The organism is Mesorhizobium shangrilense, from assembly GCF_040537815.1.
GTDB classification, from domain to species: domain Bacteria; phylum Pseudomonadota; class Alphaproteobacteria; order Rhizobiales; family Rhizobiaceae; genus Mesorhizobium; species Mesorhizobium shangrilense.
Map to the genome: position 1 here is coordinate 54,360 of NZ_JBEWSZ010000006.1, position 113,695 is coordinate 168,054.

107 protein-coding genes, 1 tRNA gene and 2 pseudogenes (2 of these 110 only partly in view) are annotated in these 113,695 nt (G+C 63.1%); 40 read left to right on the top strand and 70 right to left on the bottom strand.

Annotated features, from left to right (window positions below):
• The 7 genes from ABVQ20_RS33785 to ABVQ20_RS33815 form a co-directional block, all read right to left on the bottom strand.
• A protein-coding gene (locus ABVQ20_RS33785; RefSeq protein WP_354464260.1) for an ABC transporter ATP-binding protein crosses the window boundary here: on the bottom strand, positions 1–364 show its start. The gene continues 365 nt to the left of window position 1, outside the view; 364 of the gene's 729 nt are visible here — the first part of the coding sequence; its start codon is at positions 362–364; its stop codon lies beyond the left edge, outside the window.
• Positions 364–1,842 carry an ATP-binding cassette domain-containing protein gene (locus ABVQ20_RS33790; RefSeq protein WP_354464158.1) on the bottom strand — a complete coding sequence of 493 codons (1,479 nt, stop codon included), beginning with the start codon at positions 1,840–1,842 and terminating at the stop codon, positions 364–366. The genes ABVQ20_RS33785 and ABVQ20_RS33790 overlap by 1 nt, the downstream gene beginning before the upstream one ends.
• Complete coding sequence (gene livM / locus ABVQ20_RS33795; protein ID WP_354464159.1) at positions 1,842–3,437, bottom strand: high-affinity branched-chain amino acid ABC transporter permease LivM; 1,596 nt, start codon at positions 3,435–3,437, stop codon at positions 1,842–1,844. Before livM ends, ABVQ20_RS33790 begins: the two co-directional genes overlap by 1 nt.
• A gap of 4 nt (positions 3,438–3,441) precedes the next feature.
• Positions 3,442–4,344, bottom strand: a complete 903-nt coding sequence (locus ABVQ20_RS33800; RefSeq protein WP_354464160.1) for a branched-chain amino acid ABC transporter permease — start codon at positions 4,342–4,344, stop codon at positions 3,442–3,444.
• A 336-nt stretch (positions 4,345–4,680) separates the two neighbouring features.
• Positions 4,681–5,682 (bottom strand): 4-hydroxyproline epimerase, encoded by a 1,002-nt coding sequence (locus tag ABVQ20_RS33805; protein WP_354464161.1) that lies wholly within the window; start codon positions 5,680–5,682, stop codon positions 4,681–4,683.
• A 14-nt stretch (positions 5,683–5,696) separates the two neighbouring features.
• Positions 5,697–6,947 carry an NAD(P)/FAD-dependent oxidoreductase gene (locus ABVQ20_RS33810; protein ID WP_354464162.1) on the bottom strand — a complete coding sequence of 417 codons (1,251 nt, stop codon included), beginning with the start codon at positions 6,945–6,947 and terminating at the stop codon, positions 5,697–5,699.
• Positions 6,948–7,154: 207 nt separating this feature from the next.
• On the bottom strand, positions 7,155–8,048 hold the full coding sequence (locus tag ABVQ20_RS33815; protein ID WP_354464163.1) for a dihydrodipicolinate synthase family protein: 894 nt from the start codon (positions 8,046–8,048) through the stop codon (positions 7,155–7,157).
• A 69-nt stretch (positions 8,049–8,117) separates the two neighbouring features.
• On the opposite strand from ABVQ20_RS33815, the gene ABVQ20_RS33820 reads away from it, so the two are divergent.
• Complete coding sequence (locus tag ABVQ20_RS33820) at positions 8,118–8,810, top strand: GntR family transcriptional regulator (RefSeq protein ID WP_435528478.1); 693 nt, start codon at positions 8,118–8,120, stop codon at positions 8,808–8,810.
• A 9-nt stretch (positions 8,811–8,819) separates the two neighbouring features.
• Here ABVQ20_RS33820 and ABVQ20_RS33825 read toward each other — a convergent pair whose 3' ends face one another.
• Together ABVQ20_RS33825 and ABVQ20_RS33830 are read right to left on the bottom strand one after the other, a co-directional pair.
• Positions 8,820–9,137 carry a hypothetical protein gene (locus tag ABVQ20_RS33825; protein ID WP_354464165.1) on the bottom strand — a complete coding sequence of 106 codons (318 nt, stop codon included), beginning with the start codon at positions 9,135–9,137 and terminating at the stop codon, positions 8,820–8,822.
• Positions 9,138–9,188: 51 nt separating this feature from the next.
• Positions 9,189–9,566 (bottom strand): hypothetical protein, encoded by a 378-nt coding sequence (locus ABVQ20_RS33830; protein ID WP_354464166.1) that lies wholly within the window; start codon positions 9,564–9,566, stop codon positions 9,189–9,191.
• Positions 9,567–9,572: 6 nt separating this feature from the next.
• Between ABVQ20_RS33830 and ABVQ20_RS33835 the strand changes: the two are divergent.
• Positions 9,573–10,169: pseudogene (locus ABVQ20_RS33835) on the top strand (GntR family transcriptional regulator).
• A 7-nt stretch (positions 10,170–10,176) separates the two neighbouring features.
• Here the strand turns inward: ABVQ20_RS33835 and ABVQ20_RS33840 are convergent.
• Positions 10,177–10,500, bottom strand: a complete 324-nt coding sequence (locus ABVQ20_RS33840) for a winged helix-turn-helix transcriptional regulator (protein ID WP_354464261.1) — start codon at positions 10,498–10,500, stop codon at positions 10,177–10,179.
• 189 nt (positions 10,501–10,689) lie between these two features.
• On the opposite strand from ABVQ20_RS33840, the gene ABVQ20_RS33845 reads away from it, so the two are divergent.
• Both ABVQ20_RS33845 and ABVQ20_RS33850 read left to right on the top strand, forming a co-directional pair.
• Positions 10,690–11,013, top strand: a complete 324-nt coding sequence (locus ABVQ20_RS33845) for a nuclear transport factor 2 family protein (protein ID WP_354464167.1) — start codon at positions 10,690–10,692, stop codon at positions 11,011–11,013.
• On the top strand, positions 11,010–11,810 hold the full coding sequence (locus ABVQ20_RS33850) for an SDR family oxidoreductase (protein WP_354464168.1): 801 nt from the start codon (positions 11,010–11,012) through the stop codon (positions 11,808–11,810). The genes ABVQ20_RS33845 and ABVQ20_RS33850 overlap by 4 nt, the downstream gene beginning before the upstream one ends.
• A gap of 61 nt (positions 11,811–11,871) precedes the next feature.
• On the opposite strand, the gene ABVQ20_RS33855 is transcribed toward ABVQ20_RS33850, so the two are convergent.
• Entirely contained in the window at positions 11,872–13,368 is a 1,497-nt protein-coding gene (locus ABVQ20_RS33855; RefSeq protein WP_354464169.1) for a CoA-acylating methylmalonate-semialdehyde dehydrogenase, read from the bottom strand.
• Between the two features lie 374 nt (positions 13,369–13,742).
• Between ABVQ20_RS33855 and ABVQ20_RS33860 the strand changes: the two genes are divergently transcribed.
• Entirely contained in the window at positions 13,743–14,624 is an 882-nt protein-coding gene (locus ABVQ20_RS33860; RefSeq protein ID WP_354464170.1) for a LysR family transcriptional regulator, read from the top strand.
• A gap of 52 nt (positions 14,625–14,676) precedes the next feature.
• On the opposite strand, the gene ABVQ20_RS33865 is transcribed toward ABVQ20_RS33860, so the two are convergent.
• Together ABVQ20_RS33865 and ABVQ20_RS33870 are read right to left on the bottom strand one after the other, a co-directional pair.
• Positions 14,677–15,099, bottom strand: a complete 423-nt coding sequence (locus tag ABVQ20_RS33865; RefSeq protein ID WP_354464171.1) for a hypothetical protein — start codon at positions 15,097–15,099, stop codon at positions 14,677–14,679.
• A gap of 27 nt (positions 15,100–15,126) precedes the next feature.
• The gene (locus ABVQ20_RS33870) at positions 15,127–15,249 is read right to left on the bottom strand and encodes a hypothetical protein (protein WP_354464172.1); all 123 of its coding nucleotides are present in this window, start codon (positions 15,247–15,249) and stop codon (positions 15,127–15,129) included.
• Between the two features lie 181 nt (positions 15,250–15,430).
• Between ABVQ20_RS33870 and ABVQ20_RS33875 the strand changes: the two genes are divergently transcribed.
• On the top strand, positions 15,431–15,874 hold the full coding sequence (locus tag ABVQ20_RS33875; protein ID WP_354464173.1) for a phospholipase A2 family protein: 444 nt from the start codon (positions 15,431–15,433) through the stop codon (positions 15,872–15,874).
• Entirely contained in the window at positions 15,871–18,036 is a 2,166-nt protein-coding gene (locus ABVQ20_RS33880; protein WP_354464174.1) for a phospholipase D-like domain-containing protein, read from the top strand. The genes ABVQ20_RS33875 and ABVQ20_RS33880 overlap by 4 nt, the downstream gene beginning before the upstream one ends.
• A gap of 84 nt (positions 18,037–18,120) precedes the next feature.
• Here ABVQ20_RS33880 and ABVQ20_RS33885 read toward each other — a convergent pair whose 3' ends face one another.
• From ABVQ20_RS33885 to rsfS, 10 genes are all read right to left on the bottom strand, one after another.
• Positions 18,121–19,401: a D-amino acid dehydrogenase gene (locus ABVQ20_RS33885; protein ID WP_354464262.1), complete on the bottom strand. Its 1,281-nt coding sequence runs from the start codon at positions 19,399–19,401 to the stop codon at positions 18,121–18,123.
• A gap of 98 nt (positions 19,402–19,499) precedes the next feature.
• Complete coding sequence (locus tag ABVQ20_RS33890) at positions 19,500–20,039, bottom strand: GreA/GreB family elongation factor (protein ID WP_354464175.1); 540 nt, start codon at positions 20,037–20,039, stop codon at positions 19,500–19,502.
• 15 nt (positions 20,040–20,054) lie between these two features.
• On the bottom strand, positions 20,055–20,474 hold the full coding sequence (rnk, locus tag ABVQ20_RS33895) for a nucleoside diphosphate kinase regulator (protein ID WP_354464176.1): 420 nt from the start codon (positions 20,472–20,474) through the stop codon (positions 20,055–20,057).
• Positions 20,475–20,778: 304 nt separating this feature from the next.
• Complete coding sequence (gene alr / locus ABVQ20_RS33900; RefSeq protein ID WP_354464177.1) at positions 20,779–21,909, bottom strand: alanine racemase; 1,131 nt, start codon at positions 21,907–21,909, stop codon at positions 20,779–20,781.
• Between the two features lie 167 nt (positions 21,910–22,076).
• Positions 22,077–22,592 carry an RNA pyrophosphohydrolase gene (locus ABVQ20_RS33905; protein ID WP_354464178.1) on the bottom strand — a complete coding sequence of 172 codons (516 nt, stop codon included), beginning with the start codon at positions 22,590–22,592 and terminating at the stop codon, positions 22,077–22,079.
• A gap of 36 nt (positions 22,593–22,628) precedes the next feature.
• Positions 22,629–23,807, bottom strand: a complete 1,179-nt coding sequence (locus ABVQ20_RS33910) for a divergent polysaccharide deacetylase family protein (protein ID WP_354464179.1) — start codon at positions 23,805–23,807, stop codon at positions 22,629–22,631.
• Positions 23,808–24,026: 219 nt separating this feature from the next.
• Positions 24,027–25,358: a S41 family peptidase gene (locus tag ABVQ20_RS33915; protein ID WP_354464180.1), complete on the bottom strand. Its 1,332-nt coding sequence runs from the start codon at positions 25,356–25,358 to the stop codon at positions 24,027–24,029.
• 1 nt (position 25,359) lies between these two features.
• Positions 25,360–26,718: a murein hydrolase activator EnvC family protein gene (locus tag ABVQ20_RS33920; protein ID WP_354464181.1), complete on the bottom strand. Its 1,359-nt coding sequence runs from the start codon at positions 26,716–26,718 to the stop codon at positions 25,360–25,362.
• A 137-nt stretch (positions 26,719–26,855) separates the two neighbouring features.
• Entirely contained in the window at positions 26,856–27,338 is a 483-nt protein-coding gene (gene rlmH, locus ABVQ20_RS33925) for a 23S rRNA (pseudouridine(1915)-N(3))-methyltransferase RlmH (protein WP_354464182.1), read from the bottom strand.
• 19 nt (positions 27,339–27,357) lie between these two features.
• Positions 27,358–27,735, bottom strand: a complete 378-nt coding sequence (gene rsfS / locus ABVQ20_RS33930) for a ribosome silencing factor (RefSeq protein ID WP_354464183.1) — start codon at positions 27,733–27,735, stop codon at positions 27,358–27,360.
• A 242-nt stretch (positions 27,736–27,977) separates the two neighbouring features.
• Here rsfS and ABVQ20_RS33935 point away from each other — a divergent pair, with 242 nt between their 5' ends.
• Positions 27,978–28,829: a mechanosensitive ion channel family protein gene (locus ABVQ20_RS33935; protein WP_354464184.1), complete on the top strand. Its 852-nt coding sequence runs from the start codon at positions 27,978–27,980 to the stop codon at positions 28,827–28,829.
• Here ABVQ20_RS33935 and ABVQ20_RS33940 read toward each other — a convergent pair whose 3' ends face one another.
• The 5 genes from ABVQ20_RS33940 to obgE form a co-directional block, all read right to left on the bottom strand.
• On the bottom strand, positions 28,830–30,128 hold the full coding sequence (locus tag ABVQ20_RS33940; protein ID WP_354464185.1) for an MFS transporter: 1,299 nt from the start codon (positions 30,126–30,128) through the stop codon (positions 28,830–28,832).
• 67 nt (positions 30,129–30,195) lie between these two features.
• On the bottom strand, positions 30,196–30,783 hold the full coding sequence (locus tag ABVQ20_RS33945) for a nicotinate-nucleotide adenylyltransferase (RefSeq protein WP_354464263.1): 588 nt from the start codon (positions 30,781–30,783) through the stop codon (positions 30,196–30,198).
• 47 nt (positions 30,784–30,830) lie between these two features.
• Complete coding sequence (locus ABVQ20_RS33950) at positions 30,831–32,117, bottom strand: glutamate-5-semialdehyde dehydrogenase (protein ID WP_354464186.1); 1,287 nt, start codon at positions 32,115–32,117, stop codon at positions 30,831–30,833.
• A 3-nt stretch (positions 32,118–32,120) separates the two neighbouring features.
• Complete coding sequence (gene proB / locus ABVQ20_RS33955) at positions 32,121–33,275, bottom strand: glutamate 5-kinase (protein ID WP_354464187.1); 1,155 nt, start codon at positions 33,273–33,275, stop codon at positions 32,121–32,123.
• A 4-nt stretch (positions 33,276–33,279) separates the two neighbouring features.
• Complete coding sequence (gene obgE / locus ABVQ20_RS33960; protein ID WP_354464188.1) at positions 33,280–34,311, bottom strand: GTPase ObgE; 1,032 nt, start codon at positions 34,309–34,311, stop codon at positions 33,280–33,282.
• A 118-nt stretch (positions 34,312–34,429) separates the two neighbouring features.
• Between obgE and ABVQ20_RS33965 the strand changes: the two genes are divergently transcribed.
• A complete protein-coding gene (locus ABVQ20_RS33965; RefSeq protein WP_354464189.1) occupies positions 34,430–35,293 on the top strand; it encodes an endonuclease/exonuclease/phosphatase family protein in 864 nt (287 codons plus the stop codon).
• An 85-nt stretch (positions 35,294–35,378) separates the two neighbouring features.
• Here ABVQ20_RS33965 and ABVQ20_RS33970 read toward each other — a convergent pair whose 3' ends face one another.
• The 3 genes from ABVQ20_RS33970 to rplU form a co-directional block, all read right to left on the bottom strand.
• On the bottom strand, positions 35,379–35,966 hold the full coding sequence (locus ABVQ20_RS33970) for a GNAT family N-acetyltransferase (RefSeq protein ID WP_354464190.1): 588 nt from the start codon (positions 35,964–35,966) through the stop codon (positions 35,379–35,381).
• 118 nt (positions 35,967–36,084) lie between these two features.
• A complete protein-coding gene (rpmA, locus tag ABVQ20_RS33975; protein ID WP_010912120.1) occupies positions 36,085–36,354 on the bottom strand; it encodes a 50S ribosomal protein L27 in 270 nt (89 codons plus the stop codon).
• A gap of 98 nt (positions 36,355–36,452) precedes the next feature.
• Positions 36,453–37,064, bottom strand: a complete 612-nt coding sequence (rplU, locus tag ABVQ20_RS33980) for a 50S ribosomal protein L21 (protein ID WP_354464191.1) — start codon at positions 37,062–37,064, stop codon at positions 36,453–36,455.
• Positions 37,065–37,533: 469 nt separating this feature from the next.
• Here rplU and ABVQ20_RS33985 point away from each other — a divergent pair.
• A tRNA-Ser gene (locus ABVQ20_RS33985) sits at positions 37,534–37,623 on the top strand.
• 117 nt (positions 37,624–37,740) lie between these two features.
• Here ABVQ20_RS33985 and ABVQ20_RS33990 read toward each other — a convergent pair.
• Entirely contained in the window at positions 37,741–38,658 is a 918-nt protein-coding gene (locus tag ABVQ20_RS33990; protein ID WP_354464192.1) for an AraC family transcriptional regulator, read from the bottom strand.
• A gap of 134 nt (positions 38,659–38,792) precedes the next feature.
• Here ABVQ20_RS33990 and ABVQ20_RS33995 point away from each other — a divergent pair, with 134 nt between their 5' ends.
• The 3 genes from ABVQ20_RS33995 to ABVQ20_RS34005 are packed head-to-tail and all read left to right on the top strand — an operon-like array spanning position 38,793 to position 40,017.
• Entirely contained in the window at positions 38,793–39,536 is a 744-nt protein-coding gene (locus ABVQ20_RS33995; protein ID WP_354464193.1) for an SDR family NAD(P)-dependent oxidoreductase, read from the top strand.
• Positions 39,537–39,550: 14 nt separating this feature from the next.
• Positions 39,551–39,676, top strand: coding sequence for a hypothetical protein (locus ABVQ20_RS34000; protein WP_354464194.1), 126 nt, complete (start codon positions 39,551–39,553; stop codon positions 39,674–39,676).
• The gene (locus ABVQ20_RS34005) at positions 39,673–40,017 is read left to right on the top strand and encodes a nuclear transport factor 2 family protein (RefSeq protein WP_354464195.1); all 345 of its coding nucleotides are present in this window, start codon (positions 39,673–39,675) and stop codon (positions 40,015–40,017) included. The genes ABVQ20_RS34000 and ABVQ20_RS34005 overlap by 4 nt, the downstream gene beginning before the upstream one ends.
• A 298-nt stretch (positions 40,018–40,315) precedes the next feature.
• Here the strand turns inward: ABVQ20_RS34005 and ABVQ20_RS34010 are convergent, their stop codons facing one another.
• From ABVQ20_RS34010 to ABVQ20_RS34050, 8 genes and pseudogenes are all read right to left on the bottom strand, one after another.
• Positions 40,316–40,708 carry a hypothetical protein gene (locus tag ABVQ20_RS34010; protein WP_354464196.1) on the bottom strand — a complete coding sequence of 131 codons (393 nt, stop codon included), beginning with the start codon at positions 40,706–40,708 and terminating at the stop codon, positions 40,316–40,318.
• Positions 40,709–40,731: 23 nt separating this feature from the next.
• A complete protein-coding gene (locus ABVQ20_RS34015) occupies positions 40,732–41,112 on the bottom strand; it encodes a hypothetical protein (protein WP_354464197.1) in 381 nt (126 codons plus the stop codon).
• 100 nt (positions 41,113–41,212) lie between these two features.
• A complete protein-coding gene (locus ABVQ20_RS34020; RefSeq protein ID WP_354464198.1) occupies positions 41,213–41,473 on the bottom strand; it encodes a DUF982 domain-containing protein in 261 nt (86 codons plus the stop codon).
• A gap of 255 nt (positions 41,474–41,728) precedes the next feature.
• Positions 41,729–42,088: pseudogene (locus tag ABVQ20_RS40575) on the bottom strand (HRDC domain-containing protein); the annotation flags it as partial.
• 204 nt (positions 42,089–42,292) lie between these two features.
• Positions 42,293–42,931 carry an outer membrane protein gene (locus tag ABVQ20_RS34035; protein ID WP_354464201.1) on the bottom strand — a complete coding sequence of 213 codons (639 nt, stop codon included), beginning with the start codon at positions 42,929–42,931 and terminating at the stop codon, positions 42,293–42,295.
• A 989-nt stretch (positions 42,932–43,920) separates the two neighbouring features.
• The gene (locus ABVQ20_RS34040; RefSeq protein WP_354464202.1) at positions 43,921–44,103 is read right to left on the bottom strand and encodes a hypothetical protein; all 183 of its coding nucleotides are present in this window, start codon (positions 44,101–44,103) and stop codon (positions 43,921–43,923) included.
• A 965-nt stretch (positions 44,104–45,068) separates the two neighbouring features.
• Positions 45,069–46,889: a DNA helicase RecQ gene (gene recQ / locus ABVQ20_RS34045; RefSeq protein ID WP_435528479.1), complete on the bottom strand. Its 1,821-nt coding sequence runs from the start codon at positions 46,887–46,889 to the stop codon at positions 45,069–45,071.
• A gap of 270 nt (positions 46,890–47,159) precedes the next feature.
• Positions 47,160–47,678, bottom strand: a complete 519-nt coding sequence (locus ABVQ20_RS34050; RefSeq protein WP_354464204.1) for a hypothetical protein — start codon at positions 47,676–47,678, stop codon at positions 47,160–47,162.
• Between the two features lie 176 nt (positions 47,679–47,854).
• On the opposite strand from ABVQ20_RS34050, the gene ABVQ20_RS34055 reads away from it, so the two are divergent.
• Positions 47,855–49,273, top strand: coding sequence for a coniferyl aldehyde dehydrogenase (locus ABVQ20_RS34055; RefSeq protein ID WP_354464205.1), 1,419 nt, complete (start codon positions 47,855–47,857; stop codon positions 49,271–49,273).
• Here ABVQ20_RS34055 and ABVQ20_RS34060 read toward each other — a convergent pair.
• From ABVQ20_RS34060 to ABVQ20_RS34080, 5 genes are read right to left on the bottom strand one after another with little or no spacing between them, the layout of a single operon-like run.
• Entirely contained in the window at positions 49,266–50,306 is a 1,041-nt protein-coding gene (locus ABVQ20_RS34060; RefSeq protein WP_354464206.1) for a LacI family DNA-binding transcriptional regulator, read from the bottom strand. The two genes, ABVQ20_RS34055 and ABVQ20_RS34060, sit on opposite strands and share 8 nt — an antisense overlap.
• 28 nt (positions 50,307–50,334) lie before the next feature.
• Positions 50,335–51,153: an ABC transporter permease gene (locus ABVQ20_RS34065; protein WP_354464207.1), complete on the bottom strand. Its 819-nt coding sequence runs from the start codon at positions 51,151–51,153 to the stop codon at positions 50,335–50,337.
• The gene (locus tag ABVQ20_RS34070) at positions 51,143–51,946 is read right to left on the bottom strand and encodes an ABC transporter ATP-binding protein (RefSeq protein WP_354464208.1); all 804 of its coding nucleotides are present in this window, start codon (positions 51,944–51,946) and stop codon (positions 51,143–51,145) included. The genes ABVQ20_RS34065 and ABVQ20_RS34070 overlap by 11 nt, the downstream gene beginning before the upstream one ends.
• Before the next feature lie 21 nt (positions 51,947–51,967).
• On the bottom strand, positions 51,968–52,684 hold the full coding sequence (locus tag ABVQ20_RS34075) for a M24 family metallopeptidase (protein ID WP_354464209.1): 717 nt from the start codon (positions 52,682–52,684) through the stop codon (positions 51,968–51,970).
• Between the two features lie 36 nt (positions 52,685–52,720).
• Positions 52,721–53,710 (bottom strand): ABC transporter substrate-binding protein, encoded by a 990-nt coding sequence (locus tag ABVQ20_RS34080; RefSeq protein WP_354464210.1) that lies wholly within the window; start codon positions 53,708–53,710, stop codon positions 52,721–52,723.
• A 209-nt stretch (positions 53,711–53,919) separates the two neighbouring features.
• Here ABVQ20_RS34080 and ABVQ20_RS34085 point away from each other — a divergent pair, with 209 nt between their 5' ends.
• From ABVQ20_RS34085 to ABVQ20_RS34110, 6 genes are all read left to right on the top strand, one after another.
• Positions 53,920–54,699 carry a glutamine amidotransferase gene (locus tag ABVQ20_RS34085; RefSeq protein ID WP_354464211.1) on the top strand — a complete coding sequence of 260 codons (780 nt, stop codon included), beginning with the start codon at positions 53,920–53,922 and terminating at the stop codon, positions 54,697–54,699.
• 126 nt (positions 54,700–54,825) lie between these two features.
• A complete protein-coding gene (locus tag ABVQ20_RS34090; protein WP_354464212.1) occupies positions 54,826–55,704 on the top strand; it encodes a nitrilase family protein in 879 nt (292 codons plus the stop codon).
• Between the two features lie 11 nt (positions 55,705–55,715).
• Positions 55,716–56,858: a M20 family metallopeptidase gene (locus tag ABVQ20_RS34095; RefSeq protein WP_354464213.1), complete on the top strand. Its 1,143-nt coding sequence runs from the start codon at positions 55,716–55,718 to the stop codon at positions 56,856–56,858.
• A 220-nt stretch (positions 56,859–57,078) separates the two neighbouring features.
• Positions 57,079–57,951, top strand: a complete 873-nt coding sequence (locus ABVQ20_RS34100) for a creatininase family protein (RefSeq protein ID WP_354464214.1) — start codon at positions 57,079–57,081, stop codon at positions 57,949–57,951.
• Positions 57,948–59,132, top strand: a complete 1,185-nt coding sequence (locus ABVQ20_RS34105; protein WP_354464215.1) for a YVTN family beta-propeller repeat protein — start codon at positions 57,948–57,950, stop codon at positions 59,130–59,132. Before ABVQ20_RS34100 ends, ABVQ20_RS34105 begins: the two co-directional genes overlap by 4 nt.
• 186 nt (positions 59,133–59,318) lie before the next feature.
• Positions 59,319–59,627 (top strand): DUF1236 domain-containing protein, encoded by a 309-nt coding sequence (locus ABVQ20_RS34110; RefSeq protein ID WP_354464216.1) that lies wholly within the window; start codon positions 59,319–59,321, stop codon positions 59,625–59,627.
• 83 nt (positions 59,628–59,710) lie between these two features.
• Here ABVQ20_RS34110 and ABVQ20_RS34115 read toward each other — a convergent pair whose 3' ends face one another.
• Positions 59,711–60,643 carry a dimethylarginine dimethylaminohydrolase family protein gene (locus ABVQ20_RS34115; RefSeq protein ID WP_354464217.1) on the bottom strand — a complete coding sequence of 311 codons (933 nt, stop codon included), beginning with the start codon at positions 60,641–60,643 and terminating at the stop codon, positions 59,711–59,713.
• A 28-nt stretch (positions 60,644–60,671) separates the two neighbouring features.
• Positions 60,672–62,261, bottom strand: coding sequence for a zinc-binding metallopeptidase family protein (locus ABVQ20_RS34120; RefSeq protein ID WP_354464218.1), 1,590 nt, complete (start codon positions 62,259–62,261; stop codon positions 60,672–60,674).
• Between the two features lie 84 nt (positions 62,262–62,345).
• On the opposite strand from ABVQ20_RS34120, the gene ABVQ20_RS34125 reads away from it, so the two are divergent.
• The 5 genes from ABVQ20_RS34125 (at position 62,346) to ABVQ20_RS34145 (ending at position 67,423) form a co-directional block, all read left to right on the top strand.
• Complete coding sequence (locus ABVQ20_RS34125; protein WP_354464219.1) at positions 62,346–63,242, top strand: LysR substrate-binding domain-containing protein; 897 nt, start codon at positions 62,346–62,348, stop codon at positions 63,240–63,242.
• Positions 63,243–63,487: 245 nt separating this feature from the next.
• Entirely contained in the window at positions 63,488–64,579 is a 1,092-nt protein-coding gene (locus ABVQ20_RS34130; protein ID WP_354464220.1) for an ABC transporter ATP-binding protein, read from the top strand.
• A gap of 72 nt (positions 64,580–64,651) precedes the next feature.
• Positions 64,652–65,767, top strand: a complete 1,116-nt coding sequence (locus tag ABVQ20_RS34135) for an ABC transporter substrate-binding protein (protein WP_354464221.1) — start codon at positions 64,652–64,654, stop codon at positions 65,765–65,767.
• Between the two features lie 11 nt (positions 65,768–65,778).
• Positions 65,779–66,612, top strand: coding sequence for an ABC transporter permease (locus ABVQ20_RS34140; protein WP_354464222.1), 834 nt, complete (start codon positions 65,779–65,781; stop codon positions 66,610–66,612).
• A 4-nt stretch (positions 66,613–66,616) separates the two neighbouring features.
• Positions 66,617–67,423, top strand: coding sequence for an ABC transporter permease (locus tag ABVQ20_RS34145; protein ID WP_354464223.1), 807 nt, complete (start codon positions 66,617–66,619; stop codon positions 67,421–67,423).
• Between the two features lie 66 nt (positions 67,424–67,489).
• Here ABVQ20_RS34145 and ABVQ20_RS34150 read toward each other — a convergent pair whose 3' ends face one another.
• Both ABVQ20_RS34150 and ABVQ20_RS34155 read right to left on the bottom strand, forming a co-directional pair.
• A complete protein-coding gene (locus ABVQ20_RS34150) occupies positions 67,490–67,843 on the bottom strand; it encodes an ArsR/SmtB family transcription factor (protein WP_354464224.1) in 354 nt (117 codons plus the stop codon).
• A gap of 323 nt (positions 67,844–68,166) precedes the next feature.
• Entirely contained in the window at positions 68,167–69,495 is a 1,329-nt protein-coding gene (locus ABVQ20_RS34155) for a dicarboxylate/amino acid:cation symporter (RefSeq protein ID WP_435528480.1), read from the bottom strand.
• Between the two features lie 237 nt (positions 69,496–69,732).
• Here ABVQ20_RS34155 and ABVQ20_RS34160 point away from each other — a divergent pair, with 237 nt between their 5' ends.
• Both ABVQ20_RS34160 and ABVQ20_RS34165 read left to right on the top strand, forming a co-directional pair.
• Positions 69,733–71,592 carry a sensor histidine kinase gene (locus tag ABVQ20_RS34160; RefSeq protein WP_354464225.1) on the top strand — a complete coding sequence of 620 codons (1,860 nt, stop codon included), beginning with the start codon at positions 69,733–69,735 and terminating at the stop codon, positions 71,590–71,592.
• Positions 71,589–72,938: a sigma-54-dependent transcriptional regulator gene (locus ABVQ20_RS34165; RefSeq protein ID WP_435528481.1), complete on the top strand. Its 1,350-nt coding sequence runs from the start codon at positions 71,589–71,591 to the stop codon at positions 72,936–72,938. The genes ABVQ20_RS34160 and ABVQ20_RS34165 overlap by 4 nt, the downstream gene beginning before the upstream one ends.
• A 226-nt stretch (positions 72,939–73,164) precedes the next feature.
• Here the strand turns inward: ABVQ20_RS34165 and ABVQ20_RS34170 are convergent, their stop codons facing one another.
• Positions 73,165–74,841: a hypothetical protein gene (locus tag ABVQ20_RS34170; protein WP_354464226.1), complete on the bottom strand. Its 1,677-nt coding sequence runs from the start codon at positions 74,839–74,841 to the stop codon at positions 73,165–73,167.
• A 141-nt stretch (positions 74,842–74,982) separates the two neighbouring features.
• Positions 74,983–76,392 (bottom strand): glucuronate isomerase, encoded by a 1,410-nt coding sequence (gene uxaC, locus ABVQ20_RS34175; RefSeq protein WP_354464227.1) that lies wholly within the window; start codon positions 76,390–76,392, stop codon positions 74,983–74,985.
• 136 nt (positions 76,393–76,528) lie between these two features.
• Between uxaC and ABVQ20_RS34180 the strand changes: the two genes are divergently transcribed.
• A complete protein-coding gene (locus ABVQ20_RS34180; RefSeq protein WP_354464228.1) occupies positions 76,529–78,013 on the top strand; it encodes a mannitol dehydrogenase family protein in 1,485 nt (494 codons plus the stop codon).
• 48 nt (positions 78,014–78,061) lie between these two features.
• Here the strand turns inward: ABVQ20_RS34180 and lepB are convergent, their stop codons facing one another.
• The 8 genes from lepB to ABVQ20_RS34220 form a co-directional block, all read right to left on the bottom strand.
• A complete protein-coding gene (lepB, locus tag ABVQ20_RS34185) occupies positions 78,062–79,021 on the bottom strand; it encodes a signal peptidase I (RefSeq protein ID WP_354464229.1) in 960 nt (319 codons plus the stop codon).
• A 111-nt stretch (positions 79,022–79,132) separates the two neighbouring features.
• Positions 79,133–79,540 (bottom strand): F0F1 ATP synthase subunit epsilon, encoded by a 408-nt coding sequence (locus tag ABVQ20_RS34190; protein ID WP_354464230.1) that lies wholly within the window; start codon positions 79,538–79,540, stop codon positions 79,133–79,135.
• Between the two features lie 112 nt (positions 79,541–79,652).
• Complete coding sequence (gene atpD, locus ABVQ20_RS34195) at positions 79,653–81,209, bottom strand: F0F1 ATP synthase subunit beta (protein WP_354464231.1); 1,557 nt, start codon at positions 81,207–81,209, stop codon at positions 79,653–79,655.
• A gap of 71 nt (positions 81,210–81,280) precedes the next feature.
• The gene (locus ABVQ20_RS34200; RefSeq protein WP_354464232.1) at positions 81,281–82,165 is read right to left on the bottom strand and encodes a F0F1 ATP synthase subunit gamma; all 885 of its coding nucleotides are present in this window, start codon (positions 82,163–82,165) and stop codon (positions 81,281–81,283) included.
• A gap of 46 nt (positions 82,166–82,211) precedes the next feature.
• Positions 82,212–83,741 (bottom strand): F0F1 ATP synthase subunit alpha, encoded by a 1,530-nt coding sequence (gene atpA, locus ABVQ20_RS34205; protein ID WP_172222567.1) that lies wholly within the window; start codon positions 83,739–83,741, stop codon positions 82,212–82,214.
• Positions 83,741–84,301, bottom strand: a complete 561-nt coding sequence (locus ABVQ20_RS34210) for a F0F1 ATP synthase subunit delta (RefSeq protein ID WP_354464233.1) — start codon at positions 84,299–84,301, stop codon at positions 83,741–83,743. The genes atpA and ABVQ20_RS34210 overlap by 1 nt, the downstream gene beginning before the upstream one ends.
• A 245-nt stretch (positions 84,302–84,546) precedes the next feature.
• Entirely contained in the window at positions 84,547–84,942 is a 396-nt protein-coding gene (locus tag ABVQ20_RS34215) for an AGROH133_08824 family phage infection protein (RefSeq protein WP_354464234.1), read from the bottom strand.
• Between the two features lie 83 nt (positions 84,943–85,025).
• Positions 85,026–87,209, bottom strand: a complete 2,184-nt coding sequence (locus tag ABVQ20_RS34220) for a primosomal protein N' (protein ID WP_354464235.1) — start codon at positions 87,207–87,209, stop codon at positions 85,026–85,028.
• A 90-nt stretch (positions 87,210–87,299) separates the two neighbouring features.
• Here ABVQ20_RS34220 and fsa point away from each other — a divergent pair, with 90 nt between their 5' ends.
• Complete coding sequence (fsa, locus tag ABVQ20_RS34225) at positions 87,300–87,956, top strand: fructose-6-phosphate aldolase (RefSeq protein WP_354464236.1); 657 nt, start codon at positions 87,300–87,302, stop codon at positions 87,954–87,956.
• Between the two features lie 71 nt (positions 87,957–88,027).
• On the opposite strand, the gene ABVQ20_RS34230 is transcribed toward fsa, so the two are convergent.
• Both ABVQ20_RS34230 and leuS read right to left on the bottom strand, forming a co-directional pair.
• Positions 88,028–88,612: a hypothetical protein gene (locus ABVQ20_RS34230; RefSeq protein ID WP_354464237.1), complete on the bottom strand. Its 585-nt coding sequence runs from the start codon at positions 88,610–88,612 to the stop codon at positions 88,028–88,030.
• Positions 88,599–91,223, bottom strand: a complete 2,625-nt coding sequence (gene leuS / locus ABVQ20_RS34235) for a leucine--tRNA ligase (RefSeq protein ID WP_354464238.1) — start codon at positions 91,221–91,223, stop codon at positions 88,599–88,601. Before leuS ends, ABVQ20_RS34230 begins: the two co-directional genes overlap by 14 nt.
• Positions 91,224–91,378: 155 nt before the next feature.
• On the opposite strand from leuS, the gene ABVQ20_RS34240 reads away from it, so the two are divergent.
• Both ABVQ20_RS34240 and ABVQ20_RS34245 read left to right on the top strand, forming a co-directional pair.
• On the top strand, positions 91,379–92,041 hold the full coding sequence (locus ABVQ20_RS34240; protein ID WP_354464239.1) for a YggS family pyridoxal phosphate-dependent enzyme: 663 nt from the start codon (positions 91,379–91,381) through the stop codon (positions 92,039–92,041).
• Positions 92,042–92,149: 108 nt separating this feature from the next.
• Entirely contained in the window at positions 92,150–93,199 is a 1,050-nt protein-coding gene (locus tag ABVQ20_RS34245) for an aldo/keto reductase (RefSeq protein WP_354464240.1), read from the top strand.
• Positions 93,200–93,255: 56 nt separating this feature from the next.
• Here the strand turns inward: ABVQ20_RS34245 and ABVQ20_RS34250 are convergent, their stop codons facing one another.
• On the bottom strand, positions 93,256–94,164 hold the full coding sequence (locus ABVQ20_RS34250) for a LysR family transcriptional regulator (RefSeq protein WP_354464241.1): 909 nt from the start codon (positions 94,162–94,164) through the stop codon (positions 93,256–93,258).
• Positions 94,165–94,283: 119 nt separating this feature from the next.
• Here ABVQ20_RS34250 and ABVQ20_RS34255 point away from each other — a divergent pair, with 119 nt between their 5' ends.
• Together ABVQ20_RS34255 and ABVQ20_RS34260 are read left to right on the top strand one after the other, a co-directional pair.
• Complete coding sequence (locus ABVQ20_RS34255) at positions 94,284–95,465, top strand: MFS transporter (RefSeq protein ID WP_354464242.1); 1,182 nt, start codon at positions 94,284–94,286, stop codon at positions 95,463–95,465.
• Between the two features lie 55 nt (positions 95,466–95,520).
• Positions 95,521–96,555 (top strand): aldo/keto reductase, encoded by a 1,035-nt coding sequence (locus ABVQ20_RS34260; protein ID WP_354464243.1) that lies wholly within the window; start codon positions 95,521–95,523, stop codon positions 96,553–96,555.
• A 48-nt stretch (positions 96,556–96,603) separates the two neighbouring features.
• Here the strand turns inward: ABVQ20_RS34260 and ABVQ20_RS34265 are convergent, their stop codons facing one another.
• Positions 96,604–96,996 (bottom strand): DoxX family protein, encoded by a 393-nt coding sequence (locus ABVQ20_RS34265; RefSeq protein WP_227344623.1) that lies wholly within the window; start codon positions 96,994–96,996, stop codon positions 96,604–96,606.
• A 126-nt stretch (positions 96,997–97,122) separates the two neighbouring features.
• The gene (locus ABVQ20_RS34270; RefSeq protein WP_354464244.1) at positions 97,123–97,395 is read right to left on the bottom strand and encodes an usg protein; all 273 of its coding nucleotides are present in this window, start codon (positions 97,393–97,395) and stop codon (positions 97,123–97,125) included.
• 328 nt (positions 97,396–97,723) lie between these two features.
• On the opposite strand from ABVQ20_RS34270, the gene acs reads away from it, so the two are divergent.
• Positions 97,724–99,679 (top strand): acetate--CoA ligase, encoded by a 1,956-nt coding sequence (gene acs, locus ABVQ20_RS34275; RefSeq protein ID WP_354464245.1) that lies wholly within the window; start codon positions 97,724–97,726, stop codon positions 99,677–99,679.
• Positions 99,680–99,687: 8 nt separating this feature from the next.
• Positions 99,688–100,428 (top strand): MOSC domain-containing protein, encoded by a 741-nt coding sequence (locus ABVQ20_RS34280; protein WP_354464246.1) that lies wholly within the window; start codon positions 99,688–99,690, stop codon positions 100,426–100,428.
• A gap of 87 nt (positions 100,429–100,515) precedes the next feature.
• On the opposite strand, the gene ABVQ20_RS34285 is transcribed toward ABVQ20_RS34280, so the two are convergent.
• The 4 genes from ABVQ20_RS34285 to ABVQ20_RS34300 all read right to left on the bottom strand — a co-directional run bounded on the left by ABVQ20_RS34285 (position 100,516) and on the right by ABVQ20_RS34300 (position 105,853).
• Positions 100,516–101,172 (bottom strand): glycoside hydrolase family 16 protein, encoded by a 657-nt coding sequence (locus ABVQ20_RS34285; RefSeq protein ID WP_354464247.1) that lies wholly within the window; start codon positions 101,170–101,172, stop codon positions 100,516–100,518.
• 429 nt (positions 101,173–101,601) lie between these two features.
• Positions 101,602–102,870, bottom strand: a complete 1,269-nt coding sequence (locus tag ABVQ20_RS34290; protein WP_354464248.1) for a class I SAM-dependent methyltransferase — start codon at positions 102,868–102,870, stop codon at positions 101,602–101,604.
• 375 nt (positions 102,871–103,245) lie between these two features.
• Positions 103,246–104,607 (bottom strand): pilus assembly protein TadG-related protein, encoded by a 1,362-nt coding sequence (locus tag ABVQ20_RS34295; protein WP_354464249.1) that lies wholly within the window; start codon positions 104,605–104,607, stop codon positions 103,246–103,248.
• A gap of 376 nt (positions 104,608–104,983) precedes the next feature.
• Positions 104,984–105,853 carry a transglutaminase-like domain-containing protein gene (locus ABVQ20_RS34300; RefSeq protein ID WP_354464250.1) on the bottom strand — a complete coding sequence of 290 codons (870 nt, stop codon included), beginning with the start codon at positions 105,851–105,853 and terminating at the stop codon, positions 104,984–104,986.
• Between the two features lie 167 nt (positions 105,854–106,020).
• Here ABVQ20_RS34300 and ABVQ20_RS34305 point away from each other — a divergent pair, with 167 nt between their 5' ends.
• Positions 106,021–106,692 carry an HAD-IA family hydrolase gene (locus ABVQ20_RS34305; protein ID WP_354464251.1) on the top strand — a complete coding sequence of 224 codons (672 nt, stop codon included), beginning with the start codon at positions 106,021–106,023 and terminating at the stop codon, positions 106,690–106,692.
• Here the strand turns inward: ABVQ20_RS34305 and ABVQ20_RS34310 are convergent.
• Positions 106,689–106,907 carry a DUF1674 domain-containing protein gene (locus tag ABVQ20_RS34310; RefSeq protein ID WP_354464252.1) on the bottom strand — a complete coding sequence of 73 codons (219 nt, stop codon included), beginning with the start codon at positions 106,905–106,907 and terminating at the stop codon, positions 106,689–106,691. The two genes, ABVQ20_RS34305 and ABVQ20_RS34310, sit on opposite strands and share 4 nt — an antisense overlap.
• A gap of 105 nt (positions 106,908–107,012) precedes the next feature.
• On the opposite strand from ABVQ20_RS34310, the gene htpX reads away from it, so the two are divergent.
• The 4 genes from htpX (at position 107,013) to purH (ending at position 113,104) form a co-directional block, all read left to right on the top strand.
• Entirely contained in the window at positions 107,013–108,047 is a 1,035-nt protein-coding gene (htpX, locus tag ABVQ20_RS34315) for a zinc metalloprotease HtpX (RefSeq protein WP_354464253.1), read from the top strand.
• Positions 108,038–109,420, top strand: a complete 1,383-nt coding sequence (locus ABVQ20_RS34320; RefSeq protein WP_354464254.1) for an RsmB/NOP family class I SAM-dependent RNA methyltransferase — start codon at positions 108,038–108,040, stop codon at positions 109,418–109,420. The genes htpX and ABVQ20_RS34320 overlap by 10 nt, the downstream gene beginning before the upstream one ends.
• Positions 109,421–109,667: 247 nt before the next feature.
• The gene (locus ABVQ20_RS34325) at positions 109,668–111,392 is read left to right on the top strand and encodes a heparinase II/III family protein (protein WP_354464255.1); all 1,725 of its coding nucleotides are present in this window, start codon (positions 109,668–109,670) and stop codon (positions 111,390–111,392) included.
• 95 nt (positions 111,393–111,487) lie between these two features.
• Positions 111,488–113,104, top strand: coding sequence for a bifunctional phosphoribosylaminoimidazolecarboxamide formyltransferase/IMP cyclohydrolase (gene purH, locus ABVQ20_RS34330; RefSeq protein ID WP_354464256.1), 1,617 nt, complete (start codon positions 111,488–111,490; stop codon positions 113,102–113,104).
• 42 nt (positions 113,105–113,146) lie between these two features.
• On the opposite strand, the gene ABVQ20_RS34335 is transcribed toward purH, so the two are convergent.
• On the bottom strand, positions 113,147–113,695 hold the final stretch of the coding sequence (locus ABVQ20_RS34335; protein ID WP_354464257.1) for an MFS transporter. It continues 831 nt past the right edge of the window; only the last 549 of its 1,380 coding nucleotides appear in the window; its start codon lies beyond the right edge, outside the window — the gene reads right to left on this strand; it ends in the stop codon at positions 113,147–113,149.

Consider the following 113,695-nt stretch of genomic DNA (forward strand, 5'->3'; position numbering starts at 1 on the left):
ACACCTTCTCGACATCCTCGTCATAGTGCTTGAGGTTGTCGAGGCTGGCGCCCATCTGCAGGTTTTCCATCACCGTCATGCGCGGGAAGATGCGCCGGCCTTCCGGCGACTGGGCGATGCGCATGCGCGCGATCTCGTGCGTCGGCATCTCCGTGATGTCGGTGCCGGCGAAAGTAATGGTGCCCGCCCGTGCGCGTGGAGCGCCAAAGATGGTCATCATCAAGGTCGACTTGCCGGCGCCGTTGGCGCCGATCAGCGCCACGATCTCGCCCTGGTTGACGTGGACATCGACGCCGTTCAGCGCCCTGATGTTGCCGTAGTAGGTCTGGACGCCCTTGACGTCGAGCAGCGTTGTGCCGGCCATCATTTACGCCCTCCACGTTTGCCCGCCGCCGGCGCGGCAGCGGCCTTTCCGGAAGCATGACTTGTCGCCACCTTCCCCGCATCGACCCGGCGCGAGAACTCCGTGTCCTTGCCCTTTGCCAGAAGCTTGGCTTGCTTGACCCACTCCTCGCGCGCGATGCGCCCGTCGAAGGCGAGATAGGCTTCCGCGGCCTCGACGTCGGACTTCTTCCAGGCGCCGATCTGGTCGAAATGGAAGATGCCGTGTTCGTTGAGCTTCTTCTCGTTGACCGTGCCGATCCCCTTGATGCGGGTCAGATTGTCGGCCTTGCCATCGCGGGGCGCCGCCAGCCGGTTGGAGATACCCACTGCTTTCGCCGGCGCCGCCTTGGCGGCCGGCTTTGCCGCAGCCGGCTTGGCCGGCGAAGCGGGCTTTGCGGCGACAGGCTTGCTTGCCACTGTCGCCGCGCGCGCATCGACCTGCGCTGCCTTCGACGCACCCTTGGACACGGTGACGCGCTCGCCTTCGCTGTGGCCGACGGTGTCGGCCACCGGCCCGGCGAGATAGGATGACGATGTCCCCGGACCATGCGCGGCATCGGGACCGGTGTCGAGTTGTTCGATAACGTCCTCGTCGCCGACCTCGGTCAGCACGGTCTCGACCTCCTCGTCGTCGACGCCGAGATAGGCGGCGATGACGCGTGGATCGGTGCGCACGGACTGCGGATTGCCGTCGGAGATCTTGCGGCCATATTCGAGCACGACGACATGGTCGGAAATCTTCATGACCACCGACATGTCGTGCTCGATAAGCAGGATCGACGTGCCAGTGTTGTTCTTGATGTCCATCAGCAGCGAGTTGAGCGCCAGCGATTCCTTCGGATTGAGACCGGCAGCCGGTTCATCAAGGCACAGAAGCTCCGGCCCGGTGCACATGGCGCGCGCGATTTCGAGCCGCCGCTGGGCCCCATAGGGCAGGTCGCCGGCCGGATCATCGGCACGATCGACAAGGTCGGCCTTCTCCAGCCAGTGACGGGCAAGTTCGACCGATTCGGCCGAAGCCTTGCGGTAGCCGCTGAAGCCGAACAGGCCCAGCATCGTATAGCCCGATGCCTTCATCAGCTTGTTGTGCTGGGCCACCAGCAGGTTCTCCAGCAGCGTCATGCCCGAGAACAGCCGGATATTCTGGAAGGTACGCGCCACCTTGGCGCGCGCCGGGATTTCGTGGTTCGGTAGGCGCTCCAGCAGGTAGCTGGTGCCATCCTGGCGGTTGAGCGTGATCATGCCTTCCGACGGCTTGTAGAAGCCGGTGATGCAGTTGAACACGGTGGTCTTGCCGGCACCATTGGGGCCGATCAGCGCGGTGATCTCGCCGCGCTTCGCGGTGAAGGACAGATCGCCGATGGCGACAAGGCCGCCGAACTTCATCGACAGGTGATCGACCTGCAGGATGGCGTCGTTCATACCCGGATTGGTTCCCTGAATCGAGCTCGCATTCATCAGCCGTGGCCCTCCTTGGTGAAGGAACTGGAGACAGCCCTTCGCTCTTTCAGGAAAGCTGTTGGTTCACGACTGCCGACGAAGCCGCGTGGCTTCCACAGCATGACGATCACCATGGCCATGCCGAACAGAAGCATGCGGTAGAGCTCCGGGGTGAAGTCCGGCCCGAAGATCTGCTTGAGGAAGTCGAGCTCACGCAGCGCCTCGGTGCCACCGATCATCACCATGGCGGCGACGGCGATGCCGACCAGCGAGCCCATACCGCCAAGCACGACGATTGCCAGGATGATCGCCGATTCCAGGAAGACGAAGGATTCCGGGCTGACGAAACCTTGCCGCGCGGCAAAGAACGAGCCGGCAAAGCCGCCGAACATGGCACCTGTGGCAAAGGCGGTGAGCTTGGTGGTGGTGGTGTTGATGCCGAGCGAGCGGCAGGCGATCTCATCCTCACGCAGCGCTTCCCAAGCACGGCCAACCGGCAGACGGCGCAGCCTGATGGTGACGAAGGCGGTGAGCAGGCAGAGCCCGAGTATCAGGTAGTAGAGGAAGATCTTGTAGTATGCGCCGGACTGAGCGATGCCCAGCACCTTGGCGATGTAGTTCGGATCCGAGACGTTGAACGACATCAGGCCGAAGAAGGAAACCTTCGGAATGCCGGAGATGCCGGCAGAACCGTTGGTCACATCGCGCCAGTTGATCAGCACCAATCGGATGATCTCGCCGAAAGCCAGCGTCACGATAGCCAGATAGTCGCCGCGCAGGCGCAACACCGGGAAGCCGAGCAGCACGCCCCAGAGGGCGGCCATGGCGCCGGCAGCCGGCAGCAGGATCCAGAACGACAGGCCGAAATGCGTGGCTAGAAGCGCATACGCATAGGCGCCAAGTGCATAAAAGGCGACGTAGCCGAGGTCGAGCAGGCCGGCGAGACCGACGACGATGTTCAACCCCCATGCCAGCATCACATAGATCAGGATCTGGATGCCGAAATTGTCGACCCACTTCAGCGACCCCTGGAAGCCGCCCGCCATCGAACCTGTGTACAGTGTGAGCACCACCACGACCAGGATCGGATAGAGCGCCAGCGCGCTTATGCCCAACGCCGAGAAATGGGTGTGGATGAAGGACCGGAAATAGAAGATCACCGAGGCGATCACGTAGATGATCGCCAACGCCCGCAGGAAGCGTGCATAGCCGGCAAGGCCAGGCCCCAGCAATCCGTCGAGCGAGCCGGCAAATACGGTCAGCACGACCAGCACAGCGAGCGCCGCGATGAAATACGGCAAGCGGAAGAACCGCGTCGCCACGCTGTCCGGCAACAGGCCGGTGGCGACGTTGGTGATCTTCTGGCTGGCCATGAAAGGCTGGCCGTAGGCGACATAGAGGAAGCGTCCGACGGCGGTGGCGATTACCACGATGGCGAGCAGGCCCCAGCGTTGCATGAGGACCAGCTCGTTGGAGATGTTCTGGTCGGTCTTGAGGCCGATGAACAGCACGAACAGGCCAAGCGCGATGGCGCCGGCATAGAACCCTTCGCGCAGCGCTCGCTGCACGGGCGTGGCGACGATGTCGCGCTCCGGAGATACGGTGACTGCCATGATCTCAGACCTTTTCGACTTCTGGCCGGCCCAGAATGCCGGAAGGCAGGAAGATCAGCACGATCGCCAGGATCGAGAAGGCGGCCACGTCCTTGTAGTCGATCGAGAAATAGGCCGACCACAGGCTCTCGATGAGCCCGATCATCAGTCCGCCGAGCACCGCACCCGGCAACGAGCCGATGCCGCCGAGCACCGCCGCGGTGAATGCCTTCACGCCTGGTGTGAAGCCGTCCGAGAAGGCGATGACACCGTAGTACATCAGGAACAGCGTCCCGGCGACGGCGGCAAGCGAAGCTCCCATGATGAAGGTGATCGAGATGGTGCGGTCAACGTCGATGCCGAGCAATGCCGCCATCTTGCGGTCCTGTTCGCAGGCGCGCTGCGCGCGGCCAAGCGAGGTCCTGTTGACCAGGTACCAGAACAGCGCCAGCAGCAGCGCGGTGACGATGACGATGATGATCTGCTTCAGCGACACGCTGATGCCTTCGATGTTGTAGACCGTGCTGACCATCGGCGGGATCGGCTTGTTGCGCGGCCCCTGCGTCACCTGGACGAAGTTGGACAGCGCGATCGACATGCCGATGGCGGTGATCAGCGGCGCCAGCCGGAACGAACCGCGCAGCGGCCGATACGCCACCTTTTCGATCGTCCAGTTGTAGAGGCTGGTGAGCAGCATCGCCACGATCATCATGACCAGCAGCGCGATGACCACGGGCACCGAATAGAACAGAGCGCCGAGGATGAGGAAAACGATCAGCGCCGTGAAGGCGCCCACCATGAAAATGTCGCCGTGGGCGAAATTGATCATGCCGATGATGCCGTAGACCATCGTATAGCCGATCGCGATCAGGCCATAGATCGACCCCAGCGTCAGCCCGTTGATAAGCTGCTGGACAAAATACTGCATGTGTACGTTGCTCCCCTGGAATGTCGCCCATGCAGACGCATTCCTTTTCGTATTTCCCCTAGTCGTAAAGTTTCGAGCCCGGATTGCAACGTGATTTTTCAATCGTCATGCGTGTTGTGTCGGCACGCCTTCGAATTGCCCGTTTTCTCATATCCGGCCTCTGGACTATCGCGGACCCTACCATTGGCATAACGCAATGTCTTTGATTAATCGACCGCATCATGCGCGCCATTTCGAAGAAATCGCTGTCAAAAGAATTTGATGAGACGGATCGTTGCGTCTCGGTCCATGGTTCGGTTTTTGCGCCGCATTGACCTCAGGCGACTTCGTGCCCTCCTACTTGACCACAAAACCGTGCGCGAACGGATCACGGTCGTCGATGAAGATGGTGTTCAATCCCGTCATGCGCGCCCAGCCGCCGATCGATGGAATGATAGCCGGCTTGCCGGCAACCGCGACCTCCTTTTCGACCCTGCCCTTGAACAGCGAGCCGATGATGGACTCATGGATGAAGTCGTCGCCGGTCTTGAGCTTGCCCTTGGCGTGAAGCTGCGCCATCCGCGCCGAGGTGCCGGTGCCGCATGGCGAGCGGTCGATCGCCTTGTCACCATAGAAGACGGCATTGCGCGCATCGGCTTCGGCGTGCGTCGGCTTGCCGGTCCACAGCATGTGCGACAGCCGGTTGATGCCGGGGTTTTCCGGATGCACGAAAGCGTACTTTTCATTGAGCCGCTGCCGCACCACCGGACTCCAGGCGATCAAGTCGCCGGCCGAATGATCGGCCATGTCGCGATAGTTCTCCTGCGGCTCGACGATGGCGTAGAAATTGCCGCCATAGGCGACATCGACGCTGATCTCGCCGAGCCCTGGGCATTCCACCGTCAGACCCTCGGCGTAGAGGAAGGATGGCACATTGGTGATGCGCACTTCCTCGACATAGTCGCCGATCTGTTTGTATTCCGCGATGACCAGGCCGGCCGGCGTATCGAGCCTCAGCATGCCCGGCGTCTTCGGCTTGATCAGCCCGTGCTCGATAGCCATCGTCACCGTGCCGATGGTGCCATGACCGCACATCGGCAAGCAGCCCGACGTCTCGATGAACAGGATGGCGATGTCGCAATCCTCACGCGTCGGCGGATAGAGGATCGAGCCGGACATGACATCATGGCCGCGCGGCTCGAACATCAGGCCGGTACGGATCCAGTCATATTCGGCGAGGAAATGCGCACGCCGCTCCATCATGGTCGCTCCCTGGAGCAGCGGGCCGCCACCGGCGACCAGCCGCACCGGATTGCCGCAGGTGTGGCCGTCTATGCAGAAGAAGGATTTCTTGGCCATGACGGCTCCCGGATTCAAAAACGTTGCGGACTGAAGGGCATGAGATCGATCGGCGGAGCCTGCTCCAGAACGAGGTCACGGATCAAGCGTCCCGTGGCGGCCGACTGGGTCAGGCCGAGATGGCCATGGCCGAAGGCATGGATCACCGACGGGTTCGCCCGCGCCCGCCCGATGACGGGAAGTGAATCCGGCAGCGAGGGCCGGAAGCCCATCCATTCGCGGCCACCGGCCGGATCGAGCCCCGGCAGAAATTTCTGCGCCTTCTGCAGCAGAGCCTTCGATCGGGCATAGTTCGGCGGTCTGTCGATGCCGCCGAGTTCGACGGCACCGCCGACACGCAAGCCTGTTTCCAGCGGCGTGACGACGAAGCCATGCCCGGAAAAGATCAGCTGCCGCTTCACGTCGAAGGCATCCTTCGGCAGCGTCGTGTTGTAGCCGCGCTCGGTTTCGAGCGGAATGCGATCGCCGAGGTCTTTCGCCAGCAGATGCGACCACGCTCCGGCGGCGATGACGAGATGCCTCGCCTGCCGCGTGGCGCCGTCGGCGAAGTGCAGCGTGACGCCGGCCGGTCCTGTTTCGACACGTTCGATCCGTGCCTTTTCAAAGCGGGCGCCCTTCTGTTGCGCATAGGCCCAGATGGCCTTTCCGAGCAGCTTGGGGTCGGCCACGGTCTTCCACGCCGGCACGAAGGTGCCCTTGACGAAGCGTGGCGACAGACCAGGCTGAAGGGCAGCAAGCTCGTTGCCTTCGACATGGCGGAAGCCGATGTCAAAACGCTGCCTGGCGGCCCAGCCCGGCAATGAGGCACGGAACTCCGCCGCGCTCTCGTAGAGTTCGAGCGAACCGTCCTCGCGCAGCATGGCACGCGTGCCGGAACGCTGCATCAATCCAGCCCATTCGCTTTCGGCAAGCCCCATCATCGCCACTTGCGCGGCGAGGCTGGCCTCGTAACGATCACTGCGCCCGGCGCGCCAGAAACGGATCAGCCATGGCAGGAGTTTTGGCAGGTAGGAGGGAGGAATGCTGAGCGGCCCCAGCGGATCGGCGAGCCACTTCGGCAGATTCTTGATCATGCCTTTTTGCGCCAGTGGCAGCACGTCGGAAAAGGCGAAGGCAGCGGCATTGCCGGAGCTCGTTTCCTCGCAGATGCCGGTACGGTCGAAGACCGTGACGCCGCGTCCCGCCTCGGCAAGATAGGCGGCGGCGCAGATGCCGATGATGCCGCCACCGACAATGGCGATTTCAATTGCAGCATCGTTGTTCATGGCTGCGGGCCGTACTGCATGTGCCAATCCCCGCCTCGCTCCACTCTACGATCGGCCCCCTCAGCCGACCCTTCGGGCCACCTCCTCCCCGCCGGGGAGAAGAGACTGGCACCGGCCTTGGCGACCTCTTCTCCCGTCGGGGAGAAGGTGGCCGCGGAGCGGCCGGATGAGGGGGACCGCGACGTTGCCATTTTTAGAACACTGGCCTCAAAACTGCGGCAGTGTCGGCCGTACCGCCAGCGCATCCTTGATGATCTTTTCGGCCGCCTTGCGGCGTTCGCCCGACAGCGGCTGGCGCGGCATGCGGACGCGGTCGTTGGTGTTGATCGCAAAGACTTCCGCGAGCTTGATGTTCTGCACCAGATAGGTCGACACGTCGAGATCGAGCAGTGGGCGGAACCAGCGGTAGATGGCAAGCGCCTCTTCGCGGCGGCCCTGCTTCATCAGTTGGTAGATGGCGACCGTCTCGCGGGGAAACGCAGTGACCAGGCCGGCCACCCAGCCGATGGCGCCGACCGACAGCGCCTCGAAGGCGAGATTGTCGACGCCGGTGAACAGGTCGTAGCGGCTGCCCAGCCGATTGATGATCTCGGTCGAGCGGCGGATGTCGTCGGAGGATTCCTTGATGGCGACGAAACGCTTGTCCGATGCCAGTTCCTCCATCTGGTCGACGGTGACGTCGACGCGGTAGGCGAGACGGTTGGAGTAGATCATCACCGGCAGGTCGCCGGCCTGCGCGACGGCGCGAAGTGCCGCGACCGTCTCTTCCGCATTGGTGTGGTAGATCGGGCTCGGCACGACCATCAGGCCGTTGGCGCCTTCCTTGGCGGCGCGGCGCGCGATCGCTGCCGCCTCGCGGGTGCCGGCCTCGTTCACCGTCAGCAGGACCGGCTTCTTGCCAGCGATCTTCTGTGCGGTCTTCAGCACCTCGATCTTCTCGTCGGCCGACAGCATCGGCCCTTCGCCGAGCGACCCGCAGACGATGATGCCGTCGCAGCCGGCCTCCATCTGCAGCGCGAAACAGCGCTCCATCTCGGCATGGTCGAGGCGGTCATCCTCGGTGAATTTGGTCGTGACGGCGGGGAAAACTCCGGTCCACATGATCATTGCTCCATCTGATATATCAGCCGTATATCTGTTAAGAAACGCGCTGTCAATGCGGAATCTCTTATGATATACCCTAGATATATCAGGAGAGCGCCTTTGATATCCATGGAACCAGGCATGACATCCGAGCCGGCTGCGGCCAGGGCCTATCGCGTGCTCGAGCATATGATCGTCACATTGGAACTAGCGCCAGCGAGCTTTGTCACCGAAGGCGCGCTCATCGAAAAGCTGGCGCTCGGCCGCACACCGGTACGTGAGGCGATCCAGCGGCTGGCCTGGGAAGGGCTGCTCGACGTGCGCCCGCGCGCCGGCATCGCGATCGCTCCGCTGCATCCCGGAGACTGGCTGCGCGTGCTCGACGCACGCCGCGGCGTCGAGGTGGTGCTGGCCCGCTCGGCCGCGCGCTTCGTCACCCGCGAGGCCGCCGACCTGTTTCATGAGGCCGCACTTGCCATGCAGAAGGCGGTCATTTCCGGCAATGTGCTTGCCTTCATCCATGCCGACAAGGCGCTCGACGACGCCTTGGCGCTGGCCGCCGACAACCCCTTCGCGGCGCGGCTGGCCGCCCCGCTGCAAACCCACAGCCGGCGTTTCTGGTTTCGCTACAAGGCCGATACCGGCCTGGCCGAGTCGGCCGAGCACCATGTCGCGCTGATCCGCTCGATCCTCGACGGCGACGAAGAGGCCGCGGCCAAGGATGCCAAGCGACTGATGGCGCTGCTGCGGGGCCACGCCGAAGTGGCTGCCACGCGTTAATCAGACAGCTTAGGGCCCGTGTGCCGCTGCGGCGACGGCCAGGGTGTTTTCCCATCCGTCACCGGTCGCAAGAATGCAGCTCCGGTCCTTCACGCCGGTTATCAGCATGGTCCACGTGCCGCTCGCCGAGACATAGATTTCTATGACGGCTTTTTGCCCGACCACTCCGTAACCGATCTGCTTTTGCTGGAAGGCCTGCGCCAGCCCCGCGACAAGATCGCTGTGGGCGCCGCAGACGAGTTGTGCCTGCACGGGTGAAGCCGCCAGCGCCATGGCGGCGCCGATCGCGGCTATCCTGATCCATCGAAATGAAAATATGCGTGCCATTTGGCACCTCCTTTGCCTTTGCGTTCCGGCAAGGGAGGCACATCGATGGCCTCAATGTGCCGGAACGCTCCAGGCCGGGTTCGACGTCTTCATCACGTCACTCCTTCTGGTTTCCGGTCTGTCGTCAGGGAGCGCGTTCTCGTACTCCTGGATTCGATATGGTGAGGTCCCGATCTGAAAACAAGCGCCCGTTCGAACGCTGACATTTCGTGAGAGGTTGGCTGGCTCAGGCCCAGGCATCGCCGCTGCCGTCATTGCACTGTCCCAACCCTCACCTGCCGATATCACGCAGCTTTGACCTGCTGTGTCGGTGGCGAGGATAGTCCATGTACCCTTCTTCGAAACGAAGATTTCAAGAATGATATTCGGATTGACCACACCCAGCGCGGCAGCGCTTTCGTGAAACTCGTCGCCGAGCGCCTTGATCATAGCGGCATGCGCAGCGCATCACGCTCTAGACTGGCGCCCGGAAGCCATGTCACCGAAGGATCGCTGATCGACAGGTTGGGCATCGGCCGCACCCCTGTGCGCGAGGCGATCCAGCGGCTGGCTTGGGAGGGACGGCTCGACGTCCGCCCCCGCGCCGGCATTGCCATCGCCCCCGCTCCACCCGGCGACTGGCTTCGCGTGCTCGACGCGCGCCGTGGCGTCGAGGTGGTGCTGGCCCGCTCGGCCGCCCGTTTCGTCACCCGCGAGGCCGCCGACATGTTCCATGAAGCGGCACTCGCCATGCAGAAGGCAGTCATCTCCGGCAACGTGCTTGCCTTCATCCACGCCGACAAGGCACTTGACGAGGCCCTCGCGCTGGCTGCCGACAACCCCTTCGCGGCGCGGCTGGCGGCACCACTGCAGACTCATAGCCGGCGTTTCTGATTCCGCTACAAAGCCGACACCGGCCTCGCCGAGTCGGCGGAGCACCATGTCGCACTTATTCGCTCGATCCTCGACGGCGATGAGGAGGCCGCGGCCGAGGATACCAAGCGTCTGATGTCGCTGCTACGCAGCCATGCCGAAGTGGCTGCCACGCGCTGAGTTGAAGTCAGCTTTCTGCGATCTCTCGCTGGGCCGCCCATGTCAACAGGGCGTCGAGGGCTGGGCACAGCGCCTGCCCCCAGTCGGTCAGGCAGTATTCGACCTTCGGCGGCACCTGATGATGCACGATACGGCACACGATGCCGTCGGCCTCCATCTGTCTTAGCTGCTGGATCAACATCTTTTGCGAGATCGCCGGGATCGCCCGTTCGAGATCGGAGAAGCGCAGCACTTTGCCGCCAAACAGGTGAAAAAGTATCACCAGCTTCCAGCGGCCTTCGAGGATGCGCAGCACGTTCTCCACACCGCTCGCCGCGGACAGCGGAGTCAGTTCCTCGTCGCCGCTTCCAGGACCAACCTCCGTTTCAGATCCAACCTTACTTTCAGGGCCAGCCTTACCTTCAGGTAAGTACCTTACTTTTTCGTCGGTTCTTGTCATTCCGTCAGCTTATCTCATTTTAGGGGTCCGACAAGCGCCGCCCGCGAGTCGGCATCAGGAACCGCAACCGGAGACGAAACCATGACCCTTCCCCAACCCCTGGCGGATTATTTCGCCGCCAAGAACCGGCACGATATCGACGCCATGATCGTCCCGTTCTCCTCGAAGGCCATCGTTCGAGACGAAGGGGAAACGCATCAGGGACTGGCCGCGATCCGCGATTGGATGGAAGCAACGACACGCAAATACCGTGTAATCGTCGAGGTCGCGGACGCCACGGCGGATGGCGATGCATGGCGGATCGCCGGCATCGTGTCAGGCAATTTCCCCGGCAGCCCGGCGACGCTGCACTACAATTTCACGCTGGCCGACGGCCAGATCACGCGACTGGCGATCGGCGCATGAGCACGCAACGGACATTCGTTATCGACGACCAGGAATTCGCCGGCCAGCGCGTTCTGGTCACCGGCGGCACCAAGGGCGCGGGCGCGGCTATCGTGGAGCGTCTTTCCACGGCCGGCGCGCTGGTTCTGACGACGGCGCGTTCAAAACCGGACGGGGCGAATGATGCCCTATTTGTGCAAGCGGACATCGCCACGCCGGAGGGCACCGCCACGGTCGCGAGAGGCGTAGTCGAGCGGCTTGGCGGCATCGATGTCATCGTGCACAGCGTCGGCGGCTCGAAGAGCCCCGGCGGAGGGTTTGCCGAACTGACGGAAGATATCTGGCAAGAGGAGCTCAACCTGAACCTGATGGCGGCGGTGCGGCTCGATCGCATGCTGATCCCGCACATGATCGAACAGGGCTGCGGTGCGATTGTCCACATAACCTCGATCCAAAGCCGGTTGCCGCTCCATGAATCGACCATCGGCTACGCCGCGGCGAAAGCTGCGCTGTCGACTTACAGCAAGGCGCTGTCGAAGGAACTCGGGCCGAAGGGTATCCGGGTGAACAGGGTGGCGCCGGGATGGATCAACACATCAGCTTCGGAGGCCATGGTTGCCCGACTGGCTGACCATTCCGGCTCGGATGAGGAAACCGCTCGCCAAGGCATCATGGATGCACTTGGCGGCATTCCCATCGGCAGACCGGCATGGCCTCGGGAAGTCGCCGAATTGGTGGCGTTCCTCGTCTCCGACCGCGCGGCGTCGATCCATGGCGCCGAATACGTTATCGACGGCGGCACGGTTCCGACGGTTTGATCGCAATTGAAAAAGGGACGCGACCGAAGGCGCGCCCCTTCATGTGAAACTTATCAGCTAATCAGTTCATCGTTGGAATGACGAACTCCGCTCCATCCTTCACGCCGGACGGCCAGCGAGACGTCACCGTCTTGGTCTTGGTGTAGAAGCGGAACGCATCCGGGCCATGCTGGTTGAGATCGCCGAAGGACGACGCCTTCCAGCCGCCAAAAGTATAGTAAGCAATCGGCACCGGGATCGGCACGTTGACGCCGACCATGCCGACCTGGACACGGCTTGCGAAGTCGCGCGCGGCGTCGCCGTCGCGGGTGAAGATGGCAACGCCATTGCCCATCTCGTGGTCGTTGGCGAGCTTGATCGCGCTCTCATAGTTCGGCGCGCGCACCACCGAGAGCACCGGCCCAAAGATCTCTTCCTTGTAGATGCGCATGTCGGCGGTGACGTTGTCGAACAGGCAGCCGCCCATATAGTAGCCATCCTCGTAGCCCTGCATGGAGAAGCCACGGCCGTCGACGACCAGCTTGGCGCCTTCCTTGACGCCGGTGTCGACATAACCCTTGACCCGCTCCAGCGCCTGGGCCGTTACCAGCGGGCCGAAATCGGCCGACGAATCCGTCGACGGTCCGACCTTGAGGCTTTCAACGCGCGGAATGAGCTTTTCCATCAGCCGGTTGGCGGTGTCGTTGCCCACGGGCACGGCGACCGAAATCGCCATGCAGCGTTCGCCGGCCGAGCCGTAACCGGCGCCGATCAGCGCGTCGACGGTCTGGTCCATGTCGGCATCGGGCATGATGATCATGTGGTTCTTGGCGCCGCCGAAGCATTGCACGCGCTTGCCCGAAGCGGTACCGCGCGAATAAATGTAGTGGGCGATCGGCGTCGAGCCGACGAAGCCGATGGCCTTGATGTCCGGGTCGTCGAGGATCGCGTCGACCACATCCTTGTCGCCGTTGACGACATTGAGGATACCAGCCGGCAGGCCGGCCTCGATGAACAGTTCGGCGATGCGCATCGGCACGCCGGGGTCGCGTTCCGACGGCTTCAGGATGAAGGCATTGCCGCAAGCGATGGCCGGCGCGATCTTCCACAGCGGGATCATCGCCGGGAAATTGAACGGCGTGATGCCGGCGACGACGCCAAGCGGCTGGCGCATCGAATAGACGTCGATGCCGGGGCCGGCGCCGTCGGTGAATTCGCCCTTCATCATGTGCGGCGCGCCGATGCAGACTTCGACCACTTCGAGGCCGCGCTGGATGTCGCCCTTGGCGTCGGCGATGGTCTTGCCGTGCTCGCGCGCCAGGATGTCGGCCAGCGCGTCATATTCCTTGGCCACCAGTTCGAGGAACTTCATCAGCACGCGCACGCGCCGCTGCGGGTTGGTCGCCGCCCACTTTGGCTGCGCTTCCCTGGCGTTCTCGACAGCCGCGCGCAGTTCCGCCTGCGAAGCCAGCGCCACCGTGCCGCGTACCGAGCCGTCCATGGGCTGCATGACATCCTGCTTGCGGCCGCTGGTGCCGGCGACATGCTTGCCGCCGATGAAATGACCGTATTCGATCATGATTTCTCTCCCTGGGTTTGTGATGCTGCATTCTCCGCCTTTGACGGGGCGATGGCAACGCGAGCCAGAACGCAACCGTTGTGCGGAGAATAGATAGCGGTTGACGACAGCGCATCAATTCTCGCAAATGACAGATGCAATTGCCAATACCCGGATTGAGAGTTTGCGTTCCTTCACACCCCCCTCTGTCCTGCCGGACATCTCCCCCGCAAGGGGGGAGATTGGCAGCTTTGCCGATGGCGCCTTCCCTAAGGCGTTGGCAATTGGCGAAACCGGCGACGCTATCCGATCTCCCCCCTTGCGGGGGAGATGTCCGGCAGGACAGAGGGGGGTGGGCAGGAGCGCGACCTTTGCCATAAAGGCGGACCATCCCCATGAACTGGGATGACGTACGCATCTTCCTCGCCGTGGCGCGGGCCGGCCAGATCCTTGGCGCGGCCAAGCGGCTGGAGCTCAACCACGCCACCGTCTCGCGCCGCATCGCGGCACTTGAGGAGGCGCTGCGCACAAAACTCTTTCGCCGCCTCACCACCGGCAGCGAACTGACGCCGGCGGGCGAGCGGTTCCTCGACATTGCCGAGCGCATGGAAGCCGACATGATCGCGGCGCGCTCGACCGTTGCCGGCGAAGGCGATGACGTGTCCGGCACGGTGCGCATCGGCGCGCCCGACGGTTTTGGCGTCGCCTTCCTGGCCAAGCGTCTGGGCGAACTCACCGCCCTGCATCGCGAACTGACCATCCAGCTGGTGCCGGTGCCGCGCTCTTTTTCGCTGTCCAGGCGCGAGGCCGACATCGCCATTACCGTCGAGCGGCCGACCGAAGGCCGGCTGGTGGCGGGAAAGCTGGTCGACTACACGCTCGGCCTGTTCGCGTCGCGCGCCTATGTCGAGGCCAACGGCCTGCCTGAAACCGCGGCCGACCTCTCCCGGCACACGCTGATCGGCTACGTTCCAGACCTGATCGTCAGCCCCTCGCTCGACTATGCGGCCGAGTTCAGCGCCGACTGGCGCACCGCCTTCGCCATCTCCTCCGCGCTCGGCCAGGCGGAGGCCGTGCGCGCGGGCGCCGGCATCGGCATCCTCCATACATTCATCGCCCGTTCGATGCCCGAACTGGTGCCCGTCAACATCGTGGCGCCCATCCGTCGCGCCTACTGGCTGGTCTATCACGAATCGGTCAGGCCATTGCGGCGCGTCCAGATCGTCGCCGGTTTCATCACCAAGGCGGTGGAGCGGGAACGGGGGCTGTTTGCCTGATGCATGTCGCCCAAAAATGCGCGGCGGTTTTGGGATGCGATGCGCTTTGTGATCAGGGCTCGTCGAGAACGAACGAACTCACCACACGTTCGGCTTGATCGGCGAGCGGCGCCCACATCCGCGTCGTCTGCTCGAGACTGTCACTCGCGAGCCCGCAGGTGATGAGACCAAAGTGGTCGCCACGCAGCGAAAGCACAACCTTGGCATGGCCGTAGCCGGAATTGCTGTCGCCAAGCCGGAAATCCATGTCGGCCATTCGCGCCGGATAGCCGTCCGGAAACCGGATCAGCTTCTCGTTGCTGAACTTGGCTGCGTCAAAGCCGGCGCCGACGTTCGCGTCCCAGTTCTCCGGGGACCAATCCTTTTCCATGAAGGCCCTGGGATCCGCCGGCGAACCCGATGCCAGCGGGTCGTAGCGGTTGACCGACACCCGGCAGGTCAGACCGTGGTCGCCGGATTTCACCTTGAGCCGCATGGATTCGCCAAAGCCCGCTTCCTTCGTCTACTCCTCGGGAAAGGTCAGCGAAAAACCATTGTCCCTGTCGTGCACGGTCTTGTCGGCGGCATCAGCCGCCGAGACGCAAAACAGAAATCCCACAGCCGGAGCCAGAAAGAAAACACGCATCAGGTTCTCATCTTGCAAAACCGCACGGCACGGCACAGATCGACCGACGCCACCATAGCACGACCATGCCGCCCCTGCCGCCTTGCGCTTGCCACAAAATCGGCCAGTGTGGCGTCAGGCGTTGCCGGTGACGCGGTCAAGGCGCTGGGTGGGACATCTACGGAAAATTGGCACGGAAAATATGCGAGCCGTTCTTGCCATCCTGCCGCTGCTTTTCGTGTCGGCCTGCGCCAACCCCTGGACGAAGGTCCCCGAGGCAAACCTGCCCAAACCGATCCGCTATGCCATGGCGCGCCCCTCGCTCTTCGTTTTCGACAATTATTGCGGTCCCGGCACCCGCACGGGCGATTTGTCGGCGCCGCCGGTCGACCGGCTCGACAGGGCTTGCCAAACCCATGATGCCTGCTACATCGCGCAGCACAATCATTGCGACTGCGATGGCGCGCTGGTCGCCTCGGCAACAGCGATCCGCGACGACAAGACGGCACCGAGAAAAATGCGCAGCGAAGCTGAACTGTTGCTCGTCACCTTCGCACTTCCCGTCTGCAAGGTCTTTCCGCAGGGCTTCATGCCGCCGCGCGACCCAGCGCTGTTGAAGACGCTGAACACCGGGACCACCGGATGACCCGGCGCATGCCGCTTGCCCTGGTCTTGTTCGGGCTGGCGCTGACGTCGCTTGCCGGTTGCGCTGGCCCGCTCCGCCACAGCTGCGATGTCTTCCCCGGCGAGGATACTTGTGTACGCCCTGCGCTCTCGGCAAACGCGGCCGGGCCGGCAGTCGCCGCCGCGCAGTTTTTCGGCGATGCCGGCAAGGGCGACTATGAAACGCGTTTTCTGACCGTTCTCGCCCACAACCAGATCGGCGCGATGGACCGTGCCAATGGCACCGGCCCGTTCGGCCATGACCGCCACGACATCCGCAACGCCGATTTCCAGGCAACCTACCGGGCGCTGGAGCGCCTGGCGAAGCCGGTCGCCTCCCCACACGTGCCGCCAGCCGGCGGCAGCACCGGCGAAGGCCATTTCGACGGGCGCTGGCGGGTGTCGCGGCAGACGCTTTATGTCGACGCTTCGGCGCGGCCCTCCTCGCCCAAGACGTTCAGTTTCTCCGGATTGCAGGCGCGCTCGGTCGAGATCGTGCTGCGTCAGGCGGGCTCAAAGCCGGTCGACATCGACGGCACCTGCGACGGCGCGCTGGCGATCCGTCAGATCGGCAGCGCGCGCGGCTTTCCGGCAGGCACGATGCTGCGCATCCACCTGGCGGGCAGCGAGGGCACGTCGGTAAGCCTCTTTCCGGACCAAACCCTCAACCGCTGTGACCTGCGCATCCGCTCCGGCCCCGTGCCGGCCGGTGCTCCGCTCACCATCCTGCGCGAAGAGATCGCCGACCCCGGGCTCGCGGCACTGGACAGCCGCTACGAGCGCTGTCCGATCCCCAACCCTGCCAGCCTCGACCCACTGCAACGGGCCTTCTACGCGGGCCGCTGGCTGTCGCAGACCTGTGTGCTCGCGCCAGGCGAACCGCGCCTGCTGCGCAAGTCGCGCGACGGCTTCAATGCCAAGGTCGAAGCGCTGATGGGCGCGCCGCTGTCCGACAGCGCCATCGACAAGGCCGACCCCGAACTGCCGCTCGATTTCTCCCGCGCCCCGAAACTCAAGCTGATCTACCTGTCGTCACTGGAGTTCAAGGCGGACTTTTCCGGCCGCGTCATCGAGCGCCTGATCCGTCATCATGCCGCCCTCGGCACCAAGGTGCGCATCATGGTCACCGACGTCCTGGAGCGTGACAAGGACGACGACATGCTGCATCGGCTGGCGGCAGAATTCCCCAACGTCTCGCTGCAGGAATATCGCTGGCGGGCGGATCGCGGCGCGCCGATCGACGAGCAGATCTCACAGCTGCACAAGACCTTGCACGTCAAGATGCTTGCGACGCTGGCCGAAGACCCCGGCCGCTCGCGCGTCATCATCGGCGGCCGCAACATCCATGACGGCTTCCTGTTCCACAGCCCCGTCGACCTGTCGCGGTACCCGAACCTGCAGCAATACGGCAAGACCGACGGCTTCTCGCTGAACTACTATTCGAACTGGAGCGATTTCGACATCGAGATCGCCGACCATGCCACGGTCGAAACCCTGGCCGAGCATCTCTCCACGCTGTGGCTGCGCGATGCCGACACCAACATCGCACGCCCCTTCTCCATTCCGGTCGTCTCTGGCGGCCAGCGGCCATCCGGGACCGCGCGCCATTTCATCTCCGTGCCCTATGAGGATGGCCATGCGCTCGAGGACTATTTCGTCGAGCTGGTTGACGCGGCGCACCACCACATCGAGATCGTCAATCCCTACCTCAACCTGACGCCGAAGATCGCCGGGGCTTTCGACCGGGCGCTGGCGCGCGGCGTCAAGATCGACATCGTCGGCCGCATCGACCTCAAGGGCGACATTGGCGGCAGGTTCCTCACCGCACTGAACAAGCTGTTCGTCGAGAAATATGGTGACCGCATCAACATCCGCGAGTTCAAGGCGCCCGACGTCGTGCTGCACTCCAAGATCATGATGATCGACGAAAGGCTGGTGACCATCTCGTCGGTCAACCTCAACAACCGCAGCTTCTTCCACGACTCGGAGAACGGCATGATGGTGCTCGACCCCGCCTTCTATCGTCGCATGAAGCCGATCTATGACGACTATGTCGCCCATTCGAACCCGGTTCCCAGCAACGTGACGATTGCGCTGCCCTATCGTCTGCTGTTCGACGAGGACTGGGTCAGACAGGCTTTCTAGGGCTGATTCCGAAAATATGCCGGGGAAGATGGGCTGGGATGCAGAGCATTCCAGCCCATCTAACAGCTGTTGCCGCAGCCAACCTTACTTCAGGTAGCGTTCGGGGCCGAGATCGCGGACATTGATGTCCGGCACCCGGCTGGAGATGATGTCGGCCAGGACCTTCGCCGAGCCGCAGGCCATGGTCCAGCCAAGCGTGCCGTGGCCGGTGTTGAGGTAGAGGTTGGAGAATTCGGTGCGGCCGATCAGCGGCGGCCCGTCCGGCGTCATTGGCCGCAGACCGCACCAGAAGGTCGCATCCCGCATCGAACCGCCGCCTGGAAAGAGGTCGCCGACCGAATGTTCGAGCGTGCGGCGCCGCGATTCATGCAGCCTGAGGTCGAAGCCGGAGATCTCCGCCGTGCCGCCGACCCGGATGCGGTCGCCGAGCCGGGTGATTGCCACCTTGTAGGTTTCGTCCATCACCGTCGACACCGGGGCGGCGTCGGCGTCCTTGATGGGCACCGTGATCGAATAGCCCTTGACCGGATAGACGGGGATTGGCCGCTTCAGGAAGCGCATCAACCGCGCCGAGTAGCTGCCCAGCGCCATCACATAGGCGTCCGCCGATTTCCAGCCCTTGTCCGTGGTGACGTTGGTGATGCGGTTGCGGTTCTTGACGACGCGCCTGATCGTGGTTTCGTATTCGAAGGTGACGCCGCGCGCCACGCACATCTCGGCCAGCCTGTCGGTGAACATCTTGCAATCGCCGGTCTCGTCACCTGGCAGCCGCAGACCGCCGACGAATTTTTCGCGAACGGCAGCCAGTGCCGGTTCGGCCGCGATGCAGCCCGCTGGATCGAGCGTCTCATAGGGAACGCCGTAGGTCTTGAGAACCTCGATATCGCCGGCCGTACCGTCGAGCTGTTTTTGCGTGCGGAAAAGCTGCAGCGTTCCCTTGGCGCGTTCGTCATAGGCGATGCCGGTGGTCTCGCGCAGCGCCTTCAGCGTATCGCGGCTGTATTCGGCCAGCGGCACCATGCGCGCCTTGTTCACCGCGTAACGCTCGGCGGTGCAGTTGCGCAGCATCTTGGCCAGCCACACCCACATATGCACGTCGAAGGCCGGCCTCACCACCAGCGGACCATGCTTCATCAGCAGCCATTTTATCGCCTTCACCGGAATGCCTGGCCCGGCCCATGGCGAGGCATAACCAGGCGAAACCTCGCCGGCATTGGCAAAGCTGGTTTCCAGCGCCGGGCCTTTCTGACGGTCGATCACCGTCACTTCGTGGCCGGCCTCGGCGAGAAAATAGGCTGTGGTGACCCCAATGACACCGCCGCCCAGCACCATGACTTTCATCGTTCGCTCCTTACGGCGCCGCACGTCCTTGGGGACGCGCAAAAGACGCTGCAGCACTTGAGTTTGCGCATGATCCCTAGCGAAAATCGATGCCGATTTTCAAGGTCATGCACTGTAGTCGATCACGCCGCCGAGGGACCGGGGTCGTCATCCTCTGTCTGCAGCATTCCAGCCATTTCGCCAAGGGGCCGACTGCCGGCTGCGGCACTGTAGACAAGGGTGAGCCGATGCGGCCGCGGCGCGCCCGCCGACTTTTCCCTGACGGCCCGCCGCGCGGCCTCGGGCTGGTAAAGCACGGCCTTGATCTGGATCGACTCGCGCCTGCCGTCAGCCTGCTCGATCATCGCCGTCTGTCCTTCCGCCATGCCAAGCATGCACAGCCCGCGCCGCGTTGCGACCGACAGGCTGGAGCCGACTGGACCGCGCCCCTCGTTCTGCACCAGGGTTCGCGTCTCCACCGATCCGGCATCGATACGAAACACCACCCTGCTGTTCAGCGTCGCGATATCAGGCTCGACCGCATCGATCGAAACAACCCCGGCATTGGCAAGCTTGTCTTCGAGCATCCGCACGATCGGGTCCGCGAATGCCCGCCGGCGTTCCAGCATGACTTCGAGGACGGCCAGGTCCTTGGTCGTCAGGCAGCAATTCCTGCTCATCATCACGGCCTCCACGGGTCAGGACCGTTGGCAGGATGCTGGCGTATCGACGGCCTCGATGGTCACCGACAGTTCGCGGCCGTCACGACTGCTCCAGCACACGACCTCCCCGATGGCCGCGCCGATCAGCGCCGTTCCCATCGGTGTCAGCACCGAGATCCTGTTTTCGGCGATGTCGGCTTCGCCCGGATAGACCAGCGTGATGCGCTGGCTGTCCCCGCCAACGGCGCGGATCGTGACCACCGAGCCCATCCGCACCACATCGGCGGGCATCGCCGCCGCCGTCGTGATGACGGCCCGGTCCATTTCCGAAAGCAGCTCCTCGGCCGTGTCGGGCGCGCGGTCGAGAAACGCTCTTGCGAGACCCGTCAACCTGTCATGGTCGGCATCGCTGACCAGAAGCCGGTTCGACGGGGGCAATCCTGCTGCATGTTGCATGGCAAACCTCTTGAATGGCGCATCAAACGACGCGCGCTTGCCACCGTGCTGACGGTGGCCTGATGGAAAGCTCACAGTCGAAACGACCGTAGCTCGATGATGATGATGTTGTATGTGCAGACGCCCCGGTTCAGACGGGCGCCCAAAAAGGGCGGCCGCGCCGGGGCTACGCTCCCGCGATGGGGCAAACCCTGAAACAGGTCTTGATCGGGGGGAGGCTGCTCATGCGCGGAACCTCGCCGAGAAGCCCCAGCTTGTCAAGCGTGGCGAAACCGCCTGCCTGACCCACTTCAGCCGCTCATCATCAACCACCAATGTAGCGGCGGTGGAACCGGTGTCCGAAACTGGTCAGGATTTCGTAGCCGATTGTTCCGGCATGGCCAGCCGCATCATCGACGCTCTGCGAGGGGCCGAGCAGTTCGACAAGGTCCCCCTCGCCCAGTCTGCCGGACGGCAGGGCGGAAATGTCGAGAATGATCGAATCCATCGACACGCGTCCAAGGAAGGGCAATCGCACGCCCTCGAACCAGGCAGCGGACGCCGCGCGGCGATGCCAGCCATCGGCATAGCCGAGCGAAATCGTCGCCGCCGCAAGTGGCCCGGTCGCGTGAAACGTGTGGCCATAGCCCACGCCGGCTCCGCTGGCGACATTGCGTGTCTGGATGACCTTTGCTTCGAGCCGCGCGGTGGGCAGCATCGGGTTCGGCCTGGCCGGCGTCGGATTGATGCCGTAGAGCGCGGCACCCGGCCGGGCGAGATCGAAATGAAAGCGCTGCCCGAGAAAGATGCCGGATGAATTGGCAAGCGATGCCGGCGCCGGCGGCAGCAGCTTGCGCAGCCGTTCGAATTCCAGCCGCTGGCGCTCGTTGGCGGGATGCTCCGGCTCGTCGGCGCAGGCGAGATGGCTCATGACAAAGGTGACGTCGACGCCATCGAACGCATGCGGATCGGTGGCGACCTGCTCGACCTCCTGGGGCGACATGCCGAGACGCGACATGCCGCTGTCGACCTGGACCGCGGCCGGAAGTTTTCTCCCGCTGCGGCTGGCCGCCTCGCGCCACGCTGCCAGCTGGTCGACGCTGTTGATGACGGCGGAGAGTTCCGCCGCGACCGCTTCGGGCTCGGAGCCGGGCGGCATTCCATTGAGAACATAGATCGCCGGTTTCGCACCGAGCGCCTCGCGTAACGCAACACCCTCGGCCAGATGCGCCACGAAGAAGACATCGCAGCCCTCGGCCACCAATGCCCCGGCCACCTGGCTGGCGCCGAGCCCATAACCGTCGGCCTTGACCACGCCGGCGCAGGAAACATTGCCAAGCTGCGCCTTCAGCCGCCGGTAATTTTCACGGATGGCTCCGAGATCGATGGTCAGGATCGCGCCCGCGGCGTCGGTGCTGACAGATGTGGTTTCGGGTTTTGCTGGCGTCTTGCTCACACCGTTCTCCGGAAAGCGGCGGTTGTCCGACCTTTAGGCCGGCCGCCGCCATGTCGCAACAGCGGCATGGCCGGGCGCGACATTACGGCACGATGGTCATCGCCTGGCCGGCTCAAAAGCGCGTGACAGATGCGCGGGTTTCGCGACAGCAGCCCGCTGCAGGGGCTTCAGCCCGCGAGGTGCCTGAAGGCCGCCACCACCTCTTCATAGACCTTGCGCTTGAAGGGTACGATCAGGTCGGGCAGGTCCTGCATCGGCCGCCATTCCCATTTGTCGAATTCGGCGGTGTGGCCGCCCGGCGGAGGATTGATCTGGATTTCGCTGGCATCGCCGTGAAAGCGGAAGGCGAACCATTTCTGCGTCTGGCCGCGATACCTGCCCTTGAAGGCGACGCCGACAAGGTGATCCGGCAGATCATAGTTGATCCAGTCGGGCGCCTCGGCCAGCAGCGAAACGCCGCGCATGCCCGTTTCCTCATAGAGCTCGCGCTCGGCCGCCTGCAACGGCTCCTCGCCCTTGTCGATGCCGCCCTGCGGCATCTGCCAGAGCTGCGTCGTGCCGGCGAATTCACTGTCGGGTTCGGCGATGCGATGCCCGACCCAGACCAGGCCCTCGGCATTGAGTATCATGAGCCCGACACAAGGACGGTAAGGCAGTGTTTCGCGATCGACCTTTTTTGCCATGAGTGCGTTTCCAGCCGTTTTGAGAATTCGCTCCGGTTAGCCTTTTTGCGGATCGATGGCCACCGCTGAAATCGGCACGATCTCGATGCCGCGTTTCTTGGCCTCGGCCACCCAGGTCGACACCGTGTCGACCGTCAGGTCGAAGGCCGAGCCAATGCCGACCGCAAAGCCCTTCGCCCGCGCCGTAGCTTCCAGTCCGTCGAGTTTCTTCAGGATGGCGCCGCGATCCTGCACAGCATCGATCGCGGTGTCACCGGAGACAAAGGGCACGCCGTCCTTCAGGGCAAGATCGGGTGCGAGGCTGCGCGACGACGATCCGTCGTCGATATAGGCGAGGCCCCGTTTGCCGAGTTCGGCCATGAACGGCCCCATCGCTGCCGCATCGGCGGAAAAACGCGCGCCCATATAGTTCATGACGGCGGTGTAGTTGGTGGTGCGCGACAGCGCCCAATGCAGGTTCTTCAGGTTCTCGTCCGCTGTCCCTGCCACCGTCAGCGTGTTGCGCCCGGGATTGACGTTGGGATAGTCGAACGGTTCCAGCGGCACCTGCATGACAATCTCGTGGCCGCTCTGCCGTGCGGCCTGCATCCAGCGGCCGATGCTGTTGCCTTGCGGCGCGAAGGCCAGCGTCACCTCCGGCGGCAATTTGGCAATGGCTGCTTGCGTGCCGGTCTGCGACACGGCGAGCCCGCCGATGACGATCGCCACGCGCGCGCCGCGCGCACCGGACCAGGGCCGCGCATAGACGTCGAACGGCCGACGGCCATCGGCGGAACGAATCGGTAGAGGCCCGGTATCGCTGGCCTCGATCAGTGCCTTGTCCGGGATGTGCGCGATCTTGAGGTTCTGGCCGATCGTCGACGGGTCGTGGATGACGATGGCCGCCTTGGGCGGCCCATCCCCCTCTTCCTGCTGCACATGGATGATCTGCGGGCCGCCGGTCTTGGCCGGGGTTTCCGGCTTCCGCGTTGCCGGCGCCAATTGGCTGACCGGCGCGACAGTGGGTTCGGTGGCTGCCACCATCGGTGTCGAAACAACGGCCTCTTGCGGCTTTCGAAACGGCTTTTCCCGCAGCGCAATCGCACCGGAGATACCGACCACGGCGAGCACGACGACGCCTGCCGTAACCGCGCGGGCGCTGATCCCTGACGACGCCGCGCGTGGCCGGACGGTCTGTCCGAGCGGGCGTTCGATGTCCTTGCCGAAATCAGCCAAGCCTTGTCCCCGTACGCATAGCTTCGAAAAGTGCAATCACTTCCCGAAATGGGCCATACGCAAACCGCCTCGTCGGCGCACCCCACATGCGCTCTTCGCGAACACATCAAGCGCGAGCCGCGCTACCGCCCCGAATCAAACTGCCGGAACCTCGCGGCCCCGGCAGCATTGCATCGCTTCGATCAGGCGGCCAGACCTGTTTGTCCGGCCGATCGACCGTTACTGGTTAAGAACAGCCTTCTCCGGATTGGGCGGGAAGGACGGATCCGTCTTCTGGCCGCGCAGCAGCTGCTCGGCATGGATCAGCTGCAGATCGTCCTTCGGATCCGGCGGCACATAGGCGGCCGAGCCCGAGCCGGTCGAGCTCTCGTCGGCGCCCTTGATATGGCCCTTGAGATCCGATTCGCCGCGTGTCAGGTCCCTGCCCTGCAACTCAGGCGGCAGCGGCTGGTCGACCTTGATGTCGGGCGTGATGCCCTTGCCCTGGATCGACTTGCCGGACGGCGTGTAATACAGCGCCGTCGTCAGCCGCAGCGCGCCGTTCTCGCCGAGCGGGATGATGGTCTGCACCGAGCCCTTGCCGAAGGACTGCGTGCCCACCACCGTGACACGGCGCAGATCCTGCAACGCACCGGCGACGATCTCGGACGCACTGGCCGAACCGCCATTGACGAGCACGATCATCGGCTTGCCGTTGATGTCGTCGACCTGCTTCGGCTTGGCGTCGAAGCGGGTGACGTCCTTGGGATCCCGGCCACGCGTCGAGACGATTTCGCCACGCTTGAGGAAGGCGTCGGACACGCTCACCGCCTGGTCGAGCAGGCCGCCTGGGTTGAGGCGCAGATCGAGCACGTAGCCCTTGAGCTTGTCGTCCGGCACCTGCTTCTTGATGGTGTCGATGGCATTCTCGAGATCGTCATAGGTCTTTTCGGTGAAGGAGGTGATCTTCATGTAGCCGATGTCGTTCTCGACCCGGAACTTGACCGCCTTGACCTTGATGATGTCGCGCACAACCGTCAGCTCGATCGGCTTGTCGGCGCCCTGGCGCAGGATGGTGAGCTTGATCGGCGTGTTGACCAGGCCGCGCATCTTCTCGACCGCGTCGTTGAGGGTGAGGCCACGAACCTCTTCGCCATCGATCTTGGCGATATAATCGCCCGCGAGCACGCCAGCCTTGGCTGCCGGTGTGTCGTCGATCGGTGTGATGACCTTGACCAGGTCGTTTTCCATGGTGACCTCGATGCCGAGGCCGCCGAACTCACCCTTGGTCTGCACCCGCATGTCCTGCGCCTGCTCGGCGTTCATGTAGGACGAATGCGGATCGAGCGAGGCAAGCATGCCGTTGATGGCGTTCTCGACCAGCGACTTGTCGTCGGGCGGCGTCACATACTGGGCCCGCACGCGCTCGAAGATGTCGCCGAAGATCGCCAGTTGCTTGTAGGTCTCGGACCCTGCAGCATTCGCCGTCGAGCCGGGCGCGCCATAGACAAGGCTCATGGCGGACGCGCCCATCAGCGCACCGGCAAACAGAAGCGACAGTTTCCGCATCATTTCACGTCCTTCCAGAAAAACGGTCCGCCCACCATGGGGTCGGATCGACGGGTTTTCCATCCTTGCGGAACTCTACATAGAGTTCCGGCGTGGCATCCAAAGTCTTCGTCGCCGAGGTGCTTGCCACCCTGGCCTCTGCCATCGCGCCGACCGGCTCTCCTGCGAGCACTGACTGGCCAGTCGCGACACTGATTCTGCTCATCCCGGCCAGGACGACATGATAGCCGTCACCTGCGTTCAGGATCAAGAGTTGTCCATAAGAGCGAAACGGCCCCGCATAAAGCACATTCCCATCCGCCGGCGCGGTGACGATGGCTCCCGATTGTGTCGCAACCATGTCGCCCTGCATCACCGCGCCGTTACCGTCGTCAGTGCCGAACTTCCGCTTGATCTTGCCGGTAACCGGCAGACCGATCTGCCCCTGCAGCGCCGAAAACGGTGTTGCGGCGGCAAGGCGATTGGCCTCCGGCACGGGCAGCGACGCCAGTTCCGTCGATGTTCCGGCCTTGTCACCGGTTGCCTTGTCATCGCCGGTCGCCTTGGCGTCGGCCGCCGCCTGGCGCGCGGCCTCGGCCGCCTTGCGGTTCTTGTCGGCCTCGGTTTCCAGCGAGGCGATCAGGTCCTTCAGGCTGGTGGCCTTGGCCGCCAGGTCCTGGGAGCGCTGCTTTTCGGCGGCCAGTTCCGTTTCCGTGTCCGATTCGAGCTTCTGCTTGGCCTCGAGCAGCATGCTCAGTCGCTTCTTTTCGGCCACCTGATCCCCGACCGCCGCCGTCAGCCGCGCCCGCTCGGCCTCGATCGAAGCCGTCACCCGCGCCTGCTCCTTGAGGTCGGCCAGCAATGTGTCGGTCTGCTGGCGCAGTTCCGGCACGACAGCGCCCAGCAGGATGGCGCTGCGCACCGAAGACAGCGCGTCCTCCGGCTTCACCAGGATCGCCGGCGGCGGGTTGAGCCCCATGCGTTGCAGGGCGCCGAGCACCTCGGCCAGCACGTCGCGACGCGCCAGCAGCGAGGCTCGGATCTTCTGTTCCTGGTCCTTCAACCCTTCCAGCTTGCCGCCGATGTCCTCGATGTCCTGGCCGAGCTTCTGCTCGGTCATCGCCGACTGGATCAGTGCCGCCGTGATCGAGGCATGATCCTTCTTGACCGCCGCGATGTCGGCGGCAAGCTTGGCCAGCCGCTCGGACGACAGCGTGATCTCCTTCGAGACCCGCTCGTACTCGGCGCGGCTCTGGTTCGGATCAGGGGCTGTGTCGAGCGGGTTTTCGGCCCGCGCCACGCCAAGCGAAAGCAGCACTGCCGCCGCTGCCAGGCAGCTGCGCGTGCGCCAAAAGCCCGCTCTCGATTTTCCCTGCTCAGACATTGAAGCCCGATTCTATGCGTGGCTTCGTTAACGAACCATCAACCATGTTCGAAAGCCCCCTGTGCGCGCGATATCGCTGTATATTGGGGCAAAAATCCGGGCGGCCGACGCTTATCCACTGCGGATATCCGATCGGCTCACGACCGATGATACGGATGGCCGGAGAGGATCGTGGCGGCCCGGTAGAGTTGCTCGCCCAGCATGACCCGGACCAGTTGGTGCGGCCATGTCATCATGCCAAACGACAGCACCAGGTCGGCCTGGTCGCGCAGCGATTGATCGTGGCCGTCGGCGCCGCCAATGGCGATGACCATCGCCTTGCGGCCGCCGTCGCGCAGCAGGCCGATACGTCCGGCGAAATCTTCCGATGAAAATCCCTTGCCGCGCTCATCGAGCAATATCAGCGCGGTGCCCTGCTGCAGCAGGGTCTGCAGTTTCTGGCCTTCCTCGCGCCGGCGCTCGTTTGCGGTCTGGGCGCGACCTTCCGCGATCTCGGCAATGCCGGCAAATTCCAGCCCGACTGCGGGGCCGCTCTTGGCGAAGCGCTCGAAATAACGGTCGGCGAGTTGCTTCTCGGGGCCGGCTTTCATCCGGCCCACGGCATGAACGGTAATCTTCATCCTTACCTCGAAGAGACGCTCAGTGGAGGGTCTCTTCCTCTAGGTCCGGCGACTGCCACATCTTTTCCAGATTGTAGAAGTCGCGAACTTCGGGCCGGAAGACATGGACGATGATGTCGCCAGAATCGATCAGGACCCAGTCGGCGCCTGCCAGTCCTTCAACGCGCGCCGTGCCTAGACCGGCATCCTTGAGCGCCTTGAGGAGATGATCGGCGACAGCCGCGACATGACGGTGCGATCTGCCCGATGCGACGACCATATAGTCGCCGAGGCTCGATTTTCCCTGAATGTCGATTGAGACGATATTTTCGGCCTTGGAGTCTTCCAGACTGGCAAGGACTGTCTTGATGGCGCGGGACACGGCGTCGTTTACGCTGATCCCGGCCGGCGAAGGCACAATGTCGGCCCTCTTCCGCAGTGCTGTTCTCAGTGTATTTCCTTTCGCAGCAAGAACAACCAAATCACCCTTCAAAGCAGGCGACACCGCTTAGATAGGCAGAGTTCCGTTGCAGTTTCAAGACGGGCGCCCGCTGCGGGTGAACGTATCGCTGTCACTGTGGTTCCGCTGCAATCCCGAAAAGATCGGAACCCACGCCGCCGGCATGGGTTATCGGCTCATCGACCAACCGGAATCCTGCCATGCCGATCGACCCGCAAAACGCCCTTCTCACCGTCCAGGCCGGCCTCGCGCAGCTCTCAACGCTGATCGTCTCCTACGCTTTCTCGGCCATTGGTGCCGTCATCCTGCTGGTTGTCGGCTACATCGTCGCCGGCCTCGCCGAACGCTCGATCTTCGCCGGCCTCGGCCACATCCACGGTTTCGACGCGACGTTGCGGCATTTCTTCTCGAAGATCGTCCGCTATGCCATCCTGATCCTTGTCACCATCATGGTACTCGGCCAGTTCGGCGTGCAGACCGCGTCGATCATCGCCGCCATCGGCGCCATTGGCCTGGCCATCGGCCTGGCGCTGCAGGGCACGCTGCAGAACATCGCCGCCGGCATCATGTTACTGGCGCTGCGACCGTTCCGCATAGGCGAATCCGTCGAGGTCGGTTCGATTGCCGGGACGATCGAAGAGATCGGCCTGTTCGCGACAAGCCTGCGCACCGCCGACGGTATCTATATCCTGGCGCCCAATTCGACGCTTTGGAGCCAGCCGGTGCGCAACTTCAGCCGCAACGGCGTGCGCCGTGGCGACGTCACGCTCAGCATCGGTTCCTGGAACGACATCGACCGGGCACAGAAGACGCTGCTCGCCATTGCCGCCGCCGAACGGCGGGTCAAGCGCGAGCCCGCCCCCATCGCCTTCGTGGCGACCTTGGGCGACAGCACAGTCTCCATTGCCCTGCGCTACTGGACATCATCAGCGGATTTCTTCGCCACCCAGACCGATCTCGTCAAGCGCGCCAAGCAGGAATTCGACAACGAAGGCATTTCGATCCCGCTGCCGCCGCCGCAAGCGCCGCAACCGCAAGCGCGCCGGCAATAATCAATTGTCCCTGTGCTTGGCCTGATCGTCGGGCGCGAAGGCGAGTTCCACCGGCAGGGGTGCCTGCGCCGTCATCGGCGCGAACGTGCCGGTCTCGGCGGCGGGAACGGCTTGTGTCGTAATCACCCGCCAAAGCACGAACACGCAGAAGGCAGCGGCGATGACGATGGCCACGTAGATGAAGGCCTGCGTTCCGTAGACGGCGGAAAGCGCGGTCACGATGCCCGGCACGACGAAACCCGCCAGCGACCACGCAAACAAAAGCGAACTGGACAGCGCCACCATGTCGTCCTTGCCGGCGCGATCGGCGGCATGCGCGCTGGACAGCGAATAGATCGATTCCGACGCGCCGTCCCAGATGATATAGATCACCATCAGCGTCGCCAGCGCACCGCCGTCGAAGCCGAGCGCAAAAATACCCGCCGCCATGGCGAGCGCCGAGGCGCCCATAAGCACATAGCGGCGGTCCGTGCGGTCGGAAATCCAGCCGAGCGGGATCTGCAGGATCAGCGTGCCAAGCGGCATCGACGACAGCAGCAATGCCACGTCGGCCTGGCTGTAACCCTTGGCGGTGGCGTGGATCGGCGCAAAACCGGCAATCGCCATGGACAGGCCGCCGACGGCAAGCATGCCGGCGACACCCACCGGGGAAATCCGCCAGGCGCGCCGGAGCGCCACTGACGCCGCCTGCGGTGCCGGCGGTTGGCGAAGCCTGGTCAGGCCGACAGGAAGGATCGAAAGTGCCGTGAAGACGATGCCGACCAACGGTCCTTCAGCGGTCCTGATGTCTATCAGCGCCGAGGCGGCATAACCGACGCCAAGCCCCGCGACATAGGCAACGTAGAAGAAGGCCATGACCCTGCCGCGTATCGCATTGGCGACGACATCGTTCAGCCAGCTCTGCGCGACGATGAACAGGCCGCATATGGCGAAACCGTAGAGTGCGCGCGCGGCGATCCACAAAAGCGGGTGTGGCCCCGCACCGACAGCCGCGTTGGACAGTGCGATCAGCGCCGACAGCACCATGAAGGCGCGGGCGTGTCCCACCCTGCGCACCAGCGGTCCAGTCAGGATGCAGCCGGCGAGGCCACCGGCCGACAGGCCGGTGACGATAAGCCCGGCCCAGGTCGGATCGAAGCCCTCGACGCCAAGCCGCACCGGGATGTAGGCAAACATCAGCCCGTTGCCGACGGCGATCAACGCCATCGACAGGATGACACTGGTGATCGCGATCAGCGGCGTCGGCTCATGGCCCTGTTCCGGATCGATCCTGGCGCGGCTTTTGTCGAGAGTTGTCATGCTCGCTCAGGATTGCCCAGGAAACAGGCAAATGCAGCCGTAAAAGCGACATGAGCGGGACGGCCGCTCACCCCTTCGCCATCCTGCGGATCGCGCTCGATGACAGCGACGATCGCGGGCCGTGGATGAACGTCCAGGCCGGCGCCTTCATCCGGGCAAGGCGTGGCGCATCGCCTTCGTCGACGCGCGCGTAGTCGAAGGTCTTGGCGACGACCGACGACAGGAACGACAGTGTCGCCCCGGGGCGGTCGATGACGGCGATCGGGAAGGTCATGACGATCTCGCGCCAGCGTTGCCAGCGGTGGAAGTCACGCAGCGAGTCGGCACCCATGATCCAGACGAAGTCGACACCGGGATTGCGCGCCTTGACCAGCGCCAGCGTGTCGGCGGTGTAGCGGACATGATGGGCGGCTTCGAAGGCGGTGACCTTGATCTTCGGGTTCTTGGCGATCTGCTCCGACAGCTGCAGCCGATCCGCCAGCGGCGCCAGTTCCCGTGTGCTCTTCAGCGGATTGCCTGGCGTCACCATCCACCACAACTGGTCGAGCGCCAGCCGCCGCAGCGCAATCTCGGCGACCAGCGCGTGGCCGGCATGCGGCGGATTGAACGAGCCGCCGAACAGCCCGACAGCCAGCCCCCTCTCGGCATGCGGCATCTTCAGATATCGATGCCCAATATCCGGCAAGGACAGGGAATTGTCGCTCAAGGCCGTATCTGGCCGGACCCGCGCACGCGGTATTTGAACGAAGTCAGTTGCTCGACGCCGACCGGGCCGCGCGCATGCATCTTGCCGGTGGCGATGCCGATCTCGGCGCCCATGCCGAACTCGCCACCATCGGCGAACTGCGTCGAGGCGTTGTGCAGGAGGATCGCCGAATCGATTTCGTTGAAGAAACGCTCCACGGCCTGCGCGTCCTCGGCGACGATCGCCTCGGTGTGATGCGAGGAGAACGTCTCGATGTGCTCGATCGCACCGGCCACACCGTCGACCAGCTTCACCGCGATGATGGCGTCGAGATATTCGGTCACCCAGTCGGCATCATCAGCCGGCTTGGCGTCGAAGAACACTTTCAGCACTTCGGCATCGGCATGGATCTCGCAACCCGCGGCGCGCAGCGCGTCGAGGATCGGCACCACATGTGTTGAAGCGACGGCATGATCAATCAGCAGCGTCTCGGCGGCGCCGCAGACGCCGGTGCGCCGCATCTTGGCGTTGACGGCGATCTTGACGGCCATGTCGAGATTGGCCGAGCGGTCGACATAGAGATGGCAGATGCCTTCGAGATGGGCGAAGACCGGCACCCGCGCCTCGTTCTGGACGCGCTCGACAAGGCTTTTGCCACCGCGCGGAATGATGACGTCGAGCGTGCCGCCGAGTCCTCTGAGCATCTCGCCGACAGCGGCGCGGTCGGTTGTCGGCACCAGCTGGATGGCGTCTTCCGGCAGGCCGGCGGCCTTCAGCCCTTCGACGAGGCAGGCATGGATGGCAGCCGATGAATTGAGCGAATCCGAGCCGCCGCGCAGGATGACGGGATTGCCGGCCTTGAGGCAGAGCGCGCCGGCATCCGCCGTGACGTTCGGCCGGCTTTCATAGATGACACCGATGACGCCGAGCGGCGTGCGCACGCGCTCGATATGCAGGCCGTTCGGCCGGTCCCATTCGGCGATGACGTCACCGACCGGGTCGCGCAGCCCGGCGATCTCGCGGATACCCTGAGCCATGGCATGGACACGCGCCGGCGTTAGTTTCAGCCGGTCCATGGAGGCGGCCGACAGGCCTGATTCCTCGCCATTCGAGATGTCTATGGCGTTGGCGTCGAGGATACCGCCTTCCCGGGCAACAATCGCCTCAGCCATGGCGACAAGCGCCGCGTTCTTGGCGGCGGTCGCGGCAATGGCCAGCGGTCGGGCGGCAGCACGGGCGCGACGGCCGATGTCAGCCATCAGCGCAGCAGCGTCATCCCCGGATTTTTCATGCAGCTTCAGCATGGCTCATCCTCCGCTTACATCACCCGCAGCCAGCACCTGGTCACCGGCAAAGCTCACCACCAGATCGTCGCGGTGGATCATCGCCGAACGCGCCTCATAGCCAAGCACGGTTTCGATTTCCGCTGTCTTCAGGCCAGCGATCCTTACGGCATCGGCGGCATCATAGGCAACCAGCCCGCGCGCGATCTCGCGGCCCTCGGGCGACAGGATCGCCACGGTATCGCCGCGCGCGAAATTGCCGCTGACCAGCTTGACGCCGGCCGGGAGCAGCGACTTGCCCGACTTGAGCGCGCCGATGGCTCCCGCATCGACGGTGAGCCGCCCCGCCGGTTCGAGCTGCCCGGCGATCCAGGTCTTGTAGCCCTTCACCGGATTGCTGCTCGGCCGGAAGAAGGTCGCGCGTTCGCCGCGCTCGATCGCCATCAGCGGCGACAGACGGGTGCCAGAAGTGATGATCATGGCGGTGCCGGCGGCGGTGGCGATCTTGCCGGCATCGAGTTTGGTCCGCATGCCGCCGCGCGACAGTTCGGACGCGGCGGCTCCAGCCATCGCCTCGATGTCCGGCGTGATGCGATCGACCACCGGGATGAATTTTGCTTCCGGGTCCTTGGCCGGCGGCGCCGTGTAGAGCCCGTCGATATCGGAGAGCAGCACCAGCAAGTCCGCGCCCATCATCGTCGCGACACGCGCCGCCAGCCGGTCGTTGTCGCCATAGCGGATTTCGGAGGTCGCCACCGTGTCGTTCTCGTTGATGACCGGCACCGCCTTCATCTTCAAGAGCGTCGAGATCGTCGCCCGCGCATTGAGATACCGCCGGCGTTCCTCGGTGTCGCCAAGGGTCAAAAGAATCTGGCCCGATTTCAGGTCGCCCTTGCCGAGCGCGTCCGACCAGGCGCCGGCCAGCGCGATCTGGCCAACGGCAGCGGCCGCCTGGCTCTCTTCGAGTTTCAGCGCCCGCTTGCCAAGGCCCAGAATAGTGCGGCCGAGCGCGATGGCACCGGACGACACGACGAGGATCTCGGCACCGCCCTGGGCCAGCACGGCGATGTCGTCGGCCAGCGAAGCCAGCCAGTCGCGCTTCAGGCCTGTTGCACGGTCGACGAGCAGTGCCGAGCCGATCTTGACGGTGATGCGCCGGTATTTCTTCAGCGACTGCATGGCACTACTTGTCCCAGCGCGTCTCGACCGGCGCCGCGATCTTGTCGCGCGCTTCGGCCACCACCGACATCAGCGCCCGCAGCACCGCCTCGACGCCTTCGCCGGTGACGGCGGACAACAGCATCGGCGCGCGGCCGGCGGCGCGCTTCAGCGACGCGACCTTCTTCTTGCGCGCATCGGCATCGAGCGTATCCACCTGGGAAAGCGCCACGATCTCGACCTTGTCGGTCAGCCCGTTGCCATAGGCTTCGAGCTCGGCGCGCACGGTCTTGTAGGCCTTGCCGGGATTCTCCTCTTGCGCCGAGACGAGATGCAGCAGCACGCGCGTGCGCTCGACATGGCCAAGGAAGCGGTCGCCGATGCCGACGCCCTCATGCGCGCCTTCGATCAAGCCGGGAATGTCGGCGATGACGAATTCGCGCGCATCGATGCGGGCAACGCCAAGGCCCGGATGCAGCGTCGTGAACGGATAGTCGGCGATCTTCGGCTTGGCCGCGGTGACGGCCGCCAGGAAAGTCGACTTGCCGGCATTGGGCAACCCGACCAGTCCGGCATCGGCGATCAGCTTCAGCCGCAGCCAGATGTTGAGCTCTTCGCCCGGCAGGCCGGGATTGGCGCGGCGCGGCGCCTGGTTGGTCGAGGTCTTGAAATGCTGGTTGCCGAAGCCGCCATTGCCGCCCTTGGCCAGAAGGAAGCGCTGGCCGACCACCGTCAGGTCGCAGATCAGCGTTTCGTTGTCTTCCTCGAACACCTGCGTTCCCGCCGGCACTTTCAGCGTGACGTCGGCGCCCTTGGCACCGGTCATGTTGCGGCCCATGCCGTGAATGCCGGTCTTGGCCTTGAAATGCTGCTGGTAGCGATAGTCGATCAGCGTGTTCAGCCCGTTGACCGCCTCCAGCCAGACATCGCCGCCCCGCCCGCCGTCGCCGCCGTCGGGTCCGCCGAACTCGATGAATTTTTCGCGCCGGAACGACACCGAACCGGCGCCGCCGTCGCCGGAGCGTATGTAAACCTTGGCTTGATCGAGAAATTTCATTGGATTGCAGTTTCTTTTATTGGCCTTGCGGCATTGCTCTAAACCTTAGCCCTTGCTCTAAACCAAGGCGGGGCGAAGGGCGAGGCCGTTTTGCTAGTGCGGCCGGAGAGATGGCGCAATGAAGGTTGCAACCTACAATATCCAGTATGGCATCGGCCTCGACGGGCAATACGATGTCGGGCGCATTGCGGACGCCGTGCGCGGCGCCGACGTGATCGCGCTGCAGGAGGTTACCCGCAACAACCCCAGGAACGGCGGACGCGACATGGTCGCCGAACTCGGCGAAGCGCTGCCTGATTACTTTGCCGTCTATGGCAGCAATTTCGAAGCCAATATCGGCTCGCGCATCGAGAACGGCCGCGCTGTCACCACGACCTTCCAGCTCGGCAACATGATGCTGTCGAAGACGCCCATTCATCTGTCGCGCAACCTGCTTCTGCCGCGCAGCCGCAGCTTCGAGGTCATGAATTTCCAGCGTGGCGCGCTCGAGGCACTGATCGAGACGCCGCTTGGTTTCATCCGCTTCTATTCCATCCATCTCGATCACCGCAGCCCGGTTGAACGCGCCAGCCAGATCCAGTTCCTGCGCCAGCGCCTGCTGAATTATGCGCTGGAAGGCGGCGCACTGTCCGGCGTCGCCGAGATCGGCCTGCCGGAATTGCCGCATCCCGAAGCCTTTGTCGCCATGGGCGATTTCAACATGCTGGCCGGCTCGCCCGAATATGTCGAACTGGCCGGCCGGCCCGACCATGAATTCGGCATGCCGCTGACCGCTGACTTTGCCGTCGATGCCGCATTGCGCCTCAACGTTGCCGATCTCCTCACGTGGGTCGATCCCAGACGACCCGAAGATGCCAGCCGCCACAAGCGCATCGACTATGTCTTCACCAGCGCTTCGCTTGCCCGCTCGCTGAAGCGCCTCTGGGTCGACCGGCAAGCCGTCGGCTCCGACCATTTGCCGGTCTGGATCGAGTTGGGCTGATCTCATCCTGAGGCCCACGCGCCGAGGTGTGTTGAGATTCAGGTCAGCCATTCGCAGGCCGGTATCACCTGAATATCAGCACACATCAAAAGTGGACCCAGTTCCTGAGACTCGTCCAGGTCTTCCTGTCGAGCCGGTAACGCTCGACCGGCACCTGGCCGGCGACGATCGAGTTCAGCATGCCCTGTCCGGCATACTGGAAGCCGCATTTGTGGATGACCCGGCGCGACGCCGGATTGATGACCCGCGTCGAGGCATGCAGCACCTGGATCGTCGTCTTCTGAAAGGCGAGGTCGACCAGTGCGTGCGCGGCCTCCGTCGCGTAGCCACGCTTCCAGTGGGGCTCGCCGATCCAGTAGCCGAGTTCCAGGCCACGGTCCGTCGTGTTGAGGCCGGCACAGCCGACGAATGTGTCGGTGCCGGACAGCGTCAACGCATAGGCGATGCCGGCGCGGCGCGACTTTGTCATGGCAAGGAAGGCACGCGCCTCGGCCTCGCCATAGGGATGCGGCATGCGGGCCAGCATTTCGGCGACGTGACGGTTATCAGCGAGTTCGACCAGCTGCGCGATGTCCTCTTCGCGGGGTGCGCGCATCACCAGCCGCTCGGTGACCAGCACCGGGCAGTCTATCGCGTAACTTTCGTCATCCGTGTCTTCAGCTTCGGCAACCATTTCAGTTCTCCAGGCGCAAGAAAAAGGGGAGATGGAAACCCATCTCCCCTGATCCTTTTCCTGGCTTTTCCAGACACCGGTTCCCGAGATGGGCGCCGGTGTTCTAGTGCGGAACCGGCTACTCCGCTGCTTTGGTAATCGGGTTCACCGATACGTAGGTTCGGCCATTGGCTTTTTTGTTGAACGTCACGGCGCCGGATTCGAGCGCAAAAAGCGTGTGGTCAGTACCCATGCCGACATTGACGCCGGGATGCCACGTGGTGCCGCGTTGACGAATGATGATGTTGCCCGGGATGACGGCTTCGCCGCCGAATTTTTTCACGCCCAGGCGCTTGGAATGCGAGTCGCGACCGTTGCGCGACGAGCCGCCAGCTTTCTTGTGTGCCATCTAACTACTCCGTTGCGCCGCAAGGCGCCTAAAAGCTCTTATGAACGCGCAAGCGTTCCGTTTCAAGTCCGATCCGGCAACTCGGTGCGCCGGAAATGCTACTTCGCGAGTTCCTTGGCCTGTTCGCGCCAGTCCTTGATCTGGTCGGCGCTGAACGGCATGTGCTCGTCGATCTTCGCCACGTCCTTGTCGGACAGCTTGGCGAGCTGGGCGAAGGTGATGATGCCCTGCTCGTTCAGGTCCTTGGCCGCGACGGGGCCGATGCCCTTGATCACGGTCAGGTCGTCAGGTTCGCCCTTCGGCGCCTTGAACAGCGGCGCTGCGGCGGTCTCTTCGGACTTGGCCTTGGCTTCCTTCTTGGGCGCCTTTGCCTCGGCCTTCTTCGACGGCTTGGCACCATCCAGCAGGATCTCGGAGATCCGCACGGTGGTCAAAAGCTGGCGATGGCCGATCTTGCGGCGCGAATTCTGCCGGCGGCGCTTCTTGAAAGCGATGACGGTGCGGTTCTTGCCCTGCTCGACGACTTCGGCGGTAACCAAAGCGCCTTCCACGAACGGCGCGCCGAACGTGACATTTTCGCCCTCGCCATGCGCGAGCACGTGGCCGATCTCGACGATATCGCCGACACTGGCTTCGACTTTTTCGATCTTCAGGAGATCGTTGGCGGCTACGCGATATTGCTTGCCGCCCGTTTTAATGACTGCGAACATTTTTTGCCTTTCGCTGTTCGGTCGGCCTTGATGAACCGCGTCAGGCGGTTCGGCCGTCTTTTTGTCAGTCTGCGGGTTCAAAAAACAAGCGGCGCGGAAGAACCCTCCACGCCGATTGCGCGCTGTCCCTAACCGAAGGTTGGGTTGAAGTCAAGACAACTGGCCGAGAGATCGCCAACGCGACCAGCCGTTTGCCGGCTTGTGGCATCCGCAACGACATGCAGCGCTACATCTGCTCTGCAGCGCTACATCTGCTCTCCTGCCGTCAGCAGGAAAGAGCAACGTCCGGCGATGCCAGCGCGCCCATCACGCCCCCGCGGCCGGCCCCGACCGGAGCCGATCGCGGCTCCCTTGCCCGGCAAAACCACCCCTTATCCAAGAAGCTGAGAAAGCGGCGGATTTGGCCTTGTAACCTGTCCGCTCAGCCGTTATCTAGTGCGCCGCGCTGGCAACGGCGGACCATGACCGCGGAGAGGTGGCAGAGTGGTCGAATGCACCGCACTCGAAATGCGGCATGGGTGCAAGCCCATCGGGGGTTCGAATCCCTCCCTCTCCGCCATGCAGGCCAAAATGTCCATACTTGGGAACGAGTTGCCGCCAAACTCCGCCGATTGCACGATCCTGACCTGGGAGTTTCATTTGCCCAGGCACCGGAAAGTGGGCTGCGCTGCAACCTTCATCCAGTGGTTACCGACAGAAATCGTTCGGCGTTATGTGGGGCTTTTTGGCGTAGTCGCGCAGCATCCTTGGAGGGTGGCAAGCCGAATTGACGTGCGTATTCGCGGCTGAACTGGTTCGGGCTTTCGTACCCCACTTCGAACGCGATGGACGTGGCGCTGCCTTCTCCGGCGATAAGAAGCGACCGCGCATGCAGCAGCCGTAAATGTTTTTGATACCGCAAGGGGCTGAGCGCGGTGACAGCTTTGAAGTGACGATGGAAGGCCGAAACGCTCAAGGCCGTCATCTCCGCCAACGTTTCGACGCGAAGCGGCTTGGCAAAGTTTTCCCTGGTCCATTGAATGGCGATACCGATCCGCGAAAGAGCGGTCTCGGGGGTCGCGATATCACGAAGCATCCAGCCGAGTGGCCCTTGCAACACCCGGAACAAGATCTCGCGCTCATATGCCGGCGCAAGCGCCGCCACCTCGTTCGAACGCTCCATCAACCGAAGCATGCGAACCCAGGCGTCGAGCAATTCGGGCGTGACCGGTGCCACGGAAAAACCGGGGCTGTAGAGGTGTCCTCCGGCAGGTTTGGGCAGATCGGCCAGCAGGTTTGCGACGATTGCCGGTTCTAGCGTCAGACTGATCGCAAGGTAGGGATCGCCATCATCAGATCTGTGCACGGAGCCGACTGCAGGCAGATCGACGGACATCACAAAATACGTTGCCGGATCATACCGTAACGTCCGGTCGCCAACGGTCATTGTCTTTGATCCCGTCAGGATCAGATTGACCATGGGCTCGTAGACAGCCGCGAGCCGATGCTCGGGAACTTCTCCCTGCACCATGGCGACACGAGGGATACCCGTCTCGGTGCGTCGGTTTTCCGCCTTGGAGGCCAGTTGCCGTAGTTCCCGAAGCTGAATTTCCATGGATATCGTTGTTCCACAGCGGCGTATTGCAATCAACCAAAAAGCAGAAATAGGCAATATTCGGAGAGGATCGTGAGGGCGGTGCTTTTGCTCGGCTGCTATCCCTTTGGTCACAATCAAAGGAGAACGAGATCATGAGCATCGTCATCATCACCGGCGGCAGCCGAGGCATCGGCGCGAGCACTGCGATTCAGTGCGCCAAACGCGGCATGGGCGTCATCTTGACCTACAACGGCAATCCAGAGGCAGCCAGAAACGTCGTGCGAGCCATCGAGGCAGATGGTGGCAAGGCCATCGCACTGAAGCTCGACGTCGGCGACAGCACGACGTTCCTCTCGTTTCGCGAGGCGGTCCACCAGACTCTCTCCACGACCTGGGACCGCACAAGCTTCGACTTTCTCGTGAACAACGCCGGTCACGGTCTCTACAACCCCATCGCAACCGTGACCGAGGATGAGTTTGATGGCCTCTTCAGGGTGCATCTCAAGGGGCCGTTCTTCCTGACCCAGGCGCTGTTGCCGCTGATGGCCGATGGCGGACACATTATAAACGTGGCCAGTTCTACGAGCCGTGTCGCGACTGCCGGTGTCGCACCCTACGCATCTTTCAAGGGTGGGCTCGAAGTGCTGACGCGCTACATGGCCAAGGAATTCGGCGACCGTCGGATCCGAGCCAATTCCATCGCGCCGGGCGCCATCCGTACTGAACTTGGCGGGGGCCTCAACGACGTGTTCGAAGCCCAACTTGCCGGTCAGACCGCTCTAGGGCGGGTCGGGGAACCGGATGACATCGGCTGCATGATCGCCTGCCTGTTAGCCGACGACAACCGTTGGATCAATGCGCAGAACATCGAAGTGACCGGCGGTTACATAATCTAAATCGGGATTACTTCATGTTTGATCGCACCTTTCCGACTTTGAACGACACCGATCATTCGACCGGCTTTTACACGCTGGTGCTCCCGGTTCTTGGGATCAATAGCCGGCTGAATTATGATGCACGGGAGCTGAGGAGATGACTGAAAACGGCACGCTGTTCAAAACTGTGGGCCGGCTGATCAAAGCGACCAATGCCTTTGATGTTGAAGCCGCGCTGGCCCTGTTTGCGACCAATGCGATTATCGAGGATGCTTCCGTTGGCGAAAGTTTCTCTGGACATGCCGGCATTCGAGAGTACCTGGACCGCTTCTTCGTCGGCTATCACACCGTGACACATCTTCTCTCGGTCGGAATTCTGGGCGACGACCATGCCGGCGTGCGGGTCGATTTCACCGGCGACTTCGGCCACGAGATCGGCTTGCTGGAGATGTCCGTCAACGCCGACGGACAGATCGGCCGCATCGACGCTGATCTCGAATGAACCGGCGAAAGCCAGACTTGCGCCCCACGTCTCGGTTTCAGGCGGTTTATCCGATACTGGCCGCAGGCGGCACTGATGGAGCGGTGCGCTCACAGTCGGGCGGAATTAGAGGGCTATAGCGTAGACGTAGTGCTCATCATCGTCGGGCGCGGCCCGCCAGCCCCGCCGATTGCCCTCTATGGCCCGGCATAGCCGCCGATCGCCGCACACACCATGCGGTATAGGGAACCGCCGTTTCCACGCTATAGCCCGATACTGTGCCATCAAATCATATCGGGATTGGGTCGAAACCGTCCCGTCAAACGTCTGGAAAACCGTCGGACGTATCGCTTGGGGCCGTTCTGACAGGCTTCGGCGACTGGTGCTGATCTCGCAAATGAACTGCGGTCTGGTCGATGCTCGGATAGACGGTCGTGGCGTTGATGTTGATCCGGTCGAGCTGATTAAGAATGTGCGCCTTATTCTTGATCGTCACCCGGCTGATCTCGATGTCGTCTTGTCCCGCATCGGGCAGCGCGGCCTCGTGCCCGAACAACAGGAAGGCGCCGGACTGCGACTTGATTCGCGTATTCGTGCGCTTCGCCTTTACGCAGATGATAGATCCGAGATCGTCGGGAACGATCCGCCCCTCGAAAAAGCCCTTCTCCGACTTGATGTGGTGGAGCAACTTACCGGTTTCCGGGCGATCCAATTCGAGCGCGGTCGATCTGGCAATCAATACCGGGGCCTTTTGTCGGAGACCACGACGAGCCTTCCTCCAATATTTTGGCACCGTTTGCATACCAGTTTTGATGCCAGTCGCCTTTCGGTGATGAAATCATAGTGTGTCCCATAGATCTCGATCAGGCCATCGAGATCAAGCGAGCGCAGATGACCACAACGGGGATTGCCGCAATATGCGCTAAGGCCCATTCCCTGGTCGCGAAGCTCGCCAAGCTTCATGGGCTGAACGACCGGCAGAACAATAGCTGCCGGCTCCGCCGGATTTGCCACCGCCACAAGCACAGGCCTTCGAATTTCTGCGCGGTCGATGGAGCCGATCGCGTGGACTGCCTTGTCTTCGGCCACGCCTATGAGGGAATCGATTTCCTTCATGGCTTCGATATGTCCGCAGGCAAAGAGAGCCCTTCGCAGCACGTGCAACGCATCTCTTGTTTCACAAAGTGTCGCCCGGAGGGTTGGAGGCATTTCGCGCTCAATTCTTCATGTAGCTATCAGGCAGACAATCTGCTTCGAGCGCCGCTGCAATGAAGGCTCGGTGGACGTCCCTCGTGCTGCAACGCCCCACCCTTTCTCCCACCAAGGCAGCGAGCGCGGCCAAAAACATCGGGCCATCGGATGGCCAGTCGTTGGCCAGGACGTCGGCCATTTGAGGAAGTGTACAGACAATCGAAACATTGCCGTCACTGGTTTCGATGGGGATCCCTGAAAACACATAGGGTTGGCTGACTGTCACTGAATGGCTCCCGCTCGGGCGGGAGAATGTTAGGCGCTCTCAAGCACCAGCGCCCATACAATGGCTGATGACAAATCTATTTGAGCACTTAAACAAAACGCCGTCTATTAACTATGACGTAGTGTGTACGCAAAACATTATTTTCGGGTTTAATTTCAGTTTTCATAGACGCATTGCACAAATGAGCGTAGACTCAAGTTGATGCCGGGGCACCCCGGCGAGACCACCGTTTTGGCCATTGCCGCGTAGTCGCTTTCACGCCGATGCGGATTGGTGCGCGGCGATTGCGCTCAGAAAAACCTGACCGAACTCCTTGAGCTTCGCGGCGCCGACACCGTTCACTTCTGCGAAGGCGTCGAGGTCGGGCGAGCAGCGTTCGGCCATGTCGATCAGGATGCGGTCGGAGAACACCACATAGGCCGGCGCTCCTTGGCGAGACGCAGCCGCAATGCATTGAGCGTGGCCAGCAGCGAGGCATCCAGGCCTTCCGCGCTGGCGAGAGCTTCCTGACCGCGCATCTTGCGCAAGGCGCGGCTGCGCACCTCGACACGGCAGGAACGGCATCTCGCCTCGGCGCAGCGCATGGCCCTTTTCGGCGATGGCGAGGCCGCCATGGAGGCATTTCCCGGATTTGCATGCAGACCTCTATCCCTTCTACCGGGAGGCAGGCCCACCGCAACACCAGATGCTTCAGGCCGCTTGAGCGTTAGAATCAATATCGGCTCGGCAACAACTGTCTTTTTGCCTTCCCTGACAGCAAATAAAGAAAAGCCCCGGCGGAGGGATGCCGGGGCCAAGCTCTACACAGAAGGCTGCAGGTCAGAATTTGTAGGCGACCCCAAGACGGAGATCGTTGGAGGACAGATTGATCTTGCTCTCGCCGTCCCAATTGGCATCGTAATAATTCTTTGATCCGAAATCCGTGTATCGGTATTCGGCGCGCACGACGAGGTTGTCGGTTGCAGCATATTCAACGCCGACGCCGATATTCCAACCGGTCAGCGTCTGCTTTTGCTGAAAATCCCAATTCTCAGTCCCGTCGTGATCGAGAGCAAAGGCGAACCGCGCGGTCGAAACACCTCCGGCGACATAGGGCAGCCAGCGATCCACGGCATACCCAACACGGGCACGCAGCGCTACCGCATAGTCGATCTGGCCGATAGTCACGTGATCCGGATCGTAAACGCCGTCGCCGCTCCAAGACCACTTGTGTGCCTTGTGCTCGCCACCGAAGGTCAGGTCACCGTCGACGCCAACCACCCAAGGGCCGCCATTGATCTGGTGATTGTAACCCAGATAGAGACCGCCGATCACGGAGTCGGGATCAAATCGGCCTGTTTCGTCATCATTGGGTGTCGAAAAAACTGACCGTCCCCAAGCATAGCCGATTTGCGCGCCAACATAGCCTCCCGACCAATTGTAGGTCGCGGCGACCGGCAGCGCTTCGGCGCCGTTCACTGCATCCGCCGCGAAAGACGCGCCAGAAGCCAAGGTGAGGATGGTGGTCGTCAGAAGAAGAAGTTTCACTTTTAGCCCTCTCGTTGCCTAACAAATAGCTGGAAGGGCCTTGCAGTCTGACATTGCGTCAGACTTAAGAGCAAAAACCCGTCGCAAGCTTCTGTTTGCGTCCAGGCTCAGGCCGGATGAACTGCCCCCCCGCCACGGAAAAGGCCCACGTAAATCTGAGCCAGAAGAGTACTTCACAAAGCCGTGAGAAATGTCAATGCAGACAAACGGCGACATGCATTCATTGGTTGCAGTGATACCGATCTGCAACAGCGCTTGGCCGTCTGAAACACTATAGATAATTCTGTTTCATCCAGCAGCCTCGAAGGATAATGACATGGCATCCAGGACTGCATTAGGCTCAGCCGGATGAAACACTTCCTATAGGAAGTGTTTCATCGTAACCTTTACGATCGGCCTTTCGTCCACCTTTCAGTGGATCTGGTAGCTCCGCATCATCCGGAACGATTCGAGCGGGTCCTGTGTGGACCTTGGGTCAACACGGGGCGGCAAGGCGCGGTTCATCCGCAGCTATGGATTGTGATTTCCTGATCCTGCCCGACCGGCGGTTGGATAATATGACAATTAGCTGAGGCGTATCCGACCTCCCGCAAGAGTGCGCAGCCGTCGCCGCAGCCAATTCTGTCGCGAAGCTCCGAAAAATTTGGCATATTCACTTTCGCCGAATTGGCGACTAAGCATCATCCACCTCGTGGCGGAGTGGGTTACGCAAAGGGAGGTGCATTTCCCTAGACTCTCGGTTCGAATCCGAGACGAGGTATCCATTTTTACGGCGGGCATAGGGGCGTCACCCCCGTTCGACTGCAAACCGGGGTGCGTTGTCGCCTTCGCCGGCTCGGAGAAATTCAATCAAGGCCTCCATCAGGCGCTCGGCGATTGGCCCCGTTTGACTGAACGGTAGTACGCCCGTCTGATGATGGCTATTGGCCCGGAAGACGCTTCGATTTCTCGGGGTCGGAAGGCTTCTGGCTGTTGGGCCACCAGATGAAATACATCGATCCGACTTTTAGTACGGGCACACGCCGCTCTCGCTCCCTGACGCGAAGTTCACGGTAGGTTTTCACCTTAAAGGTTCCACCCGGCAGGTTGATACGCAACGCCATTGAAAGCTCCCTAAAATAGCCCGAGTTTAAACGCCCTCCGTTGCGGAAGAGTCAACATTCTCTTGTGACTATTTTTGGGTAGAAATTTGCGTTCGCCAGAGTGTCTAAGAAGAAAGAGACGGAGGATACTCCGAAGACTTGGATAAGGCGTCTTTCTAAATTATATGACCGTGCAATCGACCTCTCCGCTCGAATTCGAAACGCAGCTTCCATGGATCGAATATCTCTGGCTTCATGCTGTCATATTGCTCCATGACTTTCGAATTTTAGCCCTGATCCGACATGTATCTTCGCCCCCTAGCGCTCGACAAAGCCACGTAAAGCAAAACGCTATAGGCATCCTCCAAATGCGGTATGGCCGCCTGCAGGGAACATCGCCTTCTGGACCGGCGAGCAGTTCGAATTGCTTAGCTGGCACCGATCAGCGATCAGACCCGACAAGGATCTGAAATCCTGGCCGACAGCGGTTTGCCGAAGACAAACAAGGTCGAGTGGCTATTGTCCAGCGCACGCCTCGTCTCGTCGCACCATCCATCATGCAATGCCCGCGCTCATGCTGGTCACGGCCAAGACCAAGACCCGGCTAAGAACCAACCTATCGACCGCTGGTTGATTGAATGGCGGACTGATCCCTGGCCATTTCAGAACCTGCCCGCCACCCGGCGGTGGCGCACCTTTTTTGGGTGCAATTGACAGCCTTGCTTTACACGACGCAACTTTCACCCCATTGATGGAAAGCTTACAACCTAGGGGGTTATTTTGAAGACGTACGAGAAGCCGACGCTTGTGAAGCGCGAAAAGCTCAGCTCGGTCGTGGCGGTTGCCATATCAGGGCCAAACAAGCAGCCTGTCTGATCTACAGACCCGGTACGTAGTAGGCTCGTCGGCTCGCGCCGGCGGGCTTTTTCTATTTGGGAACCTTTTCAGCGCAAGCTGGAATTCAGCGCTGTCTCGGTCGCCCCGCCCTATCGGTGCGCGTTGATCGCCTCGAGGAATATCGGACCGAACTCCTTGAGCTTCGCGGCACCGACACCGTTCACTTCTGCGAAGGCGTCGAGGTCGCGCGGGCAGCGTTCGGCCATGTCGATCAGGGTGCGGTCGGAGAACACCACATAGGCCGGCACCTGGCGCTCCTTGGCGAGACGCAGCCGCAATGCCTTGAGCGCGGCCAGCAGCGAAGCATCCAGGCCTTCCGCGCTGGCGAGAGCCTCCTGGCCACGCATCTTGCGCAAGGCGCGGCTGCGCACCTCGACACGGTAGCGGAACGGCATCTCGCCTCGGCGCAGCGCATGGCCCTTTTCGGCGATGGCGAGGCCGCCATGGCCGTTCGGATCCGGCGCCAGGAAACCGTTCGCCACGAGCTGACGGATCAGCGACAGCCAGAAATCCTTCTTGTGCGCGACACCACTCCCGAAGCTGGCGAGCCTCTGGTGGCCCCGGGCCTGCACCTTCTCGGTTTCATGGCCAAGCAGGACGTCGATGACATGGCCCGCGCCAAAACGTTCACCGGTCTCGGCCATCGCCGCCAGGATGATCCGCGCCTCCGCCCCGCCATCGGCGCGCGGCGCCTGATCGAGGCAGTTGTCGCAATTGCCGCAAGGCTCAGCCTCTTCGCCGAAATAGCCAAGCAGCACCTGGCGGCGGCATTGCGCCGTCTCGCAATAGCCGATCAGCGTGTCGAGCCGGCGATGCGAGCGTCTTTTGTGCTCTTCCGACGCGTTCTCGTCGTCGATGAACAGCCGGCGCATGCGGATATCGCCAAGGCCAAACAGCATGTGCGCCTCGGCCTCCCGCCCGTCGCGGCCGGCACGACCGATTTCCTGATAGTAGGCCTCCAGGCTGCCCGGCATATCGGTATGGAAGACATAGGCGACATCCGGTTTGTCGATGCCCATGCCGAAGGCGATGGTCGCCACCATGACGACGCCGGAGAGCGTCATGAAGCTGTTCTGGTTGGCGTCTCGCGCCTCCTTGCTCATGCCGGCATGATAGGCGAGAGCGCGCACGCCGTTCTTCTCGAGGAAGGCCGCCATCTCCTCCGTCTTCTTGCGCGACAGGCAGTAGATGATGCCGCTACGGCCGGGATGGCGCTCGATAAAGCGAAGCAACTGCCGCTTGCTGTCCTGCTTGGACTCGATGGCAAGCTTGATGTTGGGCCGGTCGAAACCCAGCACCAGCGTTTCGACCCGCTCGGCGAACAGCCGTGCCTCGATGTCGCTGCGCGTACTCTCATCCGCTGTCGCCGTCACCGCGATGATCGGCACCTTCGGGAAAATGCCGCGCAGCCGCGACAAGTCTTCATACTCAGGCCGGAACGCCGGGCCCCATTGCGAGATGCAATGCGCCTCGTCGATGGCGATCAGGCGGACATCGAGCCTGGCGAGCGCGTCGAGCATGCGCTCGGTCATCAATCGCTCCGGCGCGAGATAGAGCAGGCGCGTCTGGCCCGAGGCCACGCGACGCCAGGCAGCTATATTGGCCTCGCGGTCGATCGAGGAATTGATGGTGTCGGCGGCCACGCCGGCAAGGCGCAAGGCGGCGACCTGATCCTGCATCAGCGCCACCAGCGGCGAAACAACGATGGCAAGCCCGCCCAGAACCAGCGCCGGAACCTGGTAACAGAGCGATTTGCCCGCACCCGTCGGCATGACGGCCAGCACATGGCGCCCGCTGAGCAGCGCCTCCATGACATCTGCCTGGCCGGGGCGAAAATCATCGAAGCCGAACACGTCCTTCAGGACACGCCGCTTGGGATCCTCCGGGGTGGTCTTTTTCAATCCCAGCATCACGAAACGTCTGCCGGCGCTACCGTCAGGCAAGCGTGGTCAGGACCAATTCTGCGCGGTCTGTCGAGGACGTGGAAACAGATCAAGCATGCTCTCCGCGTGGCAGGCTGCAGTAACGCAGCCGCCAGCGAACCACAACCTTGGCGAGGCACATAGACCACGCCTGCGACGGGCCGCAAACGTTGGCAATTCCACCCGAGACGCAGATAATGAAATCGGCAGGGGAGACGACGGTTGCCCGCCAAGAATCGCAAATGGTCCCCTAAGAGATCATTCCTGGCTGCTCTTTCGTTCCAGTTCATCGTAATAGTGCTGCGCCGCCTTGTCTTCCGCCAGCCGGGATGCGGCGGAGCGACGAGCAAACTCGGACCTGAGACTTGCTGAAAATTGCAACGCATAAAGACAGTACGCGGAAAGCCCTGCGAACAGTAACATAACCGTGCCGATTGCCAATCCATCTGAAATGGCAACTACTGCTATTGCCCCTTCCAATAGGAAGGCAATAATGGACATTACCGTAAGAAGTATTTTCGCGACGTTTGAACCCTTGATGAAATAATACGCGCCAATGGCATAAGCCACACTTGAAAAGGCTGCCACGGCATTCAGGGATTCTCCCAAAATCAGCATAGTGATCTCGGATAGAACCCCAAGCGCCGCCATCACGAAGAAGATGCCGGCTACCGCCCGTATGTGATTTGTTCCGTTCATTTCTCCCCCCTTTTTTGCCTGCCCAGGATTTTCGTCCGCCAGGCGACTGCGCAAATCAGTGACTTGCTGTTCGCGCACGGGAAATTGCCGATTCGCGTATAGGATGTAAAGATGAAACTTACACCAAATGGTTTCAATAATGCGAGGCCTTCCAGCCGCGCAGCATGAGACATTACCTGCGGCGACGCGAACCTTGCTGGATTCTTCCCGGCTCAGCGATGTAAGCTTCTCCAGAGACTTAGCCGGAGGGCGCAATGCTGCAGACCAGACAAAATGCCTTGCGCGGACGGTTTGCATCGCAGCGCGCCGCCTTCGAGGCGCAGCCCTTTCCGGACCTTGGTGTGCGAAAGGACCGCCTCAAGCGCCTTCTCGCGCTCACTGAAAAGCACGAGGCCGACATCTGTGCCGCGATCGACGCCGACTTTGGCGGCCGCTCGGCGCATGAGACACGTCTTGCCGAACTGTTCGTCGTGCGCGCCGGCATCCGCCACGCGCTGTCCCATCTGAAAGGCTGGATGCGGGAACGTCGTGTCGCCACCACCCTGCCGTTCCTGCCGGGGAAAAATTGCCTCATGCCGCAACCGCTCGGTGTTGTCGGCGTCGTCTCGCCCTGGAATTATCCCTTCCAACTGGCCGTCGCGCCGGCAACGGCAGCGCTTGCCGCCGGCAACCGCGTGCTCATCAAACCCTCTGAACTGACACCTGCTTTCTCCACGCTGCTGGCCCGACTGGCCGGCGAGCATTTCGCTCCGGACGAAGCGAGTGTCGTCACCGGCGATGCCGAGATGGGAAAGGCATTCGTGTCACTGCCTTTCGATCATCTGCTGTTCACCGGCTCGACCGCCGTCGGCCGCCAGGTCGCGATGGCTGCCGCCGCCAACCTGACCCCGGTCACGCTCGAACTCGGCGGCAAGTCGCCGGCGATCTTCGATCCGTCATGCGACCTCGATGCGGCGGTATCCGGCGTCGCCTATGGCAAGCTGCTCAACGCCGGCCAGACCTGCATCGCACCGGACTATCTGCTGGTGCCGAAGGGACAGGCAGGCGAGGTCGCGGCAAAGCTTGCGGCCGCCATGGCACGGCTCTATCCGACCTTGCGGGACAATCCCGACTATACCGCCATCATCAGCGACCGGCACCATCAGCGCCTGAGCGGCATGGTCGCCGAGGCCCGCGATGCCGGCGCCGATATCGTCGAAATCAACCCGGCCGGCGAGAATTTCGACGCAACCCGCAAGATCCCACCAACGCTGGTCAGCAACGCCGATCCTAACCTGAGGCTGATGCGCGAAGAAATCTTCGGCCCGGTGCTGCCGATCCTCGAATACGCCGAAATCGGCGATGCCATCGACCACGTGAACCGGGCCGACCGGCCGCTGGCGCTGTACTGGTTCGGAAACGATCGCGGCAACCGCCAACGCATCCTGCGCGAGACTATCGCCGGTGGCGTCACCATCAACGATTGCATGCTGCATCTGGTGCAGGAGAACCAGCCCTTTGGTGGCGTCGGCGCAAGCGGCATGGGCGCATACCATGGCGAATGGGGGTTTCGGACCTTCAGCAAGGAGAAGCCGGTTTTCCTGCAATCGCGCTTAAGCGCCGGCAGCCTTCTGCGTCCGCCCTACGGCAAGACTTTCGAGCGGCTCTATCGTTTGCTCAATCTGATCACCTGAGCGACCCGACCGAGTTGCGTATCCGGACGGATGTCGGAAACTGTGTCGTCACCGGCGGCGTCGGTCTCACGCCCTTGCGGTGGAGCAGAAGCTCCGCCGCCGCCCGCCCCATCTCCTGCGCCGGTTGCGCGACCGTGGTCAGCGACGGCATCAGGAATTCGGCGTTGGCGATGTCGTCGAAGCCGGTGATGCTGAGTTGTCCGGGGATGCTGATGCCGCTTTCACGGCAAAAGCGCATGACGCCGATGGCCATCAGGTCGTTGGCGCACAGGATGGCCGTGGGGCGGGCAGCCACGTCGCCGGCCAGGAGATGCGCCGCCGCGAGATAGCCGGACCGCTCGGTGTAGTCGCCGGCGACATAGGGTGCGGCATCGGGATCGAGGCCTACCGACGCCAGTGATTCCCGAAACCCGGCAAGGCGTTGCTCGCTGGTCCAGAGGCGCGGTGGACCGCCGATGATGGCGACCTTGCGGTGCCCGTAGTCTAGAACATGGCGGGCGATCGAGCGCGCGCCGGCCAGATTGTTGCTGCCGACGAACGGCACATCCAGGCCCGGCAGCACTTCATCGACGAAGACGACCGATCCGACCTTCGCCAGTTCGAGCAGCGAAGAGCTCGGCAGGCCGGTGCCACTCAGATAGATGACGCCGTCGAGCCGCTGGGTTCGCAGGATGCTGGCGAAATATTCTTCGCGTTCCGTCTTCGACCAGGTGATGCACAGCATCAGCAATATGTCGTTGTCGGCGATGCCGCGCTGGATGCCTTCGGCGATGCTGGCGAAGAACGGGTTGCCCAGATCCGGAACAACGAAGCCGATCGAGGAGATGCGGCTCCGCTTGAGGTTGCGCGCCGCGTTGTTGGGCTCGAAACCGAGCTCGGCGATGAAGCGCAGCACATGCCGCTTGGTGTCCTCGGCAACGAGACCGCGCTGGTTGATAACGGCGCTGACCGTGCCGATGGAAACGCCAGCCTCGCGCGCCACGTCGCGGATCGTCGGGCGCTTGTTTCCGATGGCCTCCGTTCCGTCACTCATCTCGGGGAACTATCCCTCGCTTTTGGTCTTATGACGGGTCCCGCCAGTAGGTGCGAGACCAGGGCCGCGCCTTCGACGACGACCTCCAAGGCGTTAGCAAATATTCCGCCAGCACCACAAGCAGGAAACTGACCACGCCAAGCAACGCCAGGAAACTGATCGCCGAGAATGTGCCTGCCGTGTTCAGGCGGGAATTGGCCTGCATCAGATAGGCGCCCAGCCCGCCGCTGGTCGACGCCGTCCATTCGGCGATGACCGCACCGGTCACGCTGAATGTCGCCGACAGTTTCAGGGCGGAGAACAGCGGCGAATAGGTCGCCGGCAGTTTTACATGCCGGAAGATGTTGAACTTGGACGCGCCCATCGACCGCACCAGGTTGAGGACGTCGCGATCGACCGAAGCGAGACCATCGAGCACGTTGACCACGACGGGGAAGAAGACGACCAGCGCCACGATGACCAGCTTGGGCGCGAGACCGAAGCCGAGCCAGATGGTGAGCGCGGCCGAGATCGCGACGACCGGGATCGCCTGGCTGGCGATCAGCACGGGATAGAGCACGCCACGGGTGGTGCTGGACGCGTCCATCAGCACGGCAAAGACGAAACCCGCGCTGGCGCCAAAGATGAAGCCGAGCAGGAACTCGTAGAAAGTGATGCCGAAACCATTGAGCAGCGCCTGCCAGTCGGACTGGATGTGGTTCCACACCTGCAGCGGCGACGGCATGACATAGCGCGGGATCTGGAACAGTTCGACCGCGGCCGCCCAGACGAGGATGACCAGCACCAGCGCCAGGAGCGGATAGACGACCTGCAGGACCGTGCTGCCAGACACGCGACTAGTGGCCATGGGCCGCCTCCATTTCGAGCGTTTTTGCAACCGCATCTTCGGAATAGATCAGGTCGAGGATGCGTGCCTTCAGTGCGCTGAATTCCGGACTGGTGAGGCTGGACATCGGCCGGGGCCGCTCGATCGGAACCGGCAGAACCTCCCTCACCCGTCCCGGGCGCGGCGTCATCACGACGACGCGGTCGGCAAGCAGGATCGCCTCGTCGATGTCATGGGTGACGAAGACGATGGTGCGCTTTTCCTGTCCCCATACGCTCAGCAGCCATTGCTGCATGGCAAGGCGAGTCTGCGAATCCAGGGCGCCGAAGGGTTCGTCGAGCAGCATCACGTCGTGATGCATGGCAAGCGTGCGCATCAGCGCAACGCGCTGGCGCATGCCGCCGGACAGCGCTGCGGGATAGTGATTGATGAAGTCGCCCAGCCCGTAGCGGCGGGCGAGTGCCACGCCCTCGGCCCGTTGCGCATGGCTTGCGCCACCCTTGAGGATCGCACCGAGCACGATGTTGTCGATGACCGTGCGCCAGGGCAGCAGGAGGTCCTTCTGCAGCATGTAGCCGACATGGCCGCTGCGTCCCGTGACATCCTTGCCGTCGATCAGGACCTGGCCGTTGGTCGGCTTCAGCACACCGGCGATGATGTTGAACATCGTGCTCTTGCCGCAGCCCGACGGGCCGACGACCGAAACGAATTCTCCGGCCTGCACGTTGAGATCGGTGGGAGCGAGCGCCTGTGTCTCGCCGAAGATCTGCGAGATATTCTTGAGCGACAGTTTCGGGTTCGAGTTTTCAGGCATCTGGTCTCTTTTTCCGAACGCTCAGAGCGTGACGCAGTTGTCACGGCCGAACCACACGAGGTCCTCGACCTTGACGGCGATGTCGCCGCGCGCGGCGAAGGGCTCGATGGCCCAGGCGCCCCACATCGGCGTCGTGTTTCCCGCGTCGATGAACTGGTGGAGATAGGCGGCTCCGGCCGTCAGCGAATGGCCGATATTGGCAAGCTGGTCGAGCAGGATGTAACCCTCTGCGACCAGCCGTTCATGCGTCATGCCAAAAAGTTCGTTAGCCGCCATGCCGGGGCGGCACTTCGCCAGGATCTCATAGTGGAGTGTTTCGAGATCGCGCAACGCCTGGGTGGCTTCCGGCCAATCACCGATGACCTTGCAGCGCGTGCAGTCGCCCCACGATCCATCGACCGTAATCGGGTGGACATCGACCATCAGCACGTCGCGATCAAGTGCCGCGAGGCCTGTCGGCGGATTGGTCGGGAAGCAGGTGCGCGTGTTTTCGCCCAGGCCGACATTGGTGATCGTCCAGACGTTTTCGACGCCATGCGAGAGCAGGCAGGCACTTACCGCCAGGTCGACCGCCTGCTCCGTTATTCCCGGCCGCGCCGCCGCCAGACCCGCGGCAGCCGCCTGCTTCGCGATCGCCTGCGCCCTGGCCAGACCGGCAGGGGGCACATTGGCGACATCGGGTCCCGGCCTGTAGGTCCAGGCCGGAACGACACGTCGTGAAGAGGCGGCGACACTCATACGGTCAACTCCTGTCGGGCTTGCTTGGGAGAGCGCTTACTGGGCGAGGTACTGGTTTGTATAGTAAGCCGACGGCTCGAGGACGTCCGACACGACCTTGAACTTCTTCAACGCGTCGAGCAGCGCCACCCAGTCGGCATTGTTATGAGCCATCAGGTCCGGCCCCATCTCGCCGAAAAGCGGAACCGTGTCCTTCCATTGCTGGGTGATGAACTTCTCGTCATAGGCCTTCGAATAAAGCTCGAAGAAGGCTGCGACGGCTTCATCCTGATGGGCCGCCGCATATTCGATGCTCTTCTGGGTCGCGCGCAGGAACGCCTTGGCCACATCCGGATTGGCCTTCAGCCAATCGTCATTGCCGGCGAGCATGAAGATCGGCGAATTGGGCACGCCATGCTTGGTGGCCGCGAGGAACTCGGCGCGCTGTCCGCCAGTGGTGGCCATGCCGGTACCCTCGGCATTGGTGATGCCGGTGATCGCCTCGACCTTCTTCTGCAGCAGCAGCGGCACGGTATCGTCGCTCGCCGCGACCGTGTTCACGTCGTCAAGCGTCAGCTTGGCATCGGCCAGCATCATGGTCAGCTGCGCCTTCGTCCAGGCATCATTGTAGATGCCGATCGTCTTGCCCTTGAGATCGGCCACGGTGAGAGGTGAGCCCTCCGGGCTCAATATGCCCCAGTTGTTGCCACGGCCATAACGCGCGATCGCCGTGACCGGCGCCTGCTGTTCCCTGGCGAAGATCACGTCCATCACGGTGGTGAAGGCGACCTGCGCACGGCCGGTGCCCAGGAACTTCATCGTATCGGCAACGGTCGGCGGGGTGACGATCTCAAGCTCGATGCCCTCTGCCGCGTAGAAGCCCTTCTTGTTTCCCAGGATCCACGGAACCCAGAAGCCATCCGGGGTCGGCCATTCCTGGATGAAGGTCAGCTTGGTGAGGCTTTGTGCCGATGAAGGCGATGGGGCCACCGCGAAAGCTGCCATGGCAGCCAATGCATAGCCGAAACTGCGGCGGGTGAGGTTCATGTCGCGATCCTTTGCGCTTGTCCGGTTGGCAATCTCAATCGATCAATACTGAACCGGTTCAATCTTCCTTGTCAACGGCGACGCTGAAAATTATTTCTCCATTGCATTTACGGCTGAACTCGGCCAAAACATGTTCATTGAACCGGTTCATTATGATCCGCGCTTTGGTATGGCCAGATGGCGCGGCGGCACGTTAAGGAGTATTCGTCTTGGCAAAATCCAACAAGAAAGTCTTGCTTGTCGGCGAGACATGGATGAGCTCTTCGACCCATTTCAAGGGTTTCGACCAATTCGGCAGCGTCACCTTCCACTCAGGCGCCGAGCCCTTGATGAAGGCGCTGGAAGGCAGTGCGTTCGATCTCACCCACATGCCCGCGCATGAGGCGGTGGAAAAGATGCCCTTCGATATGGAAGGGCTCAACGCCTACGACGCGATCCTGCTTTCGGACATCGGCGCGAATTCGCTGCTGCTGCACCCCGATGTCTGGCTGCGCGGAACCACCGTTCCGAACCGCTTGCAGTTGCTCAAGCAATGGACCGAGGCTGGCGGCGGCCTTGCCATGATCGGCGGTTATTTCAGCTTCCAGGGCATTGATGGCAAGGCACGCTGGCACCGCACCGCGGTCGAGGACGTCCTGCCGGTGGAATGCCTGCCCTATGACGACCGGCTGGAGGTCCCCGAAGGCTTCCGCGCGGCTGTCGAGGCCAACAGCAGGCACCCGGTACTTCAGGGGCTGGACGGCGAATGGCCCGTGTTGCTTGGCGCAAACGAGGTGCGCGTGAGACAGCGTCCGGATGTCGAGGTGCTCGCCCGGCTTCCCGAGGCACAGGGCGGTCATCCGCTTCTGGTCACCGGCGAATATGGGAAGGGCAGGACGCTTGTCTGGACCTCCGATGTCAGCCCGCACTGGCTGCCGGCGTCCTTCTCCGACTGGCCCGGCTACGCCACGCTGTGGCGCAACGCCCTTGGCTGGCTGACCAGAAGCTGATTCCGAGAGCATGATCCCGAAAGGTGGAATCCGGCTTTCGGAAAAGATCATGCTCAAACAAACAGATGGAGCCCCATCCCGATCCCATCGGGATGGAAAAGGCTCTACGCAACAGGAGCAGACGCGATGCCGAAGCAGATCGGGGAAGCCTCCGTCACCGTCGCCATCATCCAGATGGAGCCGCGCTTCGGCGAGACCGCTGAAAATGTCGCGCGGTCCATCGCCTTCATGGAAGAGGCAGCCGGCAAGGGCGCGCAGCTCGCCGTCCTGCCTGAGCTGTGCAACACCGGCTATGTGTTTCAGAACCGTGCCGAGGCGCGAGCGCTTGCCGAGGAAATCCCCAGCGGGCCGACGACACAGGCCTGGATGGAGGCTGCCGCACGGCTGAACCTTCACATCGTCGCCGGCATCACCGAGCGTACCGGTGAAATCCTGTTCAATTCGGCTGTCATCATCGGCCCGAATGGGCTGATCGGCCGCTATCGCAAGATGCATCTATGGGGTGACGAAGCGCTCTATTTCTCGCCCGGCGATCTCGGCTTTCCCGTCTTCGACACGCCGCTCGGGCGCATCGGCTGCCACATCTGCTACGATTGCTGGTTTCCCGAAAGCTTCCGCCTTGCGGCTTTGCAGGGGGCCGAAATCGTCTGTGTGCCGACCAACTGGGTGCCGATACCCGGCCAGGACCCCAGCCGCGAGGCGATGGCGAACATCATCGTCATGGGGGCGGCTCACTCCAACTCCGTCTTCGTCGCTGCCGCCGATCGGGTCGGGACCGAGCGCGGCCAGCCTTTCATCGGCCAGAGCCTTCTCGTCAGCCATACCGGCTGGCCGGTCGCCGGGCCGGCCTCGCCCGACAAGGAAGAAGTGCTGATCGCCAGGGTCAATCTGGCCGACGCACGGCGCAAGCGCAACTGGAACGCCTTCAACCAGGTATTGCGCGATCGGCGCACCGACGCCTATGACGAGATGCTCGGCAGCGGCCAGCGACCGGGATGGTACTGAGGGAGGCCAAGGTGAGCGCGATTGACGCGATGACGCTGACGCAGGAGCTTGTCCGCTTCGACACGCGCAATCCACCGGGCAATGAAGCCCAATGCGCCGCCATGATCGCGGACCTGCTCAGCAGCCACGGCCTTTCGGTGACCTCCCACACTTTCGGCCCAGGGCGGACCAACATCATCGCGCGGTTCCCCGTTCGCGCATCGAAGGCGACACAACGCCCGGTCATCTTCACCGGTCACATCGACACGGTGCCGCTGGGTACTGCCGAGTGGTCGCACGACCCCTTCGGCGCGGAGATCGTCGATGGACGTCTCTACGGCCGTGGCGCCACCGACATGAAGGCCGGTGTCGCGGCGATGATCGCCGCGGTTGTTGAAGAGGCCGACCGCCTGCGCGAGCGCTCCGACGTGGTGCTGGTGATCACCGGCGGCGAGGAAACCGGCTGCGAGGGCGCGACCGCGCTGGTGAAGGACAGGATGCTCGACGCGGCGAGCCTGCTCGTGGTGGGCGAGCCCACCGCCAATGCGTTCGTCGCCGGCCACAAAGGCGCGCTATGGCTGAAGGCCTGCTGCAGCGGGCGCACGGCGCATGGCGCGATGCCGCATCTTGGCGACAACGCCATCTACAAGGCGGCACGCGCCGTCATCAAACTCGAAAGCTTCGGTTTCAACGCCGCGCCACATCCGATCCTTGGGTCGGCGACGCTCAATGTCGGGACCATCATGGGCGGCTTGAACATCAACTCCGTTCCCGACCGTGCCGAACTGACCGTCGACGTGCGGATGTTGCCCGGCATGGACAGCACCACCATCACCGAGCAATTGTCGTTCACGCTTGGCGGCGACTGCTCGATATCGACCATTCTCGACCTGCCGGCGATCTGGAGCGACCCGGCGCATCCGGCCGTGAAGCTTTTCTCCGAATGCCGGGAGGCGGCCACCGGTTCGGCCTCAGTCGTGGGTGGCGCGAATTTCTTCACCGACGCCTCCATCCTCACGCCGGCGCTTGGCGGCGTCGACACCATCATTTGCGGACCGGGCAGCCCGGACATGGCCCACAAGACCGATGAGTATTGCGAGGTGGCTGGGATCTATGAGGCGGTGAAGATTTATCGCGCGATCATCGCGCAAGCCGGGCTTATGGACACGCACTGACCGCCCGCGAATAGACGCGATCTTAGCCGGCTTCTTGCCGTTTCGAATCCCCGCTGTGTGTCATGGGTATGGGCCGCTCCGGCCGGCCGTCACGCATCAAATTTTCCTGATCGCGCCGCGCGGGACTTGCCGAGCTGATCGTTTTGCCTTCCGTGATGAGCGAGACATCCCGCGCCGCTGCGGGCCTTTTACGATTATGTAAAGCGACAGGTGTAGAGGAATGGATACGGTCGAAACCGACCTGTGGACCGAGGTTGGAATGATCGCGCCGCGCAGCTTCACTTTCATCCGCACCGCTCTCGCTGTCTGGTCCGTTTCCATTCTCCTGTTCGCGGCCAGCCCCGCCAATGCGTCGGTGTTCCTCGAAGACCTGACCTGGACCGAACTGCGCGATCTCATCGGTGGCGGGACGACGACCATCATCATCCCGATCGGCGGAACCGAGCAGAGCGGTCCCGCCATGGCGCTGGGCAAGCACAATGTGCGGGCGAAGTTTCTCGCCGAAAAGATTGCCGAGCGGCTAGGCAATGCATTGGTCGCCCCGGTGATCGCCTACGTGCCGGAAGGCACCATCGATCCACCGACCGCCCACATGAAATTTCCAGGCACCATCACCATCAGCGACAAGGTGTTCGAGGCGCTGCTCGAATCGGCGGCGCGCAGCTTCAAGCTGCACGGCTTCAAGACCATCGTTTTGATCGGCGACCATGGCGGCTACCAGGCCGATGAAAGCGCCGTTGCCGATCGCCTGAATGCCGAATGGAAGAAAACGCCGGTACGGGTGTTCGCGGATCTCGACTATTACCGGATCACGCAAGGCCCCTATGTCGACAAGCTTCTGGGCGCCGGCGCGAAGCACTCGGAAATCGGCAGCCATGCGGGCCTCGCCGACACGTCGCTGATGCTTGCCGTCGATCCATCCCTGGTGCGCAAGGACCGCCTTGCGGACGCCTCCAAATTCACCGCGGCCGACGGCGTCTATAGCGGCGATCCGACGCGGTCCTCGGCCGAATTCGGCCAGCTCGGCATCGACCTAATCGTCAACGGAACAACCAACGCCATTCGCGGCTTCATCGCAAAGCAGCCCAAATGACCAAGACTTATCAGCGATTCACGAGCCTCCTTGCGCCGCTCCTGCTGCTGACCTGCCTGTCATCAGCGGCATCGGCCGGCTCCTGCCCGGAAGATTGCAGCGAGCCGCCCGCCAAGGCCTCAACCAAGACGCAGGCGCCCGTCAACATCTACAGCGAGACGACGGCCGGTCATCTGAGCCCTGCCACCGCAGGTGCCCTCTCGCGCGTCTATGTGCCCAACCGCTCCTCCAACAGCGTGTCGGTCATCGATACCGAGACGTTGAAGGAAGTGGCCAGGTTCCCTGTCGGGCGCAAGCCCCAGCATGTGGTTCCGTCCTGGGACCTGCAGACCCTCTGGGTCGCCAACAATGCCAGCGGCACCAAGCTGGGCAGCGTGACGCCGATCGATCCGAAGACCAGCAAGCCCGGCCAGCAGATTGCGGTCGACGACCCCTACAACATGTATTTCATGCCGGACGGCAGTTCGGCCATCATCGTCGACGAAGCCTATGAGCGGCTCGACCTGCGCGATCCCCATTCAATGGCGCTGAAGTCGACCCTTCCGACGCCGACCTGCCCCGGCATCAATCATGCCGATTTCGCGGCCGACAATTCATACGCCATCTTCACCTGCGAGTATGGCGATGGCGGCCTGCTGAAGGTGGACCTCAAGAACCAGAAGGTGCTGGGCCACCTCTCCCTGTCGAAGATGGGCATGCCGCAGGACATCCGGCTTTCGCCCGATGGCAAGGTTTTCTACGTCGCCGACATGATGAACGACGGCGTCTTCCTCATCGACGGCGACAGTTTTAAGGAAATCGGCTTCATCCTCACCGGCATCGGCACGCATGGCTTCGTCGTCAGCCGCGACGGCACCAAGCTCTATGTGTCGAACCGCGGCTCCCACAAGATGGAACAGGGCCGCGCCAAGGGACCGGGCAGCGTCACCGTCATCGATTTCGCCACGCGCGCGATAACAGCGCAATGGCCGATCCCCGGCGGCGGCAGTCCCGACATGGGCAATGTCAGTGCCGATGGAAAGCAATTGTGGCTGTCCGGCCGTTTCGACAGCGAAGTCTACATGTTCGACACCACCTCCGGCGCCGTGACCAAGATCCGTGTCGGCGTGGAGCCACACGGCCTGACCGTGTGGCCACAGCCCGGCCGCTATTCGCAAGGCCACACCGGCAACATGCGGTGAGTTTCGCGACCTGCACAACTCAGCCGGGTTGTTGACGCGCTACTCCTCGCCCCGAACTGGCCGGTGCCATTTACCAAGCAGTCAGGAACAAGCCGCCTCGCCGTGAGTTACCAACACGGACGTACCTCTGCTGTGAACGCAAAGGCGCTTCCCGCGCATTCATGCATTCATTCAAAGGAGACGGTAATGAAAACGCATCTTTCAATAGCAGCAGCAGGCATTCTTCTTCTCGCTGGCGTCGGTATCGCCTCGGCGGAAACTGTCATCATCAAGCCCGAGCAGGAAACCGTCATTCGGGAATATGTGAAGAAGAAGCCATTGGTTTCGCTTGATCTTCCAGGCGTTGAATTGAACCTCGGCTCAAAGCTGCCCGATACGGTCGAGCTTCACAGAATCGATGTGCCGGATGTCAGATATCAGTATGTCGTGGTGGGCGGACGCACCTATCTGGTCGATCCGGACACCCATGAGATTGTCCAGGAAATCGAAGAGTAACGTCAGCATCGAAATCACGAAGACCCGCCGTACCGGAAGGCACGACGGGTCTGATGTGATCGACGACGGGTTCTATCGGCTGCTCACGCCGGTTCGCGCTTGAGCGCCTGCGCCATGCAGTGGATGCCGCCGCCGGTCTTGGATATCTCGCTCATATCGACCGCCGCGACCTCGAAACCGCGCGCCTTGAGCTGGCCGATCAGTGACTTCGAGGAGGTCGGCGCGATCACCCTGTCCTTGCCGAGCGACATGAAGTTACAGCCGAGCGCCATCGTGTCCTGGAACGGCACGTCGATGATCTCGTGGCCCTTGCTCTTCAGCCAGTCGACGATGCCCGGCTCCGTGCAGGCGAGGCAGACGGCGGTCAGCTTCTCGGCGATCGGCACCACCATCAGGTCGATATGGACATAGTATTCGTCGATGAAGGCGAGGCGGGTTTCCCAGCCTTCCTTGTCGAACCAAGCCTGCACCTGGCGCGCGCCCTCTTCCTGCGTGCGGGCGCCGCCGCAGCCGATCAGCACCACGCCGTCCTCGATGACGTTGAAGTCGCCGCCTTCGAACGTGCCAGCTGTGACCATGTCGTAAATGGGAATGCCGAGCTTCTCATAGGTGCGGATCGCCGCGTAATTCTCGCCGCGCCGCCACCAGTTGGCCATGGCGGTGATGATGGCGCCATAAGGTGTCATGACGCTGGAATCGCGCGAATAGACCTGCATCGGCAGTTCCGGGGTCGGCTCGTGCCAGTGGATGTTGACGCCGAAATTCTCGTAGGCGGCGACGAGGTCCTTGTGCTGCGCCTGCGCGATCTGGACGTTGCAAGGCGCCTCGCGCAGATGCTTGCGCGACAGCGAGCTGGTCGACAGATGGCGCAGGAAATTCGGCGAGCCGAGCAGCACGTCGGTCAGCACGTCGGTCTCGTTGGCAAAGCCCCAGGCGGTCAGCGGCTTGGTGCCGCCGGCCGGATTGCGACGCTGGAGAGAAAACGGTTCTGCGACAATGCGGTCATGAACGGTCATGGGATTCTCCTTGTGATCAAATCGACGGTCATGCGGTTTGGTTGGGTATCCACCAGTCGCGTCCACGCGCGGTGGTGACATATTCGGGCCAGCGGAAGTGGATCGGCGGATCGTAGTCGCACAGCGGCGCGATCCAGTTCGAGCCGCCGATGCCGCCGCCGGTACGCTTGACGAATTCGTCCATCGCCGCATCGCGCGCGGCCTTGTCTTCGAGCAGGCGCAGTGCCGCGAGTGCGACCGTCTTGGACGCACAGGTGACCATGGGATCGATGGTGGCGGGAATGCCGCCCAGCGCATTCATGACCCAGGACGGATAAGCGTGTCCGCCGGCCGAGCGCAATGCGGGACGGGCGACATAGAAACGTGCCGTCGGCGCATGCCAGCTCATGTCGGTGTAGTCGTCGGAGGTGGAATTCACCTGCGAGGGTGGCAGGTCGCGCCGCAGGATCGCTTCGGCCTGTTGTGGCGTGATCAGCCGCTCCAGCTCATCGATGAACGGATTTTCCATGGCAATGCCACCGGCATTGACCTGGATCTCGCGCACAACCGCCTTCGCGGCTTCGTTCCAGTGCGGCGCGCCGACCGTTGACAGCGCGCCATATGCGATATCAGCCATGGCGTGATTGGCGAGCCCCGGCCGCGACTTCGACACCCAATGCCGCTCATACCGGCAGCCGCTCATCGCTGCGGCTGCCTCCGCATTGCGGTCGAGCACCGCGGTTACCTGCTCGGCCATCGCCAGCGTCGGCACGCGCATCATGTACTGGATCTCCGCCAGCCCCGCCGGCAGATTGTCCGCGGTCGCCTGCCCCGCGGTCAGGATCGCCTCGCTGATCGACCAGCCGCCCTGATGCGGCAGCATCGAATCGCGCAGCGCTTTCGAGGCCATGTACATCATCATCAGCGCGTCATTGGCGCCGGGCGCCCTGATCGCGGAATGCGACTGCGGGATCGGCGCGCCATCGCTTGCGCGAACCCAATTTTCGGGTTCGTCGCAGATGAAGCGATAGATCATCGCATAGGCGGCGCCGCAATGCGTGTCCCATCGCGCCGTATTGCAGAGCGGCAGCATGTAGAAAGGGTGGAAGGAGAGCATTCCATCCAGTCCGTCATAATAGCCCCTCGCGGCATGGATGGGCTTGGAACCCCGCACCTTCTCGGCCGGCTCGCCGGTGAAGCGCAACGTTCCGCCGATGCCATGGCGCTGCATCGCCGCCTTGGTCGCCAGCAACCCGCCGAGGCTGGAGACGCCCAGGCCGGAATGCGGATCGGTATGGCCGCCCGCATGTTCGCCGAGGCCTGGACGCGGGCGCTTGACCGTCGCCGCATCCTGGCAATTGCCGGGCACCGCGTCATACTCGGCATACATGCCGATGGTGGGGCCTGCGCCATTGGTCCAGTGGGCGCAGAAGGCCGTGGGCATGCCGCCGGAGCCTTCCTCGACCGAGAACCCCTCGCGTTTCAGCAGCTCCACATACCACGCCGCCGACTGATATTCGCGCCAGGCCGTCTCGCCGAAATCGAAGATCGTCCGCGTCCACGCCGACAATGACGGCTGGATATCGTCGAGATGGGCAAGCGCGGTTGTCTGGGCCGAGGTCGTCACTGGTTTATCCATGGGACGAGAAGAAAGCAGTGAAGCGCTTTTTCAAAAAGTGATATGTTTTCCCGGTTCGTGCAAATTCGGTTCACCTGAGGCCTCTTGAGAATACCATCGACCCAAGCGCTGCGTGCGCTCGACAGCTTCGCCCGTCATGGCAGCGTATGGCGCGCCGCCGACGAACTGCACCTGACCCGCAGCGCCGTCAGCCATCAGTTGCGCCTGCTCGAACGCGATCTCGGCTTCGATCTGCTGGAGCGCATCGGCAAGGGCGTGGCGCTGACGCCGCGCGGCCAGCGTTACGCCAGCGACGTGCGCAAGGCGCTGACCGTGCTGGGCGACGCGGTGACCCGTCATGCCGGCACCGGCGTCGGCGGCTCGTTTGCCGTTTCCTGCACGCCGGGCTTCGCCTCGCTGTTCCTGTGCACGCACATCGCGGAATTCCGGCAGATGTATCCGGACGTGGCCCTGCACATATTGACACCGCGACGCCTGGACGATGTCAGCAATCCGGAAGCCGATACCTTCATTGCCTTCGGCGTCGGCAACTGGCCGAACCGCGCGGTGGAGTTGCTTTGCGAAATTTCCTTCACGCCGCTCTGCAGCCCGACACTGCTCAATAAGGTCGGCGGTCTTTCGAAGCCGTGGGACGTGCTGCGCGCCAATCTGCTCCATCTCGATGACACCGAGGACTGGGCGCGCTGGCTTGCGCTGTCCAAGGTGGAAAACCCCGACACCGAAGGCGGCATCTTCTTTTCGGACATGAACCTCGTCTTCTCGGCGGCGATCGCTGGCCAGGGCATTGCCATGGGCGATGAGCTGACCAGCCGCCGCGCACTGAACGAAGGCCGGCTCATCAGGCCGTTCGACATCGCGATCAAGTCGCCGCGCTCCTACTTCCTGGTCTCCGAGCACGCCAAGGCGTCGCATCCTGTGCTGGAAGCGTTCGCGGCATGGCTGAGGTCGAAGCTCTCGGAGAACCCGGTCAGGCCATATTGAGCGAGGCGATGGAGAGCTGATCTCCCCCCTCGAGGGGGAGATGGCCGCGAAGCGGCCAGAGGGGGTCGGTCCGACGGGGCTCGGCCAAGTCTGGCTCTTCGAAGGAAGAGGAAGCCGCGCTCGACACAAAGCGCCCCCTTCCGGCGTCATAGATGAATCAAATTTGCCGATCCGGCGAAAACTATTCGGTTGCGGTGAGCCGGAACCGTGCCTACGATTTCGATAAGCGTTAGGGAAAGGGCAGTATGCAGCAACCCGGCCGTGCCGCAGAGATCAAGGCAATCGGGATCGGTAAGAGCTTCGGCTCCTTCCGTGCGCTGGACAATCTGTCCCTCGATATCGGCCGGGGCGAGTTCCTGACCCTTCTCGGACCTTCCGGTTCGGGCAAGACCACCTTCCTGATGATCCTGGCCGGCTTCGTCCAGCCGAGCGAAGGCAAGCTTTTCAGCGACGGCACCGACATTACCGACCGTCCCGCCGAGCAGCGCGCCGCCGGCATGGTGTTCCAGGGCTATGCGCTGTTCCCGCATATGAGCGTCGAGGCCAACATCGCCTTCCCGCTCAAGGTGCGCAAGAAATCGGCTGCGGACATCAAGCGCCGCGTCGGCGAGATGATCGAACGCGTCGGGCTGAAGGGCCATGAGAAGAAATTGCCGGCGCAGCTTTCGGGCGGCCAGCAGCAGCGCGTGGCCCTTGCCCGCGCCCTTGTGTTCGAGCCCGGCGTGCTGTTGCTCGACGAACCGTTCTCCGCTCTGGACAAGAGCCTGCGCGGCCAGATGCAGGCCGAGATGAAACGCTTGCATGAGGAGACCGGCACCACCTTCGTCTTCGTCACCCACGACCAGAGCGAGGCGCTGGCGCTGTCGTCGCGCGTCGCCATCTTCAACCACGGCAAACTGCTGCAGGTCGGCGCCCCCGATGAGGTCTACGACCGGCCGGACAACCGCTTCGTCGCCGAGTTCCTGGGCGAGATCAACATGCTGCCGCTGAAGGGGGTGCGCCCAGCCGACAATGGCTCGACGGGCCTGTGCGAAGATCGCGCGGTCAACATGAGTTGCAAGGCCGAGGCGGTGCGTGGCGACGCGATCCTGGCGATCCGGCCCGAGTATATGTCGATAGCGGGAGAGGCTGTGGCAGGCGAGAATGGCATTGCCGCGACAGCGATCAACTCGACCTATCTGGGGGCTGCGACCCGGCTCGACCTGACGACGCGGCAAGGCGCCAAGGTGACGGTGTCGGTGCCCAACGAGGTCGCCGCTTCCGCGCTCAAGAACGGCAATTCCGTCTGGCTGACCTGGCCGGCGGAGAAAGGTTTCCTCCTCCCGAACGGAGGATAGCGGCCCGTGGGGCGAATTCGAAATTCGCACCATCGGTTTAAGATCAACAACAACGAGAAAAGGGGAACTGACATGACCAACGACACCAAGAAACACTCCATCGAGAGCCTGTCCGCCAGGGCAGGTCGCGGCGAGATTTCACGCCGGCAATTCGCGCAGTTGGCGGCGATCGTGCTGGCCGGCACGCCGATGCTGCTGCGCTCGACCGGCGCCTTTGCCGCGGCCAAGGAACTGGTGCTGGTGAACTGGGGTGGAGACGCCATCACCGCCTATGACGCCGCCTACGGCCAGGCCTTCACCAAGGACACCGGCATCGTCGTCAAGATGGACGGCTCGGGCCCGACGGAAGGCGCCATCGCCGCGCAGTTCAAGAGCGGCGCGCCGACCTGGGACCTCGTCGACGTCGACCCGTTCTCGGCCATCACGCTCGGCGCGCAGGGCATGCTCGAGCCGATCGACTACAATATCGTCGACAAGAAGAAGATGCGGCCGGGCTTCGGCTGGGACTACGCCGCCTCGACCTATTTCTTCTCCTACGTCATCGCCTATGATTCCGAGAAATACGGCAAGGACGCACCGACCGGCATGGCCGATTTCTTCGACGTGAAGAAATTCCCCGGCAAGCGCTCGCTCTACAAATGGGGCGTGTCGAGCTGGGAGGCAGCCCTCCTCGCCGACGGCATCGCGCCGGCTTCGCTCTACCCGCTCGATCTCAAGCGCGCCCATGACAAGATCGCCGCCTTCAAGGAAAACGTCGTCTCCTATTGGGGTGGCGGCGCCGAGAGCCAGAGCGTGCTGCTCAACGGCGAGGCCTCGATGGCCATCGTCTGGTCGACCCGCGCCTCGCTGATCGAGCAGGATTCCGGCGGCAAGATCAAGTTCATCTGGGACCAGGGCCTGATCTCGCCCGGCGCACTCGCCGTCATCAAGGGCAATCCGGGTGGCAAGGACGCGGCCATGAAGTTCATCGCCAGCGCCCAGGACCCGGAAAAGCAGCTGGTCATGTTCGACAAGCTCGGCCAGGGCCCGGCCAATCCGGCCGCCGATGCGCTGATCCCCGCCGACAAGAAGCGGATCAATCCGGTCGACCCCGCCAACATGGCCAAGCAGATCCCGCTCGACATGGACTGGTACGCCAAGAACTACGGGGCGGCGCTCGACGAATACACCAAGATCATCTCCGCCTGATCAGGGCCGGGATGCGGTCCTATCTATCAGACAGGATGGGCGCGGCGCTGTTGATGGCGCCGCTGCTCCTGTTCCTCGTGCTGGCCTATGCCTGGCCGTTCCTCGGTGTCGTCAAATGGAGCTTCACGCTGCCGACGCCTGGGCTCGGCCAGTATGAAGCGCTGCTCACCGACGATCTCGTGCAGTCGGTGTTCATCAGGACGCTGCGCATCGCGGCAATCGTCACCATCGTCTCGGTCGCCGCTGCCTACGCCATCACCGTCGTCTGGGTGCGCGGCACCCCGGCGCAGCGCCTGGTGGCCGAGTTCTGCATTCTCGTTCCCTTCTGGATTTCCGTGCTGACCCGCGCCTTCGGCTGGGTGGCGCTGCTTTCCAATCGCGGCCTGATCAACACCTGGCTGCAGTCGATCGGCTTCATCTCAGAACCGCTGACCCTGGTACGCAATGAATTCGGCGTTATCGTCGGCATGACGCATTTCCTCATTCCCTTCGCCGTCTTTCCGCTGGCATCCGCCATGCGCAGCCTCGACGACCGCGTGCTGCTGGCGGCGCGCGGGCTCGGCTCCAGCCGCATGCGCACCTTCTGGTCCGTCTTCGTGCCGATGACCCGCTCCGGCATCATCGGCGCCGCGCTCATCGTCTTCGTCTTTTCGCTCGGCTTCTTCGTCACGCCGGCGATCCTCGGCGGCGGCCGCAGCGTGATGGTCGCCGAACTGATCTATCTCAGGATCTTCCAGAGCCCTGACTGGGGACTGGGCGCGGCGATCAGCGTCGTGCTGGTGCTGTTCGTCGGCGCGCTGATGGCACTGCTGTTCCGTTACGTGCAACCAAAGCAGATGGTGTAGCGCGATGCCGACCTATCGCCCCGGCCCCGTCTCGCTGATCATCGCCGCCTTGGTCGCGCTGTTCCTCCTGATGCCGCTGCTCGCTGTCGTACCGGTATCGCTGACGCCAAGCCGCATGCTCTCGATGCCTAATGGCGAACTCTCGCTGCGCCACTACAGGTCGCTGATCGAGGACCCACGCTGGATCGACTCGATCCTGCTCTCGATCCGCATCGGCGTCGTCAGCAGCGCTTTGTCCACCGTGCTGGCGCTGTGCTTCAGCCTGGGCGTCTGGATGTTCCAGCCGCGCTTCACAGCGGCCCTTGTCGGCTTCGTGCTGCTGCCCATGGTGGTGCCGCCAGTGGTCTCGGCGATCACGCTCTACTTCCTGCTGACCTCGATCTCCGGCTTCAGCTCGTTCTTCGGCTATGACACCTGGCTTGGCGTCGCCATGGCGCATTCGGTGATGACGGTGCCCTTCGCCACGGTGCTGATGCTGGTGTCGCTCAGCCAGCTCGACCGCCGCATCGACCTTGCCGCGCGCGGCCTCGGCGCCACCGTATGGGAGCGCGCCACCCGCATCATCATGCCCAACATCAAGTTCGGCATCATCACCGCCGCCCTGCTGTCCTTCGTCTTGTCCTGGGAAGAAATCGGCGTCACGCTGTTCATCACCTCGGTCAACGCCATCACCCTGCCCCGGCTGATGTGGATGGGACTGCGCGACAACATCGACCCGGCGATCGCAGCACTTTCGGTGATCCTGATCATCATCACCGTGCTGGTACTGGCAGTGCGCAGCTTCGTGGTCCGGCTGCGCACAGGCCACTGAGGCGCCTCTGCCTTGTCCCAGCCGGCGGCCGCCACCCGACAATGCAAGGACTGAGGCGGCGTACTTTCAGGCCGCTTCCGGGCGCCGCTGGCCTTCAATGCCATCCTGTTCGGGCTGCCGTTCGCGACCGTTCACGAGCAAGCCGTTCAGTATGGTGAGGAGCTTGCGTGCCGCCGCGGACTTGCAGGAATAATAGATCATCTGCCGATCGCGGCGTGTTTCGACAAGATCGGAGCTCCGCAACTTGGCAAGATGCTGCGACAGGGCTGACTGGCTCAGCTGAATTTTTTCGGCAAGCGCGCCTACCGACAGTTCGCCCTCGGTCAGATAGATCATGATCAATAGCCGCTTCTCGTTTCCCATCAAGGCCAGAAAAGCTGCGGTAGATTCTACGTTTGCGGTGAGTGTGTTCGTAACCATCTATTTCCCCATGTTTTCGGGCTCATCCGAACGCCATGGGGGCAATGGCATCGGACTTCCAGAGCAGGCCCAGGACGCGCAGGCAACTCGGGTCCTGGCGCGAAGACAGACTATCCCTTGCGCTTCCGAGCCCGGAGCCGGTTGCTGCAAGCCGGGCCAGCGCGGATCTCGAATTCCGCGCCACCCGGGCCATAGTTTACCTGCGAAGCGCTATCTCCACAGAACTATAACGTACATTGCTAATATGCTGCGTGCAAGATGTGCTCTCTTGCGGCACCCCTGCCAGGACAGGAGCCGGAGACAACCGGCTCCTGTCCGAACAATCAGGCGGGTTGAAGTCCAACCGGCAGGTCAGCTTCTTCCGGCAAGGCGCCGGCGAGCGCCGCCGCGAACTTCGACTGGTCGAGCTCGCCTTCCCAGCGCGCCACCACCACCGTCGCGACGGCATTGCCGACGAGGTTGGTGAGCGCCCGGCATTCCGACATGAAGCGGTCGATGCCCAGGATCAGCGCCAGGCCGGCAACCGGCACCGTGGGCACGACAGACAGCGTCGCCGCCAGCGTGATGAAGCCGGCGCCGGTGATGCCAGCCGCACCCTTGGAGCTCAGCATCGCCACCAGAAGCAGCAGGATCTGGTCGCCATAGGTGAGCGGCGTATCGGTCGCCTGCGCGATGAACAGTGCGGCCAGCGTCATGTAGATGTTGGTGCCGTCGAGGTTGAAGGAATAGCCGGTGGGAATGACCAGCCCGACCACCGAGCGGTTGCAGCCGGCGCGCTCCATCTTGGCCATCAGGCCGGGAAGTGCCGCTTCCGAGGACGAAGTGCCGAGCACCAGCAGCAGTTCTTCCTTGATGTAGCGCAGCAGCGCCAGGATCGAGAAGCCGTTGTAGCGGGCGACCGATCCGAGCACCACCAGCACGAACAGCAAGGCGGTGAGGTAGAAGGTGCCGATCAGCATGGCGAGGTTGGCAACGGAGCCGATGCCGTATTTGCCGATGGTGAAGGCCATGGCGCCGAAGGCGCCGATGGGGGCGGCCTTCATCAGGATGGCGACGAGGCGGAAGATCGGCGCGGTCAGCGCCTGCAGGAAGTCGACGACGGGCTTGCCGCGATCGCCGACCAGCGCCAGCGCTATGCCGAACAGCACCGAGAAGAACAGCACCTGTAGGATATCGCCCTGGGCGAAGGCGCTGGTGATGGTGTCGGGAATGATGTTCATCAGGAACCCGACGATGGTCGAGTCATGCGCCTTCTCGGCATAGGAGGCCACGGACTTGGCGTCGAGCGTGGCGGGATTGATGTGCATGCCGGCGCCCGGCTGCACGATGTTCGAGACGACCAGGCCGACGACGAGCGCCAGGGTCGAGAACACCAGGAAGTAGATCATCGCCTTGCCGGCGACACGGCCGACCTTCTGCAGGTCGGAAACACCGGCAATGCCGGTTGCCACGGTCAGGAAGATGACCGGCGCGATGACCATCTTCACCAGCTTGATGAAGGCGTCGCCGAGCGGCTTCATGGACGCGCCTATGTCGGGATAGTAGTGGCCGAGCAGGATGCCGGCGGCGATCGCCGTCAGGACCTGGACATAGAGATGCCGGTAGAAGGGTACCTTGCCGCGCGCTTCGGCGGCAGCGAATGCTGTCTGCATGATGTCCTCCATCGCGCCCCGATCGAGAAGCTCGACCTCCCGGGGCAATTGCATTGACCTCCAACAGCCGGAGCTGCTGGATAGGCATCTGCAAACGCCGTGCCAGACGTGCATGCTCAGCCTATCCATCTGATTTCATTGGAAACTGAGTAGTCATATGGCAGCTCTCAGCCACCAACAGTGCGGATATCCGCATGCTTGATTTGCGCTTTGTGCGAAATCATGCACAGATGGGTGATGTTGCAACGTTCAGCCATTGCTTCGTTGTCGACGCCCGAGCAACTCGGCGCGCGGGCGCGCCGTGCATGGCTGCTGTGCGCGGCGATCGCGCTGCTGGTCGTGGCGGCGGCACTGTATGGGGCCGGACGCTATGCCCGCACGGCCGCGATCGAAGCACTGGCAACGCAGGGCCGCACTGACGCCAATCTGAAAGTCGCGTTGTTGCGTGCCGTGCTGGAGAGCCCGCGCGCCCTGCCCTTGCTGCTGTCCGAGGACCAGCAGGTGCGCGATGCGCTGACCCAGAAAAGCAGCGCTTCGATCGACGTGCTGAACCGCAAGCTGGAGGGGCTTGTGTCCGGCACCAAGGCGTCGGTGCTCTATGTCATCGGCACCGACGGACTGGCCATCGCCTCCAGCAATTGGCGCGAGCCGATCAGCTTCGTCGGCACCGACTACACGTTCCGCGCCTATTTCACCCGGGCGATGCAAGCTGGCACGGCCGAGTATTTCGCGCTCGGCAATGTCAGCAAGCGCCCCGGCCTCTACATTTCCCGCCGTGTCGGCGGTGCCGATGCGCCGCTCGGGGTCGTCGTCGTCAAGGCCGAATTCGACCAGCTCGAAGCCGACTGGCACGAGGCCAACCGGCCCGCCTATGTCAGCGACGAGCATGGCGTCGTCCTGATCACCAGCATCCCGTCCTGGCGCTTCATGACGGTGGCGCCGCTCACCGGACCAGACCTCGCCAGCGTTCGCGACAGCCAGCAATTCGGCGACGCGCCGCTGATGCCGCTGCCGATCACCCGTCCACAGGCGTTGAGCCCAGACGTTTCGATCGTCCATGCCATCACGCCCGGCGGCAGCGATGGCGAGTATCTGCGCCTTTCCACACCGGTTCCCACGACCGCCTGGCGCCTCGACTATCTCGTTCCAACCGAGGGACCAGTTGCCGCCGCGATCCGCGAAATGCGGCTTCTGGCGCTGGGCGTCATCATCCCGCTGATCGGCCTTGCTGCGTATCTCTTGTGGCGCCGGCAGTCGGCATTGATGCTGATCGCAGCCGAACAGGCGGCGCGCACCGAGCTTGAGCGCCGCGTCAGTGAGCGAACCGAGGATCTGAGCCGCGCGCGCGACCGCCTGCAGGCCGAAATCGTCGATCACCGCACCACGGAAGCAAAACTCCAGGGTGTGCAGCAGGAGCTGGTCCAGGCGAACCGGCTCGCGATCCTCGGCCAGGTCGCCGCCGGTGTCGCGCATGAGATCAACCAGCCGGTCGCCACCATCCGCGCCTATGCCGACAATGCGCGTGTCTTCCTCGAGCGCAAGCAGACCGCGCCCGTCGAGGAAAACCTCGGCGCCATCGCTTCGCTGACGGAGCGTATCGGCGGTATCACCGACGAATTGAAGGCCTTTGCCCGCAAGGGACGAACCGCGGCCGAGCCGGTGGAATTGCGCGGCGTCATCGAGGGCACCCTGGTGCTGTTGCGAAGCCGCTTTGCCGGCCAACTCGACGCGCTCGCCATCGACCTGCCGCCACCGGCCCTGATGGTCATGGGAAACCGGGTGCGGCTCGAGCAGGTGCTGATCAATCTGTTCCAGAACGCACTGGAGGCGCTCGAGGGCCGTAACGACGCCAGGGTAGACGTTTCCGTGGAAGAGACCGCAACTGGGGTAACAGTCAGCGTGTCGGACAATGGTCCGGGCATTCCCGTCGAAATCCTGCGCTCGCTGTTCACCCCCTTCAACACGTCGAAGGAAAAAGGCCTCGGTCTCGGCCTCGTCATCTCGAAGGACATCGTCGCCGACTATGGCGGCCGCATCGAGGTTGCCAGCGACGACAGCGGCACAAGCTTCACGATCTTTCTCTGCAAGGCAGCATGATGAACCAGGACGCAGCACCCGTCATCCTGATTGACGACGACCGCGACCTGCTGAAGGCGACCGCGCAAACGCTGGAGCTTGCCGGCTTTGTCGTGTCGGCCTTCTCGGCACCTGTCGAGGCGCTGGCTCGTCTCGACGTCGGTTTTGCCGGCGTCGTGGTGTCCGACATCCGCATGCCAGAGATCGACGGGCTGCAACTCTTCGACCGCATCCTGAAGGTGGATCAGGACATTCCGGTCATCCTGGTCACCGGGCACGGCGACATTGCCATGGCGGTGAAGGCGATCAAGGATGGCGTCTACGACTTCATCACCAAGCCCTTCGCCGCCGACCGGCTGGTGCAGAGCGTGCACCGGGCAGCGGAGAAGCGCCGCCTGGTGATGGAGAACCGGGCGCTGCGCGACGCGGCCGAGCAGGCACAGGACGGCCTGCCGCTGATCGGCCAGACGCCGGCCATGGAGCGGCTGCGGCGCACGCTGCGGCAGATCGCCGACACCGATGTCGACGTGCTGGTGACCGGCGAGACCGGTTCCGGCAAGGAGGTGGTGGCGAGCCTGCTGCATCGCTGGAGTCGGCGCGCGAAAGGCAATTTTGTCGCGCTGAATTGCGGCACGCTGCCGGACACCGTCATCGAGAGCGAACTGTTCGGCCACGAGGCCGGAGCCTTCACCGGCGCGCAGAAGAAGCGCATCGGGCGCATCGAGCATGCCAGCGGCGGCACGCTGTTCCTCGACGAGATCGAAAGCATGCCGCCCTCGACACAGGTGCAGATGCTGCGGGTGCTGGAAATGCGCGAGGTCACCCCGCTCGGCACCAATGAGATACGCCCCGTCGACCTGCGCGTTGTCGCCGCCGCCAAGGTCGATCTCGGCGACCCCAGCCAGCGTGGCACGTTCCGCGAAGACCTCTACTACCGGCTCAATGTGGTGACGATCTCCATTCCGCCGCTGCGCGAACGGCGCGACGATGTCGCCCTGCTGTTCGGCTATTTCACCGAGCGTGCGGCAAGCCGCTTCCGGCGCGCCGTGCCCGTCGTGCCGGCTTCCGTCGTTCGCTATATGCGGGAACATGACTGGCCGGGCAATGTGCGCGAGCTCGCGCATTTCGCCGAGCGCTTCGTGCTGGGCCTGGAAGACCTGGCGGAAACGGCGAAGGCAGAGCCGGCGTCGCCGGACACGCCGCTGCCCGAGCGCATGGAGCACTACGAGGCCTCCATCATCCGCGAGACGCTCAACCGTCATGACGGCGATGTCCGGCGCACCATCGAGGCGCTGGGCATCCCGCGCAAGACTTTTTACGACAAGCTCCAGCGCCACGGCATCGTGCGCAGCGATTTTTCCAGATAGCGGGTCGCCCGTTCGCCACCGCGATACTCTTCAGGCCCAGCCGCATCCGTCGAGACTGCCGTTAAGCCTATGTTCACCATGATGAGGCACCTTCGGATTCAGCGGCGATGTTTGAGTACCGCGGCGCCACAGGTGCCCAGGCAACAGCCCGCGCCTCTCCGGAGGCGCGGGCTTCTTCATGTCACAAGGTCTCGGATTGTGCGGAGGCCGCTGCGTTGCTGGACGATCATTGCCGATCCGGCATGTCGTAGCCGAACTGGCGGCAGAAGCTTTCGACACGGTCGAGAAATGCCTGCGGCAGGCCATGGAGATAGACACGGAATTCTTCGTTGCTTTCCCATTTTCTCAGCGAGGTTGCCCGGATCGGGTTGTTCGGATCCTGGCTGAAGGGGATGACCGGTGAAAGGTCGAACTGGCGGGAAATATTATCCTGGACCACATCAGGCTTGGCGATCAGGTCCTCATAGCGCAGGTAGAGAATGCTCCGCTCCGGTTGAGCTTCTCGCAGCCGCATCAGCCCATCATACTCCGCCTCCCAGCGCTCGGTCGTTACATGGAAATGGCGCAAATGCTTCGTTTCCGGATGGGTACTCGTCAGCACATCGAACGGATGGCGCACGCAGTAGATCAGTCCAACGGAAGCCGGCAATGCCGAAAGATGCTCGTGGCAGTGCGCGGTACGCTTGACGACAAGGTTGTTCTCCGGGCGATCCAGCCTATCGAGCAGCGAGTGCGGCGCTTCGACCGGGTGGACATAGATATCGTCGAAGCACGCCATCAAACCCAGGGTGAGAGTGGTTCCGCTGCGCGCGCAGCCCGCGATGAAAATTCCTGGCCCCGCTTGCTCCGGCACTCGGCGTTCTGATGACCGTGGCGACAGCATCCGGCCGACACCACCAACCAATCGTCCACCCAACTCCTGCAGGGACGCAATCGCCCGGCCGGTCGCCCCGATCCGCGGCGGCTCGGCGAAAGAGATTTCGGCCAACGCTATGCCGCTCTCGGCCGCAACGGCATACAGAAGCCAGGTACGGTCGGCTTCCTCGAAAACCGCGGGGTCGCGCAGTGCGTTCTCCCTGCCCTTTGCCGCGCCCGGCCTGCTGCGGCGGACGGGCAGATCGGCCCCTTCGAAGGCAGTCATGGGGCGCAGCAATTCGGTCGCTCCCCGCACCTTCCATTGCCGCCAGTCCCCAGTGAGATCGATCGTGCCGTGAAGAACCCGCTCGGGAGCATCGCCCTTGCGCGTGTAATAGACTCTCAGCAACTCATCGGATTTCTGCACGGCAACGTGCCTCGGCAAAACACGGCGGCGTGCGGCGGAAAGCACGACCGGGCCTTGCCTGAAATCCGAAATGCCGTCCCTGGACCGGAAGAGGGTGACGGCATCCGTCCCGAGAAGCCCGTACCACCAGCCGTCGTGACGGAAAATCCTTGCATAGGATGGCCCGAGCACCTCGGGAAGGGGGTTGAAACCAAGGCCGTCACCGGATGTCGCGGGAAAGGTCATCTGGCCCTTGCCGCTCTTTGTCGGACCATGGAAATACATCACGAAGCGGCGTCTCTGATGATCAATGTGGACGTCGGGAGAAGCAATGTGCTCCTTGAGGAAAGGGCATTGATCAAGTGCCAATACGCCCCCGGCGTGGACACGCCACGGACCTTGCAGGGAATCCGAATAAGCCAGGCGAATATACGTGCCCGTGTGGTGGGCGAAGTAGAGATAGTAAGCACCCAGCCTGCCCGGCGCCCAGTCGGGCACCTTGATCAGCGACGGGCCGTTGATGTTGGAGCCATCTTCGCCCGACAGCATGTCCGGTGTGATGACAGGCCCTTGTCGCCCAGCGGCAAGGACTGCGTCGATTTGAGCACTGGTATGGTGTGTGCCATGCAGGCTTTCGTTCAAGCTTCGTCTCCACTCGGGCAAACTTCGCCTGATAAGTCGGTTTCAAGGCTGGTGCAATTGGCGGTCCGGTTCCCGATGATCAGCGGCCGACCATATCCCGGTCGCCATGTTCAATGACGCAGCCGTCCAGTGCTCTGATATTCAAAGCCGATAAGCCTTCTTCGCCAGCGAATAGGCCAATTCCCCGGCCAGCTCATGCGCCTCGTCCTGGCCAAGCCGATGTTCGGCGACGAGCCGCGCCAGGAACGCGCAGTCGACGCGGCGCGCCACATCATGGCGGGCCGGGATCGATGGGAAGGCCCGCGTGTCGTCGTTGAAGCCAACGGTGTTGTAGAAGCCGGCCGTCTCCGTCGTCATCTCGCGGAACCGGCGCATGCCTTCCGGGCTGTCATGGAACCACCAGGCCGGCCCGAGCTTCAGCGCCGGATAGACGCCGGCCAGCGGCGCCAGTTCGCGCGCATAGCTGCTCTCATCCAGCGTGAAGAGCACGATCGTCAGATCACGCTCGAGCCCGACGCAATCGAGCAGCGGCCTCAGCGCCGTCACATAGTCGGTTCGGGTCGGGATATCGAAACCCTTGTCGCGGCCGAATGTCTCGAACACAGCACGCGAATGATTGCGCAGCGCGCCGGGATGGATCTGCAGCACCAGCCCGTCGTCCAGGCTCATCTTGGCCATCTCGGTCAGCATCTGGGCGCGAAACAGCCGCCGTTCGCGTTCGTCGTCGGAGCCAAGGCGAATCCGGTTGAACAGCTCCTCGGACGCAGCGGCGGAAAGATTGGCGGTTTCGGCCGTCGGATGGCCATGGTCGGAGGAGGTCGCGCCAAAGCTCTTGAAGAAGGCACGGCGCTGGCGATGCGCGTCGAGGTAGCCACTCCAACTGCCGGTGTCGCAACCTGTGATCTCGCCCAGCCGGTCGAGATTGGCGAGAAAACCTTCGAAATCCGGATCGACGACCGCATCGGGCCTGTAGGCGGTGATGACCCGGCCCTGCCAACCGCTATCGCGGATCATCTTGTGCCATTGCAGATCATCGAGCGCGCCTTCCGTCGTCGCGATCACCTCGATGTTGAAACGCTCCAACAGCGCGCGCGGGCGATAATTGTCCCACTGCAGCAAGGTTGAGATCGTGTCGTAGTGCCGGTCGGCGGTGGAGGCGTTCAGCGGCTCTTCGATGCCGAAAAGATGAGACAGCACATGGTCGAACCACAGCCGGGTCGGCGTACCACGAAACAGATAATAGTGTTCGGCGAAGCGTTTCCAGATCGCCCTGCCGTCGGTCTCCACGGGCGACCCACCGAGGGTTGGAACGCCGAGGTCCTCGAGGCGAACGCCCTGGCTGAGCAGCATGCGAAAAATATAGTGATCGGGAACGATGAGCAGCCGCGCCGGATCGGGAAACGGCTCGTTGAGCGCATACCAGCGCGGATCGGTATGGCCGTGCGGACTGACGATCGGCAGGCTTTTTATGCCCGCATAGAGATCGCGGGCAATGGAGCGCGACTGCGCTTCGGGTGGAAAAAGCAGGTCCGGATCGGTCAGCGCGATCATGGGAAAAAAGCTCCTTCCAAGCTGGATATCGGTACGGTCGGGCAAGGATGATGTCAACGTATACGCCGAAACGGGCATCCTTGCGGCAACCGGGAACAGGTGTTACGCAACCCGCGATCCGTACGGGGACGACGCCATGACCAGCAGCCATCTGTCGAACAACACGCTGCGATCGCTGTCCAAGGGCGTCAAGACCCCTGGATACGATCGAGACAAGGTTGCGCCAGGCATCGTCCATCTCGGCGTCGGCGCCTTCCATCGCGCGCACCAGGCTGTCTATGTCGACGACTGCCTTGGAGCTGGCGAGACAGGTTGGGGCATTGTCGGCGTCTCGCTGCGCAGCGCCGACACACGCGATGCGCTGTCGCCGCAGGATGGGCTCTATACGCTGGCGGTCCGAAGCAGCGACAGTGAACAGCTGCGCATCATCGGCTCGATCGGCTCGATGCTGGTGGCGCCGGAGGACCCCGCTACCGTGCTTGCCGCCCTTGCCGATCCGCGCACGCGCATCGTCACGCTCACGATCACCGAAAAGGCCTATCTGAGGGCTCCAGGAGGCGGTCTCGACACCGCCCATCCTGACATTGTGGGCGATCTGGCGCGGCCGGAACTGCCCAAGACCGCGCATGGCTTTCTGGCGGAAGCGCTCCACCGCCGCCGTGCCGCCGGCATCGCCCCCTTCACCGTGCTCTGCTGCGACAATCTCCCGGCCAATGGTGCGACGCTGCACCGTCTGATGATCGAGTTCGCCGCGTTGCGCGATGCCGATCTTGCCCGTCACATCGCCGATGAGGTGGCTTTTCCGTCGAGCATGGTCGATCGCATCGTACCCGCGACCACCGATGCCGACCGGGCAAGGATCGCCATCGAACTCGGCGTTGCCGACTCCTGGCCGGTCATGACCGAACCATTCCGCCAATGGGTGATCGAAGACCGCTTTCCAGCCGGGCGGCCGGCATGGGAAAAATTCGGAGTCACCATGGTCGAGGATGTGCGGCCATACGAGGAGATGAAGCTGCGCCTGCTCAACGGAGCGCATTCGGCCATTGCCTATCTTGGCCTGCTCAGCGGCCATGAGACCGTGGACAGGGCTTTCGCCGAACCGGCGATCCGGCAGTTCGTCGACGCATTGTGGGCGGAAGCCATTTCGACCCTGCCCGAGGATGCCGGGCTCGACACGAGCACCTACACCGCGGAACTGGCTGAGCGTTTTTCCAACCCCGCGCTCGCCCACCGCACGGCGCAGATCGCCAATGACGGCAGCCAGAAACTGCCGCAGCGGATCATCGCCTCCGCCATCGATTGCCTCGAGGCCGGTGACGAGATGGTCCATCTGACGCTGGTGGTGGCCGCCTGGATCGCCGCCTGCGCGGCGCGCGCGGACACCTTGCCCGAAAGCCACTTCACCGATCCGCTCGACACGGCGCTGACACCGCTTTTGCGCCAGCATTTGCCCGCGAACGAAACCGTGGCGGCGGTGTTCGACCTCGCTGGCTTCGCCGGGGATCATGCCGAGCGCCAGACGCTGATCGAACTCGTCGCGGTTCATCTTGTCCATTTGCGGCGGGGCGGCCCCACTCTTGCCTTCGCCGCGCTTGGCATAGGAAGCGAAGAGGCTTGAGATAGATTCGCTGACATCGCCGCATCCCCTGCAGGTCGGCAAGCAGCTTTATCTGACGATCTGGCGATAGGTGTAGTCGATGCCGCGCGAGTTCCAGAACAGGCGCTCCGCCTTGCCGACCAGATTCTCAAAGGGAACGAAGCCGACGTCAAAGCGGCTGTCGGCGGAGTTGTCGCGGTTGTCGCCAAGCATGAAATAGCAACCTTCGGGGACCACCAGGGCAGGTGTGTTGTCGCCTGTCGAACCATCCATCAGGTCGACGACGAAATGCGACACGCCGTTGGGCAGCGTTTCGCGCTGCAGCCTGGCGGTCTTCTCCGAAAACGCATCCGAGGCAAAAGAGCCGACATCCTGGAGGCCCACCGCCGCGCCATTAATGTGGAGGATGCCATTAACCATCTGGATCGTATCGCCTGGCATGCCGACGATCCTCTGGATGTAGTCGATGTCCGGGTCAGGCGGAAACCGGAACACAACGACATCGCCTCGCTGGGGCTGCGCCGCCAACACGCGTCCCGTGATCGGCAGCAACGAGAACGGCACGCTGTAACGGCTGTAGCCATAGGCGAACTTGGATACGAACAGATAGTCGCCGCGTTCCAGTGTCGGCAGCATGCTGGTGGACGGAATCGAGAACGGCTGGAACAGGAAAGACCTGATCACGAAAGCCACCAGGTAGCTGGCGAGGAAGACCAGCCCGAGGACCGACAATCCGCGCGCATACCATTTGACCGGCCGGAACCTGCCGGTGAAAGGCACAACGATCGCCACCGAAAGAACAGAAACGGCCAAGCTCGTGACATTGGCCGGCCCAAGCCCGCTGGATCCGAGAGCGCCGAACGCCGGGAAACCGATATAGCAGGCCAGCAGGCCGACAAGGACGATCGCGATCAGACTTGCAACCGCAAGCTTTCCACTGCCGATCCAAAGGAACCCGCCAAACGGCCCGCCAAGGAACGACACCAGGGCCGTGGACCACCTCGATCGTGATGCTGGTTCTTCTGCCATCGGCTCCGATTGGGATCGCGAACGTGGCGGGACTTTCCAACAAACAAAAAAGCGAGGCAAGCCTCGCTTTTCAAGTGCCCGATGGTCTGGGCGCGGTGATGTGGGTCGAAATCAGGCCGGCAGGATGGCGCCTTCGAGCGTCGTAAGCTGGCTAAGGAACTGTTCCGCCTTGCTGCGGGTCTGGTCATCCTTGGCGTCGGCGGCGTCTTCCTTCGCCTCCTGGATACGGCGGGCGAGATCGGCGCGGTCGACATCCTTCACGGCGACGGCGGATTCAGCCAGCAGCGTGCAGCCCGAAGGAACGATGTCGGCGAAGCCGCCGAACACCACATAGCGCTCTTCCTGCCCCGACACGGACTTCACCGTGACGACGCCCGGCTTGATCGTGGTCATGACCGGCGCGTGGTGCGCCATCACGGTCATCTCGCCTTCGGCGCCCGGAATGACGACGGATTCGACCTGCTCGGAAACCAGCAGGCGCTCCGGCGAAACCAGTTCGAATTTGAAAGCTTCAGCCATGTCAATTTAGTGAGTAGGGAATAGGAACTAGGCAGTAGCACGTGGCCCTGACCGGCCCACATTACGCAGCTGCTATTCCCTACCCACTACTGACTACTCCCTATTCCCTGAATTAAGCCGCTTCGGCAGCCAGGCGCTGTGCCTTCTCGACGGCTTCGTCGATGCCGCCGACCATGTAGAAGGCTGCTTCCGGCAGGTGATCGTAGTCGCCGTTGCAGAGGCCCTTGAAGCCCTTGATGGTATCTGCAAGATCGACCAGCTTGCCCGGCGCGCCGGTGAACACTTCGGCGACGAAGAAGGGCTGCGACAGGAAGCGCTCGATCTTGCGGGCGCGGGCCACCGTCTGCTTGTCCTCTTCCGACAGCTCATCCATGCCCAGGATGGCGATGATGTCCTGCAGCGACTTGTAGCGCTGGAGGATCGACTGCACCTGGCGGGCGACGCCATAATGCTCGTCGCCGACGACCAGCGGGTCGAGCATGCGCGAGGTCGAATCCAGCGGATCGACAGCCGGATAGATGCCCTTTTCGGCGATCGCACGGTTGAGCGTGGTGGTCGCGTCAAGGTGGGCGAACGAGGTCGCCGGTGCCGGATCGGTCAAGTCGTCGGCGGGCACGTAGATCGCCTGCACGGACGTGATCGAGCCCTTGGTGGTGGTGGTGATGCGTTCCTGCAGCGCGCCCATGTCGGTGGCGAGCGTCGGCTGGTAGCCCACGGCCGACGGGATACGGCCGAGAAGCGCGGACACTTCGGAACCAGCCTGCGTGAAGCGGAAAATGTTGTCGACGAAGAACAGCACGTCCTGGCCTTGGTCGCGGAAATATTCCGCAACCGTCAGGCCGGTCAGGCCGACGCGGGCGCGGGCGCCCGGCGGCTCGTTCATCTGGCCATAGACGAGCGCCGCCTTGGAGCCTTCGCCGCCGCCCTTCTTGTTGACGCCGGACTCGATGAACTCGTGATAGAGATCGTTGCCTTCGCGGGTGCGCTCGCCGACGCCGGCGAACACCGAGTAGCCGCCATGCGCCTTGGCGATGTTGTTGATCAGTTCCTGGATCAGCACGGTCTTGCCGACGCCGGCGCCGCCGAACAGGCCGATCTTGCCGCCCTTGGCGTAAGGCGCCAAGAGGTCGAGCACCTTGATGCCGGTGATCAGGATCTGTGCTTCCGTCGACTGCTCGACATAGGTCGGAGCCGGCTGATGGATGGAGCGCATTTCGGTGGCGTCGACCGGGCCCTCTTCGTCGACCGGCTCGCCGATGACGTTGATGATGCGGCCGAGCATGCCCGGGCCGACCGGCACGGTAATCGGAGCGCCGGTGTCATGCACTTCCTGGCCGCGAACCAGACCTTCGGTCGAGTCCATGGCGATGCAGCGCACGGTGTTTTCGCCCAGATGCTGGGCAACTTCGAGCACGAGGCGGTTGCCGACATTGATCGTCTCGAGCGCGTTCAGGATCGCCGGCAGATGTTCGCCGAACTGCACGTCGACAACGGCGCCGATGACCTGGCGGACCTTGCCGACAACGCCTGTCGCCTTGGTGGCCACGGCCGATGTCTTGGCCGCGGCTGCCTTTGCCGGCGCTGCCGCCTTCTTGGCCGGTGCGGCCTTCGCTGCTGCTGCCGGAGCCTTTGCCGGCGCTGCCGCCTTGGGAGTCGCTGCTTTCGCCATCGTCTTTACCCTTTTTCGTCCTTTGTTTCTCACACGATCCTCAGCAGGTCGATGACCTCCTGGGACCGCGCCTAGAGCGCCTCGGCGCCCGAAATGATTTCGATCAGTTCCTTGGTAATCTGCGCCTGCCGCTGGCGGTTGTAGGTAATCGACAGCTTGTTGATCATCTCGCCGGCGTTGCGCGTCGCATTGTCCATCGCACTCATCTTGGCGCCCATTTCGCCGGCCGCGTTTTCAAGCAACGCCCGGAAAACCTGCACGGAGATGTTGCGCGGGATAAGGTCGGAGAGGATTTCGCCCGGCTCCGGTTCATATTCATAAACGGCATTGCCGCCATCCGTCGCCGCGGCTGGCGCTGACGCCACACCGGCTGGAATGATCTGCTGTGCCGTCGGGATCTGGCTGATCACCGACTTGAACTGCGAATAGAACAGCGTGCAGACGTCGAAGCTGCCCTCGTTGAAGAGGTGGATGATCTTCCTGGCGATCGCGTCGGCATTGGCGAAGCGAAGTGTCTTGACCTCGCGCAGATCGACGCGGTCGAGGATCATCGATGCATAGTCGCGGCGCAGGATGTCGAAACCCTTCTTGCCGACGCAGATGATCTTGACCTGCTTGCCGTCGGCCAAAAGCCTGCGGATATGGTCGCGGGCGTGACGGGCGATCTGTGAGTTGAAGCCGCCGCACAGGCCGCGCTCGGCGGTGCAGACGACCAGCAGATGCACGTCGTCCTTGCCGGTACCGGTCATCAGCGCCGGGGCATCGCCGCCGCCGCCGATCGCCTGGGTGATGTTGGCCAGCACGGAACCCATGCGCTCGGAATAGGGGCGCGCCGCTTCGGCCGCCTCTTGCGCACGGCGCAGCTTCGCCGCGGCGACCATCTGCATCGCCTTGGTGATCTTCTGCGTCGCCTTGACCGAGGCGATACGGTTACGAAGGTCTTTTAATGAAGGCATGCTTCAAACCTGATCCCGTCTTGTCTCATCCGGACTGGCGCTTCGCTCAGGCGAAGGTCTTGGCGAAAGCGTCGATCTCGGCCTTCAGCTTGGCGCGCAGGTCGTCCGACAGCGCCTTTTCCTTGCGAATGGCGTCAAGGACATCCTTGCCGGCCGCACGCATGTGGCTGAGGAGGCCGTGCTCGAACTTGCCGACCTGATTGACCGGCAGCTTGTCGAGGTAGCCGTTGACGCCGGCGAAAATCACCGCGACCTGCTCTTCGGTCTTGAGCGGCGAGAACTGCGGCTGCTTCAGAAGCTCGGTCAAACGCGAACCGCGGTTGAGCAGACGCTGCGTGGCGGCGTCGAGATCGGAGCCGAACTGCGCGAACGCAGCCATTTCGCGATACTGCGCGAGTTCGCCCTTGATCGAGCCGGCAACCTGCTTCATCGCCTTGATCTGCGCGGCCGAACCGACGCGGCTGACCGAAAGGCCGACGTTCACGGCCGGGCGGATACCCTGGAAGAACAGGTTGGTCTCGAGGAAGATCTGGCCGTCGGTGATCGAAATCACGTTGGTCGGGATATAGGCCGACACGTCGTTGGCCTGCGTTTCGATGATCGGCAGCGCGGTCAGCGAGCCACCGCCCAGATCGTCGTTGAGCTTGGCCGCACGCTCCAGCAGGCGCGAGTGCAGATAGAAAACGTCGCCCGGATAGGCTTCGCGGCCCGGCGGGCGGCGCAAGAGCAGCGACATCTGGCGATAGGCGACAGCCTGCTTCGACAGATCGTCATAGCTGATCAGCGCATGCATGCCGTTGTCGCGGAAATATTCGCCCATGGTAGCGCCGGCGAAGGGCGCCAGGAATTGCATCGGCGCCGGATCGGAAGCGGTGGCGGCGACGATGATCGAGTATTCCAGCGCGCCGCGCTCTTCCAGAACCTTGACGAACTGCGCGACGGTCGAGCGCTTCTGGCCGACGGCGACGTAGACGCAGTAGAGCTTTTCCTTTTCGGGGCCGTTGTCGTGCACCGACTTCTGGTTGAGCATCGTGTCGAGGATGATGGCGGTCTTGCCGGTCTGACGATCGCCGATGACCAGCTCGCGCTGGCCACGGCCGACCGGGATCAGCGCATCGATGGCCTTGAGGCCGGTCGACATCGGCTCGTTCACCGACTTGCGCGGGATGATGCCGGGCGCCTTGACGTCGACGCGCTTGCGTTCGGTCGCCTTGATCGGGCCCTTGCCGTCGATCGGATTGCCGAGTGCGTCGACGACGCGGCCAAGCAGACCCGGACCAACCGGGACGTCGACGATGGCGCCGGTGCGCTTGACGATGTCGCCTTCCTTGATGTCGCGGTCGGCGCCGAAGATGACGACGCCGACATTGTCGGCTTCGAGGTTGAGCGCCATGCCGCGGATGCCACCGGGGAACTCGACCATTTCGCCGGCCTGGACATTGTCGAGGCCGTAGACGCGGGCGATACCGTCACCGACGGACAGCACCTGACCGACTTCGGAGACTTCAGCCTCCTTGCCGAAATTCTTGATCTGGTCTTTCAGAATTGCGGAAATTTCCGCGGCGCGGATGTCCATCAGCCGACCTCTTTCAGTGCAAGCTTGAGCGAATTGAGTTTGGTTTTGAGTGACGTGTCGATCTGGCGCGAGCCCATCTTCACCACCAGCCCGCCGAGCAGCGACGGATCGACGGTGACGGTGATCGCCACGTCCTTGCCGGCAACGCTTTTCAGCGCGGCCTTCAGTTCTGTTTGCTGGGCCGCCGTCAGCTCATGTGCCGACGTGACATCAGCGGTGGTCTCGCCACGGGCTTCGGCGGCGATCTGGCGGAACGCCTTGATCATGCCGGGCACGGCGAACAACCGCCGGTTCTGGGCGACGACGCGCAGGAAATTACCGGCGAGGCCGGTGATGCCAGCCTTGTCGGCAATGGCCGCGATGGCCTTGGCCTGGTCCTCGCTGGAGAACACCGGGCTGTTGATCAGGCGGGTAAGGTCCGCGCTGCCTTCCAGCATCGCTTCGAAACTGTTGAGGTCAGCCTCGACCTTGGCGATCGAATTTGCCTGCCGGGCGAGTTCGAACAGCGAACCCGCATAGCGTTCTGCAACACCTGAGATTGGCGATGACGTTTGAGCCACGGACCGTCTTTTCTCTTGTCTGACAGGCCGCAGATTATTGGCGCGAGCAAAAACTCTGGCTAAATCTTTGACCTTACTGCATTTTTTCGAGCACGGAGGCGCGGCTTCCGCTATCCCCGGCCGAAAGTCGATTGCCGTCTAGCACAGGCATTTTAAGACCGCAATGCGTCGTCCCGCATGGTTTTAGGCACTATTGTCGCATCCGGCGACCCAGTTCAACCGGAAGCCCCTGATTAGTCGATGATTCAGGGCAGAAAGCCGAAGGCGAAGGCCAGCGGCGGCACGGCCAGCGCAAGTTCGATCACCACCGAAACCCAGTTGTAGGGCGTGTTGGCTCCATCCGACATCATTCCTAGCAGGCGGCCAAAGGCCGAGAACAGCCAGCAGAAGCCCAGCGTCATGTAGATAAGCGGCTGGGCCAGCAATATCGCGCAGATGCCGACGCCGAGATAAAAACCTGCCATGGCCGCACGACCCTCGGCAATCGCCTCCGGCTTCGCCGGGATGGGTTGCAGCCGCATGATCTTGAACCCAAGGCGCGGCGCCAGGAACATCAGCAGGCCGAAGACAAGCGTGACGGCGGCACTTGACCATGCCGCCCACTCGCCCTGGCTCATCGGCCACGGAAAGGTAAAATCCATCTTGTCCCCTCGAAAAGCGTCTGCTTCGAAATTTCCCGCATTCTAACGAAGGAACGGACGCGCGCCAGACCGAGCGGCAAATCTCAAAGAAAACTCTGCGGATCGATGTCTACCTGCACCCTGACCGAGCCGCGCGCCTTCGGACCGTTGGCCAGCATCGTCCGTATGAAGCCTTGCATGTCGGCGCGACGCTCGCCCTGGATCAGCAGGCGAAAGCGATGGCGTCCGCCGAGCAATGCCAACGGCGCCTCCGCCGGGCCCAGCACGAACAGGTCGGAGGCCTCGGGCGCCGTGCGCCGCAGCGCGCGCGCATGGCCTTCAGCCTCGGCGCGGCTCGCGGCACTCACGATCACGCCGGCCAGCCGGCCGAACGGCGGCAGCACCGCCCGTTCGCGCTCGGCGATCTCGCGCTCGTAGAAAGCTTCGGCGTCGCCGGAGATGATCGCCCGCATCACCGGGTGGTCCGGCTGGAAGGTCTGCAGCAAGCCGAGGCTCTTCTTGCCCGTACGGCCGGCGCGGCCTGTCACCTGGCTGAGCAGCTGGAAAGTCCGCTCGGCGGCGCGCGGGTCGCCATTGGCAAGGCCGAGGTCGGCATCGACGACGCCGACCAGCGTCATGTTGGGGAAGTTGTGGCCCTTGGCGACAAGTTGCGTGCCGATGACGATGTCCGCCTCGCCATTGGCGATGGCTTCGAGCTCCAACCTGAGGCGCCGCACGCCGCCCATGATATCGGACGACAAGACGATCGTGCGCGCATCCGGGAAATGCGTGACGACCTCTTCGGCGATCCGCTCGACGCCCGGTCCGCAGGCCACCAGATGATCGAGCGTACCGCATTCCGGACAGGCTTCGGGGCGGCGCTCATTGTGGCCGCAATGGTGACAGACGAGCTGGCCGCGAAAGCGGTGCTCGACCAGCCACGCCGAGCAGACCGGGCAGCCGAAGCGATGGCCGCAGACCCGGCACAGCGTCAACGGCGCATAGCCGCGACGGTTGAGGAACAGCAGCGACTGTTCCTTCTTGTCCAGGGTCCGGCTGACATGGTCGAGCAGCACCGGCGACAGGAATCCGCCGCGGGCCGGTGGCGCGCGGCGCATGTCGATCGCCTTCAGGTGAGGCAGGGCCGCTTCGGCGAAACGGGCGGAGAGAACAGCCCTGTTGTATCGGCCCTGGCTGGCATTGACCCGGCTTTCGACGGATGGCGTCGCCGATGCCAGCACCACCGGGAAGCCGCCGATGTGGCCGCGCACCACCGCCATGTCGCGCGCATTGTAGAAGACACGGTCCTCCTGCTTGTAGGCGGGGTCGTGCTCCTCATCCACTACAATCAGGCCAAGCTCCTTGAACGGCAGGAACAGGGCCGAGCGGGCGCCGGCAACAACGCGCACGGTGCCTTCCGCCACCTGCCGCCAGACCCGTTCGCGCATCCTCGGCGGCAGGTCTGAATGCCATTCGCCTGGCTTGGCGCCGAAGCGCTGCTGGAAGCGTTCAAGAAAGGCATGGGTCAGCGCGATTTCCGGCAGCAGGATGAGCACTTGGCTACCCCGGTCGAGCGCGGCGGCCACCGCCTCGAAATAGACTTCCGTCTTGCCCGATCCCGTCACGCCGTCGAGCAGCGCGACATTGAAGATTTCGGCCGCGACATTGGCGCGCAACATCTCGGCCGCAGCGCTCTGGTCGGGCATCAGTTCCGGCACGGCGTAGCTCGGATCGGGTGCCGCCACCACCGGGCGTGGCGGGATCATCACCGTCTCGAAGACACCTTGCGCACGCAGTCCATCGATCACGGTCGACGACACGCCAGCCGCATGTGCCAGGCCCGATCGCGTCCACGCAAGCCCGCCTTCAGCCGTCTCCAGCACACGCTGCCTTGCGGCGGTCATCCGGTCGGGATCGGCGAGCGTGCGCTGCAGCCCTTCGATCCAGGGCTCGGGATCGAAGGCCTCCGGTGCCCGCAGCAGCATGCGCGCCACCATGCCGGGCGGCGACAGCGTGTATTGCGCGACCCAGTCGACGAAACGGCGCATGGCACGGTCGATCGGCGGACAGTCGAAGACCTGCTCGATCGGCCGCAATTTCCTGGCGTCGACCTTCTCAACCGCACCGTCCCAGACGATGCCGGCGACCTGGCGCGGACCAAGCGGCACACGCACGATCGAGCCCGGCACGACGCGCATGCCTTCAGGCACCGCGTAGGTATAGGGGCGTTCGGCCGGCATGGGGACGAGCACGGGAGCGGCCGTGGCAAAGGGCGAATCTTCGATCATGATGCGTGACCTTGCCCCGACTTTGCTCTAGATCAAAGGGCAACGCTGAACGTGCCATTCTGGCACGAGGAAATCGTCAGGAGACCCGCCATGAAATTTTTTGTCGACACCGCCGATGTCAAGGACATCCGTGAACTGAACGACCTGGGACTGCTCGATGGCGTCACCACCAATCCGTCGCTGATCCTGAAATCCGGCGGCAAGATCGCCGAGGTCACCAAGCAGATCTGCGACATCGTCAAGGGCCCGGTTTCGGCCGAAGTGACCGCCACCGAATATTCGGAGATGATGCAGCAGGCCAAGGTGCTGGCCAAGATCGCCGACAATGTCTGCATCAAGGTGCCGTTGACGCTCGACGGGCTGAAGGCCTGCAAGACGATCCGCACCGAGATGAACCGCATGGTCAACGTCACGCTCTGCTTCTCGGCCAACCAGGCGCTGCTGGCGGCCAAGGCCGGCGCGTCCTTCATCTCGCCCTTCGTCGGCCGCATCGACGATACCGGCATCGACGGCATGGAGCTGATCCAGGAAATCCGGCAGATCTACGACAATTACGATTTCCAGACCGAGATCCTCGTCGCTTCGGTGCGCACCGTGAACCATGTCAAGCAGGCGGCGCTGATCGGCGCCGATGTCGCGACCGTGCCGGCGGCAACGCTGAAGGCGCTGGTCAAGCACCCGCTGACGGACAAGGGGCTGGAGCAGTTCCTTGCCGACTGGGCAAAGACCGGCCAGACGATCGCCTGAGATAGGGGAAGACCCGCAAGGAAAAGGCCGAGCAATCGGCCTTTTTTCGTCTCAGCAACCAGCGTGTCGCTTCAACTGGTCTTTTTGCCGTGCTTGACCAGATCCTGAGCAATGGCGAGATGCAGCGCTTCGGCCAGTTCGCGCGCTGCGCGATTCTCCGCGTCGATCTGCGCCCGGTACGAGGCAAATTCCTGGCGCGGCCGGTCGAAGGACGACGTGATCGCACGCTTGCCCGTGGAGACGATTGCGCCGGTCTTGGCGTCGGTCAAAGTATAGGCGGACGTCAGCGTCACGGTGCCCGCGGTCGGCTCGTCCTCATCCGTCGCCACCTGCACGGTCGCGGCCGATTCGACGAGTTCGGTGACGCCAAGTTCGAGCGAATAGACCGGCGACGCCGGTTCGCCCTGGCCACCGCCAAGCCCGAAGACCAGGTTGTTGCGAATCTGCTGAGCATAGCGTGTCTTGACCGGCTTGATGCCGATCGAGGCAAGCTCTGCGGTGGGGCCGACTTGCGAACCGGGGCTCAGCGGCGCGCTCGAATAGAGCGGGCGAATAGTGCACGCGGAAACCAGCGCCATGCAGGCGATCAGGCCGAAAAGCGCCATGCGGCGCAGGGAACGCGTCACTTGCGTCTTCTCCGGATCAGGCAACGACATTGACGATCCTCTGCGGGACGATGATCACCTTGCGCGGTGCCTTACCTTCGAGCGCTTTCTGCACGAAGTCGAGAGCGAGAACCGCTTTTTCGACCGCACCTTGGTCCGCGTCGCGGGCAATTGTCAAATCCCCACGCTTCTTGCCGTTGACCTGAACTGGCAGAACGATCTCGCTGTCGACAATGAGCGACGGGTCGTAGATCGGCCACGGCCGCTCGGCGACCAGATCTGTGCCGCCAAGTGTGTGCCAGCATTCCTCGGCCAGATGCGGCATGACCGGCGCGACCAGGTGCACGAGAATGTCCACCGCCTCGCGGCAGGCACCTTTCAGCGCCGCATCGGCCTTGCCTTCCGCCACCTCGTTCAGCGGTGTCGTCAGCGCATTGGCCAGTTCGTAGACACGAGCAATGGCACGGTTGAAGGCGAGCTTCTCGATATCCTCGCCGACAGCTTTCAACATCTTGTGCGCGGCCTTGGAAACCACCCCGGCCTCGCCTTCCCTGGCTGCGGCCGGCCGGATTCCGGCAAGTGATTCGGCCGCTGTCGACACCAGGCGCCAGATGCGCTGCATGAAGCGGTGCGCGCCGGCGGCACCGTCATCGGTCCATTCCACGTCGCGCTCGGGCGGCGAGTCCGACAGCATGAACCAGCGGGCCGTGTCGGCGCCGTAGCCGTCGGTGATCTCTTCCGGGCTCACCGTGTTCTTCTTCGACTTCGACATCTTCTCGAGCGGCCCGATCTCCACCGCGTCGCCGGTGGCGATCTCGATGGCGCGGCGCTTGCCCTCCGCGTCCTCAAGCCGCACCTCGCTCGGCGCCAGCCAGCGGCCATTTGATGCGCCTCCGACCCGGTAGGTCTCGTGCACGACCATGCCTTGCGTGAACAGGCCCTTGAACGGCTCGGCCAGATCGACATGGCCGGTCTCGCGCATGGCACGGGTGAAGAAGCGCGAATAGAGCAGGTGCAGGATCGCGTGCTCGATGCCGCCGATATACTGGTCGACCGGCAGCCATTCGTTCGCCGCCTTGGGGTCGGTCGGCTCATGCGCCCAGGGCGCGGTGAAGCGGGCGAAATACCAGGACGAATCGACGAACGTGTCCATCGTGTCGGTTTCGCGCCGCGCATCCTTACCGCACCGCGGACATTTCACATGGCGCCATGTCGGATGCCGGTCGAGCGGATTGCCCGGCCGGTCGAACTCGACATCATCCGGCAGCTTGACCGGCAGGTCGGCCTTCGGCACCGGCACCACGCCGCAATCCTCGCAATGGATCATCGGGATCGGGCAGCCCCAGTAGCGCTGGCGCGAAATGCCCCAGTCGCGCAGGCGGAAATTCACCTTGCGCTCGGCCATCGGCCGGTTGCCGATCGTCTTCTGTTCCAGCAGCCTGGCAACCTCGTCGAAAGCCTGGCTCGGCTTCATCTCGTCGAGGAAGCGCGAATTGATCATCGCGCCGTCGTCGCCATAGGCCACGTCGATGATCTGGAAGGTCGCCTGATTCTCGCCCTCCGGCATCACCACCGGCACCACCGACAGGCCGTATTTGTTGGCGAAGTCGAGGTCGCGCTGGTCATGCGCCGGGCAGCCGAAGATGGCGCCGGTGCCGTATTCCATCAGCACGAAATTGGCGACGTAGACAGGCAGCGTCCAGCTGTCGTCGAACGGATGGACGACGCGGATGCCGGTATCGAAACCCTTCTTCTCGGCGGTTTCCAGCGCCGCCACCGAGGTGCCCATGTGGCGGACTTCCTCGATGAACTTTGCCAGCGCCGGATTGTTCTCGGCGGCCTTCCTGGCCAGCGGATGATCGGCGGCGATCGCCATGAACGAGGCGCCGAAAATAGTATCGGGCCTTGTCGTGTAGACCTCCAGCTCGTGCTCGCCGGCAACGTCCGAAGCCAGCGGCCAGCGGACCAGCAAGCCTTCGGAACGGCCGATCCAGTTCTGCTGCATCAGCTTCACTTTTTCGGGCCATTCGTCGAGGCCGTCGAGCGAGTCCAGCAGGTCATCAGCGAAATCGGTGATCTTGAAGAACCACTGCGTCAGCTCACGCTGTTCGACCAGCGCGCCGGAGCGCCAGCCGCGGCCGTCGATGACCTGCTCGTTGGCGAGCACGGTCATGTCCTCCGGGTCCCAGTTGACCTTGGAGGATTTGCGCGTCACCAGCCCTTTCTCGACGAAGTCGAGGAACAGCATCTGCTGGCGGTGGTAATACTCGACATCGCAGGTGGCGAATTCGCGCGCCCAGTCCAGCGACAGGCCCATGACCTTGAGCTGCTCGCGCATGGCGGCGATGTTCCGGTAGGTCCATTCCTTGGGATGGACCTTGTTCTGCATGGCGGCATTTTCGGCCGGCATGCCGAAGGCGTCCCAGCCCATCGGGTGCAGCACGTTGAACCCCTTGGCCCGCTTGTAGCGCGCCACCACGTCGCCCATCGTGTAGTTGCGGGTGTGGCCGATATGGATATTCCCAGACGGATAGGGGAACATCTCCAGCACGTAGTATTTCGGGCGCGGATCGTTGTTATCCGCCTCGAACAGCTTCCTGGCGTCCCAGGCCTTCTGCCATTTGGGCTCTGATGTGCGCGGATTGTATCGTTCGGTTGCCATGGGACGTTTTTCACTTAAAAAGCATCGCGGACTGCGGGCGAAAGCTCGGCAGTTCAGGGAATGTGGTTGGGGTGTTCACCATGGTTTGGCAAACCCGTCAACCATATGGGTATCGCGTCGGTCAAAAACGCGGGTCAAAACAGCAGGATTCAGACATGGGCGACGCCGTTCAGCAGTTTTTCGCGGTCAAGGCAAGGATCGCCGCCGCCGAGCGCGAGGCGGCTCGCGAAGCCGATGCGGTGACGCTGGTCGCGGTTTCCAAGACCTTTGACGCCGCCGACATCCAGCCGGTGATCGAGGCCGGTCAGCGCGTCTTCGGCGAGAACCGCGTGCAGGAAGCGCAAGGCAAATGGCCGGAGCTGAAGGACGCATTCCCGGATATCGAGCTGCATCTGATCGGCCCGTTACAGTCGAACAAGGCGAAGGAAGCGGTGGCGCTGTTCGATGTCATCGAGACGATTGATCGCGAAAAGATCGCCGCCGAACTCGCCAAGGAGATCATCCGGCAGGGCCGCGCGCCAAAACTCTATGTCCAGGTTAACACCGGCTCCGAGCCGCAGAAGGCCGGCATCGAGCCGCGCGAAGCCGTCGCCTTCGTCGCCCGCTGCCGCGACGTGCACGGCCTCGCGATAGAAGGCCTGATGTGCATCCCGCCGGCGGATGAGAACCCAGGACCGCATTTCGCCTTGCTGGAAAAGCTTGCGCGGGAGGCCGGCGTCGCGAAACTGTCGATGGGCATGTCGGGCGACTACGAGACGGCGATCGCCTTCGGCGCCACCAGCGTTAGGGTCGGCTCGGCGATTTTCGGCAGTCGATAGGCCGAGGCGACTTGTGCCAGTCGGGCATGCTGATTGCGCCAACACTGGAAACGAAACGTACCGTTCCTATTTGCCTTCTGTCATCACAATCCTCCTGGAGCCTCCACCATGCGTTACAATCAGCTTGGAAACACGGGTATGTTCGTATCCGAACTTTGCCTGGGTACCATGACCTTCGGCGCCGCAGGCCAGAACGCCCAATGGGGCCTGATCGCCAGCCTCGACCAGAAGGGCGTCAACGAGATCGTTGCCCGCTCCATTGCCGCCGGCGTCAATTTCTTCGACACGGCCGACGTCTATTCCTTCGGCGAGTCGGAGCGCCTGCTCGGCCAGTCGCTCAGGGATCTCGGCGTCGCCCGGTCGAACGTGGTCATCGCTACCAAGGTCCACGGCGCCATGGGCGAAGGCCCGAACCAGCGCGGCTCGTCGCGCGGCCACATCATGGATTCGGTCGACGCCAGCCTGGAGCGCCTGCAGCTCGACCATATCGACCTCTACCAGCTCCACGGCACCGACACGGTGACGCCCATCGACGAGACCTTGCGGGCGCTGGACGACCTCGTTGCCAGCGGCAAGGTCCGCTATGTCGGCGTTTCCAACTGGGCGGCGTGGCGCATCGCCAAGGCGCTCGGCATTGCCGACCGCAAGGGCTTTGCCCGTTTCGAGACCATCCAGTCCTACTACTCGATCGCCGGCCGCGACCTCGAACGCGAGATCGTGCCGCTGCTCAATGAGGAGAAGCTTGGGCTGATGGTGTGGTCGCCGCTGGCGGGCGGCCTGCTGTCCGGCAAATACGGACCTGGCGCGCCCGGCAATGGCGAAGGCCGCCGCGCTTCCTTCAACTTCCCACCGGTCAACGAGGACCGTGCCTGGGCGGCCGTCGCGGTGATGCGCGAGATCGCGCAAAAGCACGATGTGAGCGTCGCCACGGTGGCGCTCGGCTATGTGCTGGCGAAGCCCTTCGTCATGAGCGTGATCATCGGAGCCAGCCGCATGGAACAACTCGAGCAGAACCTTGCTGCCACCCAGTTGAAGCTCGACACTGACGACCTCGTGCGTCTCGACGAGGTCAGCGCCCTGCCGGCCGAATATCCCGGATGGATGCTCGAACGTCAGGCGGCGGGCCGGCGTCCGGCGCCGTTCACCCCGAAAGCATAGAACCCGCCAGCTCAGATATCTCGGGAGCCCATCCGCTCCCGAGAACCCTTCTCATCTCAGGTCAGCCGTACAGTCTCGACCAGAAAATCCAGAAAGGCGCGCACGCGCGCCGGCAGGTGCCGGCCCTGGCCGACATAGACCGCGTGCGTGGCCTCCTCGTCGCCGGGATTGAACGCATCCAGCAGCGGCACCAACCGACCGGCCGCAATATCATCGGCCACATGCCAGCGAGCCAGCCGGGAGATTCCGGCGCCTGCCAGCGTCATCAGCCGCATCGCCTCGCCATCGCTGACCAGCGTGTTGCCGTTGATCGGGACTATGACAGCATTACCGGCCGCGCCGAGGAACGGCCAGCCGTCGAGATGCCTGACGAAGCCGAAGCCCATGCGATTATGGCTGTCGAGATCGGCCGGCGTCTGCGGTGTGCCGTGCTTTTCGAGGTAGGAGGGCGCAGCGACCACGACGACCGGGCCTTGCCCGAGCTTGCGCGCCACCAGTCGCGATTCGCCAAGTGGCCCGGCACGGATGGCGACGTCAGCACGTTCCGCCATCAGGTCGATGACACTGTCGGTCAGCACCAGATCAACCGAAATCTCGGGATAGCGTTCGAGGAAATCAGGCAGGAGCGGGATCAGCCTGTGCACTCCAAAGGGCACGTAGCTGTTGACGCGCAACCGTCCACGCGGCGCCGCACCCGCGGCCGCCTCACGCTCGGCCGCAGCCATGTCGGCAAGGATGCGCACCCCATTGTCATAAAACGCCGTCCCTTCCGGCGTCAGTTGCAGCTTGCGCGTCGAGCGGCTGACCAATCGGGCGCCGAGTCGGGCTTCCAGCCGCGCGATCAGCTTGCTCACCGCCGACGGCGTCATCCGCAATGCGCGCGCCGCGGCAGAGAAGCTGCCCGCCTCGACGACGCGGACAAACACTTCGATCTCGCCGGAACGGTTGATGTCGGGCCTGGCCATCTGTGAATCTATTTCACAGAAAATGTTCCCAAGGCAAGTCTGGTTCACAGCGCATGGCAACACGATCTTTCGGGCCGGGGCGCGGGACGGCGCTCTTCGCCATTGAAGTGGAAATCGCCATGCCTCTTGCTCTTTATGCCCTCGCCGCCGGTGCCTTCGGCATCGGCGTCACCGAATTCGTCATCATGGGTCTGCTGCTTGATGTCAGCAAGGATCTCGGCGTCTCGATCTCGGCAGCCGGCCAGTTGATTTCCGGGTATGCGCTGGGCGTCGTCATCGGCGCGCCGCTGCTGACCATCGCCACCGGCAACTGGCCGCGCAAGACCGTGCTTCTGGCGCTGATGGCGATCTTCACGCTTGGCAATCTCGCCTGCGCGCTGGCCCCCGACTACTGGACGCTGATGGGCGCCCGAATCATCACCGCCTTCGCCCACGGTACCTTCTTCGGCGTCGGCTCGGTGGTCGCCACGGGCCTGGTCGCGCCCAACAGGAAAGCGTCGGCGATCGCGCTCATGTTCACCGGCCTGACCATCGCCAACATCCTCGGCGTTCCCTTCGGCACCTGGCTCGGCCAGGCCTTCGGCTGGCGCGCGACCTTCTGGGCGGTAACCGTGGTCGGCCTGGCGGCCTTCGCGGTCATATCGGCTCTGGTGCCACGTAGCCAGACGGCCTCTGAAAAGAGCGACCTGCGCGCCGATCTCGCCGTGCTGCGCCGCACGCCGGTCCTGCTCGGTCTTGCCACCACCGTGCTCGGCTATGCCGGCGTCTTCGCCGTCTTCACCTACATCGCACCGTTGCTGACCGAGATCAGCGGCTTCAAGGAAGCGGCGGTGTCCCCGATCCTGCTCGTCTTCGGTGGCGGTCTCATCGCCGGCAACCTCGCCGGCGGCAAGGTCGCCGATCGCTGGCTGGTACCAGCCGTGCTGGGCAGCCTTATCGTGCTGGCCGTGGTGCTCGCAACCATGACCTTCGCCATCCACAGCCAGGTCATGGCCGTGATCTATGTCGGCCTGCTTGGTGCTGCTGCCTTCGCCACCGTGGCGCCGCTGCAGATGTGGGTGCTCGAGAAGGCTCAAGGGGCCGGCCAGAGCCTCGCCTCGTCCTTCAACATCGCCGCCTTCAATCTCGGCAATGCCGCCGGCGCCTGGCTTGGCGGCGCGGTCATCGCCCACGGCCTCGGCCTCGGTGCGCTCACCTGGGTCGCGGCTCTCCTGCCGCTCGCGGCGCTGGGCGTGGCGGGGCTGGCGCTGCGCCTCGATCGCACCGCCACGCTCGGCGCGCCCGCCCCTATCCGGTCGTGACCGCAAGCCAATTCGCTTTTCGACATTCCCCGTTCAACATCACCAGGAGCAAAAAATGGACTATCGACGTCTCGGCGCATCCGGCCTGAAAGTGCCGGCGCTGTCATTCGGCGCGGGAACCTTCGGCGGCTCCGGCCCGCTGTTCGGCGCCTGGGGCAACAGTGATGCCAAGGAAGCGCGGCGGCTGGTCGACATCTGCCTTGAGGCCGGTGTCAACCTCTTTGACACCGCCGACGTCTATTCGAACGGCGCATCGGAAGAAGTGCTTGGCGAAGCCATCAAGGGTCGCCGCGACGCGGTGCTGATCTCGACCAAGACCTCGCTGCCGATGGGCGACGGGCCGGCCGACTACGGCTCGTCGCGTTCGCGGCTGATCAAGGCCGTGGAGGATGCGCTGAGACGCCTCGGCACCGACTACATCGACCTGTTGCAGTTGCATGCCTTCGATGCCGGCACGCCGATCGAGGAGGTGCTGTCGACGCTGGACGAACTCGTCCGCTCCGGAAAGCTGCGCTATGTCGGCGTCTCCAATTTCTCCGGCTGGCAGGTGATGAAGTCGCTGGCGGAGGCCGACAAGCACGGCTATCCGCGCTATGTCGCACACCAGGTCTACTATTCGTTGGTCGGGCGCGACTATGAGTGGGAGCTGATGCCGCTCGGCATCGACCAGGGCGTCGGTGCCTTGGTGTGGAGCCCGCTCGGCTGGGGCCGCCTGACCGGCAAGATCCGTCGCGGCCAGCCGCTACCGGAAAAGAGCCGGCTGCACGACACCGCGAGCTTCGGTCCGCCAGTCGAGGACGAACATCTCTACCGGGTCATGGATGCACTCGACGCGGTGGCCGAGGAAACCGGCAAGACAGTGCCGCAGATCGCCATCAACTGGCTGCTGCGGCGCCCGACCGTTTCATCCGTCATCATCGGCGCCCGCAACGAGGAGCAGTTGCGCCAGAACCTCGGCGCCGTTGGCTGGACGCTGACGCCTGAGCAGATCAAGAAGCTGGACGCGGCGAGCGAAGTCACCGCGCCCTACCCCTATTTCCCCTATCGCCGCCAAGAAGGCTTCGCACGGCTCAACCCGCCGGCCGTCTGACATCTCCTCGCCTGGGTCGCGTGACGCGCGACCCAGGCCTTGGACCGCCTATCCCCAGATCGGCCAAAGCGCCGCCTGGCCGCTGCCGATCAGGGCGATGACGATCAGGCAGACGATCCACAGCGCCGGATATTCCCAGCCGCCGCCCGCATTGGTGAACCAGAAACCATTCTTGCCATGAACGAGCACGATCGTGCCCGCCATCAGGGGAATGAGCAGGATCGCCGCCAGCCGTGTGGCGACGCCGAAGATCAGCCCGAGGCCGCCAGCCGTTTCGGCGGCGATGGCGATCAAGCCGAAATAGCCGGGTACGCCAAGCGACTGGAAATAGTCGGTCGTGCCCTTGGGCGTGAAGACGAAGTATTTCAGATAGGCATGGGCAAGAAACAGGCCGCCGACGCTGACACGAAGCAGCAATGCGGCATAGTCGAAAGCGGTCATGTCCGTTCTCCCGATCGCGGACGCCGCGTTGGGCATTCTGCCTTGCCGCGCCGCCCGCCAAGCATAGCCGACAGCCATTTTTCTGTCGCCGCACGAGAATGGAAACAGACCGTCCGCGGCCGCTCGTCAGTGCAGCACGAATTCACCGTCGACCTTGCGCCATTCGTTCGGCGCGATCAGCTTCTGGTGGGTGTAGACAACCGAATGCAGCGGGCCCTCGAGCTCGGCCTTCCAGAACTCGATGAATTTGATCAGCACCGGAAATTTCGGGGCGATGTCGTAATCCTGCCAGATGAAGCTTTGCAGCAGGTGCGGATGGTCAGGGAAGTGATAGAGAATCTTGGCCGTGGTCAGCCCATAGCCCTTGAGCATCAGGTCCATTTCGGCGTGGTCGCGCATTGTGGTCCTCTGGGTTCGAGTCTCCTTCTCCTCCCAACGATGATTCTGCGCTTCATTGCTTAATCGTCTATTGATATTTTCGTGATCGATGTCAGGTTTATCCCGCAAAAACATGCGGTTAGCAGCGAGCCTTGCCGAGTGCTGACAGCGGCGCGATGGTGGGCGTGCGGCATCCCGCCGCGCAAACCCCCAATCTCCCACCAAACCCAATGTCTAATATTGCCGTCAACGCGGAACTGTTAATAATGCGCGCGAATTCGCGGCCGCGTCGCCGCGATCCCCGCTGGCCTCCAAGCCAGCGGTTTGGTTTCGGGAGGAAAGTGAAGACATGTCCGAGGCAAAGATCCATCGCGTCCAGCCGGCGTGGAAGAAGAACGCGCTGATCGATGATGAAACCTACCTGAAATGGTATGCCGACAGCGTCAAGTCACCGGACAAGTTCTGGGGCAAGCACGGCAAGCGCATCGACTGGTTCAAGCCCTTCACCAAGGTCAAGAACACCTCCTTCGACGGCAAGGTCTCGATCAAATGGTTCGAGGATGGGCTGACCAATGTCTCCTACAATTGCATCGACCGGCACCTGAAGAAGCGCGGCGACCAGACCGCCATCATCTGGGAAGGCGACAATCCCTACGATGACAAGAAGATCACCTACAACGAGCTTTACGAGCATGTCTGCCGGCTCGCCAATGTGATGAAGAAGCACGGCGTCAAGAAGGGCGACCGCGTCACCATCTACATGCCAATGATCCCGGAAGCCGCCTATGCGATGCTGGCCTGCACGCGTATCGGCGCCATCCATTCGATCGTCTTCGGCGGCTTTTCGCCGGATGCGCTGGCCGGCCGCATCGTCGACTGCGAATCGACCTTCGTCATCACCGCCGACGAGGGCCTGCGCGGCGGCAAGCCGATCCCGCTGAAGGAGAACACCGACAAGGCTATCGACATTGCCGCAAAACACCATGTGATGGTGAAGAACGTCATCGTCGTGCGCCGCACCGGCGGCAAGATCGGCTGGGCGCCGGGCCGCGACGTCTGGTACCATGACGAGGTCATGACGGTGAAGGCCGAGTGCAAGCCGGAAAAGATGAAGGCCGAGGATCCGCTGTTCATCCTCTACACCTCGGGCTCGACGGGCAAGCCGAAGGGCGTGCTGCACACCACCGCCGGCTATCTCGTCTACGCCTCGATGACGCACCAATATGTCTTCGACTACCATGACGGCGACATCTACTGGTGCACCGCCGATGTCGGCTGGGTTACCGGCCACAGCTACATCGTCTACGGCCCGCTCGCCAACGGCGCCACCACGCTGATGTTCGAAGGCGTGCCGAACTATCCGTCGCAGTCACGCTTCTGGGAAGTCATCGACAAGCACAAGGTCAACATCTTCTACACCGCGCCGACCGCCTTGCGCGCGCTGATGGGCGCCGGTGACGCCCATGTGACGAAGACTTCGCGCAAATCGCTGCGCGTGCTGGGCTCGGTCGGCGAGCCGATCAACCCGGAAGCCTGGGAGTGGTATTTCAACGTCGTCGGCAACGGCAAGGTGCCGATCGTCGACACCTGGTGGCAGACCGAGACCGGCGGCATCCTGATTACCCCGCTGCCGGGCGCCACCGACCTCAAGGCCGGCTCGGCGACGCGGCCCTTCTTCGGCATCAAGCCGCAACTGGTCGACGGCGAGGGCAAGGTGCTGGAGGGCGCCGCCGACGGCAATCTCTGCATCACCGATTCCTGGCCTGGCCAGATGCGCACCGTCTATGGCGACCATGATCGCTTCATCCAGACCTATTTCTTGACCTACAAGGGCAAGTACTTCACCGGCGACGGCTGCCGCCGCGACGCCGATGGCTACTACTGGATCACCGGCCGCGTCGACGATGTCATCAACGTCTCCGGCCACCGCATGGGCACGGCGGAGGTCGAATCGGCGCTGGTCAGCCATGACAAGGTTTCCGAGGCCGCCGTGGTCGGTTATCCCCATGATATCAAGGGCCAGGGCATCTACAGCTATGTCACCTTGATGAGAGGTGTCGAGCCGACCGAGGAGCTGCGCAAGGACCTTGTCGCCCATGTCCGCAAGGAGATCGGCGCCATCGCTTCGCCCGACAAGATCCAGTTCGCGCCGGGCCTGCCCAAGACGCGCTCGGGCAAGATCATGCGCCGTATCCTGCGCAAGATCGCCGAGGATGATTTTGCCGCCCTTGGCGACACCTCGACGCTTGCCGATCCGGCTGTCGTCGACGACCTGGTCGCCAACCGGCAAAACAAGAAGGGCTGACACGAACCGTGGCCGCACTGGGCGCAGTGACCGAGCTTTGGCGGTATCCGGCGAGTTCGCTTGCCGGGGAACGCCTGGACTCGATTTCGGTCGGCCCGGAAACCATCGCCGGCGACCGGATGTTCGGCCTTGTCGATGCATCGGACAATGAGATCGCCCGGCCGGATCGCGCCGAGAAATGGCACAAGGTGCCGCGCATCCGGACCCGGCTGTCGGAAACCCGGCAACTGGAGATCGCGACGCCGGACAGTGGCTGGCTGGCCGCACCTGGGGCCGAAAGCGACCGTGCCGTATCAGCCTATCTCGGCTTCGAGGCTTCGATCCGGCCGTTTCGCCGGGAGGATGCGACGCCCGACTATTCAGGCCCGCTCACCGAGGAACGCTATCGCAAGGCGCCCATTCATCTCCTGACCACGGCGTCGCTGGCGCGACTGAAGGCGCTGCATCCCGAGGGTGTGGCCGACCCACGCCGTTTCCGGCCCAACATCGTCGTCGACATGGCCGCCGTCGAAGGGTCCTTTCCCGAGACGGAGTGGATCGGCCGTAAACTGGCCATCGGCGACCTGTTGCTGACGATTTCCGAACCCTGCCGCCGATGCGGCTTCACCATTATCGGCCAGGACGGTTTCGACAACGATCCGGCGATCCTGCGCAACCTTGTTCGCCACAACGCGCACAATCTGGGCGTCTACTGTACGGTCGACCAGCCCGCGCCAGTAGCGGTCGGCGCGGCGATGCGGTTCGTCTAGGTGGATTGATGCGGCCGTCAGAGCCCTGACCTTGCCACCTCAGGTGAGCGTCAACGATCCAACAACCTCCCGAGCTGCCGCCTTGCCTTACAGCGGGTAGACGCGCAGGGACCTGACAACCATGGCGTGGCCGGCGGGTTTATCGGGAATTTTGCCGGCAAAGAAGGCCAGGGCGGTTGAAAAGCGGATATCCACCGGCTTCTTGATCGCGCCATGGGTCGCAATCGCCGCGACCGGTTCGCCATCGACCTCGAAGACGATGTCCGTCGGTGTCCAGAGGACGCCGTAGTCGTGAAATCCCTTCGACAGGTCGCCGCTGAACTTGCTGTCGAATCCAACTCCGGTGCCGGCGGTGGTGACCCAGTTGTGAAGGGTCATATGCAGATCGTTGGGGAAGTGCACCTCCGCAATGTCGATCTCGAAAGCGTCTTCGCTCACAAGCCAGAAGGCATTGTTGAGCCCATCGATGTCGGCCACCTTGATGCTGGCCTCGAAAAATCCGTATGACTGCTTCGATTTGCTGGTCGCGAAGCCGGTAGACCATTTCGCATGGCATTTCACAGCGTCCAGCGTCCTGAGCTCGAGGCCTGTTGGGGTCGCCACAACGTTGCGCGGCTGACGGCAAGATTGCAGGTCTCCACGGTCGTCCGATTGCAGCGACCATTGCGATTGGAACTCCGCCCGGTTTGTGAAGTTCGTATCGATGACCGGCTTCTTCCGTCCGGAGCGATAGCTTGCGATCAACCCACGGTCCGCGGCGGTTACAGGTCGGCGCTCTCCCCAGGGTTGATTGGGATTGAACCAGGTTGCGGGTCCCATCTGCTGTGTGGCGGCGAAGAGCGGCCAAGCCGACAACAGGCCTGTCACCAGGAAAATCAGGAGCCTGGACAATCGCTTGGGCATCGCATGCCAGGTGGCCTTGCTCGATATGGGATCAGAAGGCCTGTACAAACGCTGCATCGGGGCGCCTCTCCTTCGTCGGAATCTGAAGCCGGGCCGCAGTCAGCCGAACAGGCGAAAAAGGCTTATTTAAGCAGGACTGATCGAGCGAAACTCAATCGGCCGCCATCTCGACGCGCCGAGTGCAAACAGCAACGCCATCCGCATCGGCCTGTCACAGAGGCATCCGACGTCAGATACTGACCACCAGCGCGATGGGCCGAGCAGGGCCAGCTACCGATAAAGATCCGCCCGCGTCGGCGGCAGGCCGCTTGGGCCACGTGCCCGCTTGGTCACGACAGTCTGGAAAATCTGCGCCGAGGCACGCTCGAAGGTGATCGAACAGCCAGTGAGATAGAGCAGCCAGAGCCGCGCCCTGGCTTCGCCAACCTCGGCGATCGCTTCGTCGAACCGGGCCTGGAGACGCTGGGCCCAGAGCCTGCAGGTGCGGGCGTAGTGCTCGCGCAGGTTCTCGACATCGTAGACGAGGAAGCCATGCGCTTCGAAATTGCCGAGCGTCATGCCGATCGTGTCGAGTTCGCCGCCGGGGAAGATGTATTTGATCAGCGCCTTGTATTCCGGCCCCTTGCGCAGCGTCTTCTTCATGTCGCCCTTGCTGCGCCTGGTGATGGCATGATGCAGATAGATGCCGCCCGGCTTCAGCAGCCGATGGACGGTGGAGAAGTAGGTGGCATGGTTGGCGAGCCCCAGATGCTCGAACATGCCGATCGACGATATCTTGTCGAAAGTATCGGTTAGCTCGGCGTAGGACCGTATCTCGATGGTGATCTTGTCTTCCAGACCCTCGGCGCGGATGCGCTCGCGGGCGAGTTCCGTCTGGGCCTCCGACAGCGAGACGCCGTGGCCGGTGACGCCATAATTCTTCGCGGCATGGATCAGCATCGCCCCCCAGCCGCAGCCGATGTCGAGCAGCCGCTCACCCGGCTTCAGCCGCAGCTTGCGGCAGATATGGTCGAGCTTGTCGGCCTGCGCCTGGTCGATGTCATTGGCGAAATCCTTGAAGTATCCGCAGCTATAGACCATGCGCTCGTCGAGGAAGAGCCGGTAGAAGGCGTTTGAAATATCGTAGTGATGCTGGATCGCCTGCTTGCTCGATCCGCTGACGAAAGGGTTTCGTCCGGCAAGATCGACCGGCGCCGTCATCTGCTTTCGCGAAAGCAGCACGGCGGGCAGGTCGCGCAGGATCGCCAGTTTCGGCAATGTCTTGAGCTTCGACCTGAGCTTGCCCTGCGATGGCAGGGCGTAGAAGTCGAACAGCGATCCGTCTTCCACATCGACCGCCTTGGAAATCCACATCTCGATCAGGGTCGACAGAGAAGGGCGGCGCACGATCTGCCAGACGATATCCTGGTCGTTGATGGTGAGCACCGGGCCTGTGGCGGGGCCGATCCGCTCGCCAGTCCAGAGCTTGACGGCAAAGCCCGGCTTCAGCGTTTCAATGACCGTTCGAACGATCCGCGCGGCCTTGTCGGTGGCGTCCATGCTTCCTCCCCGAAAGCCAGTGCAACAATGAAGTCAAGCGCACCAATGTTGTCCGATTGCCCGCGGACTGCAAGTCGGCCTGTCCGGAAAGACACACCACCGGCTTTTTGAGAGTGACGGCTTGCCATTTGCCGGATGAGACCCCATCATCCGTATGTGTTCAACAAATCGAAAGGAGGTGATCCGATGTCGAGTGATTTCGTTTTCCAGAACGTGGCCTCAGCGGATTGCACTTTCGGGAAGCAGTCTTCCCGTTAAGGCGCGAGATGCGCGGCGGGTGACCTCACGGGTCGCCGCCATTGAGCCGCGCCATGGACGGAAACACGGAAGGCCGCCGGCTTCGCAAGAAGCGGCGGCCTTTTCCTTTTCGCGATGCTATTTGCTCAGCGCCAGGCGTTCGATGTTGCGGGCGATGGTCTGGAACGCGGTGTCGAGTTCGGCGCCGTTGGCGGCCTGGTAGAAATGCTTGATGCCGCCACTGTCGGGGCTGGCGCAATCCTGCAGGGTCGCCTTGGCGTTCGCCTCGTTGAGGTCGAAGCCGATAGTGAAGATCTCGATGCCCTTGTCGCGCATCGCGGCGCAAAGCTTCTTCGCCGCCGTGCGGGTCGGCTCCTTGCCGGCGTCATTGTACACCTGGTTGACGGTGCTGGCATCGAAATAGGACAGGTTGAACTCGCCGTCGGTCATCAGGATCGCATATTTGGCGACCTTCTTGGGATCCATCTTGGCCGGCCGTTCCGAGGCCTTCATCACGCTACCCCAGTTTTCCGAAAGCATGTACCAGGCCCATTGCACGCCGATATGGCCGGCGGTGCCGCCGGACGCGACAAAGGTCTTGATCACATTCTTGAGCGCCGTGGCATCGGCCGTCAGCGGCATCAGCGTTGCGTCCGGGCAGGCTTTCGTGCTGGTGTTGCTTGCGAAGGTCGGCAGCAGAAAATCGCTGTTGACCATGCTGGAGCCGGGGCCGGCGTCCGTATATTGATCGACCCCCTTGCGCTCGGTTGCGCAAGTGCCCGCGTTTTTCGGCGCCGAGACATATTGCGGGTCGCTGTTGCCCGGCGCCTGTTTGCGCTGGCTGGCGGAGGTTTCGACATAGACAGTGCTGGCGGCAAGCGTGCCGGCATTCACCGAATTGGCATAGGGCACAATGGACACGCGCACCCGAGGCTTGGACAGATCCTGCCCGGTGAGGAATGTGTCCACCGCATTGCTCGCCGCTGCCTTGAGATCCTTGATTTTCTGGCCGGCCATCGATCCTGTCACGTCAAGCATCATTGCCACTTCGATCGACTTGTCCGAATAGACGGCCGTGGTCGAGACAGGCACGCGTTGCATGTTGCCGACGCTGAACAGCGGGAAATAGAACGCGACATTGACATGGACGTCCGCCTGCACCGTCTTGGCGATCGGATCGACCGTCAATTTGTCGAGGACGATCTGGTTGGCCTGCAGGATTCCCGCCGTGTTGTTGGCATCGAGAAACGCCTGCACCGACGCGTTCGCATTGGCCTCCTTGATGACGCCGGTCGTCAGGTCGCGCGCCGTCGAGGTGACGGCGGCATCGACCACGCCCTGCAGGCTCGACTTGGCATTGTAGATCTGGGACAGGTTGACCGAGAAGCCGACGGCCAGCGCCAAGACCGAGGCGGTAAGGCCAAACAGGACTGCGAAATTTCCACCGCGATCCCTGGCGAAACCGCCAATCGCGTGAACAAGACCCCCGTAATTCCGCATCCTATTGCCTCTCCTCGCCTCGGCCTCGTCGCCGGGAAGGTTCGATGCAGGATTCCAGCCGGATGACGCCGCCAATCGCCCGAAAGCAAGGAAGGCGGCACAAACTTATTGTTTTTGTTGGGTTTTGTCAGGAAGACAAGGTCAACAATACGTAAACGCGACCACCGACTCTTCGCGCCGTTTACCGGGCGCTTACCACGATCTGGCCCACCCTGAAGGAGCCGTCTGGAACGCGTCCCGCGGCGGCACAGCCGGACTGTGCCAGAGCGGACCACCGGCAGCGAGGCACTGCCGGTGACCAGAGCAGGAACCCGAAAAGTGGAAACCGGTTTTCTCGGACAAACGGTCCCCGTTTGTCCAGAGATCTGCTCAGGCTCTATGCTAGCATGTGTGCGCTGACTGTCCTGTCGACAGCATGATAGGGCGGATTGAACAGATTGCCTTCCTGCTCGTAGGTCCAGACCTTGAACAGGCTGAGCCGATGCGGGCCGAAACTGTGAAGCAACGGCACGTCGGTGGCGTCGCGGCCGCGCGCGATGACGACGCGGCCGATCCTCGGCGTGTTGTGACGGGCGTCGAACGTGTACCATTTGCCGTCGAGGAACACTTCCAGCCAGGCCGAGAAATCCATCGGCGCCGGATCGATCGGCACGCCGATATCGCCGAGATAGCCATTCACATAGCGGGCCGGAATGTTCATGCAGCGGCAAAGCGTGATCGCCAGATGCGCGAAATCGCGGCAGACGCCAACCCGCTCCTCATGTGCCTGCGCCGCCGTTCGGGTCGGCCGCGCATAGCCATAGCCGAACGAAAGGCGATTGTGGACATAGTCGACGATCGCCTGGACGCGCGCCCAGCCCGCCGGGACATGGCCGAAAAGCTGCCAGGCCAGTCCGCTGAGATGGTCGGTCTCGCAATAGCGGCTGCCAAGCAGATAGCCGAGCACCTCGTCCGGCAGTTCCGCGACCGGCACTTCCCTGGCCAGCGTGTTGACCTCATCCGTCTGCCCGCTATCCTCGACGACTGCGTCATAGAGAATGCGAAAGCCGCCAGGAGGCGCCGTGAAGCGCCGGCAGGCATTGCCGTGAAGGTCATGATAAAGGCGCGTGTGCACGGAAGGCGACGTCAGCACGCGTGTCTGCCGCTTGATGGTGGCCTGGCGATCCCTGTGGATCTCGAGCAGTGAAACGACGGGTGTGGCCTGTGTGCATTCAATGGCGATTTCGTAGCCGAGCCGGATCAGCATCGAAGGTCCCCTTCAATCGTCATGAAAGTCAGAACCGTTGAAACGCGATAGGCCGGGCATGGTTCCCTGAGTGCAGGCGAAAAACGCCCGGCGTCTTTCAAATCCATCACCGCACCGATACGGTTGGCCGGAATCGATACCTACGTGAACAGCCATCAAGGAAACCAATGCTAGCAGGCAAGAAATTCGCCGCCTTCCTGTTCGACATGGACGGTACGCTGCTCAATTCGACCGCCGCGGCGGAGCGGGTGTGGAGCGCCTGGGCGACACGGCATGGGCTGGACGTGGCGACTTTCCTGCCGACGATGCACGGCAGGAGGGCGATCGAAACCGTTCGCAGGCTGGCCCTCCCAGGCGTCGACCCCCAGCGCGAAGCGGAGCAGATTACCCGCGATGAAATCGCCGACGTAGCGGGAATCCAAGCACTTGCCGGCGCAGCTGCCTTCCTGCACTCACTGCCGCCAAAGCGGTGGGCCATTGTGACGTCATCACCGCGTGAGCTGGCGCTGAGGCGGATCGAGGCCGCGGGCATTCCCGTTCCCGCCACCCTTGTCACGGCCGAGGACGTAGCGCACGGCAAGCCGGCTCCCGATTGTTTCCGGTTGGGAGCCGAGCGGCTCGACTTCGATGCCAGCGACTGCCTTGTGTTCGAGGATGCGACGCCCGGCATCCAGGCGGGCGAGGCTGCCGGAGCCACGGTGCTCGTCGTCACCGCGACACATCAGCACCCGATGGCAACAGCGCACGCCACCATCTTCGACTATGACGGTCTGAGGGCGGTCACGGACGCTCAGGGCCGCATCGGCGTGGAGCAGACGCAAGCCGCGGCGGCTTCCTAGAAATCGCTGGTCAGGCCCTTGACCTCCCAGTCGCCGTAGCGGCCGGGTTCCTTGCCGCCACGGCCGCCGATCTCGCGGGGCAGCGCGGCTTCCTTCTGGCGATAGTCTTGCCGCCGTGCCTCGGCTTCCGCCAGTGCGCGGCGGGCGGCGGGCGTCAGTTCTTTTGGCGGCGCGTCATCCGTGCCGGCGGGCGTTTTACTGGTTTCGTCGTTCATGCGATATTTCCAGCGGATTGAAACAGGGACAGGCCTTTCCCATCATATAGCGATGACCCCACGAGGATCGACCCCTTTTCATCACCATCCGCGGAGGAGCAGACGATGAACACACTTCGCACCGCCATGCTTCTGGCCGCCATGACCGCGCTGTTCATGGGAGTAGGCTTTCTGATCGGCGGAACAGGCGGCATGATGATCGCACTGGTCATCGCCGCCGGCACCAATCTGTTCAGCTACTGGAACGCCGACAAGATGGTGCTGTCGATGAACCACGCCATCGAGGTCGACGAAAAGAACGCGCCCGAATACTACGCCATCGTGCAAGGGCTTGCGCAACGCGCCGGCCTGCCGATGCCCAGGACCTATCTGATCGACAATCCGCAGCCGAATGCCTTCGCCACCGGCCGCAATCCGCAGAATGCCGCGGTCGCCGCCTCCACCGGCCTCCTGCAGGCGCTGACCCATGAAGAGGTCGCGGCCGTCATGGCGCATGAACTCGCCCATGTGCAGCATCGCGACACGCTGACCATGACCATCGTCGCGACCTTTGCCGGCGCCATCTCGATGCTCGGCAATTTCGCCTTCTTCTTCGGCGGCAGCCGCAACAACAACAGCCCGTTCGGCTTTGTCGGCGTGCTCGTCGCTATGATCGTGGCGCCCTTCGCCGCGATGGTCGTGCAGATGGCGGTCAGCCGGACCCGCGAATACGAGGCAGACCGGCGCGGCGCCGAAATCTGTGGACACCCGCTGTGGCTGGCATCGGCGCTTGACAAGATCGCCCGCGGCGCCGAACGCATCCGCAACCCCGATGCGGAACGCAATCCGGCGACCGCCCACCTCTTCATCATCAATCCCCTTTCCGGCGAGCGCATGGACAATCTGTTTTCGACCCACCCGAGCACCGAGAACCGCATCGCCGCCTTGCAGGCGATGGCACGCGAGATGCCTGGTGCCGGCAGCCCATCCGGGACGACCCGCACGCAAGGAAGGGCATCGGCGCCGCGACAGGCTGACGAACAGCAGCCGTCCAGTCCGTGGGACAGGCCTGCGCAGCCACAAACGCCGGCCGAGCCGGCCAGGCCGAAATCCAATCCGTGGGGACGCAACCCGACCGGACCCAAAGGTCCGTGGTCGTGAGCCAGGCAAAGCCTCGCCCGGCAATTTCAGGCAATCATGAAGACAGTTCAGGCGGTGACGTCGCCGGCCTCGCCGCCCGAAAGGCGGCGGCGCGCTTGCTTGCCGCCGTCATCGACGCCAGGACGCCTCTGGACGGGTTGACCGATCACGAGAACGGCCATCCGCAATACAAAGCACTCGACCTGCGCGACCGTGGCCTGGTGCGCGCCATCCTGGTCACCGCATTGCGCTATCGCATGACCATTACCGGGCTGCTCGCCCGCCGCCTGGAAAAGCCGCTGCCGCCCAACGCCACCGCTTTGTCGCACATACTGCATGTGGCCGCTGCGCAGATCCTGTTCCTCGACATTCCCGACAGTGCCGCCGTCGACCTTGCCGTGACCCATGCCAAGTCCGATCCACGCACGCAGCGTTTTTCGGGCCTGGTCAACGGCGTGTTGCGCACGCTGGCGCGCGCCAAGGACACCGAACTGCCGGCGGCACTCGCCGCTACGGACGAGGCCCCGAAATGGTTCTCCGACCGTTTGAAGGCCGCTTATGGCGCGGCCAAGGCCAAGGAAATCCTTACCGCCCATCGCCACGAGGCGCCGGTTGATTTTTCGGTCAAGGCCGACCCCGCTGCATGGGCCGAACGGCTCGGCGGCATCGTCTTGCCGACCGGCACGGTGCGGGTGGAAAAGCTCAGTGCATCCGTCCCGGATCTGCCCGGCTTTGCGGACGGTGCCTGGTGGGTTCAGGATGCGGCGGCCAGCTTTCCGGCCAGGCTGTTCGGCGATGTCAGTGGGCTTCGCGTTGCCGATCTCTGTGCGGCGCCCGGCGGCAAGACCGCCCAGCTGATTGTTGCCGGCGCCAGGGTCACCGCGGTCGACACGTCCAAGAACCGGCTGGCGCGTCTGTCGCAGAACCTCGAGCGCCTTGGCCTGTCGGCGGAGACCGTGCAAGCCGACCTCACCAAATACGAGCCAAAGGAGCTGTTCGACGCGGTTCTTCTCGACGCGCCATGTTCCTCGACCGGCACGGTGCGGCGACATCCCGACGTGCCCTGGACGAAGACCGCGGCCGATGTCGAAAAGCTCGCCGACCTGCAGCGCAGGATGCTCGCCCGCGCCGCCACGCTGGTCAAGCCGGGCGGCCGGATCGTGTTTTCCAACTGCTCGCTCGACCCGCTGGAAGGCGAAGACCTGCATCGCGCCTTTCTCGCCGAGACCCCTGGCGTCATCGACGATCCGATTCATGCGGGAGAGATCGCCGGCATCGATCCATTCCTGACGGCGCGGGGTACACTGCGCACCACGCCCGCCGACCTGGACATGGGGTCGCCGGAACGCTCCGGCCTGGATGGCTTCTTCGCCGCCCGCATGCGCAGGGTCTAGTGCATGTCGCCCAAAAGTGCGCAGCGGTTTTGGGACAACGAAATGCATAAAACAAAAACTTGAAGCGCGTGGCAGGACTCCGTTCAAATGCGACGCGCTTCAACGATCTAGCCGTTGGAGTTTCAGACTTTTTTGGGGTGGATGCGGTTCAAAGCCGGGTGAACGGGTCGTTCCATGGAATTCGCCTTCGCATAAGTTCTTGAATCATATAAACTTGCCTTGGGGCAGTGGACGACCAGGAGGGGCTTTGGCACTTGTTGCCGGCAACACGACGCGTCTATGGACGCTTGTCGCGAAGGAGTTCTGGCGCAAAACGCGCCGGCGCCTTCGTGCCGGGCCTGCCTATCGCTGGCGCTATTCCGGCCGCACGCCGGAACGCGTGCTGATCGCCCCGCCGGACCTGCGTCTGGCCGATCCGCAGATCGCGCTCGAGATCTACTACGGCCGTTACCCGCTGTCGGGGCATCTGGTCGAGACCGGCGGCAAATCGCCATTCCAGATCAACGTCCCCAATCATGGTTGGCAGAAGACGCTGCACGGCTTTCGCTGGCTGCGCCACATGCGCGCCGCCGGCACGGAACTCGCCGCCGCCAACGCCCGCGCCCTGGTATCCGACTGGATCGCCATGCATGGCGGCCACATTTCCGGTATCGCCTGGGAGCCCGGCACGACGGCCAAGCGTGTCATCGCCTGGCTGCAGCATTCCTCGGTGGTGCTGCAAGGGGCCGAGTATCCGTTCTACCGGGCCTTCCTGAAATCGTTGGCCGTCCAGATCCGTTACCTGCGCTCGATGGCGCGCGAAATGCCGGATGGCAAGGACAGGCTGCGCGCCCGCATCGCGCTTGCCTTTGCCGCCTTGTCACTGCCGGCGCCCGCATCGGCATTGCGCGGCGCGACCCGCAACCTCGCCGAGGAACTCGACCACCAGATCCTCCCTGACGGCGGCCACATCTCCCGCAATCCGATGGCCGTCCTGGAAATCCTCGCCGACCTCCTGCCGCTGCGCCAGACCTATGCCAACCAGGCCGAAACGCCGCCGGCGGCGCTGATGGGCGCCATCGACCGCATGCTGCCGGCGCTGCGCTTCTTTCGCCACCAGGACGGCAGCCTCGCCCGCTTCAACGGCATGGGCGCGACCATCCACGATCGCATCGCCACCATCCTGCGCCACGACGACACCGCCGGCGCGCCGCTGCTGCATGCGCCACATTCCGGCTACGAGCGACTATCCATGGGCGGCGTCACGGTGATCGCCGACACCGGCCTGCCTCCACCGATCGACGTTTCCAACGCGGCGCACGCCGGATGCCTCGCCTTCGAACTGTCTTCGGGGCGCCAGCACTATATCGTCAATGCCGGCATCGACACCTATGGCGCCGCCGAATTCCGGCCGCTGGCCCGCGCCACCGCGGCGCATTCCACCGCCACCATCAACGACACATCATCAGCGCGCTTCAGCCATTCCCTGCGTCTCAACGATCTCCTCGGCTCGCCACTGATCGGCGGCCCGCGGCATGTTCCCTGCAAGCGTATCGACCAGAAGGGCAGCCAGGGTTTCGTCGCCCGCCATGACGGCTATGCCCAGCGCTTCGGCTTTCTGCACGAGCGTGAGCTGAAATTGTCGACGAACGGCAATGTGCTGACCGGCAGGGACCGGTTCCAGCGGCCGGGCGGTGCGCCGATCCGCAACACCGGGCGTGACTTCATCACGGTGCGCTTCCACATCCATCCCGATATCAATCTGTTCCAGGACGAGCACGACCGGCTGGTGCTGACGGCCGAAGCGGCCGACAGCTGGGTGTTCACCTGCACCGAAGTGGCGCCCGAAGTGGAGGAATCGATCTATTTCGCCGGCCTTGGCGGCCCGCGCCGCAGCCGCCAGATCGTGCTTGCCTTCAAGGCGTCGGACATTTCCGAGGTCCATTGGCAGCTGACGCGCACCAGCATCGCCGGCCACCCGGAAAACAACTGACGCTATTGGCCGGGCGGGAGCTTGCGGTTTGATTTCCGGGCGTCATGTGCTACGGCGCGCGGACCCTTCAAATCAGCCTTGAAAGGCCGCCAGCCATGGCCGTCGCCGCCAAGAACATTCCCGCGCCCGACCTCGTTCCAGTCCGCCGCGCCCTGCTCTCCGTTTTCGACAAGACCGGCCTCATCGATTTCGCCAGGGCGCTGGCTGCGGCCGGCGTCGAGCTGGTCTCGACCGGCGGCACGGCCAAGGCGATCGCCGAGGCCGGGATGGCCGTGCGTGACGTTTCCGAACTGACCGGCTTTCCCGAGATCATGGATGGCCGCGTCAAAACGCTGCATCCGTCGGTGCATGGCGCGCTGCTCGGCGTGCGCGACGACCCGGAGCATGCGGAGGCTATGCACAAATACGGCATCGAGCCGATCGATCTTATGGTTTGCAATCTCTACCCCTTCGAGGAAGTGCGCCGCTCCGGCGCCGACTATGCCGCGATCGTCGAGAACATCGACATTGGCGGCCCGGCGATGATCCGCGCCTCGGCCAAGAACCACGCCTATGTCGCTGTCGTCACCGACCCCGGCGACTATGCTTCGGTGCTCAACGCGCTGGAGATGAATTTCGGCTCGCTGTCGCTGGATTTCCGCAAGAAGCTGGCAGCCAAGGCCTTTGCCCGCACCGCCACCTATGACGCGGCGATTTCCGGCTGGTTCGCCGAGGCCCTGGAGATCGAGCATCCGACATGGCGTGCCTTCGGCGGCAGGCTGGAGTCGGTGATGCGCTATGGCGAGAACCCGCACCAGAACGCCGGCTTCTACGTCAACGGCGACAAGCGGCCGGGCGTCGCCACGGCGCGCCAGCTGCAGGGCAAGCAGCTGTCCTACAACAACATCAACGACACCGACGCTGCCTTCGAACTGGTCGGCGAGTTCGACCCCGCCCGCTCGGCAGCCGTCGCCATCATCAAGCATGCCAATCCGTGCGGCGTCGCCGAGGGCGTATCGCTGAAGGACGCCTATGCCAAGGCGCTGGCCTGCGACCCGGTCTCGGCCTTCGGCGGCATCGTCGCGGTCAACCGCGTCCTCGATGCCGAGGCGGCCGAGGAGATCGTGAAGACCTTCACCGAAGTGATCATCGCGCCCGAGGCGACCGACGAGGCAGCGGCGATCGTCGCTGCCAAGAAGAACCTGCGCCTTTTGGTCGCCGGCGGCCTGCCCGACCCACGCACGCCCGGCACGACGGTCAAATCCGTCGCCGGCGGCCTGCTCGTCCAGGGCCGCGACAATGCGGTCGTCGACGACCTCGAGCTGAAGGTGGTGACCAAACGTGCCCCGACGCCGGCTGAGATGGCCGACCTGAAGTTCGCCTTCCGCATCGCCAAGCACGTCAAGTCCAATGCCATCGTCTACGTGAAGGATGGCGCCACGGTCGGCATCGGCGCCGGCCAGATGAGCCGCGTCGATTCCTCGCGCATCGCCGCGCGCAAGGCGCTCGATGCCGCTGAAGCAGCGGGGCTGGCTGAACCGCTGACCAGAGGCTCGGTCGTCGCGTCCGACGCCTTCTTCCCCTTTGCCGACGGTCTCCTGTCGGCGATCGAAGCCGGCGCCACCGCCGTCATCCAGCCAGGCGGCTCGATGCGCGACGACGACGTCATCGCCGCCGCCGACGCGCATGGCATCGCCATGGTGTTCACCGGTGTGAGGCATTTTAGGCATTAAGGCGCTGCTCTTCCTTCTCCCTCTGTGGAGAGGGAAGAAGCGCTACTGTTCCGTCGGCTTGTCAGCCGGATACGGCGTTCCGGCCAATATGGCCATGCCGCCAACCAGGAACAGGATGATGACTGCCATGCCGAGCCGGGGCGAACCGCTGACGGCGGTGATCGTCGCCACCATGAACGGCGCCAGAAAACTCGTCGCCCTTCCAGCCAGCGCGTAGATGCCGAAGTAGCGGCCCGATTCGGCGGCGGTGACGCTGCGCGCCATGTAGGACCGCGACGACGCCTGTACCGGCCCGAAGGCAATGCCGATCAGCAAGCCGTAGAGGATGTAAGCTTTCTCGGCCGCGGTGGCGAACAGCCCGCCTGAATCGCTGACAGGAAGCGGCAGGGCGCCGAACAGCGTATAGCCCGGCCCGGTCGAGACGATGCCGACCGTGGCGATGCTCAACAGCACCAATGCGATCATCACCACCACTTTCGAGCCGAGCGCGGTGTCGAGCCGGCTGGCGGCCAGGCAGCCGAAAATCGCAATGACGTTCAGGATAATGCCGAACAGGCCGATTTCGGTGATCGACCAGTGGAACATCGCCGC

Bases quoted from the DNA above. Each gene is read 5' to 3' on its own strand.
- ABVQ20_RS34165 (WP_435528481.1), top strand. From the start codon at position 71,589: ATGATGAACCAGGACGCAGCACCCGTCATCCTGATTGACGACGACCGC.
- ABVQ20_RS33825 (WP_354464165.1), bottom strand. From the start codon at position 9,137: ATGGCACGCATATTTTCATTTCGATGGATCAGGATAGCCGCGATCGGC.
- ABVQ20_RS34270 (WP_354464244.1), bottom strand. From the start codon at position 97,395: ATGCGCGACCACGCCGAAATGGACCTGATGCTCAAGGGCTATGGGCTG.
- ABVQ20_RS33915 (WP_354464180.1), bottom strand. From the start codon at position 25,358: ATGATGCGGAAACTGTCGCTTCTGTTTGCCGGTGCGCTGATGGGCGCG.
- ABVQ20_RS34080 (WP_354464210.1), bottom strand. From the start codon at position 53,710: ATGAACCTCACCCGCCGCAGTTTCGGCTATGCATTGGCTGCCATGGCA.
- ABVQ20_RS34135 (WP_354464221.1), top strand. From the start codon at position 64,652: ATGACCAACGACACCAAGAAACACTCCATCGAGAGCCTGTCCGCCAGG.
- ABVQ20_RS34295 (WP_354464249.1), bottom strand. From the start codon at position 104,607: ATGCGGAATTACGGGGGTCTTGTTCACGCGATTGGCGGTTTCGCCAGG.
- ABVQ20_RS34155 (WP_435528480.1), bottom strand. From the start codon at position 69,495: ATGCAGACAGCATTCGCTGCCGCCGAAGCGCGCGGCAAGGTACCCTTC.
- ABVQ20_RS34005 (WP_354464195.1), top strand. From the start codon at position 39,673: ATGACTGAAAACGGCACGCTGTTCAAAACTGTGGGCCGGCTGATCAAA.
- ABVQ20_RS34245 (WP_354464240.1), top strand. From the start codon at position 92,150: ATGCGTTACAATCAGCTTGGAAACACGGGTATGTTCGTATCCGAACTT.
- ABVQ20_RS33815 (WP_354464163.1), bottom strand. From the start codon at position 8,048: ATGTGGACCGGAGTTTTCCCCGCCGTCACGACCAAATTCACCGAGGAT.
- ABVQ20_RS33950 (WP_354464186.1), bottom strand. From the start codon at position 32,117: ATGCTGAAGCTGCATGAAAAATCCGGGGATGACGCTGCTGCGCTGATG.
- ABVQ20_RS33880 (WP_354464174.1), top strand. From the start codon at position 15,871: ATGACCCGGCGCATGCCGCTTGCCCTGGTCTTGTTCGGGCTGGCGCTG.
- ABVQ20_RS33810 (WP_354464162.1), bottom strand. From the start codon at position 6,947: ATGAACAACGATGCTGCAATTGAAATCGCCATTGTCGGTGGCGGCATC.
- ABVQ20_RS34130 (WP_354464220.1), top strand. From the start codon at position 63,488: ATGCAGCAACCCGGCCGTGCCGCAGAGATCAAGGCAATCGGGATCGGT.
- htpX (WP_354464253.1), top strand. From the start codon at position 107,013: ATGAACACACTTCGCACCGCCATGCTTCTGGCCGCCATGACCGCGCTG.
- ABVQ20_RS34115 (WP_354464217.1), bottom strand. From the start codon at position 60,643: ATGACCGTTCATGACCGCATTGTCGCAGAACCGTTTTCTCTCCAGCGT.
- leuS (WP_354464238.1), bottom strand. From the start codon at position 91,223: ATGGCAACCGAACGATACAATCCGCGCACATCAGAGCCCAAATGGCAG.
- ABVQ20_RS33995 (WP_354464193.1), top strand. From the start codon at position 38,793: ATGAGCATCGTCATCATCACCGGCGGCAGCCGAGGCATCGGCGCGAGC.
- obgE (WP_354464188.1), bottom strand. From the start codon at position 34,311: ATGAAATTTCTCGATCAAGCCAAGGTTTACATACGCTCCGGCGACGGC.
- ABVQ20_RS33850 (WP_354464168.1), top strand. From the start codon at position 11,010: ATGAGCACGCAACGGACATTCGTTATCGACGACCAGGAATTCGCCGGC.
- fsa (WP_354464236.1), top strand. From the start codon at position 87,300: ATGAAATTTTTTGTCGACACCGCCGATGTCAAGGACATCCGTGAACTG.
- acs (WP_354464245.1), top strand. From the start codon at position 97,724: ATGTCCGAGGCAAAGATCCATCGCGTCCAGCCGGCGTGGAAGAAGAAC.
- ABVQ20_RS34250 (WP_354464241.1), bottom strand. From the start codon at position 94,164: ATGGCCAGGCCCGACATCAACCGTTCCGGCGAGATCGAAGTGTTTGTC.
- purH (WP_354464256.1), top strand. From the start codon at position 111,488: ATGGCCGTCGCCGCCAAGAACATTCCCGCGCCCGACCTCGTTCCAGTC.
- atpA (WP_172222567.1), bottom strand. From the start codon at position 83,741: ATGGACATCCGCGCCGCGGAAATTTCCGCAATTCTGAAAGACCAGATC.
- ABVQ20_RS34070 (WP_354464208.1), bottom strand. From the start codon at position 51,946: ATGCCTGAAAACTCGAACCCGAAACTGTCGCTCAAGAATATCTCGCAG.
- ABVQ20_RS34110 (WP_354464216.1), top strand. From the start codon at position 59,319: ATGAAAACGCATCTTTCAATAGCAGCAGCAGGCATTCTTCTTCTCGCT.
- ABVQ20_RS34290 (WP_354464248.1), bottom strand. From the start codon at position 102,870: ATGGACGCCACCGACAAGGCCGCGCGGATCGTTCGAACGGTCATTGAA.
- ABVQ20_RS34055 (WP_354464205.1), top strand. From the start codon at position 47,855: ATGCTGCAGACCAGACAAAATGCCTTGCGCGGACGGTTTGCATCGCAG.
- ABVQ20_RS33855 (WP_354464169.1), bottom strand. From the start codon at position 13,368: ATGATCGAATACGGTCATTTCATCGGCGGCAAGCATGTCGCCGGCACC.
- ABVQ20_RS34145 (WP_354464223.1), top strand. From the start codon at position 66,617: ATGCCGACCTATCGCCCCGGCCCCGTCTCGCTGATCATCGCCGCCTTG.
- ABVQ20_RS34215 (WP_354464234.1), bottom strand. From the start codon at position 84,942: ATGGATTTTACCTTTCCGTGGCCGATGAGCCAGGGCGAGTGGGCGGCA.
- ABVQ20_RS33890 (WP_354464175.1), bottom strand. From the start codon at position 20,039: ATGATGAGCAGGAATTGCTGCCTGACGACCAAGGACCTGGCCGTCCTC.
- ABVQ20_RS34200 (WP_354464232.1), bottom strand. From the start codon at position 82,165: ATGCCTTCATTAAAAGACCTTCGTAACCGTATCGCCTCGGTCAAGGCG.
- ABVQ20_RS34305 (WP_354464251.1), top strand. From the start codon at position 106,021: ATGCTAGCAGGCAAGAAATTCGCCGCCTTCCTGTTCGACATGGACGGT.
- ABVQ20_RS33845 (WP_354464167.1), top strand. From the start codon at position 10,690: ATGACCCTTCCCCAACCCCTGGCGGATTATTTCGCCGCCAAGAACCGG.
- uxaC (WP_354464227.1), bottom strand. From the start codon at position 76,392: ATGATCGCGCTGACCGATCCGGACCTGCTTTTTCCACCCGAAGCGCAG.
- recQ (WP_435528479.1), bottom strand. From the start codon at position 46,889: ATGCTGGGATTGAAAAAGACCACCCCGGAGGATCCCAAGCGGCGTGTC.
- rnk (WP_354464176.1), bottom strand. From the start codon at position 20,474: ATGCAACATGCAGCAGGATTGCCCCCGTCGAACCGGCTTCTGGTCAGC.
- ABVQ20_RS33805 (WP_354464161.1), bottom strand. From the start codon at position 5,682: ATGGCCAAGAAATCCTTCTTCTGCATAGACGGCCACACCTGCGGCAAT.
- ABVQ20_RS34075 (WP_354464209.1), bottom strand. From the start codon at position 52,684: ATGAGTGTCGCCGCCTCTTCACGACGTGTCGTTCCGGCCTGGACCTAC.
- ABVQ20_RS34265 (WP_227344623.1), bottom strand. From the start codon at position 96,996: ATGACCGCTTTCGACTATGCCGCATTGCTGCTTCGTGTCAGCGTCGGC.
- ABVQ20_RS33865 (WP_354464171.1), bottom strand. From the start codon at position 15,099: ATGCGGCTCAAGGTGAAATCCGGCGACCACGGTCTGACCTGCCGGGTG.
- ABVQ20_RS33990 (WP_354464192.1), bottom strand. From the start codon at position 38,658: ATGGAAATTCAGCTTCGGGAACTACGGCAACTGGCCTCCAAGGCGGAA.
- ABVQ20_RS34300 (WP_354464250.1), bottom strand. From the start codon at position 105,853: ATGCTGATCCGGCTCGGCTACGAAATCGCCATTGAATGCACACAGGCC.
- ABVQ20_RS34015 (WP_354464197.1), bottom strand. From the start codon at position 41,112: ATGAAGGAAATCGATTCCCTCATAGGCGTGGCCGAAGACAAGGCAGTC.
- ABVQ20_RS33965 (WP_354464189.1), top strand. From the start codon at position 34,430: ATGAAGGTTGCAACCTACAATATCCAGTATGGCATCGGCCTCGACGGG.
- ABVQ20_RS34220 (WP_354464235.1), bottom strand. From the start codon at position 87,209: ATGATCGAAGATTCGCCCTTTGCCACGGCCGCTCCCGTGCTCGTCCCC.
- ABVQ20_RS34105 (WP_354464215.1), top strand. From the start codon at position 57,948: ATGACCAAGACTTATCAGCGATTCACGAGCCTCCTTGCGCCGCTCCTG.
- ABVQ20_RS33875 (WP_354464173.1), top strand. From the start codon at position 15,431: ATGCGAGCCGTTCTTGCCATCCTGCCGCTGCTTTTCGTGTCGGCCTGC.
- ABVQ20_RS34090 (WP_354464212.1), top strand. From the start codon at position 54,826: ATGCCGAAGCAGATCGGGGAAGCCTCCGTCACCGTCGCCATCATCCAG.
- livM (WP_354464159.1), bottom strand. From the start codon at position 3,437: ATGGCAGTCACCGTATCTCCGGAGCGCGACATCGTCGCCACGCCCGTG.
- ABVQ20_RS34060 (WP_354464206.1), bottom strand. From the start codon at position 50,306: ATGAGTGACGGAACGGAGGCCATCGGAAACAAGCGCCCGACGATCCGC.
- ABVQ20_RS33905 (WP_354464178.1), bottom strand. From the start codon at position 22,592: ATGGCAAAAAAGGTCGATCGCGAAACACTGCCTTACCGTCCTTGTGTC.
- proB (WP_354464187.1), bottom strand. From the start codon at position 33,275: ATGCAGTCGCTGAAGAAATACCGGCGCATCACCGTCAAGATCGGCTCG.
- atpD (WP_354464231.1), bottom strand. From the start codon at position 81,209: ATGGCGAAAGCAGCGACTCCCAAGGCGGCAGCGCCGGCAAAGGCTCCG.
- ABVQ20_RS34310 (WP_354464252.1), bottom strand. From the start codon at position 106,907: ATGAACGACGAAACCAGTAAAACGCCCGCCGGCACGGATGACGCGCCG.
- ABVQ20_RS34100 (WP_354464214.1), top strand. From the start codon at position 57,079: ATGGATACGGTCGAAACCGACCTGTGGACCGAGGTTGGAATGATCGCG.
- ABVQ20_RS33860 (WP_354464170.1), top strand. From the start codon at position 13,743: ATGAACTGGGATGACGTACGCATCTTCCTCGCCGTGGCGCGGGCCGGC.
- ABVQ20_RS34260 (WP_354464243.1), top strand. From the start codon at position 95,521: ATGGACTATCGACGTCTCGGCGCATCCGGCCTGAAAGTGCCGGCGCTG.
- lepB (WP_354464229.1), bottom strand. From the start codon at position 79,021: ATGGCAGAAGAACCAGCATCACGATCGAGGTGGTCCACGGCCCTGGTG.
- ABVQ20_RS34150 (WP_354464224.1), bottom strand. From the start codon at position 67,843: ATGGTTACGAACACACTCACCGCAAACGTAGAATCTACCGCAGCTTTT.
- ABVQ20_RS33920 (WP_354464181.1), bottom strand. From the start codon at position 26,718: ATGTCTGAGCAGGGAAAATCGAGAGCGGGCTTTTGGCGCACGCGCAGC.
- ABVQ20_RS33970 (WP_354464190.1), bottom strand. From the start codon at position 35,966: ATGGTTGCCGAAGCTGAAGACACGGATGACGAAAGTTACGCGATAGAC.
- ABVQ20_RS34255 (WP_354464242.1), top strand. From the start codon at position 94,284: ATGCCTCTTGCTCTTTATGCCCTCGCCGCCGGTGCCTTCGGCATCGGC.
- ABVQ20_RS34230 (WP_354464237.1), bottom strand. From the start codon at position 88,612: ATGTCGTTGCCTGATCCGGAGAAGACGCAAGTGACGCGTTCCCTGCGC.
- ABVQ20_RS33935 (WP_354464184.1), top strand. From the start codon at position 27,978: ATGCCGATCGACCCGCAAAACGCCCTTCTCACCGTCCAGGCCGGCCTC.
- ABVQ20_RS34000 (WP_354464194.1), top strand. From the start codon at position 39,551: ATGTTTGATCGCACCTTTCCGACTTTGAACGACACCGATCATTCGACC.
- ABVQ20_RS33830 (WP_354464166.1), bottom strand. From the start codon at position 9,566: ATGATCAAGGCGCTCGGCGACGAGTTTCACGAAAGCGCTGCCGCGCTG.
- ABVQ20_RS33870 (WP_354464172.1), bottom strand. From the start codon at position 15,249: ATGCGTGTTTTCTTTCTGGCTCCGGCTGTGGGATTTCTGTTTTGCGTC.
- ABVQ20_RS34180 (WP_354464228.1), top strand. From the start codon at position 76,529: ATGACCAGCAGCCATCTGTCGAACAACACGCTGCGATCGCTGTCCAAG.
- ABVQ20_RS34140 (WP_354464222.1), top strand. From the start codon at position 65,779: ATGCGGTCCTATCTATCAGACAGGATGGGCGCGGCGCTGTTGATGGCG.
- ABVQ20_RS34040 (WP_354464202.1), bottom strand. From the start codon at position 44,103: ATGGCGTTGCGTATCAACCTGCCGGGTGGAACCTTTAAGGTGAAAACC.
- ABVQ20_RS33800 (WP_354464160.1), bottom strand. From the start codon at position 4,344: ATGCAGTATTTTGTCCAGCAGCTTATCAACGGGCTGACGCTGGGGTCG.
- rplU (WP_354464191.1), bottom strand. From the start codon at position 37,064: ATGTTCGCAGTCATTAAAACGGGCGGCAAGCAATATCGCGTAGCCGCC.
- ABVQ20_RS34120 (WP_354464218.1), bottom strand. From the start codon at position 62,261: ATGGATAAACCAGTGACGACCTCGGCCCAGACAACCGCGCTTGCCCAT.
- ABVQ20_RS33940 (WP_354464185.1), bottom strand. From the start codon at position 30,128: ATGACAACTCTCGACAAAAGCCGCGCCAGGATCGATCCGGAACAGGGC.
- ABVQ20_RS34240 (WP_354464239.1), top strand. From the start codon at position 91,379: ATGGGCGACGCCGTTCAGCAGTTTTTCGCGGTCAAGGCAAGGATCGCC.
- rlmH (WP_354464182.1), bottom strand. From the start codon at position 27,338: ATGAAGATTACCGTTCATGCCGTGGGCCGGATGAAAGCCGGCCCCGAG.
- ABVQ20_RS34065 (WP_354464207.1), bottom strand. From the start codon at position 51,153: ATGGCCACTAGTCGCGTGTCTGGCAGCACGGTCCTGCAGGTCGTCTAT.
- ABVQ20_RS33945 (WP_354464263.1), bottom strand. From the start codon at position 30,783: ATGCCGCATGCCGAGAGGGGGCTGGCTGTCGGGCTGTTCGGCGGCTCG.
- rpmA (WP_010912120.1), bottom strand. From the start codon at position 36,354: ATGGCACACAAGAAAGCTGGCGGCTCGTCGCGCAACGGTCGCGACTCG.
- ABVQ20_RS34160 (WP_354464225.1), top strand. From the start codon at position 69,733: ATGTTGCAACGTTCAGCCATTGCTTCGTTGTCGACGCCCGAGCAACTC.
- ABVQ20_RS33790 (WP_354464158.1), bottom strand. From the start codon at position 1,842: ATGAATGCGAGCTCGATTCAGGGAACCAATCCGGGTATGAACGACGCC.
- ABVQ20_RS34190 (WP_354464230.1), bottom strand. From the start codon at position 79,540: ATGGCTGAAGCTTTCAAATTCGAACTGGTTTCGCCGGAGCGCCTGCTG.
- ABVQ20_RS33820 (WP_435528478.1), top strand. From the start codon at position 8,118: ATGATATACCCTAGATATATCAGGAGAGCGCCTTTGATATCCATGGAA.